The sequence below is a fragment of the Aeromonas sp. QDB03 genome, assembly GCF_027707985.1.
GTDB lineage: Bacteria > Pseudomonadota > Gammaproteobacteria > Enterobacterales > Aeromonadaceae > Aeromonas > Aeromonas hydrophila.
The window spans coordinates 173015-286978 of the sequence record NZ_JAPCJG010000005.1; the positions used below are offsets into that span (position 1 = coordinate 173015).

The following is a 113964-nucleotide window of genomic DNA, read 5'->3' on the forward strand; positions in this document are numbered from 1 at the left end:
GAAGAAGGGCATGGCCACCGGCCTCTACGCCATTCACCCGCTGGATGGCCGCAAGGTGCCGGTCTGGGTCGCCAACTTCGTGCTGATGAACTACGGCACCGGCGCCGTGATGGCGGTACCGGGCCACGACCTGCGTGACCATGAGTTCGCCACCAAGTACGGTCTCGAGATCAAGCCGGTCATCAAGCCGATCGATGGCGAGCTGCCGAACGTGATCGACGCCGCCTACACCGACAAGGGCGTGCTGTTCAACTCTGGCGAGTTCGACGGCCTCGAGTTCCAGCCGGCTTTCGATGCCATCGCCAGCAAGCTGGAGAGCCTTGGCTGCGGCAAGCGCACCGTCAACTTCCGTCTGCGCGACTGGGGTGTCTCCCGTCAGCGCTACTGGGGTGCTCCCATCCCCATGCTGACCCTGGCCGACGGCACCGTAGTGCCGACCCCGGAAGACCAACTGCCGGTGCTGCTGCCGGAAGACGTCGTGATGGACGGCATCCAGAGCCCGATCAAGGCCGACGCCGAGTGGGCCAAGACCACTTACAACGGTCAGGAAGCGTTCCGCGAGACCGATACCTTCGACACCTTCATGGAGTCCTCCTGGTACTACGCCCGCTACTGCTCCCCGGACTACGACAAGGGCATGCTGGATCCGGCGGCGGCCAACCACTGGCTGCCGGTGGATCAGTACATCGGCGGCATCGAGCACGCCTGTATGCACCTGCTCTACGCCCGCTTCTTCCACAAGCTGCTGCGTGACGCAGGCCTGGTGAACAGCGACGAGCCGTTCAAGCGCCTGCTCTGCCAGGGCATGGTGCTGGCCGACGCCTTCTACTACAAAGACGAGAAGGGCGGCAACGTCTGGGTCAGCCCGACCGACGTCAAGGTGGAGCGTGACGAGAAGGGTCGCATCACCAAGGCCGTCGACAACGAAGGCCGTGAAGTCATTCACTCCGGCATGACCAAGATGTCCAAGTCCAAGAACAACGGCATCGACCCGCAGCTGATGGTGGAGCGTTACGGCGCCGATACCGTGCGTCTGTTCATGATGTTCGCCTCGCCGGCCGAGATGACCCTGGAGTGGTCCGACTCCGGCGTCGAGGGTGCCCAGCGCTTCCTGCGCCGTCTGTGGCGCATCACCTTCGAGCACGTCAGTGCCGGCGTAGCTCCCGCACTGAATGTGGCGGCACTCAGCGGCGACCAGAAGGCCGTGCGCCGCGAGCTGCACAAGACCATCGCCAAGGTGAGCGACGACGTGGGTCGCCGTCAGACCTTCAACACCGCCATCGCAGCCATCATGGAGCTGATGAACAACCTGGCCAAGCTGGGCAGCGACGAGCAGGATCGCGCCCTGATGCAGGAAGCGCTGGAAGCGGTCGTGGTCATGCTCTACCCCATCACCCCGCACATCGGCTTCGAGCTGTGGAAGATGCTGGGCAAGGGCGACGACGTGGATCACGCCACCTGGCCGGTGGCCGACGAAGCGGCCATGGTCGAGACCGAGAAGCTGGTGGTAGTGCAGATCAACGGCAAGATGCGCGGCAAGCTGACCGTGCCGGCCGAGATCAGCCAGGCCGACGTCGAGAAGCTGGCCATGGCCGATACCTCGGTCCAGAAGTTCACCGACGGTCTGACCGTGCGCAAGGTGATCTACGTGCCGGGCAAACTGCTCAACATCGTGGCCAACTGATGCCATACCGCCTGGCCATGCAGACTGACCGTCTGGTTGCCAGGTGGTAACAGCAAACGGATGATAACGGCGGGCCCTGCGCCCGCCGCTCTTCACTTCATGCAAAGAGGATTTTCTATGGGCACCACCCTCACTCGCTGGCTGACCATACTGCTGACCGGCCTGCTACTGCAGGCCTGCGGTTTTCAGATGCGCGGCACCGCCATCCCGCCCGAGTTGATGACCATGAAGGTGGTCGGTGACAACAAGAGCGATTTCTATCGGCTGGTCACCACCCGCCTCAAGGCGGCCGGCGTGCAGCTCGCCGACAAGGAGGGCATCCCGGTGCTGACCCTGTCCGGCGTCGGCAGCACCAGTCAGGTCGCCTCCGTCGACTCCATCGGCCAGGCCCGTGAATACGTGTTGGGCTACAACACCCAGTTCACCGTCTCCATGCCGGGCAAACCGACCCAGGTCTTCCCCATCGCCTTCAACCGCAGTTTCCTGAACAAGCCGGACGCGGCGCTCGCCTCCTCCCGCGAGCAGGAGCAGCTTGGCAAGGAGATGCAGGAGCAGGCCGCCAACCTGGTGATCCGCCAGCTCAGCCAGGTCAAGTTCTGATGCGAGTATCTTGATGAGAGTACGTTGATGAGAGTCTATCCCGAGCAGTTTGCGGATCACCTCAAAGCAGGGCTCAAGCCCTGCTATCTCATTTTTGGGGACGATCCCCTGTTCAAGAATGAGCAAGCCATCGACCGTGCATCCTTCCCCCTCAACCAGGCCAGGTTCTGATGCGGATTTACCCTGAACAACTCGCGGACCATCTCAAAGCAGGGCTCAAGCCCTGCTATCTCATTTTTGGGGACGAGCCCCTGCTCAAGCTGGAAGCCATCGATGCCGTGCGCCAGGTGGCGCGCAAACAGGGCTTCGATGAGCGCCACAGCTTCGTGGTGGAACAGGGACTGGACTGGAATCAGGTCTACGATGCCTGCCAGGCCATGAGCCTGTTCTCGGCCCGCCAGATCATCGAGCTGGAGCTGCCGGCCAAGGTCGACAAGGAGTTGGCCGCCCGCATCAGCGAGATCGGCAAGCAGCTGCACCCAGACCTGCTGCTGGTCCTGAGCGGTAATCGCCTCAACCAGACCCAGATGAAGGCAGCCTGGTTCGACAAGCTGAGCCAGAGCGGCACCTATGTGCCGGTCAACCACCCCGAGCCCCGCTTCTTTCCGCGCTGGATGAGCGCCCGCTTCCAGCGCTTCGGGCTGAAGGCGCTGCCGGATGCGGTCAACTTCATGTGCCACTCCTACGAGGGCAATCTGCTGGCCGCCAGCCAGGAGATAGAGAAGCTGACCCTGCTCTCGCCACCCCAGCCCATCAGCGTCGCCTATCTGCAGGAGACCATCATCCGCCACGCCCACTTCACCCCGTTCCAGCTCATCGACACCCTGCTGGAAGGGAAGGTGAACCGGGCACAGCGCATCCTGCTGGCCCTGCGCGCCGAGGGCACCGAGCCCGGCATGCTGGCCTGGGCCCTGTGCCGCGAGCTGGAGCAGCTCACCGAGCTGGCGCTGGCGGCCAGGGCCGGTCAGCCGCTGGTGGAGCACTTCTCCCGCCTGCGCATCTGGCAGAGCCGCCAGCAGCTCATTCAACAGGCGCTGACCCGGCTGCCCTTCGCCAAGCTGCAGCAGTTGTGGCAACTGATGGCCCGGCTCGACGACGCCCAGCGTCGCTTCGATACCGAGCAGGCCTGGCTGATGCTGCAGACCCTCGCCCTCGGTTTTCGCGATGGCACCCCCTTGCCGCTGGCAGGATCTGACACATGATCCAGCCCGTCGACATCCCGGCCGTCACCGGAGGGAACCCCATGTTGCAGCCGCCTATCGGCATTCTGGGGGGGACGTTCGATCCCATCCACATCGGTCACCTGCGCCCGGCCATCGAGGCCCGCGACGCTCTGGGCCTGGCCGAAGTGCGTCTGCTGCCGAACCATATTCCGCCCCACCGGGCCAGCCCCTTCTGCTCCAGCGAGCAGCGTTTGGCCATGGTCGCCCTGGCAGCGGCGGAAAACCCGGGCTTCGTGGTGGATGAGCGGGAGCTCAAGCGGGACACCCCCTCCTGGACCATCGACACCCTTATCGAGCTGCGTCATGAACTGCCGGACACCCCGCTCTGCTTTTTGATGGGGATGGACTCCCTGCTCGGCCTGCCGAGCTGGCATCGCTGGCAGGAGCTGCTTGATTACGCCCATCTGGTGGTGAGTACCCGCCCCGGCTGGCAGCAGGATTACCCGGCCGAGGTGGCCGAGCTGCTGGCCCGCCACCAGAGCCGGCAGGTGGCAGATCTGCACCGACTGCGCCACGGCCGCATCTGGCTGGCGGACAATCTGCCGGTCGAGCTGTCGGCCACCCGCTTGCGGGCCCTGCTGGCAACGGGCGCGGATCCCCACTATCTGCTGCCGCCGTCGGTGGCACAATACATCCGCCAGCAGGGGCTGTACCGGCCGGCATGAACCCGATCGCGGCCGGCGGTTGTCCGACACGGATCGCGCACTATAGTGATCAACAGGGGGCGAGTTTGCCAAGCGGGCACGGCCCCTGTTCCACTCCCCTTCGCCGCACTGGGAAACGGGAGTGACCATGATATAATCCGCCGCCCTCACGCCGTGAAAGCGCGCCGGAATACAGGAGAGACTCATTGCAAGGTCAAGAATTGCATGCCTTTATCGTCGACAAGATCGATGACATGAAAGGCCGCGACATCATCACCCTCGATGTACGCGGCAAATCCAGCATCACCGACACCATGATCGTCTGTTCCGGCAACTCCAGCCGTCACGTCAGCGCCATCGCCCACCATCTGGCCAGCGAGGCCCGCCATGCCGGGCTCGATCTGCTGAGCGTGGAAGGCCAGCTCACCGGCGAATGGGTACTGGTGGATCTGGGGTCGGTGATCGTGCACGTGATGCAGGATGAGCATCGCGACTTCTACCAGCTGGAAAAACTCTGGAGCGGCACCGCTCAAGTGAACGCGCAATAACCGAGTACATGTGTAATAAGCGATGAAGATCCAGTTGATTGCGGTGGGCACCAAGATGCCCGCCTGGGTAGAGCATGGCTTCGAAGAGTATCGTCGTCGTTTCCCCAAAGACATGCCGTTCGAGCTGGTCGAGATCGGCGCCGGCAAACGTGGCAAAAATGCCGACATCCCCCGCATTCTGCAAAAAGAGGGGGAAGCCATGCTGGCGGCGGCCGGTCGTTCGCGTATCGTGACCCTGGATATTCCCGGCAAACCCTGGACCACCGAGCAGCTCGCCGTGCAGCTGGAAGCCTGGAAGCTGGATGGCCGCGATGTGGCCCTGCTGGTGGGCGGCCCTGAAGGGCTGTCGCCCGAGTGCAAGGCTGCCGCCGAGCAGAGCTGGTCGCTGTCGCCGCTGACCCTGCCCCACCCGCTGGTGCGGGTGCTGGTGGCCGAAAGCCTCTATCGCGCCTGGAGCATCACAACCAATCATCCGTATCACAGAGAGTGAACCATGCGTTATTCCAGCATCACCCTCGCATACCCGTATCACAGAGAGTGAGCCATGCACTATTCCAGCATCACCCTCACATACCCGTATCACAGAGAGTGGGACATGCACTATTCCAGCATCACCCTCACATACCCGTATCACAGAGAGTGGGACATGCACTATTCCAGCATCACCCTCGCATACCCGAATCACAGAGAGTGAGCCATGCACTATTCCAGCATCAGCATCCCCCTCTCAAACCAGAATCACAGAGCGTGAGCATGCACATCTGCACCCCGTTTCTCACCTGCTCGACAGTCATAAGGTAGCGGCATGCTGAAGAATCGCATCGAGATGCGCGACCACAGCGCCGAGGGTCGCCTCTTCTTCCGACGTACCCTGGTCGCCTACATCGGCATGATAGTGCTGATGCTGGTGTTGCTGGGCAACCTCTATTACCTGCAGGTCGAGTCTTACGACACCTACCAGACCCGCTCCAACGACAACCGCATCCGGGTGGTGCCGGTGGCACCGCCACGCGGCCTCATCTATGACGCCAACGGCGTGCTATTGGCGGAGAACCGCCCGGTCTACAGCCTGGAGATAGTGCCGGAAGAGACCAAGGATCTGGAGAAGACCGCCGACGAGCTGATCGCCCTGCTGAAGCTGCCGGAGGGAACCAAGGAGAAGTTCCTGGCCGAGGTCAAGCGCCAGCGCCGCTTCAAGCCGGTGGCCCTGTTCGAGAAGCTGACCGAGTATCAGGTCGCCCTCTTCTCGGTCAACCAGCACAACTACCCCGGGGTCAGCATCGAGGCCTACCTCAAGCGCTACTATCCGTTTGGCGACACCCTCACCCATGCGCTGGGCTATGTGGCCAAGATCAACACCCGCGACGTGGAGCGCCTCGACAAGGAGGACAAGCTCGCCAACTATGCCGCCACCAAGGACATCGGCAAGCAGGGGGTGGAGAAGTACTACGAGGATCAGCTGCACGGCGTGGCGGGCTACCAGGAGGTCGAGGTCAACAACCGCGGCCGGGTGGTGCGTACCCTCAAGTTCCAGCCGCCCGAGCCCGGCAAGGACATCTACCTCAACATCGACATCCGCCTGCAGCTCAAGGCGCAGGAGTTGCTGGCCGGCCGCCGGGGCGCCATCGTGATGATGGATCCCAATACCGGCGCCATTCTGGCCATGGAGTCGAGCCCGAGCTATGACCCCAACCTGTTCGTGACCGGCATCTCCAGCGCCAACTACTCGGCGCTGCTCAACGATCCGGCAAGGCCACTGGTGAACCGCACCACCCAGGGCATCTATGCCCCCGCCTCCACCGTCAAGCCCATGATGGCGGTGATGGGGCTCAACGAGGGGGCCATCACCCCCAACTACCGCTACTTCGGCGGCCCCAGCTTCTCCATCCCCGGCACCACCAAGAAGTTCCGAGACTGGCGCCGCTGGGGTCACGGCTGGCTCGACGTCTACCGCGCCATCGAAGTGTCGGCGGATACCTACTTCTACGATCTCGCCTACCGGGTCGGCATCGACAAGATCAACAGCTACATGACCAAGTTCGGCTTCGGTCAGTACAGCGGCGTCGATCTGTACGAGGAGACCAAGGGGGTGATGCCGTCACGCGACTGGAAGATGGCCCGCTGGCGCCAGCCCTGGTATCAGGGTGACACCATCTCCATCGGCATCGGCCAGGGCTACTGGAGCGCCACCCCGATCCAGCTGGCCAAGGCGATCAGCATCCTGACCCAGAACGGCCACGACGTGACGCCGCACCTGCTCAAGAGCACAGCCTCCATCGATGGCGTGGTCAATGCCCCCATCAACCCGAACATGGCCATCCAGACCAAGAGCGACAGCTACTGGCAAGTGGCCAAGGACGGCATGTGGCGGGTCATCAACGGTCACGAGGGGACGGGTCGGCGCGCCTTTGCCAACACCCCCTACAAGGCGGCAGGCAAGTCCGGTACCGCCCAGGTGGTGGGGCTGAAGGAGAACCAGGTCTACAACGCGGCCACCACCAAGGTGGAGCACCGCGACAACGCCCTGTTCGTCTCGTTCGCCCCGTTCGAAGCACCCAAGGCGGTCGTCGCCCTGGTACTGGAAAACGCCGGTGGCGGCAGCAGCATGGCCGCTCCGGTGGCCCGCCAGATGCTGGATGCCTACCTGCTGCCACCGGAGCCGCAACTGCCGCCGGCGCCGGCCAAGAAGCCCCAATCTGAAGAGGTCGCTCCTCATGAGTAATTCCGCTCGCCAGCAGAGCATCTGGTACAAGCTGCACATCGACTTGCCGCTGCTGCTCGGCCTGCTGACCCTGATGTCCCTCTCCATGGTGGTGCTCTACTCCGCCTCCGGCCAGGACGTCGACTCCATCGTGCGCCAGCTGGTGCGCGGCGGGCTGGCGTTCGCCCTGATGATCGGCATGGCCCAGCTGCCCCCCTCCCTCTATGCCCGCTGGTCGGTGCCGCTGTTCGTGGTGGTGGTGCTGCTGCTGGTCGCGGTGGACGTGTTCGGTCATATCGGCAAGGGGGCCCAGCGCTGGCTGGACCTCGGCTTCATGAAGTTTCAGCCCTCCGAGGTGATGAAGCTCTCCATGCCCATCATGGTGGCTGCCTGGCTCAGCCGCCACTCGCTGCCGCCCAAGTTCAGCCACCTGGTGCTGAGTCTCATCATGGTGCTGCTGCCAACCCTGCTGATCGCGGCCCAGCCTGACCTCGGCACCTCCATCCTGGTAGCCGCCTCCGGCTTCTTCGTCATCTTTCTGGCGGGGATCAGCTGGTGGCTGATCGGGCTGGCGGTGCTGCTCATCTGCGCCTTCATGCCGGTTCTCTGGTTCTTCCTGATGCACGACTACCAGCGCCAGCGGGTGCTGATGCTGCTGGACCCGGAGAAGGACCCGCTCGGTCGCGGCTATCACATCATCCAGTCCAAGATAGCCATCGGCTCCGGCGGCGTGTTCGGCAAGGGCTGGCTGCAGGGCACCCAGTCCCAGCTGGAGTTCCTGCCAGAGCGCCACACCGACTTCATCTTCGCGGTGTTCAGCGAGGAGTTCGGCCTGGTGGGCGTGGCCCTCCTGCTGGTGATCTATCTCTACATCATCAGTCGCTGCCTGTTTATCTCCATGCAGGCCCAGAACAGCTTCGAGCGCCTGCTGGGCGGTGCCCTGACCCTCACCTTCTTCGTCTACGTGTTCGTCAACATGGGCATGGTGAGCGGCATACTACCCGTGGTGGGGGTCCCCCTGCCGCTGGTGAGCTACGGCGGTACCTCCATGGTGACCCTGATGGCCGGCTTCGGCATCCTGATGTCCATCCAGACCCACAGAAGGCTGCTGGCCTGATGAGACTGGCCGGTGTGCTGCTCTCGCTCGTTGCCCTGACCGCAGTGGCGGCCGTCGAGCCCCCGGGGCTCGCCCGGCTCGCTGAGCAGCAACAGGTGCCGCTGGCCGAGCTGCAGGCCGCCGCGGCCCAGGCCAGCTTGCGCCAGGAGGTGCTCGACACCATCAGCCGCCCCTGGGAGGCTAAACCCTGGCACCGCTACCGGCCGCTGTTCATCACCCCGGAGCGGATCCGGGACGGCGTCGACTTCTGGCAACGCCACGCCGCTACCCTGGCGCGGGCCGAACACACCTACCAGGTGCCGGCGTCGCTCATCGTCGCCATCATCGGCATCGAGACCTTCTACGGCCGCCAGATGGGCCGCCATCCGGTGCTCGACAGCCTCTATACCCTGGGCTTCCACTACCCCGAACGGGCAGACTTCTTTGCCAAGGAGTTTGCCCAGCTGGTGCTGCTTGCCCGGGAAGAGAAGTGGCCACTCACCCGCCTGAAGGGTTCCTATGCCGGCGCCATGGGGATGGGTCAGTTCATGCCCTCCAGCTATCGCCACTACGCAGTCGACTTCGACGGCGACGGCAAGCGCGATCTGTTCGCCAATCCGGTGGATGCCATCGGCAGCGTTGCCCACTATTTTGCCGAGCACCAGTGGCGCTGGGGGGAGTCGCCGGTCGAACCCGCCTTGATCGGGCTGGCGCCAGTGGGTACCCTGCTGGGGCCTGCCCCCGAGCTGACCCAGACCTGGGCCGAGCTGGCCACCGCAGGCATTGAACTCGCCACCCCTCTGGCACCCGACACGCCGGTGAAACTGCTGGCATTGGAACAGGCCGATGGACCGGAATACTGGGTCGCGCGCCACAATTTTTACGTGATCACCCGCTATAACCGCAGCCCGCTCTATGCGATGGCGGTGCATCAACTCAGTCAAGCAATCCAGGACGCGTATGCATTACAGCCACAAACTTCTCCCGCTCAGCCTGACCTTGTTGCTGGCCGCCTGTAGCAGCCAGCCGGAACAGCTTCCCCCGCCTCCCGAACCGGTCCAGCCGGAAAAACCCCAGGTCATCGAGATCCCGCAGGCCACCGGCGCCATCCCGCGCCCCGAGCCCCTGAGCGCCAGCGGCAACCGTGACTACTGGATTGGCAAGCAGAAGAACGAGGTGTGGCGCGACATCAAGCACTACAGCGAAGAGGGGACCGCCAGCTGGCTGGCGCAGGATCTGGACGGCCAGAAGACCGCCAACGGCGATGTGCAGGACAGCAAGCTGTTCAGCGCCGCCCACCGCAACCTGCCGCTGCCAAGCTATGTGCGGGTCACCAACCTGGACAACGGGCTGGAGACCATAGTACGCGTCAACGATCGCGGCCCCTTCGGCAGCGACCGGCTGATCGATCTCTCCCATGCGGCCGCCAAGCAGCTGGAGATGGTGGAAGGGGGCGAGGCACGGGTGCGGGTCGAGCTCATCAACGACACCCCGGACCAGATGGTGATCATGGCCCCCATGAAGCCCATCGAGATGACGCCGACCACGCCAGCAGCTACTGCGGCCCCCGCCGCTCAGGACGGCTTCGTCGGCCAGCCCACCGAACTGGCCATGGCTACACCGGCCGCCGCCGAACCGGCCCCCGTCAAGGCTCCGGTCGCCAAACCCGCCAAACCGGCAGCGGCCAAAGCGGCCGCGCCCGCCAGCAGCGGCGAGGGCAAGATGATCCAGGTGCTGGCCAGCGGCTCGCAGGCGCGGGCCGAGGCGATGGGCAAGGTGATGACCCAGCGCCATGGGGTGCCCTACCAGGTGGCGGCCCACGGTGCCATCTTCCGGGTCCTGCTGGGACCGGTCCCCGCCGCTCAGCAGACCGCCCTGCTCGAACAGATCCGTCAGGGGGGGCTGGAGCAAGCCTTCATCGTCCCCTGATAGCGGGGTGGCTCAGCCAGCATGAACCACCGCCAACCGCCCGCCATCACGTCGTTTCCCGGCGTGATGGCGGCAACGGATGGATAAAAAACCAGGCCAGATGGCACGTCGGGCTTTGACCGACGGTCGCTTCTGGTATAGTGAAGCCCGCATTTTTAACTTGGGTTACCCCAACCAGGCTCCAGGAATTTCAAGATGTCCAAATTTGCCCGTTCAGTTATTCTGGCCTCCCTGATAAGCGCCACCGCTCAGGCCAACACGCCTGTACCGACCCCGAACGCCAACCCCGTGGTCGTTCCCGCCGCGCCGGAGATCTCCGCCAAGGCCCATATTCTGATCGACTACTACTCGGGTCAGGTGCTGGCCGAGCAGAACGCCGAAGAGCGTCTGCCGCCCGCCAGTCTGACCAAGATGATGACCTCCTACATCATCGGCCAGGAGCTGCTGAAGGGGAACATCAAGCGCACCGACATGGTGACCATCAGCCAGAACGCCTGGTCCAAGAACTACTCCGACTCCTCCAAGATGTTCATCGAGGTGGGCAAGCAGGTCTCGGTCGATGATCTCAACAAGGGTATCATCATCCAGTCCGGCAACGACGCCTGCGTCGCCATGGCCGAATTCCTGGCCGGCAGCACCGACTCCTTCGCCAGCCTGATGAACAGCTGGGCCGCCAAGCTCGGCATGAACGACAGCCACTTCATGAACCCGCACGGTCTGGATGCGGAAGGTCACTACAGTACCGCCCACGACATGGCCCGTCTGGGTCAGGCCCTGATCCGCGATCTGCCTGAGGAGTACAAGATCTACTCCCAGAAATCCTTCGTGTTCAACGGCATCACCCAGCACAACCGCAACCGTCTGCTGTGGGATCAATCCCTGCAAGTGGATGGCATCAAGACCGGCCACGTCAGCCAGGTCGGCTACAACCTGGTCTCCTCCGCCACCAACAACGAAGGCATGCGCCTGATCGCCGTGGTACTGGGCGCCAGCAGCGAGGGTTCCCGCGCCGCCGAGAGCAAGAAACTGCTCACCTATGGCTTCCGTTTCTTCCAGAGCCTGACCCCGTACAAGGCCGGCACCGAGCTGGTGACCCAGAAGATCTGGATGGGCGACAAGTCTGAAGTGAAACTGGGCGTCGACAAGGACGTCTCCGTGCTGGTCACCCGTGGCCAGGGCAACAACCTCAAGGCTGACTTCCAGCTCGAAAGCGAGCTGAAGGCACCGCTGGCCAAGGGCCAACGGGTCGGTACCGTGTTCCTCAAGCAAGGCGACAAGGAGATCAAGCAGGTTCCGCTGGTCGCCCTGGAAGAGGTGCAAGAGGGTGGCCTGATGAGCCGTCTGTGGGATTACCTGGTGATGCTGGTCTCCAGCTGGTTCAAGTAACCTGCGCACAAACCTGACCAAACAGCGGCGCCAACAGGCGCCGCTGCTGTCTTTTGCGGTCGGGCCAGTCAATAACCCTGCAATCTGCAGGTTCCGCCGACTGACGATTTGTGGTAAAAAGCAGCACCTCCATGCCTCGTCTGCCAGACCGGACCTTGATCCCGGCCTGGGCAATGCCCATATACACTTGAGCAGTGCCCGCCACAGACGGGTAGATGGCGGCCCTGATGGGCCATCGGCCACTAGCCACAAGCGATGAAGTCGTCCCGTGACGACACCAAAAGGTGAGTAAATGAATACCAAGTTTGATGAACTGCTGGAGTTCCCCTGCAAGTTCCCGTTCAAGGTGCTCGGCGTTGCCGACCCGGCGCTGCCGGACATGGTGGTGGAAGTGCTGCAGCAGCACGCCCCCGGTACCTACAGCCCGACCGTGCAGCCCAGCTCCAAGGGCAACTACCACTCGGTCCGGGTCACTGTGACCGCCCAGAGCAAGGAACATATCGAAGCCATGTATACCGCACTCGGTAACATAGAGCTGGTTCGCTACGTCCTGTAAGTCGCCTCTCTCGCCCCGCCACCGGGGCGACTGATTATTTGCCAGCCGGCTGTCGTGGCCGCGCTGGCCGACCCCAGCGCCTGTCAGTGAGGAAAGATGTCACTCCAAACCCCCGCCGAATCACCATCGTCAGCCCCCCGGCTGCTGGTCAGACAGCTGGGCCGCCGTCCCTACCAGCCGGTATGGGATGCCATGAAGGCCTTCACCGACAGCCGTACCCCCGACACCCCGGACGAGTTCTGGGTGGTGGAGCACGACCCCGTCTACACCCAGGGTCAGGCCGGCAAGGCCGAACATCTGCTCGCCCCCGGCGACATCCCGGTGGTGCAGAGCGATCGCGGTGGCCAGGTGACCTATCACGGCCCTGGCCAGCTGGTGCTCTACGTGCTGGTGGATGTGCGCCGCAGCAAGCTGACGGTGCGCGAGCTGGTGACCTGCCTCGAGACCGCCATCATCAACACCCTGGCCAAGAGCGGGATTGAGGCTTATGCCAAACCCGATGCCCCCGGCGTCTACGTGAAGAACCAGCTCGGCGCCTCGCTGCAGACAGAAGCCAAACTGGCCTCGCTCGGCCTGCGCATCCGCAAGGGCTGCTCGTTCCACGGCCTGGCCCTCAACGTCAACATGGACATGACCCCCTTCCTGCGCATCAATCCGTGCGGCTATGCGGGCATGGCCATGACCCAGACCAGCGCCCTGGGCGGCCCGCAGAGCGTGGCCGAGGCGCAAGCGATGCTGGTGGCCGAACTGGCCAGCCTGATCGGCTATGAGACAATCACGAATACCGAAGAGGCGGCATGAGCGAGCCCATGCTGCCTGGCCATGAGGGCACCGAGATGACCCTGGTGGCTATCAACCAGACAATAACAAACACCGAGAGTGAATCATGAGCAAACCCGTTCGTATGGAGCCGGGCGTCAAGCTGCGCGATGGCGACAAGATGGCCCTGATCCCGGTGAAATTCATGCCGGATCCCAACGAGGAAGTGCTGCGCAAGCCGGACTGGATGCGGATCAAGCTGCCGCCGTCGAGCCAGAAGATCGAGCACATCAAGAGCACCCTGCGCAAGAACAAGCTGCACTCAGTGTGTGAGGAGGCCTCCTGCCCCAACCTGGCGGAGTGCTTCAACCACGGCACCGCCACCTTCATGATCATGGGCGCCATCTGCACCCGTCGCTGCCCCTTCTGCGACGTGGCCCATGGCCGCCCGCTGGCGCTCGATCCAGACGAGCCGAAGAAGCTGGCACTGACCATCAAGGAGATGGGGCTGAAATACGTGGTGATCACCTCGGTGGACCGCGACGATCTGCGCGACGGCGGTGCCCAGCACTTCGCCGACTGCATCAAGCAGATCCGCGAGCACAGCCCGCAGACCCGCATCGAGATCCTGACCCCGGACTTCCGCGGCCGGATGGAGCAGGCGCTGGAAGTGTTCCGCGAGACCCCGCCTGACGTGTTCAACCACAACCTGGAAACCGCCCCGCGCATGTACCGGGTTGCCCGTCCGGGTGCCGACTACAAGTGGTCGCTGGAGCTGCTGCGCCGCATCAAGGAGATGCACCCCCATGTGCCGACCAAGTCCGGCGTCATGATGGGTCTGGGCGAAACCAACGAAGAGATCGTGCAGGTACTCAAGGACTTGCGCGAGCACGGCGTCAACATGCTGACCCTGGGCCAGTATCTGCAGCCGAGCCGCCACCACCTGCCGGTGAAGCGCTACGTGCCGCCCGCAGAGTTCGACGAGCTCAAAGACGTGGCCATGGGGCTGGGCTTCTCCCACGCCGCCTGCGGTCCCTTCGTCCGCTCCTCCTACCATGCGGACCTGCAAGCCAAGGGCGAAGAGGTGAAATAACCTCGCTCCCCCTGGTCAAAAAAGAGCGCCCCTGGGCGCTCTTTTTTATGGGCCGGCCACGAGCGGACACCGTTCCGGCTGCCGACCATGGCCAGCGCCGTTTGCACTCACTTCGCCGCCGGGTTAACGTGAGCCTCCCTTCTCCCCTTGAGTGATCTGCAGGATGCCGACACCGCTTATCCACTTGCTGCCCATGAGCGAGCAGCACTACCCCGCCTATTGCGCCTGCTTCATCGAGGAGTACGCGCAGGATCTCGCCAGCAACCAGGGCCACGACCTCGCCACCGCCCGCCACAAGGCGGAAGCCTCTCTGCAGCGCTATCTGCCGCAAGGGGTGGCCAGTGCCGGCCATCGCCTGCTCTGCATCCTGCCCGCAGAGGAAGCGGTTGCCCCCGCCGAGGAGGAGCTACTGGGTTATCTCTGGCACGCCATCGACAGCGACGGCGCCGCCACCTTTATCTATGACTTCTATGTCGCGCCGACCCACCGCAGCCGGGGGATAGGCAAGGCAGCCATGGCGCTGCTGGAAGCCGAGCTCAAACGCAGCGGTATCCACCAGATCACCCTGCGGGTCGCCCACGACAACCCGCGCGCCCTGGCGCTTTACCAGGAGGCAGGCTTCGCCATCACCGGCTACAACATGGCCAAACGGCTGGGTTGAACGCCTTATCCCGCCCTTGGACCACCCGGACAAGGGCGTGCCACCACCCGGCTGGCGCTGATATGATGAGGCCGCCCCGGCCTGCGTCGCTGCGCACGCCCTGTTTGTTCCCTGTCGCCCCGTTTCAGGATCCTGCTTATGTCACACACCCGCGTCTTCATCGTGCACGGCTATACCGCCTCCCCCCACTCCCACTGGTTCCCCTGGCTCAAGACGCAGCTCGAAGCCCGCGATATCCGGGTCGAGGTGCTGGCCATGCCTGATCCCCACCATCCGCAACCCGCCGCCTGGGACGCCGCCATGGACAGCCTGGTACGCGATCACGATGAGCGGACCTTTCTGCTGGGCCACAGCCTCGGCTGCATCACCATCTTGCGCCAGCTGAGCCGCCTGCCCGCCTCCTGCCGGGTGGGCGGGATCCTGCTGGTGTCCGGCTTCGATCAGCCGCTGCACACCCTGCCTGAGCTGGATCCCTTCATGACCCAGGGTTACGACCCGGCCCACATCATGGCGCTGGCGCCCCGGCGGGTCGTGGTCGCCTCCCGCGACGATGCCATCGTGCCCTATCGCTACTGCCAGCATCTGAGCGAACAGCTGGCCGCACCGCTCTACAGCCTGGAGCATGGCGGTCACTTCCTCGATCGGGACGGTTTTTTGGAGCTGCCGCTGGTACACGACCGCCTGCTGGGGATGATCGAAGACCAATAGATAACAAAACGGCCACTTGCGTGGCCGTTGCAACACTCAGCAGGCTAGAGCGAGATGCCGGAAAAAGACATGAAGCCGAGCGACATCAGCCCGGCCACGATGAAGGTGATGCCGATGCCGCGCAGCCCCTCCGGCACATCCGAATACTTCATCTTCTGGCGCAGACCGGCGATGGCGACGATAGCCAGCAGCCAGCCCAGCCCTGAGCCCGCTCCGTACACCACGGATTCGATGAAATCGTAATCCCGCTGGGCCATGAACATCACCCCGCCGAAGATGGCGCAATGCACCGTCAGCAGCGGCAGATAGATGCCGAGCGCGTGATAGAGCGCCGGGAAATGTTTGTCCAGCACCATCTCCATCACCTGCACCAGCGCCGCCAGCACCCCGATATAGACGATAAAATCGAGAAAGCTCAGATCAAACTCGCCGAGGAAGGTACTCTCGGGACGCAGGATATGGCGGTAGATCAGGTTGTTGAGGGGAATGGCGATCACCATGACCACCAGCACCGTCATGCCAAGGCCGAAGGCGGTGTTGATGTTCTTGGAAACGGCCAGAAAGGTGCACATGCCAAGGAAGAAGGCCAGCGCCAGGTTTTCGACAAAAATCGAGTGAATAAAGAGGTTTACATAATAATCCATCGGGTCGGCTCACAACGTGTACGGAGCGGGAGCCGCCTTCGCGCCCGCCGGCGGGCAGGCACGAAGACGGTGCAAGGAGGGCACCGGACCGCACGGGCATGCCTTCGCGGCTGACATCAATCAGCGAGGAGGGGAAGACTCGGGCGGACGGGCGCTCAGCAAGCAGCCGGACGCGAGTCGCTGTGGCAGAAACGAAATTGCAGGTGATGGCAGCTCAAGCGCCACCGGTGCAGATAACCGAAGTAGTCGCTCAGTTGCCTGAGGTAGATGAGGGGCAGGAAGAATAGCAGGCCGCAGAGCAGGCCGAGGATATCGTGCTGGAACCAGGCCAGCAGCACCTCATAGAGCTCGGCTTGAGCGGCCCCTTCCAGCCGTCGACCCTGCTCGAAGCTGAGTCGCCACTGGCCGCCCGGCGGCAGGCTGACGCTGTTGACAAGCCCGGGATCGGCCGGCTCATGCAACTGCATCGAGGCACCCTGGCCAACCGCGGCCTGACGTACGGCTGCACCGACCTCTGCCGCGGCGAAGGCGGCAAGCCACAGAAGGCAGGCGATGGCGAGGGCCATCGGCCAGGTAGAGCGTCGGCCAGAGGGTGACAAGCGGGGAGTCCCTTCTTTAAAAGAGAATTCAGCGAGGCCGAATATATCACAATTCATCTTTTTATTAAATTATAAACCCTGCAAACACCCACGAATTGATACTAAAAACCCTCTTTATAAATAAAGAGGGCAATTAAAAACCACTATGAGAGCAAGGAGCACCCTCTTTAGCCCTCACGGTGATCCTCACTCCTGCACAAAGGCCGGGTGGTAGCACACTTCGCCACTGGGCATGGCAGCGCCGAACGAGCGGGCCATGAAGTACTCGGCTGGCACGCCGGGCAGCGTCAACCCCGGCTCGGGCACGAAACCGAAACGGCCGTAGAAGCCGGGATCCCCCAGAACCACGCAGCCAGCAGCTCCCATCCCCTTGAGCTCGGCCAGACCAGCCTCCATCAGCCGTGACCCCAGCCCCCTGCCGTGCAGCTCAGGAGAGACCGAAATGGGGCCAAGGCCATACCAGTGCGGGCTGCCATCGCTGATGGTGACCGGCGAGAAGCAGAGGTGGCCGACCACCCGCCCCTCCAGCTCCGCCACCAGCGACAGGCTGAGTGCCCCGGCCTGGCGCAGGTCACGCACGATCAGCTGCTCGTTGTGATCGGTATGGGGGGCATTGAGGAACGCGGCCACGGTCAGCGCTTCAATGGCGTCGTGATCGGCGCCTGTTTCGGGCCGAATGATGATGTTCATAAGTTTTCTCCGTTTGTTATCTTGCAATGGATGGCCTGATCAGACTGCCTGCAAGCAGCAGATCACATAGCCATAGCTGCCCAGGTATTGGCGGTGGATGGCCACTTCCCGGCTCAGATCCTGCCAGGCTGGGCTATCCCCCAGCTCGGCACTGTGGCGCGCCAGATTGCGCTCGATGGGATCCAGATAGTTGTGCCAGGCCCTTTGCGGCAACGGGGTGTGCCACAGGCAGCGATAACCCGCCTCCTGCACCGCTTTGAGCAGGCCCGCCAGGGTCTGCATGGCGGGATAATCCCGCTGCCAGAACGCCAGCGCCTCCTCTGGCGGCGTGTCCGTCAGCCACACCAGGTCGCTCAGCACCAGGCAGGCAGCAGGGCCGGCAAGGTACGGCCGCCATGCTTGCAAGGCGTTGGCCACCCCTATGGTGTAGGCGCTCCCCTCGGCCCAGATGAGATCGGCGGGGGCTAGGTCCGCCGGCAGCGCGGCCATGTTGGCGCACAGGGTAGTGACATGACTCAGCCCCGCCGCACTGGCGCTGCGGGCCACGGCGGCCAGCGCCTCCTCGTCCAGATCGATGGCCACGATGGTGGCGTCCGTCACCTGTGCCAGCGCCAGGGTGGCGGCGCCGCGCCCGCAGCCCATGTCGAGGATCCGGCGAGGCTGGCTGGGCAGCGCGGCAAATTGCTGCTGGGTGAAGAGGCTATCGCCCGGCCCCCAATAGCTCATGCCATCCAGCAGCAGCTTGAAATCCCGGATGTAGCGCTCATGTTCATTCATGTCTTTGCTGAGCCACTGCAGGTGGTAACGCTCTTTTTCACTGAATCCCTGCTTCATCACCCAGGCAAAGTAAGCCTGCGGGGCTTGATGCTGCAGTTGCCGCTGCCAGGCCTTGAACTCGTCGCCGGAGTGCGCACGCAAACCGGCGAGATCCGCCAGCAGATCCCGGGCGCGTTGCATCCGCGCCAGCTCTTCATCCAGCTCCCTGACCCGGGCTTCCAGCGTTGCCTGCTCTAGCTCGCCCGCCAGGCAGGCGAGGCACTGCTTGAGGCTGAGCCCGCCGGCCTGCAGGGCCTGTACCATCCGCAGCCGCTGCAGATCTTCATCATCGTAGTGGCGATAGCCGTTGGCGCCCCTCGTTCCCGCAATCACCCCCAGCTTCTCGTAATAGAGCAGGGTGGAGCGGGCCAGGCCGCAGCGCCGGGCCAGTTCGGATATTTTCATGACAACGACTCGCTGAGGGGTCTGTGACCCGATGAAGGGAAGCTTAAACTGTGAAGCAATAGACGGGTCAACGACAACATCCGGGTTCACATCATTAAAAAAAACGGCCACCCTGAGGTGGCCTTCATCGGCAGCAAGAGAGACTCGCGGGAATCAGAGGCCGGCGGCTTCCAGATGCTCCACCAGCAGCTGCACGCTGCGATTGCCACGCCACTCGTTGACGTCGAGCCGGTAGACCAGCCGCACCCGCTTCACCGAGGCATCGGGCCAGCGCTGCAAGTCGACGCCAAAGGCGATGGCATCCACCGCGTGGCCGGAATCGGTTGTCAGCATCATCTTGAGGTGCTTCTCCCCCACCAGCCGCTGCTGCACCAGCACGAATTCCCCGTCAAACAGTGGCTCGGGAAAGGCCTGACCCCAGGGGCCGGAGGCGCGGATCAGCTCCGCCAGCTCCAGACTCAGCTCATCGGGCAGCAGCTCGCCATCGGTGAGCAGCACCCCGGTCAAGAGCTCAGGGGTCACCAGCTCGCCGATGACTGCCTCGAAGGCCCGGCCGAAGGCCTCGATATTGGCCTTGGGCAGGGTCAACCCGGCCGCCATGGCGTGGCCGCCAAACTTGCCCATCAAGCCGGGGTGGCGGGTATCGAGCAGTTCCAGCGCATCGCGCAGGTGCACCCCCGGGATGGAGCGCCCGGAGCCCTTGAGCTCGGTCTCGCTGCTCTCGGCAAAGGCGATGACCGGGCGGTAGTACTTTTCCTTCACCTTGGAGGCCACCAGCCCCACCACCCCCTGATGCCACTCGTCCCGGTGCAGCACGATGCCGGAGGGCACCTCGCCGTCGCGAAAACGGATCTGCTCCAGGGTGGCGAGCGCCTCCTGCTGCATCCCCTGCTCGATCTCCTTGCGCTCCTGGTTGAGGCTGTCCATCTCGGAGGCGAGCTGGCGCGCCAGGTTGATGTCCTCGCTCAGCAGGCAGGCGACCCCGAGCGACATATCGTCGAGCCGGCCCACCGCGTTGAGGCGCGGCCCCAGCGCAAAGCCGAGATCGGCGGCGCACAGGCGACGCCCGTCGCGGCCCGACACGTCCACCAGCGCTTGGATGCCGGGGCGGCAGCGGCCGGCCCGGATCCGCTGCAAACCCTGATGGACCAGAATACGGTTGTTGCCATCGAGCGCCACCACGTCGGCCACGGTGCCGAGGGCCACCAGATCGAGGTAATCAGCCACGTTGGGGGCGCGCAGCCCCTGACGCTCATACCAGCCGCTCTGGCGCAGATGGGTGTTGAGGGCCGCCATCAGATAGAAGGCGACCCCGACCCCGGCAAGCGACTTGGAGGGGAAGTCGCAGCCATGCTGGTTGGGGTTCACTATCGCGTCGGCGTCAGGCAGTTCCAGGCCCGGCAAATGGTGATCGGTAACCAGTACCTGCATGCCGGCCGCCTTGGCCGCCGCCACCCCGGCGATGCTGGAGATACCGTTGTCCACCGTGATCAGGAACTCGGCGCCACGGGCCACTGCCAGCTCGACGATCTCCGGGGTGAGGCCATAACCGAACTCGAAGCGGTTGGGCACCAGAAAATCGATGTGGCGACCGCCCATGGCGCGCAGGGCCAGCACGCACAGCGCCGAACTGGTGGCGCCGTCGCAGTCAAAGTCACCGACGATGAGAATGCGTTTTTGCGCCGTCAGTGCCTCGGCCAGCAGCGGCACCGCCTGCGCCATGCCGAACAGGCGCTGGGGCGGCAACAGCTGGTTGGCACTGCGCTCCAGCAGAGCGGGATCTTCAACCCCGCGGCTGGCGAAGATTTGACGAAGCAGCGGGTGCAGGGTGGCGGGCAGATGGGAATCATCAACTCGCGGACGACGACGGATTAGCAGGGGCATTGATGTGATCCAGTATCTTGAGCAGTTGTTCAGGGCTCTGATAACCGCGCACCAGGTCGCCATTTGGCAGGACCCAGCTCGGCAGCGCCTTGATCCCGAGCCACTGGCTCAGGCCGATATGATGGGCAAGGATCTCATTACAGCCGGTCTCAGGCAAACGATCACTGAGATCCAGTGCACCGAACTGCCGGGGATTGCACCAGCGCGCCTGCGCCTCGGCCAGATCGGCAAAGGTGCCGAGCACCGGCAGCAGTTGCACGCTGACCCCTCTCGCCTGCAGGACCGGCAGCTCTTCCAGGGTAGTGCGACAGCTGCTGCAGGCGAGATCGGTGAACAGGGTGACGCGATGGCGCTCCTGCTCGGCCCGCAGCTGTACCCGCCGCTCGCCGATCTGCGCCAGGGCCAGTTGCCGCTGCTGACGCAGCCCCAGCATGGTGAGGTTTTTCATGTCGTGGGCCAGATCCAGCATGGTGCCCTGCAGCACATAGTCGCCCCTGGCATCGGTATAGAGCAGCCCCTGGGCGGTGCCCAGCATGTAGAGACCGGGCATGGGGGTCTCGTCCACCAGATAGACCTGTACCCCGAGCCGTTGCTCTATGGTCTGCTTCAACAGTTGGGGATCCATCCCCGCGCTGGCGGCAAAAGAGCCCAGCAGCATCATTCCCAGCAGTAAATACTTCACTCTTTTACTCACTTGGCATGAACGAATGGACTCACAAGGTAACTCAGTGAATATTCTCTCCTCAACCGCTTAATTATCGATTGATTAATAAGCAGGGCCGCAAAAAATCCCGATCTGACAGGTTGCCAATCGGGCAAAGGCCCAGCAAGCTAACCGGGACGACAGGAAACACGACGGTCATCCTCTGTTTTCCTGAAGCTTTATTATTCAAATACCGGTGCGGCACTGGCCGTACCTTGCCCATTTTTGGAGGGGAAAATGAGTCTGATTCAAGAGTTCAAGGCCTTTGCGTCCAGAGGCAACGTGATCGACATGGCGGTCGGTATCATCATTGGTGCCGCCTTCGGCAAGATAGTCTCCTCCTTCGTTGGAGACGTGATCATGCCGCCCATCGGACTGATCCTGGGGGGCGTGGACTTCAGCGACCTCGCCGTGACCCTGAAGGCCGCCGAGGGAAGCACCCCGGCCGTGGTCATCGCCTACGGCAAGTTCATCCAGACCATCATCGACTTCCTGATCATCTCCTTCGCCATCTTCATGGGGCTGAAGGCCATCAACACCCTCAAGCGCAAGCAGGAAGAGGCCGCCGCCCCGGCCGGCCCGACCAAGGATCAGGAACTGCTGACCGAGATCCGCGATCTGCTCAAATCCCAGCAGGGAAAATAAGCGCCAGCTCCTGTCGTGTATTCGAAAAAAAACCGCCTTCTGGCGGTTTTTTGTTGCCGGTCAGGCGCGCGGATGGTGCTGGCCGTGCAGCGCCTTGAGCCGCTCGTTGGCCACGTGGGTATAGATCTGGGTGGTGGAGAGATCAGCGTGGCCCAGCAGCATCTGCACCACCCGCAGATCGGCGCCGTGGTTGAGCAGATGGGTGGCGAAGGCGTGGCGCAGGGTGTGGGGGGAGAGCTCGCCCTGGATGCCGGCGCGCTGGGCATAGAGCTTGATGCGGTGCCAGAAGGTCTGACGGGTCATCATGCGCGCCTGCTTGGAGGGGAACACCACATCCGAGCTGGTGCCGCCGAGCAGCAGGGTACGCGCCTCCCGGTAGTAGCGCTCCAGCCAGTGCACCGCCTCCTCCCCCATGGGCACCAGTCGCTCCTTGTTCCCCTTGCCGACCACCCGCACCAGCCCCTGGCGCAGGCTGACATGCTCGGCGGTCAGCCCCACCAATTCGGAGACCCGCAGCCCGGTGGCGTAGAGCAGCTCGAGCATCGCCTTGTCCCGCAGCTCTAGCGGCTCGTCCACCAGCGGCGCTTGCAGCAGCGCCTCCACCTCGGCTTCGCTGAGATCCGATGGCAACTTCTTGGGCAGCTTGGGCCCCTCCAGCAGCACGGTGGGATCGTCGCTGCGCAGCTTCTCCCGGTTGAGGTACTGATAGAAACGGCGCAGGGCCGACAGGAAGCGGGCCGTGCTGCTGGCCGCAAACTGCTGGTCCACCCGCCAGGCGAGATAGTGCTGGATGTCGTCCAGCCCAGCCAGCAGCAGGGAACCACCCTGCTCGTCGAGCCAGAGGGAGAATTTTTCCAGATCGGTGCGATAGGAGCTGACCGTGTTGTCGGAGAGACCCCGCTCCAGCCAGAGGGCATCCAGAAACGGCTCGATCAGGGGATGGGATTCAGACTTGCTCATGGTGCGCCGCGCTCAGGGAAAACATGGCCCATTGTAACGTGCCGACCCACCGCGGCCGCAAGTTGCCGTTGTCCATCGCCCGCCAGGCGATGAAGCGCGCCGGCCAATCTGCTAGACTGACGCCCTCCCCCGGGCGCCACCCTGCGGTTGCCCGCTCCCATTGCCGATTGCGATCAAGAGAAGAGCGATGAAGATAGGTTTGTTTTACGGCTCTACCACCTGCTACACCGAGATGGCCGCCGAGAAGATCCGCGCCCTCATTGGCCCCGAGCTGGTCGATCTCCACAACATCAAGGATGTGCCCCTCACCCTCATGCAGGAGTACGACATCCTGATCCTGGGCATCTCCACCTGGGACTTCGGCGAGCTGCAGGAAGACTGGGAATCCCGCTGGGAAGACATTCAGGATGTCGAGCTGGAAGGCCGCATCATCGCCCTGTTCGGCCTTGGCGATCAGCTGGGTTACGGCGAATGGTATCAGGATGCCCTCGGCCTGCTGCACGATCAGCTGGTCCCCAAGGGAGTCAAGCTGGTGGGCTACTGGCCCAACGAGGGGTACGAGTTCGATGCCTCCAAGGCGCTGATCGACGATGGTCGTCACTTCGTCGGCCTAGCGCTCGACGATGCCAATCAGTACGACCAGACCGAATCCCGCATCGAGCAGTGGGTCGACCAGATCCTGGGGGAAATTCACGAGCTGCTCTGAAGCAGGGTTGACTGACACCAGTGGCGATGGCCCCCAGCCATCGCCCTCTCCCCACACGGCATGACGACGAAGGCCTGGTCAAAGGCCCCTTGATTGAACAAACGTCAGCGGCGACGCTTCACTGACTGCCGGCGGCCGGGTTTCGGGCCGCCGGGCGCATAAATCGCACCGATTTTCTCAATCGGTATCATCGCATGACGCTATAGCGACTTTTTTGTGCTGGTCTGCAACAATGGAAACGCTACCCCATAACAATCAGAGCCGGGTATCGGAAGCAAACGGACAGACCAGAATAAGGAAATTCTATGACTCCATTCTCCCTGTTGGCCCCTGCCATCGCCCGCGACGTGCTCGATCACGCGCTGGCGCTGGGTGCCGACTTCGCCGAGCTGTTTGTGGAGCGCAAGCGCCGCAGCCAGCTCAGCCTGCTCTCCAGCCAGATAGAAAACATCAGCGGTGGCCTCGATTTCGGCATCGGTGTGCGCCTGTGCTACGGCCACAAGGTGCTCTACGGCTACACCAACCTGGCCAGCCGCGATGAGCTGTTGCGCATCGTCAGCCTGCTGGCGGCCAAGGACCGGCGTGACCCCGTAGTGACTGCCACCGCCTTCGATTTCAGTCGCCTGAGCGATCGCAACCCGGTGGCCTTGCCGCTCTCAGCCGACAAGTTGCTGGAACAGAAGATTGCCTACCTGCACGCCATGGATGTCGCAGCCCGCGCCGAGAGCACCAAGGTGAGCCAGTTTGCCGGCAACGTGCTGGGCTGGGAACAGGAGGTAGAGATCTTCAACAGCGAAGGGGTGCAGGTGAGCGATCGCCGCCACTACAACCGCATCATGGCCCAGACCATCGCCGCCCTTGGCAGCGAACAGAGCGTAGGTTACGAAGCCCCTGGCGCCATGATGGGCTGGGAACACGCCGCCGGCGTGGATCCCCGCGAGCTGGCCCTCACAGCTACCCGCCAGGCGCTGGTGAAACTGGGCGCAGCCCCCTGCCCGAGCGGCAAGCTGCCGGTCATCATGGAGAGCGGCTTTGGCGGCGTCATCTTCCACGAGGCGTGCGGCCACCTGCTGGAGACCACTTCGGTGGCCAAGAAGGCCTCGGTGTTCCACGACAAGATGGGCCAGCTCATCGCCAATCCGGCGGTCAGCGCGGTGGACGAGGGGCTGCAGGGCAACGCCTGGGGTTCCATCAACGTCGATGACGAGGGAATGGCGACTCAGCACACCCAGCTCATCAAAGATGGCGTGCTCACCGGCTTCCTGGTGGACCGGATGGGGGCCCTGCGCACCGGCTACGCCCGTACCGGTTCCGGGCGCCGCGAATCCTACAAGTTCGCGCCGGCCTCGCGCATGCGCAACACCTACATAGAGCCGGGCAATCACAGCCTGGACGAGATGCTGGCAACCGTGGAGCACGGCATCTATGCCAAGCGGATGGGAGGGGGCTCGGTGCAGCCCGGCACCGGCGAGTTCAACTTCAACGTGCAGGAGGCCTACCTCATCGAAGGGGGCAAGATCACCCGGCCGCTCAAGTCGGCCACCCTGATCGGTACCGGCCCGCAGGTGCTCAAGGAGATCTCCATGGTGGGGCGCGATCTGGCCCTCTCCGCCGGCATGTGCGGATCGGTCTCCGGCTCAATTCCGGCATCCGTCGGCCAGCCGCCGCTCAAGGTTGACAGCATTCTGGTAGGGGGGAACGCCTGATGAGCCAACTCGACATGAACCAACTACTGACCCGTTTGCTGGACCAGGTCGCCGATCTCGGTGCCGAGGCGGACATCATCGCCAACCAGGACAAGGCCTTCTCCCTCAAGGCCGACAAGGGCGAACTCAGCGAATACAAGGTCACCAGCAGCCAGCAGATCGGCATTCGGCTGATAAAAGAGGGCCGGGTCGGCATCGCCTATTCGGAATCCCTCGACGAGTCGGCGCTGGCCGCCATGCTGCAGGATGCGCTGGATGCCAGCCGCTTCGCCAAGGTAGACCCGGATCAGACCATCGCCGTGCAGCAGAGCCGGCTCGCCACCGACTGCGCCGAAATCAATCAGCCCGACACCACCCCCGTGGAGGAGAAGATTGCCTTGGCCCTGCGCCTCGAGTCGGACATGCTGGCGCTGCCGGACGTGACCGGCGCCCCCTACAACAGCTTCTTCGAGGGAGAGGGCCGGCTGTGGCTCGCCAACAGCCAGGGCAGCCTCTGCCAGCATCAGGCGTTCAGCGTCGGCTGCTACAGCTCCGCCCTCATCGAGCGCGACGGCCGTCAGTCCATGTTCTCCCAGGGGCAGTATGAACGCCGCTTCGATGCGCTGGACAGCCAGACCCTCATCCGCCAGATCCACGCCGTGGCCGACGGCCTGCTGGCGGGGGACGCGGTGCCGAGCGGCCACTACAGCGCCATCTTCGACACCAATGCCCTGGCCAGCCTGTTCGGCTGCTTCCAGGCAGCGCTGTCGGGCAAGTGGGCCCAGCAGGGGATCAACCCCTGGCGCGACAAGCTGGGCCAGTCGGTGGCCTCCCGCTGGCTCATCCTGGAGAGCCGGGCCTATATGCCGGGTGGCATGCACATCAAGGCTTTCGATGGCGAGGGTGCCCCCACCCGGGATCTGCTGTTGATCGGCGAAGGGGAGCTCAAAACCCTGCTGCACAACAGCGCCACCGCCCACCACTTTGGCCTGGCCAGCAACGGCTCGGCGGCGCGCAGCGCCCGCAGTGCGCTGGATGTCAGCCCGCGCCACCTGGTGTTCGGGCTCGGCCCCCACAGCGAGGCCGAGGCGCAAGGCGGCGAGTACCTGGAGCTGGTCAAGCTGGACGGCCTGCACTCCGGCGCCGATGCGGTGAGCGGCGACTTCTCGTTCGGTGCCTCCGGCTTCCTGTGTCGGGACGGCGTGCGGGTGGCGCCGGTGCGCGGCATCACGGTGGCGGGCAACTTCTATCGCCTGCTGGGTGAGCTGGAAGCGGTCGCCAACGTGCTGCACCACGACGACGGCAAGAGCTTCTACGCGCCTCTTATCCGCTTCGGCGGGCTGAGTATCGCCGGCAAGTAACCGCCGATGGATGACCAGGAGCATCATGCTCCTCCATTCATCCGCATCGGCGGGCTAAGCATCGCCGGCAAGTAACTGTATATCGAGGGAAAAACCTCCAGCTTCCCACCCGAAAGCGGCGCCATCAGGCGCCGCTTTTTTCGCTCTGGCGCCCCTCATGGGCCGCTCCTAACCTCTAGGAAGCTGCCTGCGAGCTGCCGCGAGAGGCCGTCAGCAAGGAACAGCGCCGCCGGTCGCATCGGCCGGAACATGCTGGAGATCACCAAGATGGACAATACCCTGGTCTGGGCCGACATTCCGACACGGGATCTGGATCGCGCCATGGCCTTCTACTCGGCCCTGCTCGACGTGCCGGTCACGCCGATACAGGAGGAGATCCGCTTCGCCATGTTGCGCCACGATGGTAACAACGCGGCGGCCTGTCTCGGCCCCATGGACAAGTACCACCAGCCAGGGCACACGGGCCCCCTCATCTACCTCGCCCTTGGCCAGCGCCTGCAGGAGGCTGAACAGCTGGTGCCCAAGATCGGCGGACGGGTGCTCGAGCCCCTGCACAGCATCGGCAGCGGCCATGGCTGCCGGGTCATCATCGAAGATAGCGAGGGCAACTGGCTGGCCCTCTATGCCCCTCCCGCCAGCTGACAACCGGTGACAGAGCCAGAAACAACAACGGCGACCTCATGGTCGCCGTTGTGCATTGGCCAGTCTTCCCGGTCATCAGACCTGCGGGTTGAGACGGGTCGGCATGCCGGTACGCTGTTCCAGCACCTGCTTGACCACATTGGAGTCGCTGTCCATGTGGGCGATGAAGCGGGTGGTGGCCGGGGTCATGGGCAGCGGCACGGAGGCGGTGGAGTTGAACTCCTCCTCGTTGCGTGACAGCGGCTCGTGCACTTCCATGTAGCGACCGCCATCCGGCTCGACCGTGGTCTTGACCGGCTGGTTGACGAACTGGACGCGAGTGCCGACCGGCACGTTGTCGAACAGGTACTTGATGTCGTCGGCGCGCAGACGCACGCAACCGCTGCTCACCCGCAGACCGATGCCGAAGGTGGCGTTGGTGCCGTGAATGGCATACAGGTTGCCGATGTAGAGGGCGTGCAGGCCCATGGGATTGTCCGGACCGGCCGGCCAAACCGCCGGCAGGGTCTTGCCCTGGGCGGCGTAGCGGCGACGGATGTTCTCGGTCGGGGTCCAGGTCGGGTTGGCGCGCTTGCGCTCCACCTTGGTGATCCAGTTCTCCGGGGTGTTGACCCCCAGCTGGCCGATGCCGATGGGCAGCACCTGCACCACGTTCTTGCCTTTCGGGTAGTAGTAGAGACGCATCTCCGCCACGTTGATGACGATCCCTTCGCGGGGAGCGTTGGGCAGGATCAGCTGATGGGGGATGACCAGTTTGCTGCCCGCCTTGGGCAGGTAGGGGTCGACACCCGGGTTGGCTTCCATGATGTTGGTCAGACCCAACTGGAAGTCGGAGGCGATCTGCTCCAGCGGACGGTTGTCCGCAGGTACCACGTACTCCTGGTTCTCACCGATCAGGCGGCTGTTGGCTGCAGGCAGCTGGTATTCAACGGCGGCGGCCTGCTGGCTGACCAGCGCCAGAGTACATAAAAGAGCCGAAGCGGCAGTGCGAAGGGGATTCATAAAATTCCTGTGTGGTTTCCTGTACCAAGTTGGCCGACGGCCATTTCATCCTCGGTCTGGCCCGTGACGAGTACCTTGCGTCCGAGGTCGATTACCGAGCGCGCATTCTTTCCTGAGTCGGCCAAAAATTCAACGTCGGGATCGCTCTTTTTGCAGGAAAAAGCGCATCCGGCGCCGCTGACGCCGCCTCTTGTCACCCTGGCCACCCTAGCAGCCACAAACTGAGCGCAAGCTGAACAACAGGGAGGCCATCGAGCCTCCCTGTTTCATCACGGGATCACCCTTGCCTGCCGAGCAGGGCCGTCACCGCCCCGGCGATGGCGGCGCGGGCATCGAGCGCAGCCATCTCGTCGGCCAGCAGCCGGGCCCTGGCCCGATAGCGCGGCTCGTGCACCAGCTTGCGCACCGCCACCGCCACCGCGTCCGCCGTCGGCTCGTTGCTGTGCAGATTGATGCCGGCGCCGCTCCACGCCACCCGGGTGGCCACCTCCGCCTTGTCCTCCCCGGTGCCCGCCACCACCAGCGGCACCCCGTGCGCCAGAGCGGCCTGCACCGAGCCATAACCGCCGTTGGTCACCAGCACAGCGGCGCGGGGCAGCGCCAGCTCGAACGGCACGTGTTCGGTAACGATGGCATTGGCCGGGACGGCGGCGCCGAGCAGCGCCGGATCCCGCCCGCCGGTAGTCAGCAGCAGTTGCAGCTCGTCGCCGGCCAGCCCCTGCATGGCCGGCAGCAGCAACTGCCCCAAATCCACGTTGGCCAGAGTGCCCTGGCTGACGATGACCAGCGGCCGCTCATCGAGCCGCTCCCACCAGGGCGGCGGCGTCAGCTCAATCCGGGGGGGCAGCAGCGGGCCGACATAGCGGATCACCCCCTCCAGCTCCGGCCGCTCGTATTCAAAGCCGGCGCAGGAGAGCTGCAAAAAGGCATCGGGGGCCATCACCATCACATCGGTGAAGGGGGCCGTCAGCGGCGGTGCCCCCGCCTCGGCCAGCGCGGCATCGAAGCTCTGCTGTACCTCCCTTTGCAGTTGCCGGGTCGGCTCGTCGAGCCAGGGCAGCTCACCAAGGGAGCGGCGCAGCTCGGGAGGAATGCGCGGGCCGTAGAAGATGGCATCCGGACTCGAGAAGGAGACCGGGTTCACCCCCAGCATCAGGATGGGAAGGCGCCGCCCGTCCCCCTGCTGCAACAGCGGCAGCACGCCGTAGAAGCCGTTCTCCACCAGCAGCAGATCCACCCCCTCCGCCGCAATCAGCGCCCGCAGATGGCGGTCGTGCTGCGCCATGGGGGCGGCGAAGAAGCGCTTAAGCGCCAGCGCCATCTGGGCGGTACCGCTCAGGCTGGCCCGCTCGGGAAAATGCCGCTCCAGCGCCCGGTAGTCAAAGTCCACCTCGGGGGCGAAGGGCACGAATTCGGCACCGGTTGCGCGGATGCGCTGCTCGAACAGGGCGCCGCACAGCATCAGCACTCTATGCCCCTGCGCCACCAGCAGACGGACCGCCGCCAGCATGGGATTGACGTGGCCCGGGGTGGCGGTGGCCGCCAACAAAATGGTCGCCATCACGCCGCCCCTTGCGGCGCCAGCGCCGGGTTGAGGCAGACCGGGCTGGCCTGGATGTGGACCCGCTGGATGTGGCGGGCCGAGCGGGCGGTGAACCCCTCGCGGCCGTGCAACAGGCCGAGGTTGTCGGCGATCACCACGTCCCCCCCTTGCCACTGGTGGGCATAGAAGTAGCGCGGGTCGTAGAGCCGCTGGTGCAGATCCTGCAGGAAGGCGGCCTGCTCGGCCGGTGCCACCCCCTCAATCTGGAGGGCATGCTGGTTGAGAAAACGTACCCCCTCGCGCGGCGGCTCGTTGTAGCGCAGCACCGTCTCACCGCTCACCGGGTGGGGCACCAGCAGCGGCGAGCGCACCTGGCCGCCGTAGTGCACCACCTGCTTGATGCGATAGGTAATGTGCACCCGCTCCCAGCGGGCCAGCCGCTCGCCGTCCAGCTCGGTGAGCAATTGGCGGGTATTGATGAAGGTGGTGCGCCCCCCTTCGTCCGCCGCCGGGGCGTGCACGCAGTGAAACAGCTGGAACTCGGGCAGGGTCAGCTTGTACATGCCGTCCCAGTGCAGCGGCACATAGCTGGAGTCGAAGATGTGGTCGGTGGCGTTCTCGTGCTCCTTTACGTCCAGCACGGCGCCGAAGGGCCACATCATGATCTCGCCCCACTCCTCGCCGTAGCGGGTCAACCGCTCGGGATCGGTGAAGCCGGACTCGAACCCGCGCAGGATCAGCACGCCGTGGCGGCGGGCCAGCTCGCGCAGCGTCTCGATAGCCAGGCTCTGCACCGGCTGGGCGTTGCGGGCCGGTTCAATCAGCAGTCCGAACGGGGCTTGTGGCAGGATACGGCAGCGCTCGCCGCCGAGGGTAACGATGGATGCAGTCATGGGAAACTCCTCAGGCGGCGGCCTGCTTGCCGTTGATCAGGTAGTGGCTCGGACGGCCGTGGATGTGGACCAGCTCATGCTCCATCGCCAGCACGTCGCGCCGCTTCATCAGCACGAACTGGCCATCCAGGTTGGCCGCCACTCCGTGCCAGGGGGTGAGCCAGTCATCCCGGGTCGGCAGCATGTGGATGCCCATCTTCAAGCTGTGGCTCGCCTGGGGGTGGATGGAGAGGCGGATCGCCTCGGGGAAGCGCTCCGCCAGCAGGTTGCCCCAGGCACGGCTGCGCTGGATCACCGCATGGGTGCGCGCCTTGGCATCCCGCTGCAGCGCCGTGTTGGAGAGCGGGGTATCCGGCAGCTGGCTGTCTTCATAGAGGAAGCGGGTCATGGCGCGATAGAGGCGAATGCCCTCCTCGGTGCTTCTCACCTCTTCCGTGATCTGTGCCAGCGGCTCGGCATAGCGCTCGACCAGCTGTTCGCGCAGGGTGTCGAAGTCGCGGCTGGCGCAAAACTCGGCCATGCCAGCCACCATCCCTAAGTGGAAGACCCCGAGGTGGGTCGCCCCCAGCTCCAGGATCAGCTGCTCGATGTGGGCCTGATAGGCGTCGATGGCCGGGTCCGCCACCCGGATGAGGTCACCGAACACATGGCCGTCCGAGCAGATGAGGATCCGCATGCCGGGCGCATAGTGCAGCTGGATGCGCTGGCAGAGGTGGTTGAGAAAGCTGAGGGAGAGCCGCTCCGCCATGTCCGGCAGGGTGCCCAGCACCTTGTTCGGATTGGGCGACTTGGTGGGGAAGGCGGGCAGCACGCAGGTGATGGTCTCGCCCCGCTCGATGAAGGCCTGCAGACGGGGGATCTGGATGGCGGCCACCTCTGCTTCCTCCTGCTGCCGATCCAGAATGGGATCGGGGAAGCGGCGGCGATAAGGCAACAGCTCGGCAAATATATTTTGGGCAATATGATGGGAAGATAAACCACTCATTATTCCGGCTCCTTTGGCAGGATTAAAATCAATAAAGATGACTCTTTATCAATGCGTCCAGTCTCTGTCGTTATTATTTTTGTATCCGTTTGCTACCCAAACGAATCGAGAGGGGACAGTAGCCGAGATGAAGTCAGGCTATCAATTCGCCATTGATGTAAACAGATTCAACCCGCAGCGAATAATCTATTTCGCATAAGTTATGTTGAACTATACATATGAATATAAACAAATTTTATTTAAATAAATGCGTATCAAATATAACCAGTCAGAAAAGTTCCCCGGTCGTTTTATTATTAAGTCACAAATTGACTCGTGGATTATTTAGCACAGCTTAATAGTCATATTTTTTCAGGGTGGCAATCCTGACCATTTCGCTGTAAATATCGCAAATAATTATCCAGCTACATATTAAGCAGACGAACAGAGTGCAGCCACCGCCGAGCAAGAGGGGGAATGACCGGGCGAAATGACGCGTCACAGACCTGCTGCGCCATCGCCATGCGCTTTCATGGTGGCGGCCCCGTTCGGGGCCGAAACTGTACACAGAGCACGCCTAAGCGCTCCCTAGATAGTCGAGGGCCGCCTGCCAGCCCATCTGGTAACCCTGCTCCAGCCGTCCCCGGTCGGTGGTCATGCGGCCGACCCGAAAACCCGCCGGCGGCACTATGACCCGGATGCGGCAATCGGCTGGCGGCTGGCGGATGAAGTCGATGGCATCGTTGTAGCTTTGATGACGCGAGAGGCTGGCGCGAGCCAGGGCCGGTGTCTCGCGCAGCAGGTAGCGATGCAGGGCGGGCAGGCGCGGCGCCCGCTTGCGATACCCCAGCGGGCGGGAGAGCACCACTGTGATGTCGCGCGCTCCCTGCTCATAGGCGTGGCGCACCGGAATGGAGTCGGCCACCCCGCCATCCGTCATTGCCTCCCCGTCGATGCGCACGAAGTCCCGGTAGACCAGCGGCACCGAGCAGGAGGCCTTGATCTGCTGCTCCAGCTCGGCGGCATTGGCCTTGAGGTAGGCGGCCTGGCCGTCCGCGACCCGGGTGGTCACCACGGTCAGCGGCACCGGGTTGGCGGCAAAGCGCGCCAGATCGAGCCGGCACTCGCGGATGGTGATCGCCCACAGCCAGTCGAGATCGAGCCAGTGGCCGCCGCGCAAGAACTTGGCCAGGTTGATGAACTCGGGACGGCAGGAGTAGTCGGTGATGACGTTGTGGTTGCGCCCCTGCTGACCGGCCAGAAAGGCCGCCAGATTGACCGCCCCGGCCGATACCCCGATGCAGTGATCAAACGCCGTGCGGCCCTTGGCCAGAAACACATCCAGCACCCCGGCGGCGAAAATGCCGCGCATGGCGCCCCCCTCGACCACCAGGGCCGTCTGTCGCCGACTCATCTCGCCTCCCCGTTTTGCTCTGTGAATGGTCTCACACTTTGGCCCATTCAGAGCCCGGCTGTCGGCCGGGATCCCTATAATGGGCACGCCTTCGCTCCCCATGAGCAAGGTATAACTTATTGATGCTACGGAATATTACAATGAAAAATATCAGCAAATCCCTACTGGCCGCTGCCATTTCCCTCGGATTGATGGCAGGCTGTAACAGCCAAAATGACTCCGAGACCCCGACCCCCATGGTTCGCTTCGCTACCTTCAACCTCTCCTTCGATCGCACCGCCGCCGGCATGCTCGCCGGTGAATTGGCCCTCAGTCGCACCGAACAGGATGCCCTGCTGGCCCGCCTCGCCGACGGCACCTTGAGCGGCGCCGAGAAGACCAAGGCCCTCGACGTGCAGCAGATCCGCAACATTGCCGAAATCATCCAGCGCACCCGGCCGGACGTGTTCCTGCTCAACGAATTCGACAATGACGGCAAGGGCAGCGACACCACGGACCTCAAAGCCTTCAACGACAACTACCTGGCCCATGCCCAGCACGACGAGGTGAAGGCCATCAGCTACCCGGTGCTGCAGAACTTCGCCACCAACACCGGCCTGATGAGCGGCCATGACCTCAACCTGGACGGCAAGATCAACAACGGGCCGGACGACGCCTGGGGCTTTGGCAACTACCACGGCCAGTACGCCTTCGCCGTGATGTCCCAGTACCCCATCGATACCAAGCAGATCCGCACCTTCCAGAAATTCAAGTGGAAGGACATGCCGGGCGAAGCGAACCCCGTCATCGACGACTGCAACAATGCCAAGGCACCGATCCCGGCCGGCCGCCAATGCGGCGATGCCTGGTATGACGACGCCGCCTGGCAGGCCTTCCCGCTCTCGTCCAAGAACCACGCCGACGTGCCGGTGCGCATCAAGCGTGGCAACAAGGAGGAGGTGATCCACTTCCTCATCTCCCACCCGACTCCGCCCATCTTCGGCAACGCGGCGCGCCACAACGTCAAGCACAACCGGGCCGAAGTCGCCTTCTGGCAGGACTATGTAGAGACCGCCAGCTACATGGTGGATGACGCCGGCAAGGCCGGTGGCCTGCCCGCGGGCGCCAAGTTCGTCATCGCCGGCGATCTCAACGCCGATCCCCAGATTGGCGATGGGGATCTCACCGCCATTCAGGATCTGCACAACCATGTGCTGGTCAATCAGACCGTCACCAACGGCGCCCTGATCCCGGTCAGCCAGGGCGGCCCCGAGTGCCTCGCCAGCCAGCCGGATCAGTGCAAGCGCAACAACAACCGCCCCACCCCGGAGCGCATTACCAGCAGCAGCGGCCTGCAGCTCGACCACGTGCTGCCCTCCGCCAACCTGAACGCGGTCGCCTCCGGCGTGTTCTGGCCGGCCAGCTTCGAACCTGGCTACCACCTGGTGTACGATGCCAAGCTGGGCATCGCCAAGGGCGTCAGCTCGGATCACCGCCTGGTGTGGGTCGACTTCAAACTGTGACAGTGACGCAGAGCAGACAAGCAACGGGGCCCGCAGGCCCCGTTTTCATTGGATCGTCATACCAGCTTCTCCACCCGGGCCGGCAGCCCCTGGCGGGCCGACGAGCCGATGGCCCAGTCCACCAGGGGGTAGCGGCCATGACGGCTGGGATCCAGCACCGCCAGATCGTTGAGGTTGACCCCGGCTCCGCGCAGCGGATTGGCGACCACTTTCTGGCCGTCTATCCAGTGTTCCCGCGCCCCCAGCTCCTTGTGGCCGAAACCGTGTTCGATGGCGATGGCATCGGCCTGCACCCCGGCCACGCACTCGGCCACCCCGATCACGCTGCCATCCGGGGTGCTGACCCGCACCCTGTCCCCGCTCTCGACGCCCAGCTGCGCCGCCGTCTGCACATTGAGCCGCACCCGGTTGCTGGGGTTCACCTGGCGCAGGCGATCCGAGCCGATGCTCATGGAGCTCATGGTGTGGGACTTGTAGCTGGTGAGCAGCAGCGGCCACTGGGCCGGCTTGAACGCCTCATTGAGCGGCGTGCCGTCCGCCAGCTGGGGGCGGAAAAAGCGCGGGGTACCGCTCAAGAACCGGCCGCTCTGGCTGTGGCGGCGGCTGCCCACCTCGGGGTTCCACACCATCAGCGGCTTGGGCCAGCGCTTGCTCGGCTGACCCGCTTCGTCGCGCCCCTTGGCCGCCGGCTCGAAGCGCCCGCCGCGAGCGAAGAGATAGGCGGCGCGGCCCGCCTCCTCCGGGCTCAAAGTGGCATTCAGCACCGGCAGGATCCGTTCCACCCCGGACCAGGCGAGATCCTCAGGATCTATGGCAGGCACCGGCTCGCCGAGATAGGCGACGTTGGCCGCCCCGTAGAGGGAGAAGTCCGCCGCCCGGTTCAAGCCATGCAAGCTGCCATCTGTCCCCTCGACCGCCCCCTCGCCAAAGCCCGGCAACCCCAGCCGTTTGGCCACCGCGATAAAGAAAGACTCCATGCAGACCGGATCTCCCTCGGCGGTCTTGGCGACGCGAGGCTCCACTATGGGCCAGCGGCCGGTGGAGACCTTGGTCATCACCCCGTGCCAGGCGGTGGCCCAGCCCCAGGACTCGTAGGTCAGGGTATCCGGCACTAGGTAGTCCGACAGCGCCGACGACTCGTTGATGAAGCTGTCGATGCTGATAAAGAGCGGCAGCACCTTGGGGTCTTTCAACTGCTCGCCTATGGCCTTGCTGAGCCCGGCCTGGCCGTAGAGGGGGTTGCCCATGTGGTTGATCCAGGCCTTGAGCCGGTAGGGGTAACCATTCACCGCCGCGGTCAGGTGTTCGCCGAGCAAGGGGCCGGAGATGGGGAACCAGGGCTCTTGCGCCGGATAGGGGTTCTGGCCCGCCTCACGCTTGCGCCGATATTCGGAAGTTTTCTCGTAGGGGAACTTGGATCGCGACAGGAAGACCCCGGCGGGCTTGACCATGCCGGGGAAGCTCGCCAGATCGTAGCGCGGCCCCGCCCCGAAGGGATCGAACTTGCCGCCGCTCGCCACGGCGCCGCCCCTTGCGTTCAAGTTCCCTACCATGACGTTGAGCATCATGATGGCCCAGGCCGAGTAGAAGCCATTGGCGCTCATGGTACCGCCATGGGAGACCACCGCCGCCCGGGTGCCGTGGCTGGTGAACTCCCGCGCCAGCGCCTCGATATCGCTCACCGGCACGGCGCACTCGGCGCTGTATTGCGCTAGGGAGTGCTCCCGGCACGCCTCGGCCAGCAGCTGGAAGCTGCTCTTGACCATGAACTCCCCCTTGGGGCCCTGAATGGGGCTATCCACCCAGAGGTTGGCCCGCTCGCACTGGTCGGCGGGTCTCGGCTCGCCGCTGTTCGCCTCCTCTACCAGCATGGCGTCCCCCTCTCCATAGGCTTCCCCCTCAAAGGGCAAGCCGAGATCGCTTGCCCGCAGCATCTGGCCGAAGCGCGGATGCCCCTCGTCGCAGACAACCAGATGGCTGGCGTTGCAAAAACCGCGATAGCCGGCCCGCTCGGCGGCAGCGGCATGGGGGGCCGTCAGGAAAGGCTCGGCGTAGCGTTGGTGGTCGATGATCCAGCGCAGCATGGCCATGGCCAGCGCCGAGTCGGTGGCAGGGCGGATGGGCAGCCAGCGATTAGCGGGGGCGGAGGGCATGTTCACCGTGCTGGGCAGGCTGGGGGCCACCACCACGTAGGAGAACGGCTTGCCCTGCCGCGCCCGGTTCGCAGCCAGCTGACGGGACTGGCGCTTGAAGGGGTTGCCCGATTGCTGGGGCGAAGTGCCCATGAACAGCAGGAAGTCGCTCTCGTCCCAGTCCGGCTTGAGGTGGGCGTTCTTCTCCAGATCGTCCAGCAGGGCGCCGGCCCCGACCCGGAACGACAGGCCGCAGTATGCGCCGTGGTTGGCGAAGTTGCGGGTGCCGAAGCTGTTGAAGGTGAAGCGCTTGATGAAGTGATCCCGCCCCTCGTCCGAGGCATTGCTCACCAGCAGCTGGTTGGCCCTGGGGCCGTACTCCGGGTTGGCCGGGTCGAGCGGCTCGGCGAGGTTGCGAATGGCCCGCAGCCCCTCTATCTGGCCCTCGCCAAACAGATTGCCCCCCTCCACCACCTCGGCCACCAGCTGCTCGAAGGGGATGCTCTGCCAGCGGCCGCTGCCACGGGGCCCCACCCGCTTGAGGCAGCGGGTGACTCGCTGCGGGCTGTCGAGCTGCTCCAGCATGGCGTTGCCCCGGGCGCAGGCGGTGGAGCGCCCGTCCAGACCCCCTTCCAGGTAGCCGCTGGTGGCGAGCAGCGCCTGCTTGACCGAGGTCTTGAAGTCGATGTGATGGCGGGCGGAGAGGGGGTGATAGGGGTTGCCCAGGATCCGCACTATCTGGTCGCGCTCATTGTCGATGCGGGCCCGCACTCCGCACAGGGTCCAGCAGCCGAGGCACATGGTGTTGGCAACCCGCTGGGCCGGATTGGGGTGCAACTCCCCCCGCTCGTCAACCCGGTACTCCACGGCCAGCGAGTTGCCATGGATGGGATCCCGGGTCGGTTTGCCCGAGCTGCCGGTGGCAAGGCCGCTCGCCACCTGCTTGAGGGTGTCGCTGTAACCGGCGACGAACAGCCCGGTGCCGCCAGCGATGGCAGCGCCCTTGAGAAACTTGCGTTTGCTGTGATCCATCAGAGTGCCTCGCGTGCAAAAGTTGTGGATGCCTTGATGGCGGGGGAAGCAGAGGGGCGCACCAGCTCCGAGAGGGCCACCAGCAGGGCCAGCAGCAGACCGAAGGTGCCGAGAATGCCGAGCACACCGGCCGGACCCCAGGCGATTTCATAGAGATAGACGCCGGCCCCGTACTTGGGCGCGAGCTGCCCCTGGATCAGCACCAGCCAGCGCAGGCCCCACACCAGGTGCAGCCCCAGCAGCGCCAGCCCCCAGAGTGACAGGCGGGCAGATATCCTTGGCCGCAGCAGCATCAGCAGGCCGGCCAGACCCAGGGTCAACAGCAGCCAGTGGGCCGCCAGCCGCCAGCTCGGGTCGAGCCGATAGAGGGCCGCGGCCTCTGCCGCCGAGGCGCCGCCAAACAGGGCCCAGCCCAGCAGGGAGAGCGCCAGCAGGCTCAAGGTCCAGCCACTTTGGCGCAGCAGAGTCGACTCGGTCTGGGCACCCCAGCCCGCCAGCAAGCGGTTGAGCAGCAGCAGGGCACTCTGGGCCCCCAGCACGGCACTCAGGGTCAGCAGCCAGGGCAACCAGGGGGTATGCCAGAGCGGGCGCGCCGCCACCGCCATGGTCTCAAGCCCGGTGTAGAGGGCGATGCTGAGCCCGCTCACGGCCGCCAGCAGGGAGAGGGGCCGCTGCCAGGATTTCCCCGACCAGCTTCCCAGGCAAAGCAGCCGGGCAAGGCGGGCTATCTTGTCCCCTTCTGCACCGCGCCGGGCCAGGGCAGGCCTTAGCAGCAGCCAGCCGAGCAGCATGGAGAGCAGGCTGAACAGCGGCAGCAGATAGGCGCCATACCACATGACGGAGCCAAAGCGCGTCTGGGCGTAGAAGTGCCAGGCCCGGGCCGGCTGGTGCAGATCCGCGGTCAGGGCGATGGGAGCCACCAGACCGGCCGCCACCATCAGCACCGCCGCCAGGGTCTGCAGCCGCGGATCCGGCGCCTTGCGCCACAGCTCAAACGCGCCGAGCCAGAGGGCCCCGTAGGCGAGGCCGATGAGAAAGAAATATTGCACCGCCCAGGGCAGCCAGGTGATGGGCTGAGCCGGGGCCAGCAGTTCGTTAATGACCATGGGCTATCTCCTTGCCATCGTCGGTGAGCAGGGTGCGCAGGGCCGGGTTGCCGTCGACCTTGCTGACGAAGGCCTCGTCCATACCGAGATAAAAGACCCGCGGCTGGGTATTGGCCTCGGGCTTGAGCACCTTGAGCGCCGGCTCGTGTTCGCGCAGCAAGCGGCTGATCCGGCTCTTGGGATCGTTCAAATCCCCTATGATGCGCGCCTCGCCGACACAACTCTCGACGCAGGCGGGCAAGAGCCCCGCCTCCAGCCGATGGGCGCAGAAGGTGCACTTGTCGGCGGTGTTGGTCTCGTGGTTGATGAAGCGGGCGTCATAGGGGCAGGCCTGCACGCAGTAGCCGCAGCCGACGCACCAGTCGTTGTTGACCACGACGATGCCGTCGTCGCGCTGGAAGGTGGCGCCGGTGGGGCAGACATCGAGGCAGGCGGGCTCGGCGCAGTGGTTGCACAGCCTCGGCAGCATCAGGAGGGAGGCGGGAGCCTCGAGGGCGGCCACGTCGCTCACCTCGTACTGGCTCACCGTGGTGCGAAACTGGCCGAGGGGGGGCTGGTTTTCGATGGTGCAGGCCACGGTGCAGGCCTGGCAGCCGACGCAGCGGCGCAGGTCGATCAGCATGCCGTAACGCTTGCGCCCGTCCCCCCGGCTGATGGCCGCCCGCCCGTTGCGGGGAGCGGGAACGGACTGCGCCTGAACCTGGGTGACGGGGATCAGGGCCGCCCCTGCGGTGAGGGCGGCGATCCCGGATAACAATCGGCGCTTGCTGGGCTCCATGGCGTCTTTCCTTCTGCTGAGCTGGCTTGAAAGGGGTTGGGCCGATTGTCCTCAACGCAGGAAGTCGCCTCTATTGTGGTTTTCCACATACCGGGAGCCGGGTTGATCCAGCGCAATAAAAAATATCCCAGCCCTGCTGAACTGTGACCGGGGCGGCGTTTGCCGCCCCTCCCGGCCCCGTTCGCGTGCAAGCGCGCGCCCCGGTGATAGACTGCCCCCTTTGCACCGAGAGGAGAGCCCCCTGCACGTCCCAGTTCCCTTGCCCCTGCTCAGCCTGCTGCTCTGGCTCGCGCTGTCAGCTCTGCCGCTGCGGGTGCAGGCCGCCCCGACCCCCTCTTCGCCAGCGCCGGCCCGGCAGCAACCCGCACCATCCCAGGTCACGCCAGTGCAGGCCTTGGCCGAGCCAATACGCATCGGCGTGCTGGCGACTCGCGGCCCGGCACTGGCCAGAGCCCAGTGGCAACCGCTGCTGCACTGGCTGGCACAGCGCGTGCCCGGCCATCGCTTCGTGCTGCATCCGCTGGGGCTCGATGAACTGGCCGAGGCCGTCGCCCGCGAGCACCTCGATTTCGTCATCACCAACCCGGGCCAGTCGGTGAGCCTGGCGCGCCAGTATCCGCTGGCTTGGCTCGCCACCCTCAAGAGCCCGGCCGGGGGGGACAACCTCGCCATCGGCGCCGCGCTGGTGGTGCCTGCCCAGGCCCCCTACCGACACTGGCGTGATCTCGAGGGGCAAGCGGTCGCCGCCGTTTCGGAGAACGCCTTCGGTGGCTACCTCGCCTATCGCTTCGAGGCGGGCGAACAGGGGGTCAGGCTGGAGCGTTTCTTCTCTACCGTGCAGTTCACCGGATTTCCGCTGGACCGGCTCATCGAGCGGCTGGCGGCAGGGGAGGTGGCCGCCGCCATCGTGCCGGTGTGCCAGCTCGAGCGCATGGAGCGGGAAGGCAAGGTCGCCAGGGGGGAGTTTCGGGTGCTGGACGATCAGGCGCCGGCCGGCTTTGGTTGCCAGAGCTCGACCCGGCTCTACCCCAACTGGTCCTTCGCCAAGACAGAGCGGGCCTCCCCCGCGCTGGCGCTGGCGGTGACCCGCGCGCTGTACGATCTGCCCGCTGATAGCGAGGCGGCCATCGCCGCCGATTCGGCGGGCTGGACCGTGCCCACCAGCGAGCTTGCCATCGACCGCCTGCTCAAGGCGCTGGATCGCCACCCGCTGCAGTGCCCCTGGTGGCAAGCGGCCTGGCACTGGCTGCGCCAGCATCAGCAGTGGGGCTGGGGTGCCCTGGTGCTGGTACTGCTGCTGGGGGGCCACCACCTGCTGCTGCAATACCTGTTCAACCGCAGCCAGCGCCGGCTGCTCAAAGCCCGCCACCAGCTCGAACAGAAGGGACGCCAGCTGGCACAGGCCAGACGGCTCGCCGAACTGGGCGAGCTGGGCGCCAACGTGGCCCACGAGATCAATCAGCCCCTCAGCGCCATCGCCAACTACAGCCAGGGAGCCTTGTTGCGACTGGACAGATTGGCACAGGATCCCACTCAGGCTGCCGCCCAGGCCTCCCTGCGTCAGGCCCTGGAGCAGATAGGGCTCCAGGTCCAGCGCATCACCCAGACCGTCAACCGGCTCAGAGCCAGGCTGCAGAAGCGCCCTCCCCGCGTCGCGCCTTGCGACCTGACCACCCTGGTGGAGGAGTTGCGCCCCCTGCTGGAGCAGATGCTGGCGCCGCTCGACGTCGCCTTCACCCTGCACTGGCGGGGCCAGCCACGCCCGTTACCTCTGGATGGCACCGGGATGGAGCAGTTGCTGGTCAACCTCATCAAGAATGGCGCCGAGAGTGCGGCGCAGAGGGCGCGCCTTCCTACGCCAGCAGCGGCACACGAGCCTGCCCGGGTCGAGCTGTTGATCGCCTTCGAGGTGCAGAGGCTGCTGCTGGAGATCCGCGACAACGGCGCCGGCCTGAGGGTCCCCGCGACCGAACTGCAGCAGGCGTTTTACAGCGACAAGCCCGATGGCATGGGGCTGGGGCTCGCCATCTGCCGGGAGGTGGTCGAAAGCCATCGCGGCCAGTTCAGCCTGGAAAACCTGAGCCCCCACGGCTGCCTGGCCCGGGTCATCCTGCCCGTGCCGCCACCCGAGGCTCCCTCCTCAGCCACCCCCACCCACCAGCCGACACAGAGGAACTGAGATGACGTCCCCCTCCCGCCCCCCGCTCTATCTGGTCGACGATGACGAGGCCGTGCTCGACTCCCTGCGCTTCATGCTGGAAAGTTGCGACGAGCGGCAGCTGCTCAGCTTTGCCGATGGCGAGCGCTTTCTGGCAGAGGTCGATCTGCACCAGCCCGCCTGCCTCATCCTCGACTGCCGCATGCCGGGGCTCTCTGGCCCCGAGGTGCAGCAGCGGCTGAAGGCGGCCCAGAGCCCCATCGCCATCCTCTTTCTCACCGGCCACGGCGAGGTGCCACTGGCGGTGGAGTCCCTCAAGCTGGGGGCGGTGGATTTCTTGCAAAAGCCGGTGCAGCTGGCCCCCCTGCTCACCGCCATCGAGCGGGCCGAGCAGGCGACGCTGAGCGCGGCCACCCGTTTCACCCAGCTGGCCGCCTATCAGCGGCTCACCCCGCGCGAGCACCAGCTGCTGCAGCTCATCGCCCGGGGACACAAGAATCAGCAGATAGCGCAGGATCTCTGCATCTCGGTGCGCACCGTCGAGGTGTGCCGCGCCAGCCTGATGAAACGCCTCGAGGTCGATTCCCTGGCCGAACTGATGCTGCTCTATGCAAACGTCCATTCAGCCCCCTGAGCCGGGCCACTAATCCAGGCCCCTGAACCAGGCCGGGAGAGTGACCCACTTGCCGGGCCTATGCCCAGTCCCATCTGCCGCACAGGGGATGCCTTTGGCTCAGGGTGCCGGCAAATCTGTGCGCAGGCGCGCTATTCCGGCGCCCGCGGCTTGCAGCGCAAATCGGGGTTTGCTAATACTCCGCGTCCATTGGATGAGCATCCCCTTTCGAGATAGTGTGCCGTGGCTTTCGAACAATTCGCGCTCGTGATATCTCTCTTCCAGCAGCTCTGTGTCTATCTGGTGATCGCCTGGCTGCTCTCCAAGACGCCGCTGTTCATGCCGCTCACCCAGGTGACCCTGAGCTGGCCCCACAAGATCCTCTGCTACCTCATCTTCTCCGGCTTCTGCGTGATGGGTACCTATTTTGGCCTCAGGGTCGAGGACTCCATCGCCAATACCCGCGCCATCGGCGCCGTGCTCGGCGGCATCGTCGGCGGCCCGGTGGTGGGGCTGCTGGTGGGGCTCACCGGCGGCATTCATCGCTATTCACTGGGGGGCTTTACCGCGCTCGCCTGCACCTTCTCCACCATCGCCGAGGGGCTGCTCGGCGGCCTGGTGCACCGCCACTTCGTCGCCCGCCATCGGCTCGACCTGCTGTTCAGCCCCTGGGTTGTCGGCTCGGTGGCCCTCGTCGCCGAGCTGATGCAGATGGGCATCATATTGCTGGTGGCCCGTCCCCTCGATGATGCCATCCACCTTATCGAGAACATCATCGCCCCCATGCTGGTGGCCAATACCCTGGGGGCCGCCATGTTCATGCGGATGATCCTCGATCACCGCGCCATGCTGGAGAAGTACTCGGTTGCCTTCTCCGCCCGCGCCCTCAAGATCGCCGAGCGGGCGATGCGGGTGCTGGACAAGGGCTTCACCCAGCAGGCATGTCAGCAGATGGCGCGCATCCTCTACGAGGAGACCGGGGTCGGTGCGGTGGCCATCACCGATCGGGAGAAGCTGCTCGCCTTTATCGGCATCGGCGAGGATCACCACCTGCCGGGCACCGCCATCAACTCGGCCCACACCTTCAAGGCGATCCAGCACAACGAGGTGGTCTATGCCGACGGCAACCTCATCCCCTACAGCTGCAACCTGCATCCCCAGTGCCGGCTCGGCTCCTCGCTGGTCATTCCGCTGCGGGGGGAAGAGGGCTCGGTGGTGGGCACCATCAAGCTCTACGAGCCCAAGCGCAAGTTCTTCTCCTCCATCAACCGCACCCTGGGAGAGGGGATTGCCAGGCTGCTCTCCGGCCAGATCTTGGCCAGCAAATACAACGAGCAGAAGCGGCTGCTGGCCCAGTCGGAGATCAAGCTGTTGCAGGCGCAGATCAACCCGCACTTCCTGTTCAACGCCCTCAACACCCTGGCGGCAGTGATCCGGCGCGACCCCGAGGATGCCCGCACCCTGGTGCACCACCTCTCCACCTTCTTTCGCAAGAACCTCAAGCGCCAAGGGGACGAGGTGACCCTGGCCGACGAGCTGGAGCACGTGAACGCCTACCTGCACATCGAGCAGGCCCGCTTCGCCGAGCACCTGAGCGTGCAGATCCATATTCCCGAGTCGCTGCTGGAGTACCGGCTGCCCACCTTCTCCCTGCAGCCCATCGTCGAGAACGCCATCAAGCACGGCATCTCCCAGATGTTCGAGCCGGGCAAACTGACCCTGACTGCGCGGCAGGAGGGCGAGCAGCTGGTGCTGGAGGTAGAGGACAACGCCGGCCTCTATCAGGCCAAACGGGAGGAGAGCGGCCTTGGCATGAACATAGTGGATCGGCGCATCAAGGCCCGTTACGGCGCCGAGTATGGGGTCACCATTCACTGCGAGCCCCATCAATCCACCCGGGTGAGGATCACCCTTCCCCTGCAGGAGAGCCCATGCTGACCGCCCTGATCGTCGACGATGAACCCCTCGCCCGCGAGGAGCTGCGGCTGCTGCTGGAGCAGGCGGGCAACATCCGCCTGCTGGGGGAGTGTGCCCACGCCATGGAGGCGCTTCCCGCCATCCATCGCCTCAAGCCCGACCTGCTGTTTCTCGACATCCAGATGCCGCGCATCAACGGGCTGGAGCTGGTGAGCATGCTGGACCCGGACTTGCGCCCCCACATCGTCTTCATCACCGCCTACGACGAGTTTGCCCTGCGCGCGTTCGAGGAGAACGCCCTCGACTACCTGCTCAAGCCGGTCACGGCAGAGCGGATGAACAAGGCCCTGGAGCGCATCCAGCGACTGCTTTCGCCAAAAGGTGAGCTGGCAGGCCAGCCGCTGCCGGACCCGACCCGCATCGCCCAGCCCCTGCGCAGCATCCCCTGCAGCGGCCACAACCGCATCCTGCTGCTGCCCCTTGGCGAGGTGGAGTTCGTCCACAGCGATCTGGCCGGCAACAAGGTGGTGAGCGCCCAGCAGCAGGGCACCACAGAGCTGACCCTGCGCACCCTGGAGGAGAAGACCGGCTTCGTGCGCTGTCACCGCCAATACCTGCTCAACCCCGGCCAGATCCGCGAGATCCTGCTGCTGGACGGCGGCCTGGCGGAGGTGGTAACCCAGGGCGGCCACAAGGTGCCGGTGAGCCGCCGCTACCTCAAGCCCCTCAAGGAGCTGCTGGAGATCCCCTGAGGGAGGGAGCGGGCCACTCACTCCGCTCCTGCTCTGCCCGTTACCACTCACCCGCCTCCCACGCCCGCCGGCTCATCCCTCAAACCGCTCGGGGCCGCTTTTCTGCCGCTCGCGGGCGGCCCTCTGCCACTGACCTTTTCTGCGCTCCCCTTTCCCTGCCGCATCAGTAGAGTGCAGCCTGAGCCCGGCCGGATTGGCCGCAGGAAAAGGAAACTCCGTCATGCAACACGCAATCACTTTCGTCATTGCGGCCCTCTGCATCCTCGCCATCGCCTATCGCCTCTACGGCGTGTTCTTTGTGCGCAAGGTGCTGATGGCCGACGACAAGCTGGTCACCCCCTCCCACCAGCTGGAGGATGGCAAGAACTATGTGCCGACCAACAAGTGGGTCAACTTCGGCCAGCACTTCGCGGCCATCGCCGCCGCCGGCCCGCTGGTGGGCCCGGTCCTGGCCGCCCAGTACGGCTACCTGCCGAGCTTTCTCTGGCTGCTGATCGGCTGCGTCATCGGTGGCGCGGTGCACGACACCGTGGTGCTGTTCGCCTCCATGAAGCATCAGGGCAAGTCCCTCTCCGAGGTGGCCAAGGCCGAGCTCGGCCCCATCGCCGGCTGGTGTACCGGCCTTGCGATGCTGTTCATCATCACCATCACCATGGCGGGTCTCTCCATGGTGGTGGTGCACGCGCTGGAGCGTAACGCCTGGGGCGTGTTCGCGGTGTTCATGACCATTCCCATCTCCATGGTGGTGGGGATCTGGCACAAGCTGACCGGCAACCTGCAAGCGGCCTCCTGGGTGGGCTTCATCGCCGTGTTGGCCTGCGTCTTCTTCGGCCCCTACGTGCAGGAGAGCGCCTTCGGTGCCTGGCTGACCCTGCGTGCCGAGACCATCAGTCTGGCGCTGCCGGTCTACGCCTTCTTCGCCACCGCGCTGCCGGTCTGGCTGCTGCTCACCCCGCGTGGCTACATCTCCAGCTTTATGAAGATCGGCGTATTCGGCGCCCTGGTCATCGGCGTTATCTGCATCAACCCGGAGATCCAGTTCCCCGCCATGACCCAGTTCGTCCACGGCGGCGGCCCGGTACTCGGCGGCCCGGTCTGGCCCTTTATCTCCATCACCATCGCCTGTGGTGCCATCTCCGGCTTCCACGCCTTTATCGGCTCAGGTACCACCCCGAAACTGGTGGACAAGTGGAGCGACATCCTGCCGGTCGCCTTTGGTGCCATGCTGGCCGAGTGCGTGGTGGGCGTGATGGCGCTGATCGCCGCCACTGCCCTGCACCCGGCGGATTACTTCGCCATCAACGCCACGCCGGAGGCTTTCGCCAAACTGGGGATGCAGGTGGTGGACTTGCCGTTCCTCTCCCAGGAGATCGGCATGGATCTGAACGGTCGCACCGGCGGCGCCGTCACCCTGGCGGTGGGCATGTCCTACATCTTCACCAAGGTGCCCTGGTTCAGTAACCTCGCCTCCTACTTCTTCCAGTTCGTGGTGATGTTCGAAGCGGTCTTTATCCTGACTGCCGTCGACTCCGGCACCCGGGTCTCCCGCTACCTCATTCAGGACTTCTTCGGCGAGTTCTACCCACCCCTCAAGCGCATCGACTGGATGCCGGGCGCCATCGGCGCCAGCGTGCTCGCCTGCGTGATGTGGGGCTACCTGCTGATGTCCGGCGACATCGGATCTGTGTGGGCGCTGTTCGGGGTATCCAACCAGCTGATGGCCTCGGTGGGCCTCATCATAGGTGCCACCATCATCTTGCGACTGGCCAGCAAGCGCCGCTACATGCTGACCTGCCTCATTCCGCTGGCCTACCTGTTCGTCACCGTCAACTACGCCGGTTACTGGATGGTCAGCCACGTCTACTTCAACCCGGAAGCCAAGGGCTACAACCTGCTCAACGGCGGCATCTCGCTGCTGATGCTGGGGCTGGGCGCCGTCATCCTGGTGTCGGCCATCCGCAAGTGGATTGAGCTGTGGAAGCTGCGCCAGCAGCCCGAGTTCCGGATTGCCCCGGCCAGCGCCAGCTGACCCATCCGCTGCAACAACAAACCCCGGCATGCCGGGGTTTGTTGCATCTGGCGCTCAAAAAACGGTCTCATCAGGGTACATGGCGCCATCGATCACAGAACCCGAGCAGCGATCGGGCTAGAATGGGGGCTTCCGTCACCCGGCCTGGGGCCGGTGACCTCTTCGCGCTTTCACTTATCGAGGACACGCTTCATGGAACTGCTTCTTCTCAGCAACGGCAAAGCCACCGAATGCCCGGGCCTGCTCGGCTGGGCCCGGGATCGGGTGCAGACCCTGCTCGCCCGCAAACAGGTCAAGCGCATCCTGCTGATCCCCTACGCGGTGATCCGCAGCGACTGGGATGCCCGCGCCCTGGAGCTCAGCGAGAGCCTGGGGGTGGAGGCCATCAGCATCCATCAGTTCGATGACCCGGTGGACGCGATCAACCATGCCGACGCCATCTTCATCAGCGGCGGCAACACCTGGCGCCTCAACCAGCTGCTGCACGAGAACGGCCTGGTGGTGCCCATCCAGCGCGCCGTGCGCGAGCGGGGCGTGCCCTATGTGGGCTGGAGCGCCGGTTGCAACGTGGCGACCCCCAGCATCCGCACCACCAACGACATGCCGGTCTGCAGCGCCGCCGTGCTGCCTGCGCTGGGGCTGTTCCCGCTGCAGATCAACCCCCACTATCTGGACGCCAGCATCAGCGGCCACATGGGGGAGACCCGCGACGAGCGCCTGGCCGAGTTCTGCGCCATCAACCCGAGCGAACACGTGGTGGCCCTGCGCGAGGCAAGCCTGCTCCAGGTCAGTGGCGAGCACATCGAATACTGGAGCGCCCGCGGCGAAGGCTTCAAAATCTTCAAGCACGCCGAGACCACCCAGGAGTTCAGCACGGCCGCACCGCTGGCCGAGCTGACGCCGTTTCGCCCGCGCGGCTGAATGGCGCTGACCGGCTGAAAACCCGCAGGGGCGCAGGATGTCGCCCCTTTTTTCGCAATGAAGGGAGGATGAGATGAAGATCAGGACTGAACACGACAGCTTCGGCGCGATCGCCGTGCCGGCCGATCGGCTGTGGGGAGCCCAGACCCAGCGCTCCCTGCAACACTTCGACATCTCCGGCGAACGCCAGCCGATGGCGCTGATCCACGCCCTGGCCCGCATCAAGTCGGCCTGTGCCCGGGTCAACCACGCCAACGGACTGCTGCCCGCCCGCACGGCGCAGGCCATCATGAGTGCCGCCGACGAGATCCTGTGCGGCCAGCATGATGAGGAGTTCCCGCTGCGGGTATGGCAGACCGGCTCCGGCACCCAGACCAACATGAACCTCAACGAGGTGCTGGCCAACCGGGCCAGCGAGCTGCTTGGCGGCACCCGTGGCGAGGGGCGGCTGGTGCACCCCAACGACGAGGTGAACAAGAGCCAGTCGAGCAATGACGTCTTCCCGAGCGCCATGAACCTGGCGGCCGTCACGGCCATCACCGGGCACCTGCTGCCCGCCCTGGCGACCCTGCGCACTACCCTGGCCGGCAAGGCGGCGGCCTTCGACGACATCGTCAAGATAGGCCGCACCCATCTGCAGGATGCCACCCCGCTCACCCTGGGGCAGGAGTTCTCCGGCTGGGTCGCCCAGCTCCAGCAGGGGGAGCGCCATATCCGGGCCGCCCTGCCCCATCTGTGCGAGCTGGCGCTGGGGGGCACCGCCGTCGGCACCGGCCTCAACACCCCGCCCGGCTTCGCCAAGGCGGTGGCCGCCACCCTGGCCGAGCAGACCGGCCTACCGCTGGTGAGCGCCCCCAACAAGTTCGAGGCGCTGGCGGCCAGCGATGCCCTGGTCCATGGCCACGGCGCCCTCAAGACGCTGGCCGCCTCCCTCATGAAGATCGCCAACGACGTGCGCTGGCTGGCGAGCGGCCCCCGCAGCGGGCTGGGAGAGCTGCTCATCCCGGAAAACGAGCCAGGCTCCTCCATCATGCCCGGCAAGGTCAATCCGACCCAGTGCGAGGCGCTCACCATGCTGTGCGCCCAGGTGATGGGCAACGATGTGGCCATCAACATCGGCGGCGCCAGCGGCAACTTCGAGCTCAACGTGTTCAGGCCGATGATCGCTCACAATTTTCTGCAGAGCGTGCGGCTGCTGGCGGACGGCATGCAGAGCTTCCACGACCACTGCGCCGTCGGCATCACCCCGAACCAGCCCCGCATCGACGAGCTGCTGGCCCGCTCCCTGATGCTGGTGACGGCGCTCAACCCCCATATCGGCTATGACAAGGCGGCAGAGATCGCCAAGCGGGCCCACCATGAGGGGCTCAGCCTGCGGGAGGCGGCCATTGCCTCCGGCCACCTGACGGCGCAGCAGTTCGATGCCTGGGTGGTGCCGGCCGACATGGTGGGTCGGCGCGGCGGCTGAGCCAGCACGGCGGGAAACACGAGATAAAAAAGAAGCCGGACTGCGCCGGCTTCTTTTTTCATCAATGAGTCAGGGTTTGAGCAGCTTGCTCAGGGCATCCAGCTCGCGCTGGGCGGCCAGCAGCTTGGTCTGGGCCTCTTCCAGCTTGGCCTGCTTCTTGGCGATCTTGTCGGGCTTGCCCGTCACCCTGGCGTTTTGCAGCTCGACCAACCGTTCGTTGACCTGCTCCTTGAGCTCGGCCACCCGCTGCTGCTGCTCCTTGAACAGGCCGGCGTCGGTGCAGTGAGTCTCGATATTGCGCAGGGCCCGCTCCAGCCCGGCGACCTGATCCGCATTGTCGTGCGCCTTGGCAAACACCAGCTGATCCTTGACGGCCTGCTGGCGCGCCTTGCAGCCAACGGCCTCACTGCCATAGGCCTGGCCGGCCAACAGCAGCATGCTCATTCCGATAACCTTCCACATAACGACCTCGTACCCCTGTCATGTTTGATGGCCGCCTATCAGACCGTACTCGGCCAGCAGGGTCAAGGCACGGGCAAATCGCTACGACAGAGTTTGTGCGACATCACGCCAACCGGGTGCCGATGGGCCTACAATGGCTACTTTCATCAAGGAGTCTGTTATGAATCAAGAGATTGTCATCATCGCCAACGGCGCCCCCTATGGCAGCGAATCCCTGTTCAATGCCTTGCGCCTGGCCATCGCCCTGCGCGAACAGGGCGGTGCCAACCTGAAACTGTTTCTGATGTCAGATGCCGTCAGCGCCGCACTGGCGGGCCAGGCACCGGCCGAGGGCTACAACCTGCGCCAGATGCTGGAGATCCTGCTGGCTCAGGGGATCAGCATTCGCCTTTGCAAGACCTGTACCGATGCCCGTGGCATCACGGCGCTGCCGCTCATCGAGGGGATCGAGATCGGCACCCTGCCGCTGCTGGCCCAGTGGACACTGGCGGCCGACAAGGTGTTGACCTTCTAGCAGTGCGAGAACCGGGCGCAGGCGTTGATCTGCAACAATCCTGCGCCATTTGAAAACCAGCCTTGGGCTGTTAATGTCTACACTGTCAGTTACATAACAATGCGTGCGCCTCTATTTTCGCTCGGGAAACTGTCATGAATCCAACTGAACAGACTCTGCTGGAGCAGATGCGGATCACAGAGTTCGAAATCGCCCATCGCAAGGAGCTGCTGCTGCTGGATGAGCAGGATTTCGCCCTGCTCGCCAGCTATCGCCCTAAAATCGAGCCCCACATCGATGCCCTGGTCGACAAGTTCTACACCCTTCAAACCGCGATCACCGAAATTGCCCTGCTGATCGGCGACGCCGATACCCTCACCCGGCTGCGGGCGGCACAGCGCCGCTATATTCTCGATCTGTTCAGCGGCCTGTATGACCTGGAATACGTCAACAACCGGCTGCGGATCGGACTGGTGCACAAGCGGATCGGGGTGGAGCCCAAGCTCTATCTGGCCGCCATCAACACCCTCAAGGGGCTGCTCATTGAGGATATCTTCGCCCAGATCCCCGATGAGCAGGAGCGGGTCACCATGCTGACCGCCCTCGACAAACTGTTCCTGTTCGACATCACCCTGGTGTTCGAGACCTATATCCGCAGCCTGGTATCGGAAATAGAGTCCTCCAAGGAGAAATCGGAGATCTACGCCAAGGCACTGGAGGAGAAGGTACGCGAGCGCACCCAGCAGCTGGAGGAGATGAGCCGGACCGATGCCCTCACCGGCCTGCTCAGCGTACGCCACCTGCAGGAGAACCTGACCCGCACCCTGCGTACCTGCCAGCGCCGCTCAGAGCCGGTGGTCATCGCCTATCTCGACATCGACGACTTCAAGCAGATCAACGACAGCCAGGGCCATCAGCGCGGGGACGAGATCCTGCGCATCGTCGGCGACTGCATTCGCAAGGTCTCACGGGCGGAGGATTGCTGTTTCCGTTACGGCGGGGACGAATTCTGCCTGATCCTGCCCAACTGCAACGAGGAGCAGGCCAGAGATGTCTTCCTGCCCCGCCTCAACAATGCGCTGAGCGAGCAGATCAGCGACGTCACCCTCAGCATCGGCCTGGTACAGACCGGGCCTGTCCAGTTCGATGAGGGCAACAGCCTGATCAGGCTGGCCGACGAGCGCATGTATGCCGCCAAAAAGGCGATGAAGCAGGTCAACCAGAAGGGGACACACTGAGGCTCAATCCTACTTGACCCGAATCCGTTCCGGACGCGCAATGCGGGCGCCCCACTCATAGAGCAGGAAAGTAAACAGGCAGAGCACCGCCATCAGCACGTAGAGTGCCTGGCCGCCCCACTCGGCAAGGATCCAGCCCCCCAGCAAAGCACCGATGGCCCCACCCAGCCCGGCCAGCGCACCGGCACCGAAGTAGCTCCCCTTCAGATGCGGAGGCGACATCTGATCGATCAGCACGTTGAGCAGCGGAAACAGTATGGTCTCCCCTACGCTCAACATCAGTACGGCCCCGACCCAGTGTGACCACTGCTGCGGATCCCCCAGCGCAAACAGCACCTGAGCCCCCAGAAACAGAGTGATACCGACCTGCAGGCGCACCTTGCCCGGCCAGCGGGCCAGAAGGTGCAGCAGGGGAAACTGCAGCAGCACCACGGTCAGGGCGTTGGTGGCCACCAGAAGGGCGATGAGGCTCGCCACCTCTGGCGTCCCGGCCCGGGTCAGGTACTGCACCAGCGGTGAGTGGAACTGGGAATAGACCAGGTTCATCAGCAGGTTGGCCAGTACCAGCAGCAAGAAGACCCGGTCCAGCCACAGTACCTTGATGGCCGCACGCAAGCCCAGCTCGCTGCCGTGGGTCGCCACTATCCTGCTTTGGGCAAATCCCCAGAGAAAGGCAGCCCCCAGCAGTAGATAGCTGCCACTGAGCAGCAGGAAGGTCTGCTGCTGGGCACTGATGCCAAGGGTCACCCCCAGCAGGGGGCCGAGAGCCGCACCCAGGTTGAGCAGGAAGTAGCGCAGGTGCAGCGCCAGCTCGCGGGCCTTGGCCGAAGCCAGGCTGTCAGCCATCAACGCCTTGCCGGGCGCATCGATGAGCCCGGAGGAGAGGCCGCTGCCGAGTACCCCGAGTCCGAGCCAGAGCACCGAATGGGAGAAGCCAAGCAGGCCGTAGCAGAGCACCGAGACCAGACAACCCGCCAGCAGGATGTTGCGCCGCCCCAGCTTGTCGGACAGCCAGCCACCATAGAAACTGACCAGGGTGGAGATAGCCGCAGTCGCCCCCAGCATGGCACCGATGGCGGTCGCCGAGAGGCCATACTCCCGATAGAGCAAGATGGAGAGAAACGGCCAGACCATGTAATAGCTGGTGCGCACCATGAAGGTGCCCAGGATTACGGTCCAGACCAGGGGAGGAAACTGCCTTAGGAGGGCCCACGACATCACACTGCTCCTTGTTGCCCGTCGCGCGGGAAGCCTTTCGTTATAACAACAGGTCTCAAAAGCAACAACGCCAAGTCGCAAATATAAAAAAAGCCGACCCTGAGGTCGGCTTTTTCACGGCTCGGCGGCTTATTCGGCAGCCGGCTCTTCGACGGCGGCAACAGCCGGCTCGGCTGCGGCTTCGGTCGGGGCGTTCGCTTCCTTGATTGAGAGACGCACGCGGCCCTGACGGTCCACTTCCAGTACCTTCACCTTGACCACGTCACCGATCTTCAGGTAGTCGGCCACGTTCTGCACGCGTGCATCGGTGATCTGGGAGATGTGCACCAGACCATCCTTGCCCGGCAGGATGTTGACGAAGGCACCGAAGTCAGCCAGACGCACAACCTTGCCTTCGTAGATGCGGTTCACTTCGATCTCGGCGGTGATGGCCTCGATACGGCGGATCGCTTCCTTGGCGGCATCACCGTCAACGGCGGCGATGCGGACGGTACCGTCATCATCCAGCTCGATGTTGGTGCCGGTCTCTTCGGTCAGGGCACGGATCACGGAACCACCTTTACCGATGACGTCCTTGATCTTCTCCGGGTTGATCTTGATGGTGTGGATGCGCGGGGCGAAATCGGAGATCTCGGCACGCGGTGCCTGGATGGCTTCGTCCATCACTTTCAGGATGTGCAGGCGAGCACCACGAGCTTGCTTCAGGGCAATCTCCATGATCTCTTTGGTGATGCCTTCGATCTTGATGTCCATCTGCAGCGCAGTCACACCTTCGGTGGTACCGGCAACCTTGAAGTCCATGTCGCCCAGGTGATCTTCGTCACCCAGGATGTCGGACAGCACGACGAAACCTTCTTCTTCCTTCACCAGACCCATGGCGATACCGGCAACGGAGGCCTTGATCGGCACACCGGCGTCCATCAGCGCCAGGGAGGAACCACAGACGGAGGCCATGGAGGAGGAGCCGTTGGATTCGGTGATTTCAGATACCACACGTACCACGTACGGGAACTCGTCGGCGCTCGGCATCACCGCAGCAACGCCGCGCTTGGCCAGACGACCGTGACCGATTTCACGACGTTTCGGGCTACCCATCATGCCGGTCTCACCGACGCAGTATGGCGGGAAGTTGTAGTGCAGCATGAAGCGATCGGCGCGGTTGCCGGTCAGCTCGTCGATGTTCTGGGCGTCACGCTCGGTGCCCAGGGTGGCAACGACCATGGCCTGAGTTTCACCACGGGTGAACAGGGCGGAGCCGTGGGCACGCGGCAGTACACCGGTGGCGACGGAGAGGGCGCGGATCATCTCCGGATCACGACCATCAATGCGCGGCTCGCCACGGACGACGCGACCACGGACGATGCGGCTTTCCAGGCTGTGGAACTCTTCGCCGATCTTCTTGGCATCTTCTTCCACGCCGGAAGCGATCACTTGCTCAACCACGCGAGCCTTGATGGCACCGATGGTTTCGTAACGCACGGCCTTCTCGGTGATGCGGTAGGCTTCACCCAGCTCAGCTGTCGCCAGCTCGGCAACCTTGGCTTTCAGCGCTTCGTTGACGGCTGGAGCAGTCCAGTTCCACGGCTTGGTGCCGACGTCGGCAGCGAATTCGTTGATGGCGTTGATAACGGCCTGCATCTGCTCATGACCGAATACTACCGCACCCAGCATCACCTCTTCGGAGAGGATGGCCGCTTCGGATTCAACCATCAGCACGGCGTTGGCGGTACCGGCAACTACCAGGTCCAGATCGCTCTGCGGCAGTTCGGTAGTGGTCGGGTTCAGCACATACTGACCGTTCATGTAACCCACGCGGGCTGCACCGATCGGGCCGCCGAACGGGATACCGGAGATGGCCAGCGCCGCGGAGGCACCGATCATGGCAACGATGTCGGGAGAAACGGCCGGGTTCACGGACATGACGGTGGCAACCACCTGAACCTCATTGAGGAAGCCTTCCGGGAACAGCGGACGAATAGGACGGTCGATCAGACGGGAGATCAGGGTCTCGCCTTCGCTCGGACGGCCTTCACGACGGAAGAAACCACCCGGGATACGACCAGCAGCATAGGTACGCTCCTGGTAGTTGACGGTCAGCGGGAAGAAATCACGGCCGTGATCGGCCTCTTTCTTGCCAACTACGGTCACAAATACGCAGGTATCGTCCATGCTGACCATGACGGCCGCAGTGGCTTGACGGGCCATCACTCCGGTTTCCAGAGTGACGGTGTGCTGACCGTACTGGAATGACTTTACAATAGGATTCACGTGAATTTCCTTTTTACAATTTGGCGCTTTAAATTCGCGTGCAAGTATACTTGATTCGATGCAAAAGGTAAGCAGCGACACAAATTCTGTGAGGACGGCAACAGCCTGACGCGCAATAAAAAAGGGGAACCCGGAGGTTCCCCTTTTTCGCAAAATCTGATGGTCGATTAACGACGCAGACCCAGCTTGGCGATCAGAGCAGCGTAACGCTGAACGTCTTTACGCTTCAGGTAGTCCAGCAGCTTACGACGCTGGGAAACCATGCGCAGCAGACCGCGACGACCGTGGTGATCCTTGGAGTGCTCCTTGAAGTGACCTTGCAGATGGTTGATCTGGGCAGTCAGCAGGGCAACTTGCACTTCGGGGGAGCCGGTGTCGTTGGCGCAACGAGCGTTGTCAGCAACGATTTGAGCTTTGATCTCAGCATTTAGAGACATGGTATTACTCCAGTAGAGTGTTTAAAGGTTCACAGCCAATCTCTAATTCAGCCGTGAAATGAGGGCGGTATCATAATCGTCCCCGTCACTTTACGCAACGGGAAAGAGCCACAACGGCCAACACGCGTCGATACCGCCTGAGGATCACTCCTCGTCGTGTTCGTCGTGATAACGCACCAGACGCTTGGGCGCCACGCGCCCTTCTTCGTCGATCTCGCCCACGCCGATGAACTCGCGCTCCGGACCGACCGTCATGCGCACCTGACCGCTCTGCGGCGCTCCGGCGACCTGCACGGCCTGGCCCTGGTTCACATAGGCGGCCACGGCGGCCAGCATGTTCACCTCGGGCAGGCTTGCCACGGCGGTATCCATCGGCAGCAGCAGCGGATCCAGCTGCTCGCGCGGCGGAATGCTTTCGGCCTTGGCCTGCTCGAAGATGCACTCGAGCTGTTCCAGGGTCAGCATCCGCTCATAGGGGTAGCTGGCCACCTGGGTACGACGCAACTGGGTGACGTGCGCGCCGCAGCCCAGCACCTCCCCCAGGTCATCCACCAGGGAGCGGATGTAGGTGCCCTTGCTGCAGTGCACCTCCAGCTTGACCTCATCCCCTTCAAAGCTGATGAGCTTGAGCTCGAACACCGTGATGGGGCGGGCTTCCCGCTCGATCTCGATGCCTTCACGGGCGTACTCGTAGAGCGGGCGACCGTTGTGCTTGAGGGCGGAGTACATGGACGGCACCTGCATGATGGGGCCGCGGAACTGGTCCAGCGACTCGATCAGGGTACCCACGGCCACGTTCACCGGCCGGGTGGAGACCACCTCGCCATCGGAGTCGCTGGTATTGGTGCGCTCGCCCAGCTTGGCGGTCACCTCGTAGCGCTTGTCCGCTTCCAGCAGATACTGGGAGAACTTGGTGGCTTCGCCGAGGCAGATCGGCAACATGCCGGTTGCCAGTGGGTCCAGGGCGCCGGTGTGGCCGGCCTTGGCGGCGTTGTAGATCCGCTTGACCTTCTGCAACACATCGTTGGAGGTCAGCCCGGTCGGCTTGTCCAGCAGCAGGATACCGTGCACGTCACGGCCCTTGAAACGACGTCTACGAGACATCTCAGGCGTTATCCTCAGTAGTTTCATCCGGCGCGGCATCGTCTTCTTCACGACCGGATTCGGCCATGCGACGCTTGTCTTCACGGATGGTGTTGGTCACCAGGTTGGAGAGACGCATCCCCTCGACCAGGGTCTGGTCGTAGAAGAAACGCAGCTCGGGCACCACGCGCAGACGCATGGCGCTGCCCAGCAGGCTGCGGATGTAGCCAGCGGCTTCCGTCAGCGCCTTGAGCCCTTCCTTGATGCGCTCGGCATCATTTTCCAGCTGCAAGAAGGTGACATACACCTTGGCGTAATTGAGGTCACGGGACACTTCCACATCGGAAACGGTCACCATGCCGATGCGCGGATCCTTGACCTCGCGCTGCAGAATGAGCGCGATTTCACGCTGGATCTGCTGTCCGACCCGACGGGTCCGGCTAAATTCTCTGGCCATATTCTATCCTGCGATAAAAGGGGGCCGCGGCCCCCTATTTAATCTGACTCCAGCCTTACAGAGTCCGTTGAATTTCAACGGTCTCGTAAACTTCGATCTGGTCGCCTTCGCGTACGTCGTTGTAGTTCTTGACCGCGATACCACACTCGTAGCCGTTCTTGACTTCGTTGACGTCATCTTTGAAGCGACGCAGGGATTCCAGCTCGCCTTCATAGATAACCACGTTGTCGCGCAGAACGCGAATGCGGTTGGAACGCTTGACCACACCTTCGGTGACCATACAGCCGGCCACGGCACCAAACTTCGGTGACTTGAACACGCTGCGCACTTCGGCCAGACCGATGATTTCCTGACGGTACTCGGGGGCCAGCATGCCGCTCATGGCCTGCTTCACTTCGTCGATCAGGTCATAGATGACGGAGTAGTAACGCAGATCCAGGCTCTCGGCCTCGATGACCTTGCGTGCAGAGGCATCGGCACGGACGTTGAAGCCCACCAGGATGGCGCTGGACGCGGCAGCCAGGGTAGCGTCGGTCTCGGTGATACCACCCACGCCGGAACCCACGATCTTCACCTTCACTTCGTCGGTGGAGAGCTTGACCAGGGCATCGCAGATCGCTTCCACGGAACCCTGTACGTCGGCCTTGATCACCACGTTCACTTCGGACACTTCGCCCTCGGTCATGTTGGCGAACATGTTTTCCAGCTTGGCCTTCTGCTGGCGAGCCAGCTTGACTTCGCGGAACTTGCCTTGACGGTAGAGCGCCACTTCACGGGCTTTCTTCTCGTCACGCACAACGGTGGCTTCGTCACCGGCAGAGGGAACACCGGACAGGCCGAGGATTTCCACCGGCAGGGACGGACCCGCTTCCTTGATCTCGCGACCCAGCTCGTCACGCATGGCACGGACACGACCATATTCCAGGCCGCACAGCACGATGTCGCCCTGACGCAGGGTACCTTCTTGTACCAGCACGGTAGCAACCGGACCACGACCCTTGTCGAGGAAGGACTCGATCACGACGCCGTTGGCCATGCCATCAACCACCGCTTTCAGCTCCAGTACTTCGGACTGGATCAGGATGGCTTCCAGCAGGTCATCGATGCCCTGGCCGGATTTGGCGGAGACATGGACGAACTGGCAATCGCCACCCCAGTCTTCGGACATGACGTTGTAACGGGCCAGCTCGGTCTTGACGCGATCCGGATCCGCTTCCGGCTTGTCGATCTTGTTGACCGCCACCACCAAGGGCACTTCAGCGGCCTTGGCGTGCTGGATGGCTTCGATGGTTTGCGGCATCACGCCATCATCGGCAGCAACGACCAGCACCACGATATCGGTGGCCTTGGCACCACGAGCACGCATGGAGGTAAACGCCGCGTGACCCGGGGTATCCAGGAAGGTGATCATGCCACTGTCGGTTTCGACGTGGTAAGCACCGATATGCTGGGTAATGCCACCGGCTTCGCCCGCGGCAACCTTGGCTTTACGGATGTAGTCCAGCAGCGAGGTCTTGCCGTGGTCAACGTGACCCATGATGGTCACGACCGGCGCGCGCGGCTTGGCTTCGGAGGTCTCGTCACGATCGGACAGTACCGCCTCTTCCAGCTCGTTCTCGCGACGCAGCACCACCTTGTGACCCATCTCCTCGGCGACCAGCTGAGCGGTCTCCTGGTCGATCACCTGGTTGATGGTGGCCATGGCACCCATCTTCATCATCACCTTGATGACTTCAACGCCCTTGACGGCCATCTTGTTGGCCAGGTCGGCCACAGTGATGGTCTCGCCGATCACCACGTCGCGGTTCACCGCGGCCGCCGGCTTGTTGAAGCCGTGCTTCATGGCGTTCGGAGTGGCAACCTTGCCACGCTTGCCCTTGCGAGCACGCGGATTGCGCGCATCGCGATCGTCTTCACGACGACCGGCCTTTTTCGGGCCCTTGGCAGCAGCGGCAGTGCGGCGGCTGGTCTCTTCCTTACGATCCAACTCATCTTCAGCCGCCTGAGCGTGCTTGTTGGTGGTCAGATGGTAATCGCTGCTCTCTTTGGCGCGAGCGGCTTCTTCTTCAGCCCAGCGGGCTGCGTTCTGTTCCGCCATGACACGAGCCTCTTCGGCTTTCTTCGCGGCGAGTTCCTCAGCCTTGGTCAAGGCTGCTTGTTCTTGTTGGCGCTTCAGTTCTTCTGCTTCGCGCTTGGCCATCTTTTCTGCCTCTTGCTGAGCTGTGCTACCGGCTGCTTTGGCGGGCTGTTGAGCCTGTCGAGCCTTTTGTTGTGCCTCGATCCGCGCCTTTTCCTCAGCTTCACGACGAGCCTGCTCAGCCTCACGGCGAGCCTTCTCTTCAGCGTCGAGACGGGCCTTCTCTTCGGCCTCGCGACGAGCTTTTTCTTCTGCTTCCAAACGCGCTGTTTCCTCGGCTTCCGCCTGGCGCTGTTCATCTTCCAGCGCCGAACGTCTTACATAGGTGCGAGACTTGCGCACTTCTACCTGCACTTCCTTGTTCTTGCCGCCAGTCCCCTGAACACTGATGGTGCTCTTGGTCTTGCGCTGCAAGGTCATGCGGGCAGGTGCGGCGACCTCGTCACCTCCATGCTGTTTCTTCAGATGGGCCAGCAGTGTCTGTTTCTCAGACTCGCTGACCATGTCGTCGGCCTTGCTCTTGCTGATACCGGCATCGACAAACTGCTGGAGAAGACGATCAACCGGTGTGTCGATGTCAGTGGCAAGTTGTTTGACTGATACTTCTGCCATTCATTTTCCTCCGTTTGATCTTACTCAGACTGCTCTTCTCCGAACCAACAGATATTACGAGCAGCCATAATCAGCTCACCGGCTTTCTCTGCCGTCAGCCCTTCAATATCAGCAAGGTCATCGATGCCTTGCTCTGCCAAATCTTCCAGGGTACCGATGCCGCGAGCGGCCAGTGCGTACGCCATTTCACGGCCAAGGCCGTTCAGATTGAGCAGTTCTTCGGAAGGCTCTACACCTTCAAAGGATTCTTCTTTGGCCAAAGCCTTGGTGGTCAGAGCATCCTTGGCGCGTTTGCGCAGCTCTTCCACCATGTCTTCGTCCAGGCCATCAATGGCCAGCAGCTCGTTGACCGGCACGAAGGCGATCTCTTCCAGAGTGGAGAAACCCTCTTCCATCAACAGGCTGGCGAAATCGTCATCGATGTCCAAAGTGCTGGTGAACAGCGTCAGGATGCGGTCGTTCTCGGCCTGGTGCTTGGCACGCATGTCCTCGACGGTCATCACGTTCAGCTCCCAACCGGTCAGCTGGGAAGCCAGACGCACGTTCTGACCGTTGCGGCCGATGGCCTGGGCCAGGTTGGCGGCTTCCACGGCGATGTCCATGGTGTGGTTGTCTTCATCAACAATGATGGAGGCCACATCGGCAGGCGCCATGGCATTGATCACGTACTGGGCCGGGTTGTCATCGTACAGCACGATGTCGGCGCGCTCGCCGCTCAGCTCGGCGGAGACCGCCTGAACGCGGGCACCGCGCATGCCGATACAGGCACCGATCGGGTCGATACGACGATCGTTGGTCTTCACCGCGATCTTGGCGCGGGAACCCGGGTCACGGGCTGCGCCCATGATTTCGATCATCTCTTCACCGATTTCCGGTACTTCGATGCGGAACAGCTCTTTCAGGAAGTCCGGGCTGGAACGGCTGACGAACAGCTGGGAACCACGGGCTTCCGGACGCACGGCGTAGAGCAGACCACGGATGCGGTCGCCCGGGCGGAAGGTCTCGCGCGGCAGCATGTCGTCGCGGAAGATAACGGCTTCGGCGTTGCTGCCCAGATCCAGGATCACGTTGTCGCGGTTGCTCTTCTTGACCACGCCGCTGATGATGGTGCCTTCCTTGTCCTTGAACTGGTCAACGACCTGGGAACGCTCGGCTTCGCGCACTTTCTGCACGATGACCTGCTTGGCAGTCTGGGTGGTGATGCGGTCGAAGGTGACAGAGTCGATCTGATCTTCAACGTATTCACCGATCTGGATTTCTGGCTGCTCGATCTGGGCAGCTTCCAGGGTAATCTCGGCGTAGGGGTTTTCCATCGCAGCTTGATCTGCAATGACCACCCAGCGGCGATAAGTGTCGTAGTCACCGGTCTTGCGATCGATCTCGACCCGAACTTCAATCTCGCCTTCGTATTTTTTCTTGGTCGCTGTCGCCAACGCGGTTTCCAGAGCCTGGAAAATCTTCTCGCGGGGTACCGCCTTCTCGTTGGAAACTGCGTCAACGACCAGCAAAATCTCTTTATTCATATCCGATAGCCTCGTTAACCAAAGTTCGGCACTATGTTCGCTTTTTGGATATTGGTGAAAGCCAACACTTCGTCCTTACCATCTACCGTCAGGGTGATCATGTCGCCCTGCACAGCTTTGATTACGCCTTTGAACTTGCGGCGGTTGTTTGTTGCCATCCGAAGCGTTACCGCCGCCTCTTGGCCAACGTATTTTTCGAACTGGGCAACCTTGAACAGGGGACGATCCAGACCCGGGGAAGACACCTCGAGGTAATACTCCTCGGTGATGGGATCTTCGACATCCATGATGGCGCCAACCTGATGGCTGACCTCAGCACAGTTCTCGACGCTCACGCCATGCTCGCCGTCGATATAGACGCGCAAGGTGGAGTGTTTACCCGCACGGATAAACTCAATACCCCACAGTTCAAAGCCCAAGGCAACGACAGGAGCCTCGAGCAGATCGGTCAAACGTTGTTCCAACGTAGCCAAAGTCACCCTCCGAAAAAACAAAAAAAGGGCATAAAGCCCAGATAGAAATTGGTTCAGAGTAAATTGCACATAACAAAAAGCCCCGATGTCAAATCGGGGCTTGGCGCTTTACCCTGATTGTCGCCTCGCAGCGACCGCCTTCCTGAGCGTAGGAAATGCGTGAAATTTGGTTGCGGGGGCCGGATTTGAACCGACGACCTTCGGGTTATGAGCCCGACGAGCTACCATGCTGCTCCACCCCGCGTCCGAAATCGTGCGAGATTATAGCCACTTCACCCTCGTCACACAAGACTGACTGGCTATAATACACCCGGTTACCCGGGCTCACTGCTTAATTGGTGCCGTGGGCGGGACTCGAACCCGCACACCCTAGAGCACTACCCCCTCAAGATAGCGTGTCTACCAATTCCACCACCACGGCAAAACTCTTACTCGGGAACGTCAGTGTCTTTCTTGACTGGCGCTTTGCTCTGCTCAACCTGTTGGGTTTGTTGCAGATTTTCCCATTCACTACCCTGTTTGACCTTGTTGCTGGACATAGATCCAAGCACCAAGCTAATCAAGAAAAACAGAGTAGCCAAAATCGCTGTTGTGCGGGTCAGGAAACTGCCTGAACCACCGGAGCCGAATACGGTATTCGATGCCCCTGCGCCGAAGGAGGCGCCCATGTCAGCCCCTTTACCTTGCTGAATCATCACCAGACCAATCAGAGCCAGTGACACCAGCAGATAAACGACCAAAAGAATCTCGTACATTTAACTTGCACCCTTTGCCGCTTCAACAATTCCTAAAAACGTCTGGTCATCGAGACTTGCTCCACCAATCAGGCCGCCGTCAACGTCGGGCTGGGCAAACAACTCTCTCGCATTGGCCGGCGTCACGCTCCCACCATAGATGATTCTGACTTTCTCACCTATGACCGGAGTATCCTCCGCCAAGCGACCACGTATAAAGGAATGAACCTCTTGTGCCTGCTCGGGTGTGGCGCATTTACCTGTACCTACAGCCCAAATCGGCTCGTAGGCGATGATAGCATTATCGAAAGCCATCGCGCCATTTTTCTCTATGACTATGTCCAGCTCTTCGGCGATCACCTCGAAGGTTCTTCTCGCCTGCCTCGCTGCCCCTGATTCACCCAAACAGAGGATGGGAATCAGACCTGCCGCTCTGGCTGCCGCAAACTTCTCTGCGACGATAAAACTGGTCTCACCAAAGAGACGCCTGCGCTCGGAGTGCCCTACCAGTACGTATCGACACCCTGCCTCGACCAGCATCTGACACGAGATTTCCCCCGTGTAAGCGCCCTGTCTGTGCTGACTCACATTCTGAGCCCCCAACTTCATTGTCCGTTGCTCACCGAGCAGTGCGGCCGTAAAGTCGAGATGCACATGGGATGGACACAAGACCACGTCTACTCGTTCATCAACGCCCTTCAGACATTGACCAGTAAACTGCTCTAACTGCGACCTACTACCGTGTAACTTCCAGTTGGCTGCTACAAACGGCTTGCGATGTCCCATCGGCAACTCCCTTGCGAAAGCGGGGCTGATAATATCCAGAGGATTGTCAGCTGACAAGCGCTATTTTCAAATTTTCGAATCGTTTGAACAAGATACAACCAGGGCGGCTTAAAAGCCGCCCTTTTTGTTCATTAAAACGCCGATTCGACCTGTTGTGCGATGCGTTGGGCCATATCACGCACCTGCTGTTCATGTTCCCCTTCCACCATCACGCGGATCAGGGGTTCGGTGCCAGATTTGCGCAGCAGCACACGACCACGACCGGCCAGCTCCTGTTCCACCTTGGCCACTTCCTGCTGCACGGCGTCGGCCGCCAGCGGATCCTTGCCTTCGGCAAAACGCACATTGACCAGCACCTGCGGGAACTTGTTCATGCCGGAGCGCAGCTTGGCCAGCGGCATCTCGGCAGTGCAGATGGCGGTCAGTACCTGCAGGGCGGCGACGATGCCATCCCCGGTAGTGGTCTGATCCAGGCAGATGATGTGACCGGAGTTCTCGCCGCCGATGCGCCAGCCCTTCTCGTTCATCATCTCCAACACGTAGCGGTCACCCACCTTGGCGCGGGCAAACGGGATGCCGAGAGTCTGCAGCGCCAGTTCCAGACCCATGTTGGCCATCAGGGTACCCACTACACCGCCCTTGAGGCGACCATTGCGCAATGCATCGCGGGCAATGATATAGAGGATTTCGTCGCCGTCGATGATATAGCCGGTGTTGTCCACCATCACCAGACGGTCGCCATCACCATCGAAGGCCACCCCCAGATCTGCCTTGCACTCCAGCACCTTGGCCGCCAGGGCTTCGGGGGCGGTCGAACCGACACCGTCGTTGATGTTGAGACCATCCGGGCTGCAACCGATAGCGATCACTTCAGCCCCCAACTCACGGAACACGGAAGGCGCAATGTGGTAGGTCGCACCATGACCGCAGTCCACCACCATCTTCAGCCCTTCCAGGCTCAGATTGGAGGGGAAAGTGCTCTTGCAGAATTCGATGTAACGACCGGCGGCATCGTCGATGCGCAGTGCCTTGCCCAACTCGGCGGACTCCACGCACTTCAGCTCGTGGTCCAGCTCGGCTTCGATGGCCATCTCGACTTCGTCAGGCAGCTTGGTACCGTCGGCGGAGAAGAACTTGATGCCGTTGTCGTAATAGGGGTTGTGGGACGCGCTGATGACGATGCCGGCTTCGGCCCGGAAGGTGCGGGTCAGGTAGGCGACGGCCGGGGTGGGCATGGGGCCCATCAGAATGGCCTTGAGACCCGCGGCGGACAGGCCCGCCTCCAGTGCGGACTCCAGCATGTAGCCGGAGATGCGGGTATCCTTGCCGATCAACACCTTGCGAGTACCCTTCTTGGAGAGCACCTTGCCCGCAGCCCAGCCCAGTTTCATCACGAAATCCGGGGTGATCGGGTATTCACCCACCTTGCCGCGTACACCGTCGGTGCCAAAATACTTTCTTGCCATTGTCTGTTCTCGTTTTATTTGGATATGAAATCTTGTCCCGTCATAACCATCCAACCGGTACGCAAGGCATCCATGGTCGCTCGCACATCGTGCACCCGAATGATCCGGGCACCACGCTGCATCCCGATGAGTGCACAGGCCATACTGCCAGCCAGCCGTTCATCAACCGGGCGACCAAGCAGGTTGCCTATCATAGACTTTCGCGACATACCGACCAAGAGCGGAAGCTGGTAATCGAGCAACTTCTCCTGCTGCGCAAGCAGCTGATAGTTGTGTGCGAGTGTCTTGCCAAAACCGTAACCAGGGTCCAGCAACAACTGCCCCCTCTCTATTCCCGCTGCCAGGCAGGCGGCGATCCGCTCGTCGAAGAAAGCCCTCACCTCCCCCAGCAGATCGTCATAATGCGGCTCTGCCTGCATGGTTCTCGGCTGCCCCTGCATGTGCATTAGGCACACAGGAACGTCGGCAACGGCGGCCGCGGCCAGAGCCCCCGGCTCGAGCAGGGCTCGTACGTCGTTGATAAGATGGGCACCTGCCGCGCAGCCTTCCCGCATCACCGCCGCCTTGGAGGTATCAAGGGAGATCATCACCTCCAGCTCGGCGACCATGCGCTCCACCACGGGAATCACTCTGTCCAGCTCCTCCTGCTCGCTCACATCGGGAGCTCCAGGACGGGTCGACTCGCCACCGATGTCGATGAGGGTCGCCCCCTCCGCCACCATCTGGCGCGCATGGGTCATCGCCCGCTCCAGCTGATTGAAATGACCGCCGTCGGAGAAGGAGTCCGGTGTCACATTGAGGATCCCCATCACGTGGGGACGTTCGAGGGAGAGGCTTAGCCCCTTGCTGGTTAGCTGCATCGTTACTTCCGTTGACATAAAGAAAAACCCCGGGGCCAGCCCGGGGTTTGTATCATCACGATTTATTTGGCCGGCACATCGTTGGCCTTGTCGATATCGACATCGGCCACCTGCTCGGTCTCGGCTACCGCCGGCTTGGCTTCTGCTGCAACCGTGGCACCGCCTTGCGGGGTATCACCGTGCTCATCATGCCAGTTGCTGGGGGCACGCACTTCGCGGCGAGCCATCAGATCGTCGATCTGCTTGGCATCGATGGTCTCGTACTTCATCAGCGCATCTTTCATGCTGTGCAGCACGTCCATGTTGTCCAGCAGGATCTGCTTGGAGCGGGCGTAGTTGCGATCGATGACCTGCTTGACCTCGGCATCGATGACGCGCGCAGTATCATCGGACATATGCTTGGCCTTGGCCATGCTGCGACCGAGGAACACCTCGCCATCTTCTTCCGCGTAGAGCATGGGGCCGAGACGCTCGGACATGCCCCACTGGGTCACCATCTTGCGGGCGATGTCGGTGGCACGCTCGATGTCGTTGGACGCACCGGTCGATACCTTCTCGGCACCGTAGATCAGCTCTTCCGCCAGACGGCCACCGTACAGGCTGGAGATCATGGACTCCAGATGCTGCTTGGAGTGGCTCCAGCGATCCTGCTCCGGCAGGTACATGGTCACACCCAGCGCACGACCGCGCGGAATGATGGAGACCTTGTAGACGGGGTCATGATCCGGCACCAGACGACCAATGATGGCGTGACCGGCTTCGTGATAGGCAGTCATCTCTTTCTCGGACTCTTTCATCACCATGGAGCGACGTTCCGCGCCCATCATGATCTTGTCCTTGGCCTTTTCAAACTCGGCCATGGAGACCACACGACGGCTCTCGCGGGCCGAGAACAGGGCGGCTTCGTTGACCAGGTTGGCCAGGTCAGCACCGGAGAAACCGGGCGTACCGCGCGCAATCAACGCCGGATTGACGTCATCCGCCAACGGCACCTTGCGCATGTGCACTTTCAGGATCTGTTCGCGACCACGCACATCCGGCAGACCGACCACGACCTGGCGGTCGAAACGACCCGGACGCAGCAAGGCCGGGTCCAGTACGTCAGGACGGTTGGTGGCGGCGATGACGATGATGCCTTCATTGCCTTCAAAGCCATCCATTTCGACCAGCATCTGGTTCAGGGTCTGCTCACGCTCGTCATGACCACCGCCCAGACCGGCGCCACGCTGGCGGCCGACCGCATCGATCTCGTCAATGAAGATGATGCAGGGAGAAGACTTCTTGGCCTGCTCGAACATGTCGCGAACCCGGGAGGCACCGACACCCACGAACATCTCGACGAAATCTGAACCCGAAATGGTAAAGAAGGGTACCTTGGCCTCGCCCGCAATGGCCTTGGCCAGCAGGGTCTTACCGGTACCGGGAGGACCTACCAGCAGCACGCCGGTCGGGATCTTGCCGCCCAGTTTCTGGAACTTGCTCGGGTCACGCAGATAGTCGACCAGCTCCTTCACCTCTTCCTTGGCTTCGTCACAGCCAGCCACGTCGGCAAAGGTAGTCTTGATCTGATCTTCACTCATCAGGCGAGCCTTGCTCTTGCCGAACGACATGGCACCCTTGCCACCACCGCCCTGCATTTGACGCATGAAGAAGACCCAGACACCGATCAGCAACAGCATCGGGAACCAGGAGATGAAGATGGACGTCAGCAGAGACGGCTCTTCCGGCTTCTCGCCCATCACTTTGACATTGTGATTGAGCATATCGTTGAGCAGCTGGGGATCCGGCGCCGGGATGATGGTGGTGAAGCGTTCACCGGTGCGCTTGACGCCATTAATGACCTTGCCATCCATCCGCACTTCACGGATCTGCTCTTGGGTCACTTCTTTAACGAAGCTGGAATAGTCCAGCTGGCGACTGGTGGTATCGCTGGGGCTGAAGCTATTGAACACCGACATCAACACGACGGCGATGACCAGCCACAGGATTAGGTTTTTCGCCATGTCACTCAAATCAGTAACCTCGCAGACTGACAGTTAACGATGAAGGTTAGGGTACTACAGTTTAAAACCGGTAGCCACAATGTAGACTTCTCGTGAACGGGCACGAGACGAGTCTGGTTTACGAATCTTGACGGCAGTGAAAAGTTTACGGATTTCATTGAGATAGATATCAAACCCCTCCCCCTGGAACACCTTGACCACGAAGCTACCGTTGGCCCGCAGGACCTGATTGCACATGTCCAGCGCCAGTTCGACCAGATACATGGAACGGGCCTGATCCACCTGCTGGGTACCGCTCATGTTGGGTGCCATGTCGGACATGACGACGTCAACCTTGTCCGGACCTACCCGTTCAAGCAGAGCGCCCAGTACAGTTTCCTCCCGAAAGTCGCCCTGAAGGAAATCGACACCGGCGATGGAATCCATCGGCAAAATATCGCAGGCGATCACTCGGCCCTTGTCACCGACCTGGTCGATGGCAAACTGGGACCAGCCACCGGGGGCCGCCCCCAGATCCACCACCGTCATGCCCGGCTTGAGCAGTTTGTCCTTGCCCTGGATCTCGTCGATCTTGAACACGGCACGGGATCTCAGTCCCAACTTCTGGGCTTTTTTGACGTATTGATCGTCAAAATGCTCTTTTAACCAGCGGGTTGAACTGGGGGAATGTTTTTTCTGGGTCATGATCGTCGACTTTAAAAAACCACAAGGGTTATTAGTATTAAGGGCTAAGTGGGGGTAGAATACGCCCCTTTCAACCCTGACTTATGAAGAAATTGCCATGATTCTCAACAATAAACAGAAACAGTACCTCAAGGGCCTTGCCCACAGTCTGAAGCCGGTCGTCCTGCTGGGACAACACGGTCTGACCGAAGGTGTGCTGGCCGAGATCGATCTGGCGCTCAACCACCACGAGCTGATCAAGGTTAAGGTTGCGTCTGAAGATCGTGAGATGAAACAGCTGGTTATGGATGCCATCGTCCGTGAAACCGGCGCGGTGAAAGTACAGAGCATCGGCCACGTGCTGACCATCTATCGTCAAGCCAACGAGCCGAAAATCCAACTGCCCCGCAAGTAACAGGAAAGAGCATCGCTCTTTCCTTCATTTCCCCTCTTCCCAAGTCGCTTGCCAAAGTAGTCGCCAGGCCCTTAACCTGCGATGAATACTCGTGGATACCCGCTATGGATCACCATCAGATTCTCACCGAAGATGAACTGGCCATGCTACGGGACTTGGGAAGCGATCAGGAGACGGCCGCCGGTCAATCCCTGAGCGGTTATCTCGCCACTCCCCTGCTAGGCCTGCTGCAACGCGCCGACCAGCTGGTGCTGGAAGCCCGTTTTGCCGGGCATCAGCTCCGTTTTCCGCTGCGCTTCACTCAAGGGGATGATGGCTTTGTCGAGCCACGCATCGCCGCCCCCGTCATCAAGGAGCTGGGTTATCCCCATCCGCGCACCTGGCGGTTGGACGAGCAGGCCAGCTTCAGGATGGGTGAGCACGAGTATCTGGTGCACAGCCTGTCGCTCGATGGTCTGGTCGTCGAGGGCCTGCCGCCCGGACTGACCGTCGGCGCCACCTTGACGGGCAGCCTGCTCATTGAGGATCTCGCTCCCCTGCCGCTCAGCGCAGAGCTGGTCAGACACATTCATCGTCGCAACGGCATCCAGGGCTGGGCACTGCATTTCCAGATGGCCAAAGCGGACCTTGAACTGCTGCGCAACTGGATGTTCCAGCGTCATCAGGACGCCTTCACCCAGGCTTACCAGCCCCGCTAAATACAAACAGGGGAGCCGGGGCTCCCCTGTTCTGGCATCCACCTACCTCAGAGGTAGGCAACTTCCAGGATCTCGTACTCCACATCGCCTGCCGGCGTCTTGACGATGGCCACATCGTCCACTTCCTTGCCGATCAGGGCACGGGCGATGGGGGAATTCACGGAGATCATGTTCTGTTTGATGTCCGCCTCGTCGTCACCCACGATACGGTAGACCACCTCTTCTTCCGTCTCGCTCTTGAGCAGAGTCACGGTTGCCCCGAAGATGACGCGACCATTGTTGGTCATCTTGGTGATGTCGATCACCTGGGCGTTGGAGAGCTTGCTCTCGATTTCCTGGATACGGCCTTCACAGAAGCCTTGCTGCTCGCGGGCAGCATGGTATTCGGCGTTTTCTTTCAGATCACCATGTTCACGGGCATCTGCAATCGCTTCGATAATCTGCGGACGCAGCTCGGTCTTGAGATATTCGAGCTCTTCACGCAGCTTTTCAGCGCCGCGAACAGTCATCGGAGTATGATTCATAGTCGAAACCTGGGTTGCTTGAAAAGAGAAGCTGCGGCTATCAGAGAGAGCCGCAGCTGTCGGTTCGGATGAGGCATCTTAATATGAAGCCGGCACAAAATCCATGTCAGTCCCTGCGAGCGGGATCGCGCTTTCTCATCAGAATTTGCCGGAACTATTTCTGTTCCTGCGCGCTGATCGGGGCTGACACCGTCGGTTTGCCCTGCATGATGGAGATCTCCACCCGCCGGTTCATGCGCCGGTTTTCCGGGCTGGTATTGGGCACCAGCGGCTGGGAATCGGCCATGCCCTGTACCACCAGCCGGCCGCCATCGAAGCCCGGCACCTTGATCATCTGGTGGGCTACCGCCACCGCCCGCTGAGAAGAGAGCTCCCAGTTGGACTGGAACAGCTCATCCTCGGTGGCAGCATCATCGGTATGGCCCGAGACGGTGATCTCGCCGGGCACATCCTTGAGCAGAGCCGCCACCTTGCGCACCACCGGCCAGAACTGGGGCTGCAGGAAGGCGGAACCCGCCGGGAAGGCCGCTTTTTCCCGGATCCGGATGATGATCTGCTGGCCCAGCGCTTCCACTTCGATGGCGCCATCCTGGATCTGCGCCTTCATCTGATCCGCCAGCGCCTTGGCCAGCGCGTTGGACTGCTCCTGCTGCTGTTGTTTCTGCGCCTCCTGCTGGGTGTCGCCCCCCACCAGCTTCTCTTCGCTCTTGTCATGACCGCCGGCCTGATCGGCATCGCCGGGCTGAAAATCCAGCTCGGTCTGGGTCATGTCCATGGTCTGCTGCATGATGGTATCGATGGGGGTCGGCTCTGGGCGACCCGGCCTGAACTCCTGGGCGATGACGGAGGTTCCCTTGGGGATGTCCTTCACCTCGAGAATATTCTGCACCCCGAACGCCTTCTCCATGGAGCCGGCAATCTGCTTGAACTTCTGCACGTCCATCTCGGCAAACGAGAGCAGCAGCACGAAGAAGCACATCAGCAGCGACATCAGGTCGGCGAAGGTTCCCATGTAGCCGGGCAGACCGGGAGGTGGGCATTTGCACTTTGCCATGCGCGCTCCTATTCGGTCCCGTTGTTGCGTTTGGACTGGTTCAGGTAGTTCTGCAGCATGGCCTGGATCACCCGCGGGTTCTGGCCATCCTGAATGCCCATGATGGCGTCGAGGATCAGGGTACGGCTCAGCTGCTCCTCACCACTGCGCAGCTCCAGCTTGTCGGCGATGGGGATGGCGATCATGTTGGCCTCGATCGCCCCGTACAGGGTGGTGAGCAAGGCCACCGCCATGGCCGGGCCGATGGACTTGGGATCGCTCATGTTGGCCAGCATGGCCACCAGCCCCACCAGGGTACCGATCATCCCCATGGCGGGGCCAAGATCCCCCAGGGAGCGGAACACCTTGACGGCGATGACGTGGCGCTCCGAGGTCAGCTCGATGTCCTTCTCCATCACGGCCCGTACCACGTCGGCGTCATGGCCATCCACCAGCATGTCGATGCCCTTCTTCATGAAGGTATTGGGGATCTCCGCCGCCTCCAGGGCCAGGAAGCCCCCCTTGCGGGCCGCGTCCGCCAGTTCCACCGCCTTGGCAATCAGGTCATCGAGCTTGTCCCCCTTGTACATGAATGCCTTGCCGGCCACCTTGAACGCCATCAAAAACTGGCCGAGGTTGAACTTCATCATGCAGATGAACAGAGAACCCAAAATGGTGATATAGACCGAGGGCATATCCACATACATGCTCATGGGGCCACCCAGCAGCATGCCGTACACCACCACCCCGAACCCCAGCACTATGCCTATCAGACTGCCTAAATCCACATCCTTACTCCTGTCAGCTGAAATTTGTTGTATCTGCAGTTTGTTGAATTTTCTGCTATTGGCTCATCAGCGGCAAGGGTTGCCACAATTTTCCCCGTTCGGAAGATGGCTTATTATCGGCCACTTTTCCGAGAGTTTAAGCCGAGGGCATTTTTCTGCCTCCCCCCTGCCCGTCGTCGATGTTAAGATAAGCCGTTTTTTTCAATCCCCGAGGATGGACATGGCCAGTAAAAAAATCGACCGCCTGAGTTTTGATGCCACTCTGGAAGAGCTGGAAACCATAGTTCATCAACTGGAACAGGGCTCTCTGCCGCTGGAAGAGGCTCTCAAGCAGTTTGAGCAGGGTATTCATCTGGTGCGGGCCGGCCAGCAGAAGCTGGAGCAGGCCGAGCAGAAGATCCAGATCCTGCTGACTCAGGCCGATGGCAGCGAGCAAGCCGTCCCCTTCCAGCCAGAGCAAGGAGAGGAGTGAGTGACGCTGGACGATTTTTCCCGCCTGCACCGGCAACGTATTGACGACTGTCTGTCTGCACAACTTGAATCCTTGCCCGCAATGGCCCCCCGCCTGCGCGATGCCATGCGTTACGGCCTGCTGCTGGGCGGCAAGCGGGTGCGCCCCTTCCTGGTCTACGCCGTCGGCGAGATGCTGGGCGTAAAGAACGAACTGCTGGATGGCCCGGCCGCCGCAGTAGAGTGCATTCACGCCTACTCCCTGCTGCACGACGACCTGCCCGCCATGGACAACGACGATCTGCGTCGCGGTCAGCCGACGGTGCACAAGGCCTTCGATGAAGGCACCGCCATTTTGGCCGGCGACGCCCTGCAGACCCTGGCCTTCACCATTCTGGCCGATCACCCGATGCCGGACGCGCTGCTGGCCAACCGGGTACGGATGCTGAGCCGGCTGGCCCGCGCCTCGGGTTATCTCGGCATGTGCGGTGGCCAGGCGCTGGATCTGCAGGCGGAAGGTCGCCAGATCTCCCTCGCCGAGCTGGAACAGGTACACCGTCACAAGACCGGGGCCCTCATCGAGTGCGCCGTGGCGCTTGGCGCCCTGTGCAAGGCCGACGTGGATGAAACCACCCTGAGCGCGCTGCAAACCTATGCCGCCGCCATCGGTCTCGCCTTCCAGGTGCAGGATGACATCCTCGACATCACGGGCGATACCGCCACCCTCGGCAAGCGACAAGGTTCCGATCTGGCGCTGGAAAAGAGTACCTATCCGGCGCTGCTGGGGCTCGACAATGCCCGTGAGCTGGCTCGCGAACTGCATGGTAAAGCCTTAACAGCCTTGCAATCTTTGCCCTACAATACCGACATTCTGGAAGCGTTTGCCGATTACATCATCGAGCGAACCCACTAAACGCTGGATAACAGTAACAATATGAGCGTTGATATAAGCAATTTCCCCAACCTGGCCCTCGCGGATACGCCGGTCGAGTTGCGATCCCTGCCCTTCGAGCGACTGCCCGTACTGTGCAACGAACTGCGTGAATATCTGCTGCGTTCGGTGAGTCGCTCCAGTGGCCATCTTGCCTCCGGGCTCGGCACCGTCGAACTGACGGTGGCGCTGCACTACGTCTACAACACCCCGTTCGATCGGCTGGTGTGGGACGTGGGCCACCAGGCTTATCCCCACAAGATCCTCACCGGTCGCCGCGATCGGATGCAGAGCATCCGCCAGAAAGACGGTCTGCACCCCTTCCCCTGGCGCGGCGAGAGCGAATATGACGTGCTCTCGGTCGGCCACTCCAGCACCTCCATCGGTGCGGCGCTCGGCATGGCAGTCGCGGCCGAGAGCGAAGGGCTGGGGCGCAAGGTGGTTGCGGTGATCGGCGACGGTGCCATTACCGCCGGCATGGCGTTCGAGGCACTCAATCACGCCGGCGATGTCCACAAGGACATGCTGGTGGTGCTCAACGACAACGAGATGTCCATCTCCGAAAATGTCGGGGCGCTCAACAACCACCTGGCCCGCATCATGTCTGGCAAGCTCTACACCACCATCCGCGAGGGTGGCAAGAAGGTGCTGGCCGGTCTGCCGCCGGTCAAGGAGCTGGCCAAGCGGGCCGAGGAACACCTCAAGGGAATGGTGGTGCCCGGCACCCTGTTCGAGGAGTTCGGCTTCAACTACATAGGCCCCATCGACGGCCACGACATCAACGCCCTGGTCGAGACCCTGCGCAACATGCGCAACCTCAAGGGGCCGCAGTTGCTGCACGTCAAGACCAAGAAGGGCAAGGGCTATGAGCCCGCCGAGAAGGACCCCATCGGTTATCACGGCGTGCCCAAGTTCAATCCGGACGAGTGCACCCTGCCCAAGGCGAGCGGTGGCAAGCCGAGCTTCTCCGCCATCTTCGGCCAGTGGCTGTGCGACATGGCGGCCAAGGATGAGCGGCTGGTCGGCATCACCCCGGCCATGCGCGAAGGCTCCGGCCTGGTGAAGTTCAGCCAGCAGTATCCGGATCGCTACTTCGACGTGGCCATCGCCGAGCAGCACGCGGTCACCTTCGCCGCCGGTCTCGCCATCGCCGACCAGAAGCCGGTGGTCGCCATCTACTCGAGCTTCCTGCAGCGTGCCTACGACCAGCTGATCCACGATGTGGCGCTGCAAGAGCTGCCGGTGCTGTTCGCCATCGACCGGGCCGGTCTGGTGGGAGCCGACGGCCCCACTCATCAGGGGGCGTTCGACATCAGCTTCCTGCGCACCGTGCCCAACATGGTGATCATGACCCCGTCCGACGAGAACGAATGCCGTCAGATGCTCTACACCGGCTACCAGTGCAACGGGCCGGCGGCGGTACGCTACCCCCGCGGCAGCGGCACCGGCATCCAGGTCGAGAGCGAGATGCAGGCGCTGGCGCTCGGCAAGGGCCGGATCGTGCGTCAGGGCAAGGGCACCGCCATCCTGGCGTTCGGCACATTGCTGCAACAGGCCAAAGCGGCTGCCGAGGCGCTCGATGCCACCCTGGTGGACATGCGCTTCGTCAAGCCGATGGACGAGGCCCTGGTGCTCTCCCTGGCCACGACCCACGATCAGTTCGTCACCCTCGAGGACAACGCCATCATGGGCGGTGCCGGCTCTGCGGTGAACGAGCTGTTGATGCGCAGCAAACAGTGCAAGCCGGTGCTCAATCTCGGCCTGCCGGATCGCTTCGTCGAACAGGGTACCCAGGAGGAGATCTACACACTGCTGGGGCTCGATGGCGCCGGCATCCAGCGCAGCATAGAGCAGTGGCTGCAGGCTTGACCCCCTCAGCACACACAGTAAAAGGGCGCCGTTATGGCGCCCTTTTTGTTTCTCTGTCTCGTTGGTTTATCCGCGACCATCAGCCCTTGTAGAGCTTGGGATTGAACACATCCCGCAGCCAGTCACCCAACAGGTTGATGACCAGCACCAGCACCACCAGGCAGATGCCCGGGAAGGCGGTGATCCACCAGGAACCGGAGAAGATGTAGTTGAAGCCCACGCTGATGAGCGAGCCCAGCGACGGCTGATCCACCGGCATTCCCAGACCGAGGAAGGAGAGGGCTGCCTCACTCATGATGGCGTTGGCCACCTGCACCGTGGAGATGACCAGGATCGGCGACAGGCAGTTGGGCAGAATGTGGCGGAACATGATGCGCGGGGCGCGAAAGCCCATCACCTTGGCCGCTTCCACATACTCCTTCTTCTTCTCCGCCAGCACCGAGGCGCGCACGGTTCGGGCGTACTGCGGCCACTCGGCGATACCGATGATCACCACCAGCATCAGGATGGCGAACTTCGAGTAGAACTCGGAACCAAACGTCGCCTGGAAGATGGCGGAGATGATGATCGCCACCATCATGGTGGAGAACGACAGCTGCACGTCGGCAAAGCGCATCAGCAGGCTGTCGATGCGGCCACCGAAGTAACCGGCGATGAGGCCGATGACGATGCCGAGCACCAGCTGCAGCGCCACCGCGAACAGACCTATGGTCAGCGAGATGCGGGCGCCATAGAGAATGGTGCTCCAGATGTCGCGGCCCTGGTTGTCGGTACCGAGCCAGAAGCGCTCTTCGCCTCCTTCCAGCCAGGAGGGCGGCAATTCGGCATCCATCAGATCGAAGCTGGTCTGGTCATAGACGTTGTACGGGGCCAGCCAGGGTGCCAGCAGGGCCGCCAGGACGAACACCACGAACACCGCAAAGCTGAACATGGCTACCTTGTCCCGCAGGAAGTAGTAGACGATGTCGGAATTTTTAAAACGAGCCCAACGGCTTGGGCTTGCAGTTACAGCATGAGTCATCTGTTACCCCTTGGCGGTCAGGTTGACGGTCGGGTTGATCAACCCGTAAAGCAGGTCGACCAGGGTATTGGTCACCACGAAAATGAGCCCGACGAAGATGACGTAGGCGGTGATGAGGGGCGTATCGACCCGGTGGATCGCCTCGAGGAACAGGAAGCCGGTCCCCGGCCACTGGAATACGCTCTCGGTCAGGATGGTGTAGGCCACCATGGTACCGATCTGCACACCACCGACGGTAATGACCGGCAGCATGGTGTTCTTCAGAGCGTGGCTGTAGTAGACCTTGTTGTTGTCCAGCCCCTTGGCACGGGCGAACTTGACGTACTCGGAGGAGAGCTGCTCCAGCATCTCGGAGCGCACCAGCCGGATGAACAGCGGCAACATGATGGAGGAGAGCGCCACGCAGGGCAGGATCAAATGCTTGATTCCGTCCCAGGTGAAGAAGCCCGACTCCCAGCCCAGCAGGTTGTAGGTCTCGCCACGGCCATAGGCCGGCAGCCAGCCCAGCTGGATGGAGAAGAGGTACATCAGCATGATGGCGGTCAGGAACACCGGGATCGAGATGCCGATGCTGCTCCCCGCCATGATGATCTTGGTCGGTATGCTGTGCGGGCGGATCGCCGAGTAGACCCCAAGCGGAATGGAGACCACCACGATGATCAGCGCAGCGCCAAACACCAGCTCAAGAGTAGCCACCAGCTTGTCGAGGATAACCTCGAGGGCTGGTCGCTTGAAGAAGTAGGAAGTACCCAGATCCCCGTGTACCGCGTTCTTCAAGAAGCGGCTGTATTTGACGAGGAAAGGATCGTTGAGGCCCATCTTCTCGCGCAATTCGTGGCGCTGGGCTTCGGAGACGGATTGTCCCACCAGCTCGCGCAACGGATCCCCCAGGTTGTCCTGGATGGAGAAGGCGACCAGGCTGATGACGAACATCACTATCACGGCCTGATAGAACCGTTTCAGCAGGAATGTAAACATGCTTGTCCTTCTACGTGGCCTGTGTCATGGCACAGGCTTCTGTTAGCAGGCGGGGTGGCCGGCTGACCACCCCGCCCCGTCCTTCCTTGCAACCTTCGCTTACTTGCCGACCACCAGGTCGCCGAAGTAAGGGAAGTTCATCACGTTGACCACCGGCTTGATGTCGGCGTTCTTCTTGGCGCCGTAGGCCAGATCTTCCCAGTGCAGCGGCACATAGGCAGCGTCGTCGATCAGCATGGCTTCGACCTTCTTCAACATCTCGGCACGCTTGGCCGGATCGGTCTCGGCGTTGGCCTGCTCGACCAGCTTGTCAGCCTCGGCGTTGGCATAACCGGCGCAGTTGTACTGGCCCATGCCGGTCTTGGCATCCTTGGTGAAGGTCAGGAACTCGAAGAAGTTCGCACTGTCTTCGGTGTCGGAGTGCCAGCCGATCAGCTGCATGTCCGCGGCGCACTTGTCAAACTCAGGCCAGTACTGGGCCACCGGCATGGTCTTCAGATCCACCTTGATGTTGATCTTGGCCAGCATGGCGGAGACGGCCTGGGCAATCTTGACGTCGTTGACGTAACGGGCAGCCGGGGAGATGAAGCTCATCTTGAAGCCCTGCTCATAGCCGGCTTCCTTCATCAGCTGCTTGGCCTTGGCCAGATCATACTGGGGCTTGAGCGCCTCGTTGTGACCGGCATAGCCTTTCGGACTCAGCTGGCCGGCAGGGGTACCGAAGCCTTTGTTGATCTTCTCGACGATGCCCACCTGGTTGATGGCGTAGTTGATCGCCTGACGCACGCGTTTGTCTTTCAGCGCCGGGTTGGTGTTCTGGTTCAGCTCGATGATGATGGCGCGGGTACCGGACAGGGTCACCAGCTGGGTGTCCTTGCCGTTCTTCACGCGCTCCAGATCGTTCGGCGCAACCGGGTAGATCACGTCCACGTCACCACCCAGCAGGGCCGCCACGCGGGTGGCGTCCTCCTTGATGGGCACCACGGTCAGGTTGTCGACGTTGCCCTTGGAGGCCTTGTCCCAGTAGTTGGCGTTGCGGGTGTACTCCAGCTTGACGCCCTGCTCGCGGAACTTGACGCTGAACGGGCCGGTACCGGAGACATGGGTGGAGGCGTAGGAGTCGCCGTTCTTGACGATCTCGGCCTTGTCTTTGCCCGCCTCGGTCTTGCCGGTATAGAACTTGGAGTCCATCGGGAAGATATAGGTGACGGTCTGCAGCACCAGCGGGAACGGCTTGGCGGTGACGAGATCGACGGTGTACTCATCGACCTTCTTCACTTCGGCGATGGGGTCGAAGATGGCCTTGAAGTCGACTGAGGACTTCAGACGGTTGACGGTCCACACCACGTCGTCGGCGGTGAAGTCGTTGCCGGAGTGGAACTTGACGCCCTTGCGCAGGAAGAAGCGCACGGTCTTGTCGTCGATGCGCTCATACTTCTCGGCCAGACGCGGCTCGAATTTCAGGTCCTGGGTGTAACGCATCAGCGGATCGAACACCAGGTGGGACATCTCCAGGGTCTGACCGGAGAGCTGCTCCTGCGGGTCCAGCGAGGTGGCGTCGGAGGCGACGGCGACCTTGATGTCGACGGCGGAAACGTTAAAAGCGAAACCGGCGGCAAACAGCGCCAGGGCAATCTTGGATAATCCTTTCTTCATGTCTTTCTCCATGCTTTTGGCTTTTTATTGACACTTTTTTTGACAAGCAGAGCGGCGGGCCGCCCCTTTCCTAGCTTGCGATTTCCAGCCCCTCGCGGGACATTCCCTTGAACTCCGGCATGAGGGAGATCAGCTTGCGGCTGTACTCATGCTCGGCATTGGTAAAGAGTTTCTCGGTCTCCGCCACTTCCACCAGATGACCGTGCTGCATCACCCCGATGCGATCGCACATCTGGCGGATCACCGGCAGATCGTGACTGATGAACAGCATGGTGAGGCCAAGCTCCTGCTGCAGATCCTTGAGCAGGTTGAGGATCTGGGCCTGCACCGACACATCCAGCGCCGAGGTGGGCTCGTCGCAGATGAGGAAGCGTGGCCGGGTCGCCAGAGCGCGGGCAATGGAGATGCGCTGACGCTGGCCGCCGGAGAATTCGTGGGGATACTTCACCCCGGCACCACGGCCAAGGCCGACGTGATCCAGCAGATCCCCCACGATCCCCTCGATCTGGCTCTCGCTGCCGGCCAGCTTATGAAAGCGGATCGGCTCTGCGATGATGTCGCGTACCTTCATGCGCGGGTTCATCGAGGAGTAGGGGTTCTGGAACACCATCTGCATCTGGCGACGCAGCGGGCGCCGCTCATGCTCACCCTTGAGCGCGGTCAGATCGATCCCCTCGAAGAAGATCTTGCCGGTATCGGGCGGATAGAGGCCGGTGATGGCACGGGCGATGGTCGACTTGCCGGAGCCAGACTCCCCCACCAGGCCGAAGGTTTCACCCTCGAAGATCTCGAAGCTGATGTTGTTGCAAGCCCGCACGTACTGGCGGCGGCTCGGGAACAGGGAATCCTTGGTGACGAACTTCAGATCCACGTTTTCCACCCGCAGCAGCGCCCCTTCATAGGCACGCTCGTCCTGACTCTGGCCAAGCCAATGGGTCTTGAGATCGATGCTGGTATCCGCCGCACCGGCGTCCTCGATATAGGAGACCAGCGGGAAGCGCACCAGCTTCACATCCGAGCGGGGCACCGCCGAGATGAGGCTGCGGGTATAGGGGTGGTTGGGGCGACCCAGCACCTGTTCGGTGGTACCGAACTCCACCAGATCGCCGCGATACATGACCGCCACCTTGTCGGTGACGTTGGACACCACGCCCATGTCGTGAGTCACCAGCATGCAGCCCACCTGCCGCTCTTTGCAGAGGTTGCGGATGAGCTGGAGGATCTGATCCTGAATGGAGACGTCCAGCGCCGTGGTCGGCTCGTCGGCGATGATGAGCTCGGGGTCGCCGGAGAGGGCGATGGCAATCACCACCCGCTGGCGCATGCCACCGGAGAACTGGTGAGGATACTGCTTGATACGCAGCTCAGGCTGCGGGATCCCCACCGCCGCCATCAGGGAAAGCGCCTTGGCAAAGGCCGCCTCACGGGTGAGGTCGGTATTGGCCAGAATGGTTTCAACCAGCTGCCGTTCGACGGTGAACAGCGGGTTGAGGGAGGTCATGGGGTCCTGGAAGATGAAGCCGATGCGCGACCCTCGAATGGCCCGCATCTCGTTCTGGCTCTTGCCGGAGATGAGTTCGCCATTGAGATAGATGTCGCCACGGGCGATACGGCCAGGGGGGCTCAGCAGGTCGATGACGGCGTTGCCTATGGTGGACTTGCCGGCACCGGACTCGCCTACCACACCGACTATCTCCCCCTTTTCCACGGAAAAAGAGAGATCCTTCACTGCGGCCAGCACCCCGTAGCGGGAGGGGTACTCGATCCGCAAGTTTTTCACTTCGAGCAAGGACATGTTTACCTCTGCGGGGGACATCCGTCCCAAATAATTCGTCCGTAAATCGGCCGCAGATGCCGGTCGTGCCTTGGGGTGATCTTGAGTGCTTGATATGACTGCAAAACGCTCAATCCATGAGACAACGAAACCAGCGATCCGGGCGGGTTTTTTGCATTTTTTTGGAATAACCCGCGAGTAACTTAGACGGTTTGGCGGCGAGTGTAAATGATCGGGTTATACAATTTCGCAATACTTTGCTCAGTTAGCAGCCAAGTCAGCAGTCATAAATCATGACTCCTATCACATATACAGACTATATGACCGATAAAATGCCTGACTAGTGCTTTTACTTTCAACAATGGCGTAACAGGCGGGAATATTCACTATTGACACAATAGTCTTAAGCTTCGAATGAGTAGTGAATATTTATGTGAAATGATTTTTTAACGGCAGCATATGCCGATGAATGAAAACTAAACAGAGATATATAGGGGGATGCCAGCATGGCACTCCCCCTTGCTGTCACCCTCAACCCAGCCAGTATGCCAGTGATTGCATACAAAACAGGGCGAACAGGCCGGCGATGAGATCGTCCAGCATGATGCCAAGGCCGCCATGAATGCGGCGGTCAAACCAGGAGATGGGCCAGGGCTTGAGTATGTCGAACAACCGGAACAGCACGAAGCCGGCCAGCACCCACTCCCAGCCGGCCGGGGCCGCTATCATGGTGACACCAAAACCGATCACCTCGTCCCAGACGATGGCGCCGTGATCCGGCATGCCGATGGCATCGGTGGCGCTCTGGCAGATGCGGATGCCCGCCACGAAGCCCACTATCAGCAGCGCGATGAACCAGGGCGTTGACAGACCGCTCACCAGCAGATAAAGGGGGATGGCGGCGAGCGTCCCCATGGTGCCCGGCGCCTTGGGCGAGAGGCCGGAGCCAAAGCCCACCGCCAGAAAGTGCAGCGGATGCTTCAGGTTCAGCCGCTTCAGCTCAGGCTTTATCATCAACAGGCTCATGCGAAGTGGTCCCACCCTTTCAGTTCCAGCGCCACCGTTTGTTCGCCCCGCAGATAGTCGATGCCCGGTTCGCCGGCAACGATGCGGCCGATGCGGGTAAACTTGACGCCGCAGTTGGCCAGCGCCGTGTCCAGCGCGCCGCGATGCTCCTCCGGCACGGTGAAACAGAGCTCGTAGTCATCGCCACCGGCCAGTGCCAGCTGCCAGGCATCCTGTTCGCTCACCGCATCCTGCAGCACCGGCGAGAGCGGCAGCAGATCGAGATCGATCTGGGCCCGCACGCCGGAGGCCTTGAGGATATGGCCGAGATCCGAGGCCAACCCGTCGGAGAGATCCAGCGCACTGCCGGCCAGCCCGCGCAGGGCCTGTCCGGCCAGAATGCGGGGATGAGGATGGTCGAGGCGCGGCAGCACGGCCGCCAGCTGGTTCTCGTTGAGGGTTCGCTTGGCCAGCAGATGGGAGAGCGCCAGGGCGGCATCGCCCAGGGTGCCGGTCACATAGACTCCGTCCCCGGCCTTGGCACCGCTGCGCAGCAGGGCACGGCCAGCCGGTACCGACCCCTTCACCGACACCGTGATGGAGAGCGGGCCGCGGGTCATGTCGCCGCCCACCAGCGCCACGTTGTAGTATTCGGCAAGCTCCAGGAACCCTTCCGCAAAGCCGGCCACCCAGGCCTCGTTGATGGTGGGCAGGGTCAGCGCCAGCGAGACCCAGCGCGGCTCGGCGCCCATGGCAGCCAGATCGGAGAGATTGACCGCCAGCGCCTTGTAGCCGAGATCCACCGGATCCATGTCGGGAAAGAAGTGGACGCCGCTCACCAGGGTATCCGTGCTCACCGCCAGCTGGGTGTCGGGGGGCAGGGTCAGCAGGGCACAATCATCTCCAGGGCCCATCACCACGTCCTTGCGGGCGTGGGGGACCTTGAAGTACTTATCAATCAGCTCGAATTCACCCATACAGTAAAAAGCCAGCAATAAGCTGGCTCCTCTCTTAGATGCTGTTGACGGACAGCAGGATCAACGCTTGTTCAGCGACTTGATCACCTTGTCCAGTACACCGTTGACAAACTTGTGGCTGTCATCGGCAGCAAAGGATTTGGCCAGCTCGATCGCTTCGTTGATGGCCACGCGCGGCGGCACATCATCACGACGGGTCAGCTCATAGGTCGCCAGACGCAGGATCGCCTTGTCCACCATGTCCACTTCTTCCAGCGGACGGGAGAGGAAAGGTGCGAAGACCTTGTCCAGCTCGTTGCAGTGGAGGGCTACTCCGAACAGCAGATCGCGGAAGTAGTTCAGGTCCACACCCTTGGTGTCCTGATCGATCTTGAACTGCTCTTCGATGTCGCCCACGTTGGCCTTGGTCATCTGCCACTGGTAGATGGCCTGGGTGGCACAATGGCGGGCCTTGCGGCGCTCGGACGGTTTCAATGCATTTCTCCTCGTTACACGTCCAGCTGTTTCAGGACGTTGATCATTTCGAGCGCGCTCAATGCTGCCTCTGCACCCTTGTTACCCGCCTTGGTACCGGCACGCTCGATGGCTTGTTCAATGTTTTCAGTGGTCAGTACGCCGAAGGCAACCGGAATTTCATATTCCATCATTACCTGGGCCATGCCCTTGCTGTTCTCGTTTGCCACCAGATCGAAGTGATAAGTGCCGCCACGAATGACGGTGCCCAGCGCCACGATAGCGTCATATTGACCACTCTTGGCCAGCTTCTTGATGGCCAGGGGGATTTCGACTGCGCCCGGCACTCGCACCAGGGTCAGGTTGCTGTCCTGGACTTGACCTTGACGCTTCAGTACGTCTACCGCACCGTCCACCAGGCTTTCGTTGATGAAGCTGTTGAAACGGGCAACGACAATAGCAACGCGCGCCTCAGGAGCGGCGATATTTCCTTCGATAACCTTCATGGGAAATCCTGTCTCTGTGCAATCAAAAGGGGCCGGAGTCAAAAGTGCGCACATTCTAGCACAAAGGGGAATCGGACAAAAACATGCATCACAATTCTGGCAACGAGAGCGCAATTGACTTTTTGCTTAACTGATCCGACCTGATAATAATACGTCACCCTACTACGGGTTAAAATAATAACACCAAGGAGTTCAGTATGTTGGATTTCAAACGCAGCGGCATCGCACTCGCCTGCCTGCTGCCGCTGGCTGCTCAGGCCGATGCTGGCAGCCCGCGCATCATCGGCGGCAGCGCCGTGACAGCCCCCAGCTGGATGGTGGCCGTCGGCGAAGTCGTCAACGGCAATTGGAGCAATTTCTGCGGCGGCACCCTCATCGACAAGCAGTGGGTACTCACCGCAGCGCACTGCGTCGCCGAGGCCCAGTCCGGCCCCATGGAAGTCGCCATCGGGGTGAGTGATCTCAGCCGTCCTCACCTTCGCAGCAAGGTAGACCAGGTGCTGATGCACCCGGAGTATTACGTCAACCTGCTGATCAATCTGGGTTATCGCGACACCCCGAACGCCTCGGATGTGGCCCTGCTGCACCTTGCCACGCCCGTTACCCAGGCACCGATCGCCATCGCCGACCCCATCATCAAGGATACCTGGCAGCAGAACACGACCATGCTGCATGCCCTGGGGTACGGTGGCATCGACCCCAGCGCGACCAAAGCCAGCCCGCAGTTGCTGGCGGTGGATCTCGCCTATCGGGGAGACCGGGACTTCTGGTACGGTGACCCGACCACGACCCATATCTTCGCCGGCAAGCTGGCCGGTCAGGACACCTGCAAAGGCGACAGCGGTGGTCCGCTCACTTATGGTGGACAACTGGTCGGCGTGACCAGCTACGGGGCCTTCCCCTGCGCCACCGGCAGCGCCGGTGGCTATGTCTACGCCCCCGCCTTCAGTGACTGGATCGCCGAGCAGCAGCAAGGCGTCACCCTGACCACGGTCCGCGGCCTGATCCTGCCTTCAGGCACCAGTGGCTGGGCCGACTACCTGCTGGCCAACCGCAGCAACCAGGCGGTCACCCTGAGCGGCATCTACAGCGATGCCCCCGCCATGAGCAACGGCTGCACCGCCCGTCTGGAAGCGGGTCAAACCTGCACCCTGCGGCTTCGCGCCGATGGCAACAATACAGTCGGTACCCTGCGCGTGCAGGGCGTTGAACTCACCGCCACCAATGAACAGGGGGCGAGCCAGCGTCTTGAAGGGGCCTTGATCAGTCTCACCAGCGAGCCCACCAAGACTCCGGATACCACCACGACGACCACTTCAAGCAGTGGCGGTGGTGGCGCCACCGGATTCGCAGCCCTGTTGCTGCTGCCGCTGGCCTGGTTGCGCCGGCGCCGCTGAGGCAAAACAACAAGGGATGACCGAGGTCATCCCTTGTTTCATCTCCGTTTCATCGCATCAGGCTTATTCGCCGACGTACTCCACCACTTCCAGACCAAAACCGCCGAGGGCATGGTACTTCTTCGGTGAGCTCAACAGGCGCATCTTGCCGACACCCAGCGCCTTGAGGATCTGGGAACCGACGCCGACCCGGCGCGAGGTACCCTGCCACTTGGCCCCTTCCGGTGCCAGCCCCTTGTCCGCCGCCTCGAACCCCTTGACCCGGGCCAGCAGCTCGGCGCCGTGGGCTTCCGCCCCCAGGATCACCAGCACCCCGCCTTCATCGGCGATGCGGGCCATGGATTTGGGCAGCGGCCAGCTGCGGGCGCTGTGGCGATCGGTCAACAGCAGATCGCTCAGCACGTCGTGCAGATGGACCCGCACCAGGGTTGGCTGCTCGGCCTGAACCTCACCCTTTTTCAGGGCGAAGTGCACCTGGTTGTCGATGGTGTCGCGGAAGGTGATGAGGTCGAACTCGCCAAACTCGGTGGGCAGCTTGCACTCGGCCACCTTCTCCACCGTGGTCTCGTGCTGGTTGCGGTATTCGATGAGGTCGGCGATGGTGCCGAGCTTGATGCCGTGCTGCTCCGCGAACAGCTCCAGATCAGGGCGGCGCGCCATGGTGCCATCTTCGTTGAGGATCTCGACGATGACGGACGCCGGCTCATAACCCGCCAGCCGGGCCAGATCGCAACCGGCCTCGGTGTGGCCGGCACGGGTCAGCACGCCACCGTCCTGCGCCATCAGCGGGAAGATATGGCCGGGCTGCACCAGATCGGCGGCCTTGGCATTGGGCGCCACCGCCGCCTGCACGGTGACGGCGCGGTCGGCGACGGAGATGCCGGTGGTTACCCCTTCGGCCGCTTCGATGGTCACGGTAAAGGCGGTGGAGAACTGGGCATTGTTGCGATCGACCATCAGCGGCAGCGCCAGCTGCTTGCAGCGATCCCGGGTCAGGGTCAGACAGATGAGCCCCCGGCCGTAGCGGGCCATGAAGTTGATATCTTCCGGGCGGACACAGGAGGCGGCCATGATGAGGTCCCCTTCGTTCTCCCTGTCTTCGTCATCCATCAGGATCACCATCTTGCCAGCCTTGATATCGGCAATGATTTCCTGGGTCGTGCTTAGCGCCATGGGCTACTCCATCAACATGCTGCGGGGATTGAGCCAGTCGGCTCGACTTGATACTGCCTATTGTGCTCTAGATGGGGCACAGGAGGCCCCATTTCAATCGGCGCGGGATCACAGAAAAGCGTTTTTCCCGCCGAGGGTCCATCACAGGAAGCCGGACTGGGCCAGCTTTTCCAGGGTCAGGGTGGAGGCGCTGCTCTCCTCGCGCTTGCCCGTCATCAAGCGCTCCAGATAGCGGGCAATCTGATCCGCCTCGAGATTGACCCTGTAGCCAGGTTTCCACTGGGCGATGGTGGTCTCCTGGGCGGTGTGGGGCACTATGGTCAGCCGGAACAGATCCCCCTGCACCGCGTTGACGGTGAGGCTGATGCCGTCCACCGCGATCGAGCCCTTCTCGGCGATGTAGCGGGAGAGCTCGCCCGGTGCCTTGATCCAGTACTCGATGGCGCGGCCGCTGGCGGACTTGCTCTTCACCTCGCCGATGCCGTCCACATGACCGGAGACCAGGTGGCCGCCGAGGCGGGAAGTGGGCATCAACGCCTTCTCGAGGTTGACCCGATCGCCCACCCTGGCGGTGGCGAAACCGGTGCGGGAGAGGGTTTCCAGCGACACGTCGGCGGTATAGCTCTTGTCGCCGAGCGCGATCACGGTGAGGCAGACGCCGTTGGTGGCGATGGAGTCGCCCAGCTTGACGTCGCCAAAGTCCAGGGTCGGTGCGTGCACGGTGAGGGCCATGTCCTCACCCTGGCGGCGCAGCTCGGCCAGGGTTCCCACTGCTTCGATAATTCCGGTAAACATGCAGATCACCTTGCTGATGACGGGGGCGGCACCGCCCCCTTTAACATTGATAAGTCAGGCCAGTCTGGCCGTAATGCGGATATCCGGCCCCACCATGCGCACATCCTTGATGTTGAGCTTGGGCGCCTGGAACAGCCGGGTCAGCCCCGGCAGGTGGAACAGGCCGCGCCCCTCATCCCCCATCAGTTTGGGCGCCTGATAGAGTACCAGCTCATCCACCAGCCCCTTGTCCAGCAGGGCGCCGCACAGCCGCGGTCCCGCCTCCACCAGCACCGAGTTGACGTTCTGCTTGGCCAGCAGCATGAACAGGCTGACCAGATCCAGCTTGCCGTCCAGCAGTGGCACTTCCAGCTGCTGCACCCAGGCGGGCCACTCACCGGATGCCTTGTGGCGAGCCAGCAGTACCGGGCCCTCGCTCTGGAACAGCGGCAGATCCGGGGTGAGCCGGTTTTGCGAATCGACGATGACCCGCAGCGGCTGGCGCAGGGTCTCTTTGGGATAGGCGGCTTTGACCGAGGCCGGCAGCTCGTCCCAGCGCACGGTGAGGGAGGCGTTATCCGCCAGCACGGTTTCGGCGCTGGAGAGCACCGCATCGTGGCGAGCCCGCAGCCGCTGCACGTCGCGACGCGCCTCCGGGGAGGTGATCCACTGGCTCTCGCCGCTCGCCATGGCGGTGCGGCCATCCAGGCTGGCGCCGAGCTTGACCGTCACCTGCGGAAACGCGGTACGCATCCGCTTGAAAAAGTCCGGGTTTAGCGCCTCGGCCTCGGCGGCCAGCAGGCCGAAATCGGTCTTGATGCCGGCCTCGGAGAGCATCCGCAGGCCGCGTCCACCCACCTGAGGGTTGGGATCCACCATGGCGGCGACCACACGGGTCACCCCGGCCTTGATCAGCGCCTCGGCGCAGGGCGGGGTGCGGCCGTGATGGGAGCAGGGTTCCAGGGTCACGTAGGCGGTGGCGCCACGGGCGTTGTCACCGGCGGCATGCAGGGCGTAGACCTCGGCATGGGGCTCGCCGGCCCGCTGGTGCCAGCCCTCTCCCACCACCACGCCGGCCTTCACCAGCACGGCGCCGACGCAAGGGTTGGGGGCCGTGGTATAACGGCCGCGGCGGGCCAGTTCGAGGGCCCGGCTCATCCATTGGTAATCGTCTTGACTAAACATCTGGGCTCCTCTGACAGCACATCCAGGCTGACGCAATATCGTAGGTTCGATTAGCGCAGCGTAATCGAACGCGGCAACCTAGTTTGGAAGAAAGACTTACTTCTCCAGCTTGGCGATCTCTTCGCCGAACTCGCGAATATCTTCAAAGCTGCGATAGACGGAGGCAAAGCGGATATAGGCCACCTTGTCCAGGCTCTTGAGCTCGTCCATCACCAGGTTGCCCACCAGCTGGGAGGCGACTTCGCGCTCGCCGGTGGCGCGCAGGCGGGACTTGATGTGGTTGACCGCCTTTTCGATGGCCTCCATGCTCACCGGCCGCTTCTCCAGCGCCCGCAAGATGCCGGCCCGCAGCTTGTCTTCGTTGAACGGCTCGCGTGAGCCGTTGGACTTGATGACGCGGGGCATCACCAGCTCGGCCATCTCGAAGGTAGTGAAGCGCTCGTGGCAGAGCAGACATTCGCGACGGCGGCGCACCTGATGGCCTTCGGCCACCAGACGGGAATCGATCACCTTGGTATCTACCGCACTACAGAAAGGGCAATGCATCGGACCTCCGGCGTTGACGGAAAAGGGCGCCGGCCCCGGGGGCTGGCTCTAGGCCGGCCAGTGTAGCACGGCCATCCGGAACCGGTAAAAGCCCGTGGAAACAAGGGATGTGACAGATGCCATCAGCAACCACGGAGTGCATCAATGGCGACATCAGACAACCAGAGCACAGTATTGGCGTCGCTCTCGATCAACTCGACAATGGCTTCTCTCGGACCTGTCCGCCATGCTTCCGTGGCATAGAATGCCGCCTGTGAACGGTTCAATTCCTCAAGGTCATCGTAAGCCCGCATCAAAAAATAAACGTCCGGATCATGTAGGGAGGGTCCGTGATTCACCACATCCATCCCCCACTCACGATGTAGAGGCAAACTCTGTTCTGCCACCAAGCTATGAAAAATCGCTCCACTCCCGGCTTTGAGCCGATAGTTCCGAATCTCTAGCACTCTCTTCACTGAGCTATCTCCTGCAATCCATCTCTTGAAAAATAGTGTTTCCGATGTTCACCCTGACTATCCAATCAACCGAGCTCAGTCGTCATAAGGCAGGGTATCGGGGTCGCAGCCCTGATAATCGGGTTCGGGATCCACAGCAAAGCGGCGGGCCTCGATATTGCTGTGGCCCAGCAGCAACGCCTTGCCTACCCGGTGCATGCCATCCATCACCCGGCCGGCGCTGTCCAGCAGGATGGGATAGGCGAGATCGGCCGCCATCATCAACTGGCAGTGCTCCACCACGCTGCGCACCGTGGGGCGGGCGGCGTCATGGCCGTACCAGTGCACCTGATCGAGCTCGGCAATCTCGCCGAGCGCCACCGCCTGCACCGGCAGATCACGGCTCAGTCGCACCAGCCGGCGCACGTCCCAGGGCCAGCAGCCCCTGTTCGCTGGCGCGAAAGTGGTACTGGGCGCGGATCGCCTGCCTGAGCGCAGCCTCCAGCGCCTCGTCTTGCTGTTCACTGGCCATGGTCAGATTGCCTTGCCCGCTATGCTCTTCGTCGTTCAGCGTCATCAGGCCCTCCTGTGTTGCCAAACGCCACAAAAAACAATGCCACCCGTGGGTGGCATTGGTCTCAAACCGGGTGAGGGCCGTTATCAGGCATACACCGGAAAACGACGGCAGATGTCCAGCACCTGTTCACGTACGGTGGCCAGCACGGCATCGTTGTCGTGGCTGTCCAGCACGTCGCAGATCCAGTTGGCCAACTGGATGGACTCGGCTTCCTTGAAGCCGCGGCGGGTGATGGCCGGGGTGCCGATCCGCACGCCGGAGGTCACGAACGGGGAACGCGGGTCGTTCGGTACGGAGTTCTTGTTGACGGTGATGTTGGCCTTGCCGAGGGCTGCGTCGGCATCTTTGCCGGTCAGCTCGCGACCGATCAGGTCAACCAGCATCAGATGGTTGTCGGTACCGCCGGAGACGATCTTGTAGCCGCGCTCGATAAAGGTCGCCGCCATGGCCTTGGCGTTCTTCACGACCTGGGCCTGGTAGGTCTTGAACTCGGGCTCCAGCGCTTCCTTGAAGGCCACAGCCTTGCCGGCGATGACGTGCATCAGCGGGCCGCCCTGACCACCCGGGAAGACGGCGGAGTTCAGCTTCTTGTACAGATCTTCGTCGTCGGCGGCGGAGAGGATCAGACCACCGCGCGGACCGGCCAGGGTCTTGTGAGTGGTGGAGGTGACCACGTGAGCATGGGGCACCGGGTTCGGGTAGACGCCGGCGGCAATCAGACCGGCCACGTGGGCCATGTCCACGAACAGGTAAGCACCGATCTTGTCGGCGATTTCGCGCATGCGGGCCCAGTCGACGATGCCGGAGTAGGCGGAGAAGCCACCGATCATCATCTTCGGCTTGTGCTCAACGGCCAGGCGCTCCATCTCGTCGTAGTCGATCTTGCCGGACTCGTCGATGCCGTAGGGGATGATGTTGTACAGCTTGCCGGAGAAGTTGACGGGGGAGCCGTGGGTCAGGTGACCGCCGTGGGCCAGGTTCATGCCCAGCACGGTGTCGCCCGGCTGCAGCAGGGCCATGTAGACGGCGCTGTTGGCCTGGGAGCCGGAGTGCGGCTGCACGTTGGCGTAGGTGGCACCGAACAGCTCTTTGGCGCGCTCGATAGCCAGGGTTTCAACCACATCCACATACTCGCAACCACCGTAGTAACGCTTGGAGGGGTAACCCTCGGCGTACTTGTTGGTCAGCTGGGAGCCCTGGGCTTCCATGACACGGGGGCTGGTGTAGTTCTCGGACGCAATCAGCTCGATATGCTCTTCCTGACGACGGGTCTCGTCTGTGATGGCCTGCCACAGCTCTGGATCATAGCCGGCAATGGTCATGTCACGTTTCAACATCCGTTTATCTCCTGAAAATCGTTTGCGCGATAGGTGAAGTGGGCAGGCGCATTGTAACGTGAGCTGGATCAAAGAGACAGTCCAACCACCCAAAAATTTGTTTAAAAAATGTAAAATGTGTCGCGAAATTCACAATGACCATGCTCCCCAATCGGCGTGAGAGTCATCACCCGACACCCACACCAGCCGTGCGATCCCCTGTTACCGCCCGGGCAACATGACCGGGCCCAGACTGGCCGAACAGCCAAAACCAGAGCCAGATCATGGATATAGCATTTACTAACAGATAACATCTTTAGCTGGCACAGCGGTTGCCCGGCATGCGCAGCAACGACGCGACCGGCAACAGAAGGGCCCTCTCATCGCATCCGGTCAACTGCTGCTCACGTCACCCCCTTGCCTCTTTGCACCGCAGACCTCACGGGAGTAAGCCATGCTGGATAACCTGATGCTGTTTCTGATTATTTCGGTATTCGCGCTGTTCTATTGGATCTACTATACCGGCACTCGCAAGAGTCCCTTTGTCACGCAGTGGGATCAACTGCCCACCCGCGAGCAGTATCTGGCAGCGCACCCGGAAGCCATCGATGGCGACATCATCTTCTGCATTCATTGCGGCCACCATCAGCAACTGGATGTGGGCCTGGTGCACCAGACCGATTTCCGGCGCCAGCATATCTGCACCCGCTGCAAGAAGACGCTCTATCGCGAGGAGCTCTGACCCATCAGCCAAGGATCCGCAAGATGACATCATTGACCGCCAGCTGCCTGTGCGGCGCCGTCGCCCTGAGCCTGCCCGACCGCTTCGACTATCTGGGCAACTGCCACTGTTCCGAGTGCCGCAAATTTTCCGGCGCCGATTACGCCCCGGTGGGCGGCCTGGATGGTGCGCTCGTCACCATCACTCGAGGAGAGGAGGCCATCAGCCGCTTCCAGAAATCCCCCGAGACCACCCTCGCCTTCTGCCGCCACTGTGGCTCCAGCCTGTTCAGCGAGAAGCGCAGCAGCGGCAAGTTGAACCTGCGCCTCGGCATTCTCGACACGGCGCCGAGCCAGCGACCCGGCTTTCACATTTTCGTCGGCTCCAAGGCCCCCTGGCACGAGATAACCGATGAGCTGCCGCAGTTCGAGACTCGCCCCACCGCCTGACACCGTCGCCGACATGCCCTGAAAATGCCGCCTCTGGCGGCGTTTTTCCCGACTTGTTCGGCGGATTGTCACCTATGGGTTAACTTTTCTGCCAAAGCCGTTAGAATCGGGCTCAGTCTGCTTCCCGCTTGCCATCCACGGAGGAAAAATGCAGGAATTTCTGGCCACTAGCGAACGTCGGGCCGAACTTTACTGGTGGTTTGCCACCCTGTTTACCGCCCAGCTCAGCGACGAACAGATCGCCGAATACGACAGCTATGATGTGCGAAGCTTCCTGAAGAGCCTCTCCACGCTCGATCCCATGCGCCCGGCCGTGGCCGAGCTCAATGACGCCATCGCCCGCCTGCTGGTGCGCCCCGAGCGGGCCAACGCGCTGGCCAGCGACTTCCATGAGCTGTTCCTGGCCAACGACGCCGTCTCTCCCCATGAATCCGCCCACCAGGACGCCGCTGCGCTCGAGCGCATGCAGGCGCGACTGAGCCGGCTCAATATCGATGTCAGCGCCAAATACCAACAACCGGTCGATCATCTGGGGGTCGAACTGGATCTGATGGGCAATCTCATCATCCGCGCCGCCGAAGCCGCCAGCGCCGATCTGCGCGAACAGTGGCTCGGCGAGCAGGAGGCCTTGCTGCACGGCCATCTGCTGGCCTGGTTCCCGCATTTCGAGCGCGCCTGCCGCGCCGCCGATCCGTTTGGCTTCTACGGCGCCAGCGCCCGCCTGCTGGGGGTCTTTCTCACCATGGATGCCAACTACCTCAGCCTGGTCAAACCGGCGCCAGCCGCCGACTGAGTTCGACATGAAGACGGCCCTGCTGCTGATCGCTTGCTGGCTGCTGGCCCTGATCCCGCTGGATCAGGGCCTTACCCCCCTCGTGACCCTGCTGTTCAACCCGGACCGCGTCCTCTATGGCACCGCCCAGCTCACCGGTTTCGCCGGCATCCTGCTGACTCTCTACCTCGCCAATCTCGGGGTGGAGGTGGTACTGCGCCGCCGCTTCCAGATAGCGGGCATGCTGGCCCTGCTGGCCGCCTGGGTCGACTTCATCAACAGCAGCGGCAGCGAGGCCCACTGGCTGCTGCTGCTCGCCCTGGCGCTGCCGTTTCACGGGCTCGGCCTGCTGGTGCTGGTGCGCGGCATCCAGGCCTTCGGCCGCCAGAAAGGCTGATAAACCGCCAAAACTATTACAAATCATGACAGCCCGATCCGCCCATCCGCCCTTGTCACAAGGGCAGACCCTCAATTGCTGGTAACATTCGCTTACATTCAGCTACCGTTCAGTTTCGCCGCAACCGTTATAGTGCCGCTCCTTTTCCAACCAATGCAGGAGCATCAGCATGCCTCCACAGGATGCACGCATCACGGGTCTCGACCTGTTGCGAGGGCTCGTCATCTTCATGGCCGTCTTCGAGCACTACACCGGCTACCTCAACTACTGGTACATCGACTTCTTCAATCGGGAACACGCCCTGTGGGACAGTTTCTATCTGTCGCACAAGGCGATGGCCGGCCAGCTGCTGCCCATGGATCACACCACGGCCCAGGTCTCGGCCTGGCTCATTCCCTGGGTCAGCCAGATCTACCTGGCGCTGGCCGCCTTCAACCTCAGTCGCCGCGATCAGGCCAGCTTCAGACCGCAACTGGGCGGCAAGCTGGTGCTGTTCGCCAGCATCATTCTGGTGCTCTATGTGGAAGGGCTGGTGATCGCCCCCAACTTCGGCGAGGCCATCTCGTTCTATCCGGTGATGCTGTGGATGTGCCTGCTGGCGCTCTTCTCGCTGGTCTACGCCTGGTTCGGCATTCGCGGCATGCTGCTGCTGACCCTGCTCAGCCTGCTGCTGGATCAGCTCGGCGTGCAGGATCTGCTCGGTCACATCGACGGCTGGATGAAGCTGCACGTGCACCCCGACTACGAGCTGGATGCCCGCCTCGACCTCTTCATGGCCAGCGGCTGCTTCGGCTTCCTCTACGGCTGGTGCTGGCATCAGCGATCCCAATGGCGGGACCGCCTCAACGCCCTGGTGCTGACGCTCTCGCTGCTGGCGCTGGCCGTCTATCTCATGTTCGGCGAGACCAGCACGGTCGAGCTCAGCGACATCTACGCCAACGAACACGAACTGGCGATGGACATGGTCGGCCGCGCCGGCATCTGGGGCATGGAGTTTCTGGTGATCGGGGCCGTGCTCTGGCTGCATCAGCGCAACATCCGGTTGTGCTGGCGCCCGCTCAACTGGATAGGCATGTACTCGCTGACCGTCTTCATCTTCCACAAGAGCATCTTCGTGCACCTGTGGGGCCCGCTCTTGCTGTGGTGGACCGCCCGTCAGGGCACCATACTGCCCAACAACTTCGGCCTCATCATGGCGCTCAGCGCCACCAGCGTGCTGCTCATCTACGCCTTCCAGCGCTCCGGCATCATCTGCCACCTGATGGGCATGCATCAGGACCGGGACTGGGCGCGGCTCTATGGCAAATAAGTGCTGGCTGCCGCTGCTGTTCCTGACCCTGCCCCTGTCGGCCAAAGAGCCGGACAACCAGTGGCAGCTGGGCGGTCAGTGGCAGCTCGGCAGCAATCAGGCGGGGGTCCGCGCCGATGCCAGCATGCAGTTCTGGCTCGCCTATGAGCGGGAAACCCAGGTCGGCCTGCTTTTCGCCGATGGCCAGAGCGCCGGGCTGGCCTTGCCGCTCTACAAAAAGAGCTTCTTCGCCGTCGGCGTCGCCCCCATGCAGGTGGTCGATCGCAACCGCTTCAGCGCCTTCTGGCGCCTCGGCTGGCAACTGGACGACGATCACCAGCTCACCTTGGGCCAGCTCTATGACGTCAGCGGCCGTTATGGCCAGCTCTGGTACATGGAGCACAGCCTGCCGCTGCCGGCCGAGATCTCCCTCAACCTCTGGCTGACCCGGGGCAGTCAGGCCCACATGGCCGCCTATGGGGCAGACGAGGGCCTGCGGGACTGGGGAGTCACGCTGGAACGCAGCTGGCGCTGGCAGCAGTGGCGCCTTGGCACCGAGTTCGGCGCCAAGCAGTGGCTCATCAAGGAGCACGACTGGCAACCGATGATCAACCTGACCCTGAGCTATCACTTCAGCTGGTAACACCGTAAAAAGGGGGCGAATGACGCCCCCTCTCTTCCCTCCAGAATGCTTCATGCCATACTGACAGCAGCTTAAATGACAAATAAGTCAATTCAGGAGCGCGCGATGGGCGAAGAAACTTTCAATGCCATGCCGGATCCACCGCTGGCGGGGCAATTGAACATGAACGAGCTGCAGCAGCTGTTCGAACTGGCCACGTTTGGCATAGGTGTGTTTGACCGCCACTTTCGCTGCCGCAGCGTCAATCAGACCCTGGCCGATCTCAACGGCCTCTCCCGAGAAGAGCACTACGGCAGATATCTGCGCGAAATCGTCCCCACGCTGGCTCCGGTGCTGGAGCCCCTGTTCCAACAGATCATCAGCAGCGGAGTCCCCCGGGTCGAGCTGAACCTGAGCGGCCATACCGCGGCCCACCAAGGTCGGCAGCGCCACTGGCAGGCGATTTACAGCCCCATGCTGGACGAACAGGGGGTGCCCGACCGCATCCTCACCATAGTGCGGGACGTCACCGAGCAGGTCGAAGCGCAGCAGCGGCTGCAACTGGCCATGAGTGCCGGCCAGATCGGGGTGTGGGAGTGGCATGTGACGGAGGACAGGCTGCAGTTTGACGGCCAGGTCGAACGCCTGCTCGGTACCACGGCCAGCCAGTTTCAGGGGGGGATGGAGCAGTTCATCAAGCGCTTCGATCCGCTCTCTGGCGAGCAGTTCAGGGCCGCGGTCAACGGCACGGCCCCCATTCACCTCACCCTCGGCTATCTCGGGCCGGATCAGTTGCGGGGCTGGGTCGACATTCACGCCGATCATGTGGCGGCCACCGACCATCAGGGGCGACGCATCACCGGGGTGATCCACGATGCCACCAGTCGCTGCAACCAGGAGGACAAGCTGCGCCAGGCCAACGTGGTGTTCGAGACCGCCGCCGAAGGCATCATCATCATGGATGGCCAGCGCCAGATCATCTCGGTCAACCCGGCCTTTTCCAGCATGACTCAATATGAAGAGGCGGAGATCGTGGGCAAGTCGCCGGAGGCCATCATGCATCCACGTCGCCACACCGACATCGATTATCCCTGGCATACCCTGCTGCCCGGCAGTCACGCCTGGCATGGCGAGATGATGTGTCTGCGCAAGGATGGCGGTTACTTCACCTCCTGGCAGCATGTCAGCGCCGTGCACGACAGTCGCCACAACACCACCAACTACGTCATCGCCTTCTCCGACATCAGTGCCATTCGCAAGGCCGAAGCACAGCTCAATCACCTCGCCTATCACGATCCGCTGACCGAGCTCGGCAACCGCAACCTGCTGCAGGAGCGGCTGGAGCTGGAACTCAAGACTGCCCAGCTCAACCACCAGCAACTGGCCCTGCTGTTCATCGATCTGGACGGCTTCAAGCTGATCAATGACACCCTGGGCCATCGCGCCGGTGATGAGCTGCTCAAGCTGCTGGCCGAGCGGATCCGCCGCGTCCTGCGCCACAACGACGTGGCCGCCCGACTCGGTGGCGATGAATTCCTGGTGCTGATCCCCTTCTTTGAACGGCCACAGGAGCTGGAGCGGCTCGCCGAGCAACTGCTGACCAGCCTGCGCGAGCCGGTCGAACTCGACCACGAGCGGGTGGCCGTCTCCGCCAGCATCGGCATCGCCCTCTATCCGGAACACGCCACCAGCCCGGATACCCTTGTCAGCGCCGCCGACAGCGCCATGTACGAGGCCAAGAACCGGGGCCGCAACGGCTATCTGTTCTATACCCCGGACATGACAGAGCAGACCCGGGAGCGAATGAGCATGGAGCAGGGACTGTTCAAGGCCATCGAGCAGCATCAGCTCTGCGTCCTCTATCAGCCCATGACGGAGCTCGCCAGCAATCGCATGAGCGGGCTGGAGGCCCTGCTGCGCTGGCAGCACCCCAGCGAGGGGATGATAGGGCCCACCCGCTTCATCCCGGTGGCCGAGGAGTGCGGGCTTATCGAGCAGATCGGCGAGTGGGTCATGCGCACCGCCTGCCAGCAGGGACAGGCGTGGCTGGCCGCCGGACTGGCGGTACCCAGGCTGTCGATCAATGTGTCGGTGCGGGAGATGCGCTCGGCAGGTTACGTGGAGCGGGTCGCCGCCATCCTGGCCGAGACCGGCTTCCCGCCAGAGAAGCTGGAGATAGAAGTCACCGAGAGCATCATCCAGCGGGTCGATCAGAGCCTGCAGCTGTTCAGACGCCTGAAGGCGCTGGGGGTACAGATCGCCATCGACGACTTCGGCACCGGCTTCTCCTCCCTGAGTCTGCTCAAGAGCCTGCCCATCGATCGCATCAAGATTGACCGCACCTTCGTGCAGGCACTGCCCGATGACAAGCACAGCCGGGAGCTGTGCCGCACCATCATCAACCTGGCCGACAGCCTGGGCATGGTGGTTACCGCCGAAGGGATCGAGACCCAGGCCCAACGTCAGTTTCTGCAATCACTGCACTGCCAGGAGGGGCAAGGCTATCTGTTCAGCCACCCGCTGGCCGAGCCCCATCTGGCCGAGCAGCTGGGCTCGCGCAAGGGCGCCTGGTGCTAGCGGAGTGCCTGGATCCGCGCCGCGCCAGCGGCGCAGGTGACGCTCATCAGTTGAAGGTCAGCCTGGCATCCCACCCTTCGTCCTGCTGCCGGCGTGACTCTTCCAGCAACGCGTCCTGCGGATAGGAGGATTTTTTCTCTTCGAGGGTGACGGACACCGACGGCTTGCGCGCCAGCCAGGCCTCGCTCAACTGACCGCTGATGTGGTCCCGCAGGGATGGCGAAACGGGCTGTGCCGGTGTCAACGCAAGGTCGTTGGCATGGGGGGCGGCCAATGCGGCCTCATCGGTGGCCTGCGGGGCCTCGAACTGCCAGAGGGAGGAGCACAATAGCAGGGTCAACATGGGACTATCTCCGTCGATAAAACGACGTTTTACCCAATCAGCGATGAATTGTCATCGACTCGACTGTAAGCGGATGTTGCCATCTATCCAAAAGTCTAATTGCCCTCCCTCGCCAAAGGTATAAGTTGTTACCTAATCATTACAAGAATGTATTCAAAGGAGTGACACATGAGCGAGAGCAAGGTCTACCCGGTCAAAGCCCACATCAGCAACGGCGCCCTGCTGGACAAGGCAGGCTATGAAGCCATGTACCGGGCCTCGGTGCAGGATCCGGATGCCTTCTGGGGCGAGCAGGGCAAGATCCTCGACTGGATGAAGCCCTACACCAGGGTCAAGAACACCTCCTATGATCCGGGCCACGTCTCCATCAAATGGTATGAAGACGGCCTGCTCAACGTCTCTGCCAACTGTCTGGACCGCCATCTGGCCCAGCGCGGCGACAAGGTCGCCATCATCTGGGAAGGGGACAACCCGGCCGAAGATCGCAAGCTCACCTACCGCGAGCTGCACACCGAGGTGTGCAAGTTTGCCAACGTCTTGAAGGCGCAGGGAGTGCATCGCGGCGACGTGGTCTGCCTCTACATGCCCATGGTGCCGGAAGCCGCCATCGCCATGCTGGCCTGTACCCGCATCGGCGCGGTGCACAGCATCGTCTTCGGCGGTTTCTCGCCGGAAGCCCTGGCCGGTCGCATCATCGACTCCGGCTCTTCCATCGTCATCACCGCCGATGAAGGGCTGCGCGGCGGCCGTCCGGTGCCGCTCAAGAAGAATGTGGATGAAGCGCTCACCAACCCGGAGACCAAGGTCAACAAGGTGATCGTGCTCAAACGCACCGGTGGCAACATCGCCTGGCACAACCACAGGGACATCTGGTGGCACGACGCCGTCGCCACCGTCAGCGCCGACTGCCCGCCCGAGGCAATGGGGGCCGAAGATCCGCTCTTCATCCTCTACACCTCCGGCTCCACCGGCAAACCCAAGGGGGTGCTGCACACCACCGGCGGCTATCTGGTCTATGCCACCCTCACCTTCAAGTACATCTTCGACTACCACGAAGAGGACATCTACTGGTGTACCGCCGACGTGGGTTGGGTCACCGGCCACTCCTATCTGGTCTACGGGCCGCTTGCCAACGGCGCCACCACCATCATGTTCGAAGGGGTGCCCAACTACCCGGCCACCAACCGCATGAGCCAGGTGGTGGACAAGCATCAGGTCAGCATTCTCTACACCGCCCCTACCGCCATCCGCGCGCTGATGGCCAAGGGCAACGAGGCGGTCGCCGGTACCTCCCGTTCGAGCCTGCGCATCATGGGTTCGGTGGGCGAGCCCATCAACCCGGAAGCCTGGGAGTGGTACTACCGCACCATCGGTGAGGAGCGCTGCCCCATCGTCGATACCTGGTGGCAGACCGAGACCGGCGGCATCCTCATCAGCCCGCTGCCCGGCGTCACCGATCTCAAGCCAGGCTCGGCTACCCGCCCCTTCTTCGGCGTGCAGCCGGCACTGGTGGACAACATGGGCGAGCCGCTGGAGGGGGCCACCGAGGGCAACCTGGTGATCACCGACTCCTGGCCGGGCCAGATGCGCACCGTGTTCGGCGATCACGAGCGCTTCGAGCAGACCTACTTCTCCACCTTCCCCGGTCGCTACTTCACCGGCGACGGTGCCCGTCGCGACGAGGATGGTTACTACTGGATCACCGGACGGGTGGATGATGTACTGAACGTCTCCGGTCACCGCATGGGCACCGCCGAGATCGAATCAGCACTGGTTTCCCATCCCAAGATCGCCGAAGCGGCGGTGGTGGGCGTGCCGCACGAGATCAAGGGTCAGGGCATCTACGCCTATGTCACCCTGATCGCCGGTGAGGAGCCGAGCCGGGAGCTGCACAAAGAGGTGAAGGAGTGGGTTCGCAAGGAGATCGGCGCCATCGCCACCCCGGACGTGATCCACTGGGCCGAGGGGCTGCCCAAGACCCGCTCCGGCAAGATCATGCGGCGAATTCTGCGCAAGATCGCCACCGGCGAGACCGACAGCCTGGGGGATATCTCCACCCTGGCGGATCCGGGCGTGGTGGACAAGCTGATCCGCGAGAAGTCGGAAGCAGCCTGATCCTGACTGCGTTCCTGCCTCCAAAGCCGGCCTCGAGCCGGCTTTGTCGTCTTTGCTACTGAGCGTTTCAACAACGCACCAATTAGCGCAAAAAATAGACAGATGTAGAGATTAGACCAGTAAAATGCTGCTAATTTTCACGAAATCAATATAATTGCGAAATCTGTGTGCCAGTGCACACCGATTTGCGCAGAAAATGACTAGATTTCTGATAGTCCACAAGATGACTGACAGATAGCAGCATTATCATCGAGGATGTACTCAATATGTCGCAAAAACACCGAATTCTCCTGCTCAACGGGCCGAACCTGAACCTGCTGGGCAAACGGGAACCGGGCATCTACGGCAGCAAGACGCTCGATGAGATCGTCGCCGATCTGACGCACAACGCCGGCGAACTCGGGGTCACACTGGAACACCTGCAATCCAATGCCGAACATGAGTTGGTCGGCCGCATCCACCAGGCCATGGGTCAGGTGGATTTCATCATCATCAACCCGGCCGCCTTCACCCACACCAGCGTCGCCATCCGCGATGCGCTGCTGGGTGTGGCCATCCCCTTTATCGAGGTTCACCTGTCCAACGTCCATGCCAGGGAACCCTTCCGCCATCACTCCTATCTGTCTGATGTCGCCAAGGGGGTCATTTGTGGGCTGGGGGCCGATGGCTACCAATTCGCTTTAACCGCGGCCGTGCACCAGTTGCGCGCGGCTTGATAATCACTGATCAGATAAAGAAGAAAGAGAATGCTAATGGATATCCGCAAAATCAAGAAGCTGATTGAACTGGTTGAAGAGTCCGGCATCGCCGAACTGGAGATCTCCGAAGGTGAAGAATCCGTTCGCATCAGCCGCAACTTCTCCGGTCAGGTGACCGCTGCTCCGCAGATGATCATGCAACAAGCTGCCGCCCCGGTTGCCGCCCCTGCCGCCGCACCGGCTGCTGCTGCCCCGGCTGCCGACGCCATCCCGAGCGGTCACCTGATGCGCTCCCCGATGGTTGGCTCCTTCTACCGCTCCTCCAGCCCGGAAGCCAAGCCGTTCGTGGAAGTCGGTCAGCACGTCAATGTCGGCGATACCCTGTGCATCGTCGAAGCCATGAAAATGATGAACCAAATCGAGTCTGACAAGGCCGGTGTGATCAAAGCGATCCTGGTTGAAAATGGTCAGGCCGTCGAATTCGACGAGCCGCTGTTCATCATCGAATAAGGGAAGTCGCCACCCATGTTGGACAAAGTAGTCATCGCCAACCGCGGTGAAATTGCCCTGCGGATCCTGCGCGCCTGTAAAGAGCTCGGGATCAAGACAGTGGCCGTTCACTCCACCGCCGACCGGGAGCTCAAGCATGTGCTGCTGGCCGACGAAACCATCTGTATCGGCAAGCCGGCCAGTACCGACTCCTACCTCAATGTGCCGGCCATCATCGCCGCCGCCGAGGTGACCGGTGCCGTCGCCATCCACCCGGGTTACGGTTTCCTCTCCGAGAACGCCGACTTCGCCGAAGTGGTCGAGAAATCCGGTTTCATCTTCATCGGCCCGCGCGCCGAGACCATTCGCCTGATGGGTGACAAGGTCTCCGCCATCGAGGCGATGAAGAAAGCGGGCGTACCCTGCGTACCGGGTTCCGACGGTCCGGTCGACAGCGACGCCAAGCACAACGCCGCCATCGCCAAGCGCATTGGCTATCCGGTGATCATCAAGGCCGCCGGCGGCGGTGGTGGTCGCGGCATGCGCGTGGTGCGCAGTGAAGCCGAGCTGTCTGCCGCCATCGCGCTGACCAAATCCGAAGCAGGCCAGTTCTTCAAGAACGACATGGTCTACATGGAGAAGTACCTGGAGAACCCGCGCCACATCGAGATTCAGGTGTTGGCAGACGGCCAGGGCAACGCTCTCTACCTGGGCGAGCGCGACTGCTCCATGCAGCGGCGTCACCAGAAGGTGGTCGAAGAGGCGCCGGCACCCGGCATCACCGAAGAGATGCGCAAGTTCATCGGTGAGCGCTGCGTACGCGCCTGTATCGAGATCGGCTACCGCGGTGCGGGCACCTTCGAGTTCCTGTACGAGAACGGCGAGTTCTATTTCATCGAGATGAACACCCGTATCCAGGTTGAACACCCGGTCACCGAGCTGGTCACCAGCGTGGATCTGATCAAGGAGCAGCTGCGCATCGCCGCCGGCCAGCCCCTGTCGATCACCCAGCAGGACATCCGCATCCGTGGCCATGCCATCGAATGCCGGATCAACGCCGAAGACCCAGCCACCTTCATGCCGTCTCCGGGCCTGATCCAGCGCTTCCACGCGCCGGGTGGTCTGGGCGTACGCTGGGATTCCCACATCTACGCCGGTTACAAGGTACCGCCCTACTACGACTCCATGATCGGCAAGCTGATCTGTTACGGTGAAAACCGCGACGTCGCCATCGCCCGCATGCGTCAGGCGCTGGACGAACTGGTGGTGGAAGGGATCAAGACCAACGTCTCCCTGCAAAAAGAGATCATGAAGGACGAAAACTTCCAGCACGGTGGGACCAACATCCACTATCTGCACAAGAAGCTGGGTCTGTAAGGATCCTTGACGAAGACCACCATGTCGGTGGACGTCGGCTCCGCAAGGAGCCTCTGTTGAAAAAGGGCCATGGCGACATGGCCCTTTTTTGTTATCCTTGCGCCCCTCAAAATTGTCGGAGGCCAAGGTGAATCGTTTCGCGCTCGCTCGCCGGGAAGCAGCCCTCTGCCTGCTGCTGACCCTGCTCTACTTCCTTGCCTGGTATGGCACGGCCTATTTCATCCCCGCAGAGATCGAATGCTGGGACATGCCACTCTGGTTCCTGCTCAGCTGCATCCTGATGCCGCTGCTGTTCATCGTGCTGTGCGGCCTGATGGTGGATCGCCTGTTCGTGGACATCCCCCTCGACTCCCCTCCCCTCGATGCCAAGGAGCCTTCCCATGAATCTTGAGCTGATGCTGCCGCTCATCATCTATCTGGTGCTGGTGCTGGGAGTCGGCTTCTGGGCCAGCCGCCATCGGGTGGGCGGCGACTTCGTGCAGGAGTACTTCATCGGCAACCGCAGCATGGGCGGGCTGGTGCTGGCCATGACCCTGGTGGCCACTTACACCTCTGCCTCGTCCTTCATCGGCGGGCCGGGAGCGGCCTACAAGATCGGGCTGGGCTGGGTGCTGCTGGCAATGATCCAGCTGCCCACCGTCTGGCTCACCCTGGGGGTGCTTGGCAAGAAGTTCGCCATCATCGCCCGCCGGGTCAATGCGGTGACCATCAACGACATGCTGTGGGCCCGCTACCAGAGCAAGGCGGTGGTGGTGCTGGGCTCGGTCACCATCATCCTCGCCTTCATCGCCACCATGGTGGTGCAGTTCATCGGCGGCGCCCGTCTGCTGGAGACCGCCACCGGCCTCAGCTATCAGCAGGGGCTCCTGCTGTTTGCCAGCTGCGTGCTGCTCTACACGGTGATCGGCGGCTTTCGCGCCGTGGTGATGACCGATGCGCTGCAGGGGATCATCATGCTGATCGGCACCGGCGCCCTGCTGGCGGGCATTCTGGTGGCCGGTGACGGCCTGCCCAACCTCATCCACCAGCTCAAGGTAATCGATCCCAAGCTGGTGAGCCCACAGGGGGCCGGCGACCTGCTGACCCAGCCCTTCATGCTGAGCTTCTGGGTGCTAGTCTGCATCGGGGTGGTGGGGCTGCCCCACTCGGCGCTGCGCTGTTTCGGCTATCGCGACAGCAAGGCGCTGCATCGCGGCATCCTCATCGGCACCATCGTCAGCGCCTTGCTGATGTTCGGCATGCACCTGGCCGGCGCCCTGGGCCGCGCCATCCTGCCCGGCATGGACAGCCCGGACAAGATCATGCCCTCCCTGATGATGGAGGTGCTGCCCCCCTGGCTGGCCGGGGTCTTCCTGGCGGCGCCCATGGCGGCCATCATGTCCACCATCGACTCCCAGCTGATCCAGGCCTCCGCCACCCTGGTGAAGGATCTCTACCTCAACTACCTGAGTCCGGAGAAGGCCGGCCAGGAGAAGCTGGAGGTGCGGGTGCCGCGCCTCTCCCTGCTCTGCACCCTGATCCTGGGCACGCTGGTGCTGCTGGCGGCGCTGCAGCCCCCCGAGATGATCATCTGGCTCAATCTGCTCGCCTTCGGCGGCCTGCAGGCGGTGTTCCTGTGGCCGCTGGTGCTCGGCCTCTACTGGTCGCGGGCCAACGGCCCGGGGGCCCTGGCTAGCATGGTGTGCGGCATCCTCTGCTACGCCATCCTGAGCCAGTGGGAGATCAAGCCGGCCGGCCTGCACGCCATCGTGCCGAGCCTGGGGCTGGGGCTGATTGCCTTTGTGCTGGTCAGCCTGTTGACCCCAGCCCCGAGCCAGCATGTGCGGCGCTTGTTTGAGCCGCAATCATCGATGGATTAATAAAGGGTTCCGAAACTATCCCAAAATGGGTGTTTTACGGGTAAACTGTGTGCCATGTCACAAAATGCCGCGCCCTTATGCCCGTACAGAACGCCAGACAGATCCTGACCCAAGCCCTGCAGCGACTCGGTTACGCCCTGTTGCTGCCGGTCTCCATCCTGCCGCTGGCCGCGCTGCTCTATCGGCTCGGCCAGCCGGACGTGCTGGATCTGGCGGTGCTCTCCCTCACCGGCCGCGCCCTGTTCAGCCAGATGCCGCTCATCTATGCGGTGGCCATCGCCTTCGGGCTGAGTCGCCAGGGTGAAGGCACCCAGGCGCTGGCCGGTGCGGTCAACTTTCTGCTGCTGAGCTCGGCGCTCGGCACCCTGGCTCCCGGCCTGCACAGCGACATGATCTGCGGCCTGCTGGCGGGATTGACCACCGCCATCGTCTACCCCTGGCTCAAGCGCCACCCCATGCCCCACTGGCTACGGCTGGTCAACGGCGACTTCACCAGCCTGCTCGCCTCGGCGCTCACCTGTCTGCTGCTGGCCTTCCCCCTCGCGCTGCTCTGGCCGCTGCTGGAACAGGGCATCACCCTGCTCGCCTCCGAACTGCTCACCACCCCGTTCGGCGCCTTCTGCTACGGCGTGCTGAACCGGCTGCTGATCCCGCTCGGCCTGCATCAGGTACTGGGCAGCCTCATCGGGCTGGGGGAGAGCAACCTGCAGGCACTGGCCAGCGCCCAGCCGCTGCACGAAGGCTATGTGGCCGGGCTCTACCCCATCATCATGTTCGGCCTGCCGGGCGCCTGCTTTGCCATCTGGCTGCACCGCCAGCGCATGCAGCGACTGCCGCAGGGGGGATTGCTGCTCACCCTGGCGCTCACCTCGGCGCTGGTGGGCATCACCGAACCCATCGAGTTCCTGTTCGCCTTCACCGCCCCCTGGCTGTTTCTGGCCCACGCCCTGCTGACCGGCCTGTCGCTCGCTACCTGCAGCGCGCTCGGCATCAAGGTGGGCAGCTACTTCTCCGCCGGCCTGCTGGATCTGGTGCTGAGCTACCACGCCGGCGAGCACAGCTTCTGGCTCATTCCGGTCGGCATCCTGTTCTTCGTCGCCTACACCTTGCTGTTCTATCAGCTGCTGGAGCGCACGCCCCTCAGCCTGCCGAGCAAGCCCATCGCGCCGGAGCACCCGCGCCTCGCCAGCGTCGCCCCCTCCGACCCCCAGATGCTGGCGATCCAGTACCTCAAGGTGCTGGGCGGCATGGACAACCTGCAGGCCATGAGCGTCTGTCTGACCCGCCTCAGCCTACGGGTGCGCGACATCTCGCTGGTGGATCAATCCCGCCTGCTGGGGCTGGGCTGCCTCTCCTGGATCCAGCTCAACGACCATCAGCTGGTGCTGGTGCTGGGCCCCAACGCCAGCCTGATCGAGGGGCAGATCCGCATGCTGGCGGAGCGCCAGTCGGTGCCACTCGGCCTCAAACCCAATCAGGAGTCCGCCGGCCAGAGCGGCTGGTAGCCTCAGGCAAACGGCAACCGCTCGGCGACAAAGTCCATCAGGCTGCGCAGGGCGGGCGCCAGGTGCTCCCGGCTCGGGTAGATGAGGTAGAAGGGGTTGGCCGGAATGGGGTGACTCGGCAGCACCTTCTGCAATCGGCCACTCGCCAGATCTCCTTCGCAGACGTGATGGGGCAGCAGAGCGATTCCCCCCTCATTGATGGCCAGCTCCCGCAGCGCCAGCAGGCTGTTGCTCAGACAAGCCCCCTGCGGCCGCCAACCTCCCTCCTGCAACGGCCACACCGGCAGCGACGTGTGCACCAGGCAGGCGTATCGCCCCAGCTCGCTCAGCTGTTGCGGCGTGCCATGGGCCGCCAGATAGGCGGGTGCCGCCACCAGATAGCGCGGCACCTGACCGATGCGCCGGCAGATCAGGCTGGAATCTTTCAGCGGTGCCGCCCGCAGCGCCAGATCATAACCCTCCCCCACCAGATCGAGCTGCTCATCGCAGAGGGTCAGCTCCAGCACCACCTCCGGATAGAGGGCCCGAAACTCGGCCAGGATCCGGCCGAGCAGCAGGGTGCCGGTGGCCTCCGGTGCGGTGATCCGCACCCGGCCGGCCGGGGCCGCGCGCAGCCGTGCCATCGCCAGATTGGCGCTGCGGGCCAGCGCCAGCAGCGCCCGGCACTGCTCCACATAGACCTCCCCCTGCGGGGTCAGGCTCAGCCGGCGGGTGGTGCGCTGCAACAGGCGCACCCCGAGCTGGGATTCGAGCCGCGAGATCTTCTGGCTGACCGAGGATTTGGGCATGCCAAGCAGCTCGGCCGCCCCGGTAAAACTGCCCTGCTCCACCACGGTGGCGAACAACCCCATCAGCTCCAGTTCGACATTGTTCATATATTCAAACAGTCTTTACCAATTACCCATCTTAATCTGAATAATCAACCAGACTAGAGTGGCTGGCAATCCCCATCCAACCGATTTGAAAGGAACTGCCATGAAAGCCATCGCCCTGACCCACTATCTGCCGAGCGACCACCCCGACTGCTTCATCGAGGTCAATCTGGCCGACCCGACGCCGGGCCCGCGCGACCTGCTGGTGCGGGTCAACGCCACCTCCATCAACCCGGTCGACACCAAGGTGCGCGCCCCCAAGGCCAAGGTCGAGAGCAGCCCGCGAGTGCTGGGCTGGGACGCCGTGGGCGAAGTGATCGCCGTCGGCCGCGAGGTGACCCTGTTCAAGGCGGGCGACCGGGTCTGGTATGCCGGCGACATCAGCCGCCCCGGCAGCAACAGCGCCCTGCAACTGGTGGATGAGCGCATCGCCGCCCTCGCCCCCGCCAGCCTGAGCGACGTGGAAGCGGCCGCCCTGCCGCTCACCGCCATCACCGCCTGGGAGACCCTGTTCGAGCGCATGCGCCTCACCCGCGAGAGCAGCGGCAAGCTGCTGATCATCGGCGGCGCCGGCGGGGTCGGCTCCATCGCCATCCAGCTGGCCCGCCAGCTCACCGGCATGGAGGTGATCGCCACCGCCTCGCGCCCCGAGACCCGGGCCTGGTGCCTGCAGATGGGGGCCCACCAGGTGGTGAGCCATCACCAGTTGCAGGAGGAGCTCACCGCCCTCGGCATCACTCAGGTGGACGCCATCTTCTGCACCAATGCCACCGAGCAGCACTGGGATGCCATGGCCAGCCTCATCAGCCCGTTCGGCCATATCTGCACCATCGCCGAATCGAGCGTGCCCTGGGACCTCTCCCTGCTCAAGAGCAAGAGCGTCACCTTCAGCCAGGAGTTCATGTTTACCCGCTCCCTGTTCCAGACCCCGGACATGATCGAGCAGCACAACCTGCTGGGGCTGGTCGCCGCCCTGGTGGACCAGGGCGTGGTCAAGACCACCCTCAGCAAGGTGGTGGCCGAGCTGACCCCGACTACCCTGGCTCAGGCCCATGCCGAGGTGGAAGCCGGCCGCATGGTGGGCAAGCTGGTGATCGACATGAGCCGGTTCGGCAACTAATCCCTTATGGGTAAAAACTGCACCATCATGGGGTGAACTCACCAGTGACAAGCCCCATCACAGCACAGCTCACATCAGGCAACAGACAGTCACCACGCAGCATCACCATAAAAAGAGCCAAAAAAAGGGGCCATCCCGCCGGGATGGCCCTAAATACCTGAACGTTGGGGTAACAATCACACACATATCCTTATGCAGGACCTCTGTATCTTTGCAGCTAGTGTGCCAATCCCGCCCCCTCCCCGCTTGCTTGCCACATTGCACCCTGCCACCGGGGTCTGCAGCCCCCGGCCAACCTGCAGGCAAAAAAAAAGCCACCCGAAAGTGGCTGAAAAAGATGACGGAACTTTCCTAGAGCAAAGCATTCAGCGGGAACAGGTTGCTTCCCGTCACCCAATGAGGAATACATTAACCGTGCCAACTCGGCAAAGTCCCCATCCTCCACCACACTGCATGGGCAAACCACGACAGCACACGCCCATGATGATAGAATCCCGCGGTTTCACATTTATGAAGAGTCGACGCCATGCCCTGGATACAAATTCGAATCAACGCCACTGCCAAGACCGCAGACAAGGTGAGCAACATGCTGCTGGGGCGTGGTGCCCAGGCGGTGACCTTTATGGATGCCAAGGATGTGCCCGTCTATGAACCCATGCCGGGCGAAACCCCGCTGTGGGGCGAGACCGAGGTAATGGGTCTGTTCGACGCCGAAACCGATCCGGCCCCCACCATCGCCTTCTTCCAGCAGATCTTCGGTGAAGACGTGGGCTACAAGGTGGAGCAGCTGGAAGACAAGGACTGGGTGCGCGAGTGGATGGATCACTTCCACCCCATGCAGTTCGGCGAGCGGCTCTGGATCTGCCCGAGCTGGCGCGACGTGCCGAACCCCGATGCGGTCAACGTCATGCTGGATCCGGGTCTGGCCTTCGGTACCGGTACCCACCCCACCACGGCGCTCTGCCTGCAGTGGCTAGACGGGCTGGATCTGGCCGGTAAAACCGTGGTCGACTTTGGTTGCGGCTCCGGCATCCTCGGCATCGCCGCCCTGAAACTGGGCGCCGCCCGAGTCATCGGCATCGACATCGATCCGCAGGCCATCCAGGCCAGCCGTGACAACGCCGAGCGCAATGGCGTCGCCGATCAGATCGAGCTCTACCTGCCGGCGGATCAGCCGCAAGATGTCGAAGCGGACGTGGTGGTCGCCAACATCCTGGCCGGCCCGCTGCGCGAACTGGCGCCGCTTATCGCCGGCCACGGCAAAGCGGGCAGCCTGATGGCCCTCTCCGGCGTGCTGGAAAGCCAGGCGCCGGAGCTGGAAACCATCTACGGCCAGTGGTTCGAGATGGACCCGACCGCCGTCAAGGAAGAGTGGTGCCGCCTCTCCGGCCGCAAACTCGGCTGATAAACAACAAGCCACGGCAGTTGCCAACCCATCGGCCGCAAACTGGGCTGATAAGCAACAAGCCACGGCGGCTACCAACCCATCGGCCGTAAACTCGGCTGATAAGCAACAAGCCACGGCAGTTGCCAACCCATCGGCCGCAAACTCGGCTGATAAACAACAAGCCACGGCAGTTGCCAACCCATCGGCCGCAAACTGGGCTGATAAGCAACAAGCCACGGCGGCTACCAACCCATCGGCCGTAAACTCGGCTGATAAGCAACAAGCCACGGCAGTTGCCAACCCATCGGCCGCAAACTCGGCTAAGCGGCACTTGCCAAACTATCAACGGGGCTCCCACACGGGAGCCCCGTCTGTTTTCAACCTGCCGGCCGCCACCTCTCTGGTGCTGTTGCCCAGCGCATCCATACCTGCACTGCAATCAGTGCTCATTTGACCACACAGCTCACCCCGTTTCCGGTAGGATAGGCCGCCAGTCCCCCTTGTGACACGGAGTGCTTATGCGGATTGCCATACTGGATGACTATCAGGATCAGGTGCGTTATCTGCCCTGCTTTACCCGCCTGGCGGGCCACGACGTCACCATCCTCACCCAGAGCGAACCTGACCCCGAGCGCCTTGCCGCCAAGCTGGCAGGGGTGGAGGCACTGGTGCTGATCCGCGAGCGCACCCGCATCGACGAGGCGTTGCTGCGCAGGCTCCCCTCCCTTCGACTCATCAGTCAGACCGGCAAGATCAGCCAGCATATCGATCCCCTCCTGTGTCAGCGCCACGGGGTGGCCGTCGCCGAAGGCATTGGCAGCCCGGTGGCACCCGCCGAGCTCTGCTGGGCGCTCATCATGGCCGCCTCCCGCCACCTCCCGGCCTATTGCCATGCCCTCGCCCAGGGGCAGTGGCAGCAATCAGGCACACTGGGGCTGGGCCGTACCTTGCAGGGGCTGACGCTCGGCATCTGGGGCTACGGCAAGATTGGCAGACTGGTGGCCGGTTACGGCCGGGCCTTTGGCATGTCGGTGCTGATCTGGGGCAGCGAGGGTTCCCGCCAGCAGGCCGAGCGGGATGGCCATGCCAGCGCCCCCGACAAGGAGGCCTTCTTTCGTGACGCCGACATCCTCTCTTTGCATCTGCGCCTGCACGAGGCAACCCGTGGCTGTGTGACCCGCACCGATCTCGCGCGGATGAAGGCCGACTCCCTGCTGGTCAACGTCAGTCGGGCGGAGCTTGTCGAGCCGGGCGCCCTTTATGCTGAACTCGCCGCCAACCCCACCCGGCGCGCAGCGCTCGACGTGTTCGATGCAGAGCCTGCCACGGCGCAAAGCGAACCTTTGCTGCGCCTGCCCAATGTGCTGGCCACCCCTCATCTCGGCTATGTGGAGCGCAACAGCTACCAGCTCTACTTTCAGGCCGCCTTTGACAACCTGATTGCCTTTGCCGAGGGCAGTCCGACCAATCTGGTGCTGCCCGTAGCGGGCCGCTGATCACGGTTATCCGGCGGCCGGACCGCTAACATGTAAACCCCATGCGCCACCAAGACAAGCCACAGGAGCCGCCATGACCGAGTACGACAAGATGATCGCCAGCCAGCCTTACAACTGCATGGCACCGGAACTGGATCGGTTGCGCCGGGAGACGGCCCGCCTGTACCGCCGCTTCAATCGCAGCGACGAAGAGGATGAACAGTTGGCGCTGCTGCAGCAGATCGTCGGCGAGCTGGCCCAGGGGGCCTTCATCTGCCCGCCCCTCTACTGCACCTATGGCCGCCACATCCACCTTGGCGAGCGCAGCTACATCAACATGGGGGCCACCCTGCTGGACAACGCCCCCATTCGCATCGGCGCCGAGGTGATGATTGGGCCGAACGTGCAGATCTACACCGCCGCCCACGCGCTGGACGCCGATGAACGGATCCAGGGGATCGAGACGGCGCTGCCGGTCACCATCGAGGACAGGGTCTGGATTGGCGGTGGCGCCATCCTGCTGCCCGGTGTCACCATAGGGCGGGAGGCCATCGTGGGTGCCGGAGCCGTGGTCACCAAAGACGTGCCGGCCGGCGCCAGGGTGGTGGGCAACCCGGCCCGCGTGCTGCCCGCCAAAGGCAAGACGCAGGTGAGCTAGCAACACGTACCGAGAGCTACCCGTAAGAGGTGGGTTTGCCGGTATCAGGGAGTTAAGGATACCGGCGCCTGAACATCACCCATGAAAATGAAATCCAATGCCATCAAGACCATGATGGCCTGTAAAAAGGCGGGTTTGCCGGTTAAGGGTATTGGCATCTGAAAAACGCCCATAAAAATGAAGCCCAATGTCATCAAGACGTTGGGCTGTAAAAAGGTGCTACGGAATTGCGACTCTCATCGCAGAAAATTAGAAGGGGTCACCTTCTAAACTGGCACAGGAATATTAACGAGGCGCAAACGTTTTACATAGCGTAATAAACCAGGATTGAGAACGGCATCTCACTATTTAAAAAATTCCCTGCCAGCCACGGCCTCCCTCTTGGCAATCTTCCAAATATCAGTACAGCCCGCCACCAGAAACAAAAAAGCCCTGACGAGTCAGGGCCTTGCCGGTAATGAAACAGACTAGAAGCGGCGCACGAACTCGCTCACCGGCAGCTCGCGCAGCTTGCGGGCCTCCAGCATGGGGGTGCCAAGGTAGAGGAAGCCCACCAGCTGATCCTCCGGTGTCAGTCCCAACCCTTCATTGATCTGCTCGTCGAAAATGAACCAGCCGGAGCGCCAGATGCCGTTGAAGCCCTGGGCCTGGGCCGCCATCTGCATCGCCATCAGGGCGCAGCCGGCGGAGAGCTCCTGCTCCAGCCGCGGCACCTTGGGGTGCTCCTGATAGCGGGTTGCCACCGCGATCAGCAGCGGCGCGCGCAGCGGGGCCTCCTGACACTTCTTGATGCTCTCCTCATCCTCGCCGCGGCTGCGAGCGGCCTGTGCCAGCAGGGTGCCGAGCCGCTCGCGCCCCTCCCCTTCGAACAGGATGAACTGCCAGGGGGTCAGGGTGCCGTGATCCGGCGCCCGCAGCCCGGCCTTGAGGATATTGTCGAGTACCTCGCCGCTCGGGGCGGGCTCGGCCAGACGACCACAGGAGTGACGATTCAGTAACAGGTGGAGGGCATCCATGGGCAGTTCCTTGTCAGGGGCTATGATGGCGCTACCTTAGCACAGCACCGGATGAAGAAAACCCCTGAGCATCAGGGGTTTGTCGCAATACGTGGCGGCCCGTCGACTAGATGACCGCCGCCAGTTCGGCCCCCTGGCGGATGGCGCGCTTGGCGTCCAGCTCGGCGGCCACGTCGGCACCGCCGATGATGTGGACCGGCTTGCCCGCCGCCTGCAGACCGGCCTGCAGCTCCTTGAGCGGCTCCTGGCCGGCGCAGATGATCACCTGATCCACCGGCAGACACTGCTGCTGTTCGCCCACCTGAATGTGAAGCCCCTCATCGTCGATGCGCAGATACTGTACGCCGGAGAGCATCTCCACCTTGCGGTTCTTGAGCACGGTGCGGTGGATCCAGCCGGTGGTCTTGCCAAGGCCGTCGCCCACCTTGCTCTCCTTGCGCTGCAGCAGCCAGACCTGGCGCTCGGGGGCGTCGATCACCGGGGCCATCAGGCCGCCACGCTCGCCGAGCTGCTTGTCGATGCCCCACTCCTTGAGCCAGTGATCGCGACTGCGATCCCCCTTGCCCTCTACCAGGTATTCGGCCACGTCAAAGCCGATGCCGCCGGCGCCGATCACCGCCACCTTCTCGCCCACCGGCTTGTGATCCCGCAAGACATCGAGGTAGCTCATCACCTTGGCATGCTCGATGCCCGGAATGTTGGGGGTGCGCGGGCGGATGCCGGTGGCGAGGATCACCTCGTCAAAGCCGCCGCCCAAGAGGCTCTCGGCACTCTGGCGCTGGCCCAGATAGAGTTCGACGCCGCACTTCTCCAGCCGCTTGGCAAAGTAGCGCAGGGTTTCGTGAAACTCCTCCTTGCCCGGGATCTGCTTGGCGAAGTTGAACTGGCCGCCGATCTCGCTGGCCTGATCGAACAGGCTCACCTGATGGCCGCGCTCGGCGGCGTAGCAGGCAAACGCCAGCCCGGCAGGGCCTGCGCCCACTACCGCCAGCTTCTTGGGCTGGGGCACCCGACCAAACGTCAACTCGGTCTCGAAGCAGGCGCGCGGGTTGACCAGGCAGGAGGCCCGCTTCTGCTTGAAGACATGGTCAAGGCAGGCCTGGTTGCAGGCGATGCAGGTGTTGATCTCGTCCGCCCGGTTCTCGGCGGCCTTGATGACAAATTCGGGATCCGCCAGGAAGGGACGTGCCATGGAGACCATATCCGCCTCGCCGCCCGCCAGAATGCGCTCGGCCACCTCGGGGGTGTTGATGCGGTTGGTGGTGATAAGCGGCACCTT

At 62.6% G+C, this 113964-nt stretch carries 107 protein-coding genes, 2 tRNA genes and 1 pseudogene (2 of these 110 only partly in view); 56 read left to right on the forward strand and 54 right to left on the reverse strand.

Going from position 1 to position 113964, the window contains the following annotated elements; genetic code table 11:
• The 17 genes from leuS to PG900_RS14340 all read left to right on the forward strand — a co-directional run.
• Positions 1-1684: the 3' portion of a leucine--tRNA ligase gene (gene leuS / locus PG900_RS14260; RefSeq protein WP_270797793.1), read on the forward strand. It extends 896 nt beyond the left edge of the window; the window shows 1684 of its 2580 coding nt (coding positions 897-2580); the start codon falls outside the window, past its left edge; the stop codon is at positions 1682-1684.
• 117 nt (positions 1685-1801) lie between these two features.
• Positions 1802-2284 (forward strand): LPS-assembly lipoprotein LptE, encoded by a 483-nt coding sequence (locus tag PG900_RS14265; RefSeq protein WP_016351676.1) that lies wholly within the window; start codon positions 1802-1804, stop codon positions 2282-2284.
• 27 nt (positions 2285-2311) lie between these two features.
• Positions 2312-2455, forward strand: coding sequence for a hypothetical protein (locus PG900_RS14270; protein ID WP_045789187.1), 144 nt, complete (start codon positions 2312-2314; stop codon positions 2453-2455).
• Complete coding sequence (holA, locus tag PG900_RS14275) at positions 2455-3486, forward strand: DNA polymerase III subunit delta (RefSeq protein ID WP_270797792.1); 1032 nt, start codon at positions 2455-2457, stop codon at positions 3484-3486. Before PG900_RS14270 ends, holA begins: the two co-directional genes overlap by 1 nt.
• 41 nt (positions 3487-3527) lie before the next feature.
• On the forward strand, positions 3528-4172 hold the full coding sequence (nadD, locus tag PG900_RS14280) for a nicotinate-nucleotide adenylyltransferase (protein WP_270797862.1): 645 nt from the start codon (positions 3528-3530) through the stop codon (positions 4170-4172).
• A gap of 185 nt (positions 4173-4357) precedes the next feature.
• Positions 4358-4699: a ribosome silencing factor gene (rsfS, locus tag PG900_RS14285; protein WP_011707026.1), complete on the forward strand. Its 342-nt coding sequence runs from the start codon at positions 4358-4360 to the stop codon at positions 4697-4699.
• A 22-nt stretch (positions 4700-4721) separates the two neighbouring features.
• Positions 4722-5189, forward strand: a complete 468-nt coding sequence (rlmH, locus tag PG900_RS14290) for a 23S rRNA (pseudouridine(1915)-N(3))-methyltransferase RlmH (protein WP_005298242.1) — start codon at positions 4722-4724, stop codon at positions 5187-5189.
• Positions 5190-5504: 315 nt separating this feature from the next.
• Positions 5505-7421, forward strand: a complete 1917-nt coding sequence (gene mrdA / locus PG900_RS14295; RefSeq protein WP_016351679.1) for a penicillin-binding protein 2 — start codon at positions 5505-5507, stop codon at positions 7419-7421.
• Entirely contained in the window at positions 7414-8517 is a 1104-nt protein-coding gene (gene rodA / locus PG900_RS14300; protein WP_016351680.1) for a rod shape-determining protein RodA, read from the forward strand. Before mrdA ends, rodA begins: the two co-directional genes overlap by 8 nt.
• Positions 8517-9515: a lytic murein transglycosylase B gene (mltB, locus tag PG900_RS14305; protein WP_270797791.1), complete on the forward strand. Its 999-nt coding sequence runs from the start codon at positions 8517-8519 to the stop codon at positions 9513-9515. The genes rodA and mltB overlap by 1 nt, the downstream gene beginning before the upstream one ends.
• Positions 9457-10425: a septal ring lytic transglycosylase RlpA family protein gene (locus PG900_RS14310; RefSeq protein WP_270831675.1), complete on the forward strand. Its 969-nt coding sequence runs from the start codon at positions 9457-9459 to the stop codon at positions 10423-10425. The genes mltB and PG900_RS14310 overlap by 59 nt, the downstream gene beginning before the upstream one ends.
• 195 nt (positions 10426-10620) lie before the next feature.
• Positions 10621-11811 (forward strand): D-alanyl-D-alanine carboxypeptidase family protein, encoded by a 1191-nt coding sequence (locus PG900_RS14315; RefSeq protein ID WP_257685589.1) that lies wholly within the window; start codon positions 10621-10623, stop codon positions 11809-11811.
• Positions 11812-12103: 292 nt separating this feature from the next.
• Positions 12104-12367 (forward strand): DUF493 family protein YbeD, encoded by a 264-nt coding sequence (ybeD, locus tag PG900_RS14320; protein WP_005298227.1) that lies wholly within the window; start codon positions 12104-12106, stop codon positions 12365-12367.
• 96 nt (positions 12368-12463) lie between these two features.
• Positions 12464-13168 carry a lipoyl(octanoyl) transferase LipB gene (gene lipB / locus PG900_RS14325; RefSeq protein ID WP_017409254.1) on the forward strand — a complete coding sequence of 235 codons (705 nt, stop codon included), beginning with the start codon at positions 12464-12466 and terminating at the stop codon, positions 13166-13168.
• A gap of 85 nt (positions 13169-13253) precedes the next feature.
• A complete protein-coding gene (gene lipA, locus PG900_RS14330; protein WP_011707035.1) occupies positions 13254-14219 on the forward strand; it encodes a lipoyl synthase in 966 nt (321 codons plus the stop codon).
• Between the two features lie 163 nt (positions 14220-14382).
• Positions 14383-14880 carry a GNAT family N-acetyltransferase gene (locus tag PG900_RS14335; protein WP_270831677.1) on the forward strand — a complete coding sequence of 166 codons (498 nt, stop codon included), beginning with the start codon at positions 14383-14385 and terminating at the stop codon, positions 14878-14880.
• A gap of 138 nt (positions 14881-15018) precedes the next feature.
• Entirely contained in the window at positions 15019-15588 is a 570-nt protein-coding gene (locus tag PG900_RS14340) for an RBBP9/YdeN family alpha/beta hydrolase (RefSeq protein ID WP_146062931.1), read from the forward strand.
• A gap of 44 nt (positions 15589-15632) precedes the next feature.
• Here PG900_RS14340 and nqrE read toward each other — a convergent pair whose 3' ends face one another.
• The 6 genes from nqrE to PG900_RS14370 form a co-directional block, all read right to left on the reverse strand.
• Positions 15633-16232 carry an NADH:ubiquinone reductase (Na(+)-transporting) subunit E gene (gene nqrE, locus PG900_RS14345; RefSeq protein WP_011707038.1) on the reverse strand — a complete coding sequence of 200 codons (600 nt, stop codon included), beginning with the start codon at positions 16230-16232 and terminating at the stop codon, positions 15633-15635.
• A gap of 155 nt (positions 16233-16387) precedes the next feature.
• The gene (locus PG900_RS14350) at positions 16388-16699 is read right to left on the reverse strand and encodes a hypothetical protein (RefSeq protein WP_029299317.1); all 312 of its coding nucleotides are present in this window, start codon (positions 16697-16699) and stop codon (positions 16388-16390) included.
• Positions 16700-17017: 318 nt separating this feature from the next.
• The gene (locus PG900_RS14355) at positions 17018-17521 is read right to left on the reverse strand and encodes a GNAT family N-acetyltransferase (protein WP_270831678.1); all 504 of its coding nucleotides are present in this window, start codon (positions 17519-17521) and stop codon (positions 17018-17020) included.
• A gap of 39 nt (positions 17522-17560) precedes the next feature.
• Entirely contained in the window at positions 17561-18742 is a 1182-nt protein-coding gene (locus PG900_RS14360) for a MerR family transcriptional regulator (protein ID WP_270831679.1), read from the reverse strand.
• 153 nt (positions 18743-18895) lie between these two features.
• Positions 18896-20626 carry a single-stranded-DNA-specific exonuclease RecJ gene (gene recJ, locus PG900_RS14365; RefSeq protein WP_263678148.1) on the reverse strand — a complete coding sequence of 577 codons (1731 nt, stop codon included), beginning with the start codon at positions 20624-20626 and terminating at the stop codon, positions 18896-18898.
• Positions 20592-21308, reverse strand: a complete 717-nt coding sequence (locus PG900_RS14370; protein WP_029299314.1) for a disulfide isomerase DsbC N-terminal domain-containing protein — start codon at positions 21306-21308, stop codon at positions 20592-20594. Before PG900_RS14370 ends, recJ begins: the two co-directional genes overlap by 35 nt.
• 258 nt (positions 21309-21566) lie before the next feature.
• On the opposite strand from PG900_RS14370, the gene mscL reads away from it, so the two are divergent.
• Positions 21567-21974, forward strand: a complete 408-nt coding sequence (gene mscL, locus PG900_RS14375; RefSeq protein WP_016351692.1) for a large-conductance mechanosensitive channel protein MscL — start codon at positions 21567-21569, stop codon at positions 21972-21974.
• A 60-nt stretch (positions 21975-22034) separates the two neighbouring features.
• Here the strand turns inward: mscL and xerD are convergent, their stop codons facing one another.
• Entirely contained in the window at positions 22035-22934 is a 900-nt protein-coding gene (gene xerD / locus PG900_RS14380; protein WP_039215876.1) for a site-specific tyrosine recombinase XerD, read from the reverse strand.
• A 187-nt stretch (positions 22935-23121) separates the two neighbouring features.
• Between xerD and fldB the strand changes: the two genes are divergently transcribed.
• The 4 genes from fldB (at position 23122) to PG900_RS14400 (ending at position 27328) form a co-directional block, all read left to right on the forward strand.
• Positions 23122-23640, forward strand: coding sequence for a flavodoxin FldB (fldB, locus tag PG900_RS14385; RefSeq protein WP_017409266.1), 519 nt, complete (start codon positions 23122-23124; stop codon positions 23638-23640).
• 305 nt (positions 23641-23945) lie between these two features.
• Positions 23946-25346, forward strand: a complete 1401-nt coding sequence (locus PG900_RS14390; RefSeq protein ID WP_270831681.1) for a TldD/PmbA family protein — start codon at positions 23946-23948, stop codon at positions 25344-25346.
• Positions 25346-26686, forward strand: a complete 1341-nt coding sequence (locus PG900_RS14395; protein ID WP_270831682.1) for a TldD/PmbA family protein — start codon at positions 25346-25348, stop codon at positions 26684-26686. Before PG900_RS14390 ends, PG900_RS14395 begins: the two co-directional genes overlap by 1 nt.
• Before the next feature lie 249 nt (positions 26687-26935).
• Positions 26936-27328 (forward strand): VOC family protein, encoded by a 393-nt coding sequence (locus PG900_RS14400; protein ID WP_270831683.1) that lies wholly within the window; start codon positions 26936-26938, stop codon positions 27326-27328.
• A 75-nt stretch (positions 27329-27403) separates the two neighbouring features.
• Here PG900_RS14400 and PG900_RS14405 read toward each other — a convergent pair whose 3' ends face one another.
• The 5 genes from PG900_RS14405 to PG900_RS14425 all read right to left on the reverse strand — a co-directional run bounded on the left by PG900_RS14405 (position 27404) and on the right by PG900_RS14425 (position 33144).
• Positions 27404-28330 (reverse strand): L,D-transpeptidase family protein, encoded by a 927-nt coding sequence (locus PG900_RS14405; RefSeq protein WP_016351698.1) that lies wholly within the window; start codon positions 28328-28330, stop codon positions 27404-27406.
• 277 nt (positions 28331-28607) lie between these two features.
• Positions 28608-29891 (reverse strand): glycosyltransferase, encoded by a 1284-nt coding sequence (locus tag PG900_RS14410; protein WP_270831685.1) that lies wholly within the window; start codon positions 29889-29891, stop codon positions 28608-28610.
• Positions 29891-30766, reverse strand: coding sequence for a TauD/TfdA dioxygenase family protein (locus tag PG900_RS14415; RefSeq protein WP_270831687.1), 876 nt, complete (start codon positions 30764-30766; stop codon positions 29891-29893). The genes PG900_RS14410 and PG900_RS14415 overlap by 1 nt, the downstream gene beginning before the upstream one ends.
• 10 nt (positions 30767-30776) lie before the next feature.
• Positions 30777-31751, reverse strand: coding sequence for an L-tyrosine/L-tryptophan isonitrile synthase family protein (locus tag PG900_RS14420; protein ID WP_011707054.1), 975 nt, complete (start codon positions 31749-31751; stop codon positions 30777-30779).
• 556 nt (positions 31752-32307) lie between these two features.
• Complete coding sequence (locus PG900_RS14425; RefSeq protein WP_268029461.1) at positions 32308-33144, reverse strand: patatin-like phospholipase family protein; 837 nt, start codon at positions 33142-33144, stop codon at positions 32308-32310.
• Between the two features lie 140 nt (positions 33145-33284).
• On the opposite strand from PG900_RS14425, the gene PG900_RS14430 reads away from it, so the two are divergent.
• Positions 33285-34646 carry an endonuclease/exonuclease/phosphatase family protein gene (locus PG900_RS14430; RefSeq protein ID WP_270831689.1) on the forward strand — a complete coding sequence of 454 codons (1362 nt, stop codon included), beginning with the start codon at positions 33285-33287 and terminating at the stop codon, positions 34644-34646.
• 56 nt (positions 34647-34702) lie between these two features.
• Here the strand turns inward: PG900_RS14430 and PG900_RS14435 are convergent, their stop codons facing one another.
• The 3 genes from PG900_RS14435 to dsrO are packed head-to-tail and all read right to left on the reverse strand — an operon-like array spanning position 34703 to position 39694.
• Positions 34703-37810, reverse strand: a complete 3108-nt coding sequence (locus PG900_RS14435; protein WP_270831691.1) for a tetrathionate reductase subunit A — start codon at positions 37808-37810, stop codon at positions 34703-34705.
• Complete coding sequence (gene nrfD, locus PG900_RS14440) at positions 37810-38916, reverse strand: NrfD/PsrC family molybdoenzyme membrane anchor subunit (RefSeq protein ID WP_270831693.1); 1107 nt, start codon at positions 38914-38916, stop codon at positions 37810-37812. Before nrfD ends, PG900_RS14435 begins: the two co-directional genes overlap by 1 nt.
• Complete coding sequence (dsrO, locus tag PG900_RS14445; protein WP_042649144.1) at positions 38906-39694, reverse strand: sulfate reduction electron transfer complex DsrMKJOP subunit DsrO; 789 nt, start codon at positions 39692-39694, stop codon at positions 38906-38908. The genes nrfD and dsrO overlap by 11 nt, the downstream gene beginning before the upstream one ends.
• A gap of 259 nt (positions 39695-39953) precedes the next feature.
• Here dsrO and PG900_RS14450 point away from each other — a divergent pair, with 259 nt between their 5' ends.
• The 7 genes from PG900_RS14450 to fumC all read left to right on the forward strand — a co-directional run bounded on the left by PG900_RS14450 (position 39954) and on the right by fumC (position 49552).
• The gene (locus tag PG900_RS14450; RefSeq protein WP_270831695.1) at positions 39954-41873 is read left to right on the forward strand and encodes a sensor histidine kinase; all 1920 of its coding nucleotides are present in this window, start codon (positions 39954-39956) and stop codon (positions 41871-41873) included.
• Position 41874: 1 nt separating this feature from the next.
• Complete coding sequence (locus PG900_RS14455; protein WP_270831696.1) at positions 41875-42486, forward strand: response regulator transcription factor; 612 nt, start codon at positions 41875-41877, stop codon at positions 42484-42486.
• Between the two features lie 222 nt (positions 42487-42708).
• Complete coding sequence (locus PG900_RS14460; RefSeq protein WP_202009181.1) at positions 42709-44403, forward strand: sensor histidine kinase; 1695 nt, start codon at positions 42709-42711, stop codon at positions 44401-44403.
• Entirely contained in the window at positions 44397-45134 is a 738-nt protein-coding gene (gene btsR, locus PG900_RS14465) for a two-component system response regulator BtsR (RefSeq protein ID WP_045528292.1), read from the forward strand. Before PG900_RS14460 ends, btsR begins: the two co-directional genes overlap by 7 nt.
• Before the next feature lie 220 nt (positions 45135-45354).
• On the forward strand, positions 45355-47163 hold the full coding sequence (locus PG900_RS14470) for a carbon starvation CstA family protein (protein WP_024944260.1): 1809 nt from the start codon (positions 45355-45357) through the stop codon (positions 47161-47163).
• A 192-nt stretch (positions 47164-47355) separates the two neighbouring features.
• Entirely contained in the window at positions 47356-48084 is a 729-nt protein-coding gene (gene pepE, locus PG900_RS14475; RefSeq protein WP_041216229.1) for a dipeptidase PepE, read from the forward strand.
• A gap of 73 nt (positions 48085-48157) precedes the next feature.
• Entirely contained in the window at positions 48158-49552 is a 1395-nt protein-coding gene (fumC, locus tag PG900_RS14480) for a class II fumarate hydratase (protein WP_270831698.1), read from the forward strand.
• Between the two features lie 69 nt (positions 49553-49621).
• On the opposite strand, the gene PG900_RS14485 is transcribed toward fumC, so the two are convergent.
• On the reverse strand, positions 49622-49996 hold the full coding sequence (locus PG900_RS14485; protein ID WP_270831699.1) for a DUF1090 domain-containing protein: 375 nt from the start codon (positions 49994-49996) through the stop codon (positions 49622-49624).
• A 178-nt stretch (positions 49997-50174) separates the two neighbouring features.
• Between PG900_RS14485 and PG900_RS14490 the strand changes: the two genes are divergently transcribed.
• Together PG900_RS14490 and PG900_RS14495 are read left to right on the forward strand one after the other, a co-directional pair.
• The gene (locus PG900_RS14490; protein ID WP_011707068.1) at positions 50175-50528 is read left to right on the forward strand and encodes a DsrE/DsrF/TusD sulfur relay family protein; all 354 of its coding nucleotides are present in this window, start codon (positions 50175-50177) and stop codon (positions 50526-50528) included.
• 134 nt (positions 50529-50662) lie between these two features.
• Positions 50663-51745, forward strand: a complete 1083-nt coding sequence (locus PG900_RS14495; RefSeq protein ID WP_168966652.1) for a protoglobin domain-containing protein — start codon at positions 50663-50665, stop codon at positions 51743-51745.
• Positions 51746-51754: 9 nt separating this feature from the next.
• Here the strand turns inward: PG900_RS14495 and PG900_RS14500 are convergent, their stop codons facing one another.
• The 16 genes from PG900_RS14500 to rlmE all read right to left on the reverse strand — a co-directional run bounded on the left by PG900_RS14500 (position 51755) and on the right by rlmE (position 68486).
• Positions 51755-52966 carry an MFS transporter gene (locus tag PG900_RS14500; RefSeq protein WP_333563444.1) on the reverse strand — a complete coding sequence of 404 codons (1212 nt, stop codon included), beginning with the start codon at positions 52964-52966 and terminating at the stop codon, positions 51755-51757.
• 126 nt (positions 52967-53092) lie between these two features.
• Positions 53093-55231 carry a polyribonucleotide nucleotidyltransferase gene (gene pnp / locus PG900_RS14505; RefSeq protein WP_011707071.1) on the reverse strand — a complete coding sequence of 713 codons (2139 nt, stop codon included), beginning with the start codon at positions 55229-55231 and terminating at the stop codon, positions 53093-53095.
• A 167-nt stretch (positions 55232-55398) separates the two neighbouring features.
• Positions 55399-55668: a 30S ribosomal protein S15 gene (gene rpsO, locus PG900_RS14510; RefSeq protein WP_005298162.1), complete on the reverse strand. Its 270-nt coding sequence runs from the start codon at positions 55666-55668 to the stop codon at positions 55399-55401.
• 144 nt (positions 55669-55812) lie between these two features.
• On the reverse strand, positions 55813-56772 hold the full coding sequence (gene truB / locus PG900_RS14515) for a tRNA pseudouridine(55) synthase TruB (protein ID WP_270831701.1): 960 nt from the start codon (positions 56770-56772) through the stop codon (positions 55813-55815).
• Between the two features lies 1 nt (position 56773).
• A complete protein-coding gene (rbfA, locus tag PG900_RS14520; protein WP_011707073.1) occupies positions 56774-57208 on the reverse strand; it encodes a 30S ribosome-binding factor RbfA in 435 nt (144 codons plus the stop codon).
• A gap of 55 nt (positions 57209-57263) precedes the next feature.
• Entirely contained in the window at positions 57264-59957 is a 2694-nt protein-coding gene (gene infB, locus PG900_RS14525; RefSeq protein WP_016351718.1) for a translation initiation factor IF-2, read from the reverse strand.
• Positions 59958-59977: 20 nt separating this feature from the next.
• On the reverse strand, positions 59978-61480 hold the full coding sequence (gene nusA / locus PG900_RS14530; RefSeq protein WP_011707075.1) for a transcription termination factor NusA: 1503 nt from the start codon (positions 61478-61480) through the stop codon (positions 59978-59980).
• 14 nt (positions 61481-61494) lie between these two features.
• Positions 61495-61953, reverse strand: coding sequence for a ribosome maturation factor RimP (gene rimP, locus PG900_RS14535; protein ID WP_016351719.1), 459 nt, complete (start codon positions 61951-61953; stop codon positions 61495-61497).
• Positions 61954-62120: 167 nt separating this feature from the next.
• A tRNA-Met gene (locus PG900_RS14540) sits at positions 62121-62197 on the reverse strand.
• Positions 62198-62289: 92 nt separating this feature from the next.
• Positions 62290-62374 (reverse strand) — tRNA-Leu (locus tag PG900_RS14545).
• A 7-nt stretch (positions 62375-62381) separates the two neighbouring features.
• Positions 62382-62708, reverse strand: coding sequence for a preprotein translocase subunit SecG (gene secG, locus PG900_RS14550; protein ID WP_010633113.1), 327 nt, complete (start codon positions 62706-62708; stop codon positions 62382-62384).
• On the reverse strand, positions 62709-63473 hold the full coding sequence (gene tpiA, locus PG900_RS14555) for a triose-phosphate isomerase (RefSeq protein ID WP_011707077.1): 765 nt from the start codon (positions 63471-63473) through the stop codon (positions 62709-62711).
• Positions 63474-63604: 131 nt separating this feature from the next.
• Positions 63605-64939 carry a phosphoglucosamine mutase gene (gene glmM, locus PG900_RS14560; protein ID WP_016351721.1) on the reverse strand — a complete coding sequence of 445 codons (1335 nt, stop codon included), beginning with the start codon at positions 64937-64939 and terminating at the stop codon, positions 63605-63607.
• A 14-nt stretch (positions 64940-64953) separates the two neighbouring features.
• Positions 64954-65799 (reverse strand): dihydropteroate synthase, encoded by an 846-nt coding sequence (gene folP / locus PG900_RS14565; protein ID WP_270831702.1) that lies wholly within the window; start codon positions 65797-65799, stop codon positions 64954-64956.
• 62 nt (positions 65800-65861) lie between these two features.
• Positions 65862-67811: an ATP-dependent zinc metalloprotease FtsH gene (gene ftsH, locus PG900_RS14570; protein WP_219312235.1), complete on the reverse strand. Its 1950-nt coding sequence runs from the start codon at positions 67809-67811 to the stop codon at positions 65862-65864.
• A gap of 45 nt (positions 67812-67856) precedes the next feature.
• Entirely contained in the window at positions 67857-68486 is a 630-nt protein-coding gene (rlmE, locus tag PG900_RS14575) for a 23S rRNA (uridine(2552)-2'-O)-methyltransferase RlmE (protein WP_011707081.1), read from the reverse strand.
• 97 nt (positions 68487-68583) lie between these two features.
• On the opposite strand from rlmE, the gene yhbY reads away from it, so the two are divergent.
• Together yhbY and PG900_RS14585 are read left to right on the forward strand one after the other, a co-directional pair.
• Entirely contained in the window at positions 68584-68880 is a 297-nt protein-coding gene (gene yhbY, locus PG900_RS14580; RefSeq protein WP_005298134.1) for a ribosome assembly RNA-binding protein YhbY, read from the forward strand.
• Between the two features lie 104 nt (positions 68881-68984).
• Entirely contained in the window at positions 68985-69578 is a 594-nt protein-coding gene (locus PG900_RS14585; protein WP_113994140.1) for a PilZ domain-containing protein, read from the forward strand.
• 47 nt (positions 69579-69625) lie between these two features.
• On the opposite strand, the gene greA is transcribed toward PG900_RS14585, so the two are convergent.
• The 3 genes from greA to pomA form a co-directional block, all read right to left on the reverse strand.
• Positions 69626-70102 (reverse strand): transcription elongation factor GreA, encoded by a 477-nt coding sequence (gene greA / locus PG900_RS14590; protein WP_011707083.1) that lies wholly within the window; start codon positions 70100-70102, stop codon positions 69626-69628.
• A gap of 154 nt (positions 70103-70256) precedes the next feature.
• Positions 70257-71156 (reverse strand): flagellar motor protein MotB, encoded by a 900-nt coding sequence (locus PG900_RS14595; protein WP_017409291.1) that lies wholly within the window; start codon positions 71154-71156, stop codon positions 70257-70259.
• A gap of 8 nt (positions 71157-71164) precedes the next feature.
• Entirely contained in the window at positions 71165-71923 is a 759-nt protein-coding gene (gene pomA, locus PG900_RS14600) for a flagellar motor protein PomA (RefSeq protein ID WP_011707085.1), read from the reverse strand.
• A 220-nt stretch (positions 71924-72143) separates the two neighbouring features.
• Between pomA and xseB the strand changes: the two genes are divergently transcribed.
• The 3 genes from xseB to dxs are packed head-to-tail and all read left to right on the forward strand — an operon-like array spanning position 72144 to position 75173.
• Complete coding sequence (gene xseB, locus PG900_RS14605; RefSeq protein WP_016351725.1) at positions 72144-72395, forward strand: exodeoxyribonuclease VII small subunit; 252 nt, start codon at positions 72144-72146, stop codon at positions 72393-72395.
• Complete coding sequence (ispA, locus tag PG900_RS14610) at positions 72396-73286, forward strand: (2E,6E)-farnesyl diphosphate synthase (protein ID WP_139704818.1); 891 nt, start codon at positions 72396-72398, stop codon at positions 73284-73286. It begins immediately after the preceding gene.
• A 21-nt stretch (positions 73287-73307) separates the two neighbouring features.
• A complete protein-coding gene (gene dxs / locus PG900_RS14615) occupies positions 73308-75173 on the forward strand; it encodes a 1-deoxy-D-xylulose-5-phosphate synthase (protein WP_270831705.1) in 1866 nt (621 codons plus the stop codon).
• A 79-nt stretch (positions 75174-75252) separates the two neighbouring features.
• On the opposite strand, the gene PG900_RS14620 is transcribed toward dxs, so the two are convergent.
• The 8 genes from PG900_RS14620 to ribH form a co-directional block, all read right to left on the reverse strand.
• Positions 75253-76194 carry an ABC transporter permease gene (locus tag PG900_RS14620; RefSeq protein WP_203133615.1) on the reverse strand — a complete coding sequence of 314 codons (942 nt, stop codon included), beginning with the start codon at positions 76192-76194 and terminating at the stop codon, positions 75253-75255.
• Between the two features lie 3 nt (positions 76195-76197).
• Positions 76198-77172: an ABC transporter permease gene (locus PG900_RS14625; RefSeq protein ID WP_011707090.1), complete on the reverse strand. Its 975-nt coding sequence runs from the start codon at positions 77170-77172 to the stop codon at positions 76198-76200.
• 99 nt (positions 77173-77271) lie between these two features.
• Positions 77272-78828, reverse strand: coding sequence for an ABC transporter substrate-binding protein (locus PG900_RS14630; protein WP_011707091.1), 1557 nt, complete (start codon positions 78826-78828; stop codon positions 77272-77274).
• Between the two features lie 70 nt (positions 78829-78898).
• Positions 78899-80623: a dipeptide ABC transporter ATP-binding protein gene (locus PG900_RS14635; RefSeq protein WP_011707092.1), complete on the reverse strand. Its 1725-nt coding sequence runs from the start codon at positions 80621-80623 to the stop codon at positions 78899-78901.
• Positions 80624-81133: 510 nt separating this feature from the next.
• Positions 81134-81628: a phosphatidylglycerophosphatase A family protein gene (locus tag PG900_RS14640; protein ID WP_045789154.1), complete on the reverse strand. Its 495-nt coding sequence runs from the start codon at positions 81626-81628 to the stop codon at positions 81134-81136.
• On the reverse strand, positions 81625-82584 hold the full coding sequence (gene thiL, locus PG900_RS14645; protein ID WP_029299287.1) for a thiamine-phosphate kinase: 960 nt from the start codon (positions 82582-82584) through the stop codon (positions 81625-81627). The genes PG900_RS14640 and thiL overlap by 4 nt, the downstream gene beginning before the upstream one ends.
• Positions 82585-82644: 60 nt before the next feature.
• Positions 82645-83058 (reverse strand): transcription antitermination factor NusB, encoded by a 414-nt coding sequence (nusB, locus tag PG900_RS14650; RefSeq protein ID WP_011707095.1) that lies wholly within the window; start codon positions 83056-83058, stop codon positions 82645-82647.
• Positions 83059-83072: 14 nt separating this feature from the next.
• Positions 83073-83543: a 6,7-dimethyl-8-ribityllumazine synthase gene (gene ribH, locus PG900_RS14655; RefSeq protein ID WP_016351731.1), complete on the reverse strand. Its 471-nt coding sequence runs from the start codon at positions 83541-83543 to the stop codon at positions 83073-83075.
• 197 nt (positions 83544-83740) lie between these two features.
• Here ribH and PG900_RS14660 point away from each other — a divergent pair, with 197 nt between their 5' ends.
• Positions 83741-84940 carry a S1 family peptidase gene (locus PG900_RS14660; protein WP_270831707.1) on the forward strand — a complete coding sequence of 400 codons (1200 nt, stop codon included), beginning with the start codon at positions 83741-83743 and terminating at the stop codon, positions 84938-84940.
• 63 nt (positions 84941-85003) lie between these two features.
• Here PG900_RS14660 and ribBA read toward each other — a convergent pair whose 3' ends face one another.
• The 7 genes and pseudogenes from ribBA to glyA form a co-directional block, all read right to left on the reverse strand.
• The gene (gene ribBA / locus PG900_RS14665; protein WP_226032227.1) at positions 85004-86113 is read right to left on the reverse strand and encodes a bifunctional 3,4-dihydroxy-2-butanone-4-phosphate synthase/GTP cyclohydrolase II; all 1110 of its coding nucleotides are present in this window, start codon (positions 86111-86113) and stop codon (positions 85004-85006) included.
• A 141-nt stretch (positions 86114-86254) separates the two neighbouring features.
• Positions 86255-86908 carry a riboflavin synthase gene (locus PG900_RS14670; protein ID WP_226032228.1) on the reverse strand — a complete coding sequence of 218 codons (654 nt, stop codon included), beginning with the start codon at positions 86906-86908 and terminating at the stop codon, positions 86255-86257.
• A 54-nt stretch (positions 86909-86962) separates the two neighbouring features.
• A complete protein-coding gene (gene ribD, locus PG900_RS14675) occupies positions 86963-88072 on the reverse strand; it encodes a bifunctional diaminohydroxyphosphoribosylaminopyrimidine deaminase/5-amino-6-(5-phosphoribosylamino)uracil reductase RibD (RefSeq protein ID WP_270831709.1) in 1110 nt (369 codons plus the stop codon).
• Between the two features lie 96 nt (positions 88073-88168).
• Complete coding sequence (gene nrdR, locus PG900_RS14680; RefSeq protein WP_010675395.1) at positions 88169-88618, reverse strand: transcriptional regulator NrdR; 450 nt, start codon at positions 88616-88618, stop codon at positions 88169-88171.
• A gap of 122 nt (positions 88619-88740) precedes the next feature.
• Complete coding sequence (locus tag PG900_RS14685) at positions 88741-89073, reverse strand: NIPSNAP family protein (RefSeq protein ID WP_029304291.1); 333 nt, start codon at positions 89071-89073, stop codon at positions 88741-88743.
• 75 nt (positions 89074-89148) lie between these two features.
• Positions 89149-89584, reverse strand: a pseudogene (locus PG900_RS14690) (hypothetical protein).
• Between the two features lie 128 nt (positions 89585-89712).
• Positions 89713-90966 (reverse strand): serine hydroxymethyltransferase, encoded by a 1254-nt coding sequence (gene glyA / locus PG900_RS14695; protein ID WP_270831711.1) that lies wholly within the window; start codon positions 90964-90966, stop codon positions 89713-89715.
• 433 nt (positions 90967-91399) lie between these two features.
• Here glyA and PG900_RS14700 point away from each other — a divergent pair, with 433 nt between their 5' ends.
• The 7 genes from PG900_RS14700 to PG900_RS14730 all read left to right on the forward strand — a co-directional run bounded on the left by PG900_RS14700 (position 91400) and on the right by PG900_RS14730 (position 97771).
• Positions 91400-91687 (forward strand): hypothetical protein, encoded by a 288-nt coding sequence (locus tag PG900_RS14700; RefSeq protein ID WP_017409302.1) that lies wholly within the window; start codon positions 91400-91402, stop codon positions 91685-91687.
• Between the two features lie 23 nt (positions 91688-91710).
• Complete coding sequence (locus PG900_RS14705) at positions 91711-92115, forward strand: GFA family protein (RefSeq protein ID WP_024944278.1); 405 nt, start codon at positions 91711-91713, stop codon at positions 92113-92115.
• Positions 92116-92263: 148 nt separating this feature from the next.
• Positions 92264-92908, forward strand: a complete 645-nt coding sequence (gene torD / locus PG900_RS14710) for a molecular chaperone TorD (RefSeq protein WP_016351741.1) — start codon at positions 92264-92266, stop codon at positions 92906-92908.
• A gap of 7 nt (positions 92909-92915) precedes the next feature.
• Entirely contained in the window at positions 92916-93284 is a 369-nt protein-coding gene (locus tag PG900_RS14715; RefSeq protein ID WP_016351742.1) for a hypothetical protein, read from the forward strand.
• 169 nt (positions 93285-93453) lie between these two features.
• Entirely contained in the window at positions 93454-94593 is a 1140-nt protein-coding gene (locus PG900_RS14720; RefSeq protein WP_270831712.1) for a hypothetical protein, read from the forward strand.
• Positions 94583-95215, forward strand: coding sequence for a hypothetical protein (locus tag PG900_RS14725; RefSeq protein ID WP_162516581.1), 633 nt, complete (start codon positions 94583-94585; stop codon positions 95213-95215). The genes PG900_RS14720 and PG900_RS14725 overlap by 11 nt, the downstream gene beginning before the upstream one ends.
• Before the next feature lie 105 nt (positions 95216-95320).
• A complete protein-coding gene (locus PG900_RS14730) occupies positions 95321-97771 on the forward strand; it encodes a sensor domain-containing protein (protein ID WP_270831714.1) in 2451 nt (816 codons plus the stop codon).
• A gap of 46 nt (positions 97772-97817) precedes the next feature.
• Here the strand turns inward: PG900_RS14730 and PG900_RS14735 are convergent, their stop codons facing one another.
• Positions 97818-98114, reverse strand: coding sequence for a hypothetical protein (locus PG900_RS14735; RefSeq protein ID WP_270831715.1), 297 nt, complete (start codon positions 98112-98114; stop codon positions 97818-97820).
• A gap of 168 nt (positions 98115-98282) precedes the next feature.
• Here PG900_RS14735 and acs point away from each other — a divergent pair, with 168 nt between their 5' ends.
• From acs to PG900_RS14770, 7 genes are all read left to right on the forward strand, one after another.
• A complete protein-coding gene (acs, locus tag PG900_RS14740) occupies positions 98283-100229 on the forward strand; it encodes an acetate--CoA ligase (RefSeq protein WP_041216250.1) in 1947 nt (648 codons plus the stop codon).
• Positions 100230-100495: 266 nt separating this feature from the next.
• Positions 100496-100945 (forward strand): type II 3-dehydroquinate dehydratase, encoded by a 450-nt coding sequence (gene aroQ, locus PG900_RS14745; RefSeq protein WP_016351748.1) that lies wholly within the window; start codon positions 100496-100498, stop codon positions 100943-100945.
• A gap of 36 nt (positions 100946-100981) precedes the next feature.
• Positions 100982-101437 (forward strand): acetyl-CoA carboxylase biotin carboxyl carrier protein, encoded by a 456-nt coding sequence (accB, locus tag PG900_RS14750; protein WP_011707112.1) that lies wholly within the window; start codon positions 100982-100984, stop codon positions 101435-101437.
• Between the two features lie 15 nt (positions 101438-101452).
• Positions 101453-102793, forward strand: coding sequence for an acetyl-CoA carboxylase biotin carboxylase subunit (gene accC / locus PG900_RS14755; RefSeq protein ID WP_011707113.1), 1341 nt, complete (start codon positions 101453-101455; stop codon positions 102791-102793).
• A 112-nt stretch (positions 102794-102905) separates the two neighbouring features.
• Positions 102906-103184, forward strand: coding sequence for a YhdT family protein (locus PG900_RS14760; RefSeq protein ID WP_016351749.1), 279 nt, complete (start codon positions 102906-102908; stop codon positions 103182-103184).
• Positions 103174-104652, forward strand: coding sequence for a sodium/pantothenate symporter (gene panF, locus PG900_RS14765; RefSeq protein ID WP_017409311.1), 1479 nt, complete (start codon positions 103174-103176; stop codon positions 104650-104652). Before PG900_RS14760 ends, panF begins: the two co-directional genes overlap by 11 nt.
• A gap of 77 nt (positions 104653-104729) precedes the next feature.
• Positions 104730-106157 (forward strand): PTS transporter subunit EIIC, encoded by a 1428-nt coding sequence (locus tag PG900_RS14770; RefSeq protein ID WP_024944285.1) that lies wholly within the window; start codon positions 104730-104732, stop codon positions 106155-106157.
• 2 nt (positions 106158-106159) lie between these two features.
• On the opposite strand, the gene PG900_RS14775 is transcribed toward PG900_RS14770, so the two are convergent.
• Positions 106160-107032: a LysR family transcriptional regulator gene (locus PG900_RS14775; protein WP_270831716.1), complete on the reverse strand. Its 873-nt coding sequence runs from the start codon at positions 107030-107032 to the stop codon at positions 106160-106162.
• Between the two features lie 100 nt (positions 107033-107132).
• On the opposite strand from PG900_RS14775, the gene PG900_RS14780 reads away from it, so the two are divergent.
• From PG900_RS14780 to PG900_RS14795, 4 genes are all read left to right on the forward strand, one after another.
• The gene (locus PG900_RS14780) at positions 107133-108149 is read left to right on the forward strand and encodes a zinc-binding alcohol dehydrogenase family protein (RefSeq protein ID WP_270831717.1); all 1017 of its coding nucleotides are present in this window, start codon (positions 107133-107135) and stop codon (positions 108147-108149) included.
• A 526-nt stretch (positions 108150-108675) separates the two neighbouring features.
• Positions 108676-109554: a 50S ribosomal protein L11 methyltransferase gene (gene prmA, locus PG900_RS14785; RefSeq protein ID WP_010675412.1), complete on the forward strand. Its 879-nt coding sequence runs from the start codon at positions 108676-108678 to the stop codon at positions 109552-109554.
• Between the two features lie 500 nt (positions 109555-110054).
• Positions 110055-111032: a D-2-hydroxyacid dehydrogenase family protein gene (locus PG900_RS14790; RefSeq protein ID WP_270831719.1), complete on the forward strand. Its 978-nt coding sequence runs from the start codon at positions 110055-110057 to the stop codon at positions 111030-111032.
• 73 nt (positions 111033-111105) lie between these two features.
• A complete protein-coding gene (locus PG900_RS14795) occupies positions 111106-111669 on the forward strand; it encodes a sugar O-acetyltransferase (RefSeq protein WP_270831720.1) in 564 nt (187 codons plus the stop codon).
• 467 nt (positions 111670-112136) lie between these two features.
• Here PG900_RS14795 and PG900_RS14800 read toward each other — a convergent pair whose 3' ends face one another.
• Positions 112137-112685, reverse strand: a complete 549-nt coding sequence (locus PG900_RS14800) for an NAD(P)H nitroreductase (protein ID WP_011707121.1) — start codon at positions 112683-112685, stop codon at positions 112137-112139.
• Positions 112686-112791: 106 nt separating this feature from the next.
• Positions 112792-113964, reverse strand: the 3' portion of a protein-coding gene (locus PG900_RS14805; protein WP_270831721.1) for an NADPH-dependent 2,4-dienoyl-CoA reductase. Its footprint extends 843 nt past the window's final position; the window shows 1173 of its 2016 coding nt (coding positions 844-2016); its start codon lies beyond the right edge, outside the window; its stop codon occupies positions 112792-112794.

Excerpts from the sequence above, each read along its gene's own strand:
- ybeD (WP_005298227.1), top strand. The coding sequence starts at position 12,104 with ATGAATACCAAGTTTGATGAACTGCTGGAGTTCCCCTGCAAGTTCCCG.
- nqrE (WP_011707038.1), bottom strand. The coding sequence starts at position 16,232 with ATGGATTATTATGTAAACCTCTTTATTCACTCGATTTTTGTCGAAAAC.
- PG900_RS14425 (WP_268029461.1), bottom strand. The coding sequence starts at position 33,144 with ATGAGTCGGCGACAGACGGCCCTGGTGGTCGAGGGGGGCGCCATGCGC.
- PG900_RS14415 (WP_270831687.1), bottom strand. The coding sequence starts at position 30,766 with ATGACTGCATCCATCGTTACCCTCGGCGGCGAGCGCTGCCGTATCCTG.
- PG900_RS14310 (WP_270831675.1), top strand. The coding sequence starts at position 9,457 with ATGCATTACAGCCACAAACTTCTCCCGCTCAGCCTGACCTTGTTGCTG.
- PG900_RS14670 (WP_226032228.1), bottom strand. The coding sequence starts at position 86,908 with ATGTTTACCGGAATTATCGAAGCAGTGGGAACCCTGGCCGAGCTGCGC.
- accB (WP_011707112.1), top strand. The coding sequence starts at position 100,982 with ATGGATATCCGCAAAATCAAGAAGCTGATTGAACTGGTTGAAGAGTCC.
- glyA (WP_270831711.1), bottom strand. The coding sequence starts at position 90,966 with ATGTTGAAACGTGACATGACCATTGCCGGCTATGATCCAGAGCTGTGG.
- PG900_RS14315 (WP_257685589.1), top strand. The coding sequence starts at position 10,621 with ATGTCCAAATTTGCCCGTTCAGTTATTCTGGCCTCCCTGATAAGCGCC.
- accC (WP_011707113.1), top strand. The coding sequence starts at position 101,453 with ATGTTGGACAAAGTAGTCATCGCCAACCGCGGTGAAATTGCCCTGCGG.
- PG900_RS14625 (WP_011707090.1), bottom strand. The coding sequence starts at position 77,172 with ATGTTTACATTCCTGCTGAAACGGTTCTATCAGGCCGTGATAGTGATG.
- nrfD (WP_270831693.1), bottom strand. The coding sequence starts at position 38,916 with ATGGTCATTAACGAACTGCTGGCCCCGGCTCAGCCCATCACCTGGCTG.
- PG900_RS14355 (WP_270831678.1), bottom strand. The coding sequence starts at position 17,521 with ATGAACATCATCATTCGGCCCGAAACAGGCGCCGATCACGACGCCATT.
- dsrO (WP_042649144.1), bottom strand. The coding sequence starts at position 39,694 with ATGGAGCCCAGCAAGCGCCGATTGTTATCCGGGATCGCCGCCCTCACC.
- PG900_RS14435 (WP_270831691.1), bottom strand. The coding sequence starts at position 37,810 with ATGGATCACAGCAAACGCAAGTTTCTCAAGGGCGCTGCCATCGCTGGC.
- tpiA (WP_011707077.1), bottom strand. The coding sequence starts at position 63,473 with ATGGGACATCGCAAGCCGTTTGTAGCAGCCAACTGGAAGTTACACGGT.
- PG900_RS14490 (WP_011707068.1), top strand. The coding sequence starts at position 50,175 with ATGAATCAAGAGATTGTCATCATCGCCAACGGCGCCCCCTATGGCAGC.
- mscL (WP_016351692.1), top strand. The coding sequence starts at position 21,567 with ATGAGTCTGATTCAAGAGTTCAAGGCCTTTGCGTCCAGAGGCAACGTG.
- PG900_RS14350 (WP_029299317.1), bottom strand. The coding sequence starts at position 16,699 with ATGCAGTTGCATGAGCCGGCCGATCCCGGGCTTGTCAACAGCGTCAGC.
- PG900_RS14795 (WP_270831720.1), top strand. The coding sequence starts at position 111,106 with ATGACCGAGTACGACAAGATGATCGCCAGCCAGCCTTACAACTGCATG.
- PG900_RS14660 (WP_270831707.1), top strand. The coding sequence starts at position 83,741 with ATGTTGGATTTCAAACGCAGCGGCATCGCACTCGCCTGCCTGCTGCCG.
- fldB (WP_017409266.1), top strand. The coding sequence starts at position 23,122 with ATGAAGATAGGTTTGTTTTACGGCTCTACCACCTGCTACACCGAGATG.
- PG900_RS14775 (WP_270831716.1), bottom strand. The coding sequence starts at position 107,032 with ATGAACAATGTCGAACTGGAGCTGATGGGGTTGTTCGCCACCGTGGTG.
- torD (WP_016351741.1), top strand. The coding sequence starts at position 92,264 with ATGCAGGAATTTCTGGCCACTAGCGAACGTCGGGCCGAACTTTACTGG.
- PG900_RS14790 (WP_270831719.1), top strand. The coding sequence starts at position 110,055 with ATGCGGATTGCCATACTGGATGACTATCAGGATCAGGTGCGTTATCTG.
- xerD (WP_039215876.1), bottom strand. The coding sequence starts at position 22,934 with ATGAGCAAGTCTGAATCCCATCCCCTGATCGAGCCGTTTCTGGATGCC.
- PG900_RS14770 (WP_024944285.1), top strand. The coding sequence starts at position 104,730 with ATGCCCGTACAGAACGCCAGACAGATCCTGACCCAAGCCCTGCAGCGA.
- greA (WP_011707083.1), bottom strand. The coding sequence starts at position 70,102 with ATGAATCATACTCCGATGACTGTTCGCGGCGCTGAAAAGCTGCGTGAA.
- yhbY (WP_005298134.1), top strand. The coding sequence starts at position 68,584 with ATGATTCTCAACAATAAACAGAAACAGTACCTCAAGGGCCTTGCCCAC.
- PG900_RS14430 (WP_270831689.1), top strand. The coding sequence starts at position 33,285 with ATGAAAAATATCAGCAAATCCCTACTGGCCGCTGCCATTTCCCTCGGA.
- PG900_RS14485 (WP_270831699.1), bottom strand. The coding sequence starts at position 49,996 with ATGAGCATGCTGCTGTTGGCCGGCCAGGCCTATGGCAGTGAGGCCGTT.
- PG900_RS14780 (WP_270831717.1), top strand. The coding sequence starts at position 107,133 with ATGAAAGCCATCGCCCTGACCCACTATCTGCCGAGCGACCACCCCGAC.
- fumC (WP_270831698.1), top strand. The coding sequence starts at position 48,158 with ATGAAGATCAGGACTGAACACGACAGCTTCGGCGCGATCGCCGTGCCG.
- dxs (WP_270831705.1), top strand. The coding sequence starts at position 73,308 with ATGAGCGTTGATATAAGCAATTTCCCCAACCTGGCCCTCGCGGATACG.
- PG900_RS14470 (WP_024944260.1), top strand. The coding sequence starts at position 45,355 with ATGCAACACGCAATCACTTTCGTCATTGCGGCCCTCTGCATCCTCGCC.
- lipA (WP_011707035.1), top strand. The coding sequence starts at position 13,254 with ATGAGCAAACCCGTTCGTATGGAGCCGGGCGTCAAGCTGCGCGATGGC.
- secG (WP_010633113.1), bottom strand. The coding sequence starts at position 62,708 with ATGTACGAGATTCTTTTGGTCGTTTATCTGCTGGTGTCACTGGCTCTG.
- PG900_RS14720 (WP_270831712.1), top strand. The coding sequence starts at position 93,454 with ATGCCTCCACAGGATGCACGCATCACGGGTCTCGACCTGTTGCGAGGG.
- PG900_RS14335 (WP_270831677.1), top strand. The coding sequence starts at position 14,383 with ATGCCGACACCGCTTATCCACTTGCTGCCCATGAGCGAGCAGCACTAC.
- ribH (WP_016351731.1), bottom strand. The coding sequence starts at position 83,543 with ATGAAGGTTATCGAAGGAAATATCGCCGCTCCTGAGGCGCGCGTTGCT.
- nadD (WP_270797862.1), top strand. The coding sequence starts at position 3,528 with ATGTTGCAGCCGCCTATCGGCATTCTGGGGGGGACGTTCGATCCCATC.
- btsR (WP_045528292.1), top strand. The coding sequence starts at position 44,397 with ATGCTGACCGCCCTGATCGTCGACGATGAACCCCTCGCCCGCGAGGAG.
- PG900_RS14640 (WP_045789154.1), bottom strand. The coding sequence starts at position 81,628 with ATGAGCCTGTTGATGATAAAGCCTGAGCTGAAGCGGCTGAACCTGAAG.
- rbfA (WP_011707073.1), bottom strand. The coding sequence starts at position 57,208 with ATGGCCAGAGAATTTAGCCGGACCCGTCGGGTCGGACAGCAGATCCAG.
- pepE (WP_041216229.1), top strand. The coding sequence starts at position 47,356 with ATGGAACTGCTTCTTCTCAGCAACGGCAAAGCCACCGAATGCCCGGGC.
- rodA (WP_016351680.1), top strand. The coding sequence starts at position 7,414 with ATGAGTAATTCCGCTCGCCAGCAGAGCATCTGGTACAAGCTGCACATC.
- PG900_RS14390 (WP_270831681.1), top strand. The coding sequence starts at position 23,946 with ATGACTCCATTCTCCCTGTTGGCCCCTGCCATCGCCCGCGACGTGCTC.
- rpsO (WP_005298162.1), bottom strand. The coding sequence starts at position 55,668 with ATGTCTCTAAATGCTGAGATCAAAGCTCAAATCGTTGCTGACAACGCT.
- rlmE (WP_011707081.1), bottom strand. The coding sequence starts at position 68,486 with ATGACCCAGAAAAAACATTCCCCCAGTTCAACCCGCTGGTTAAAAGAG.
- folP (WP_270831702.1), bottom strand. The coding sequence starts at position 65,799 with ATGCAGCTAACCAGCAAGGGGCTAAGCCTCTCCCTCGAACGTCCCCAC.
- PG900_RS14265 (WP_016351676.1), top strand. The coding sequence starts at position 1,802 with ATGGGCACCACCCTCACTCGCTGGCTGACCATACTGCTGACCGGCCTG.
- rlmH (WP_005298242.1), top strand. The coding sequence starts at position 4,722 with ATGAAGATCCAGTTGATTGCGGTGGGCACCAAGATGCCCGCCTGGGTA.
- PG900_RS14420 (WP_011707054.1), bottom strand. The coding sequence starts at position 31,751 with ATGAGTGGTTTATCTTCCCATCATATTGCCCAAAATATATTTGCCGAG.
- PG900_RS14340 (WP_146062931.1), top strand. The coding sequence starts at position 15,019 with ATGTCACACACCCGCGTCTTCATCGTGCACGGCTATACCGCCTCCCCC.
- PG900_RS14735 (WP_270831715.1), bottom strand. The coding sequence starts at position 98,114 with ATGTTGACCCTGCTATTGTGCTCCTCCCTCTGGCAGTTCGAGGCCCCG.
- PG900_RS14730 (WP_270831714.1), top strand. The coding sequence starts at position 95,321 with ATGGGCGAAGAAACTTTCAATGCCATGCCGGATCCACCGCTGGCGGGG.
- xseB (WP_016351725.1), top strand. The coding sequence starts at position 72,144 with ATGGCCAGTAAAAAAATCGACCGCCTGAGTTTTGATGCCACTCTGGAA.
- PG900_RS14360 (WP_270831679.1), bottom strand. The coding sequence starts at position 18,742 with ATGAAAATATCCGAACTGGCCCGGCGCTGCGGCCTGGCCCGCTCCACC.
- glmM (WP_016351721.1), bottom strand. The coding sequence starts at position 64,939 with ATGGCAAGAAAGTATTTTGGCACCGACGGTGTACGCGGCAAGGTGGGT.
- PG900_RS14410 (WP_270831685.1), bottom strand. The coding sequence starts at position 29,891 with ATGGCGACCATTTTGTTGGCGGCCACCGCCACCCCGGGCCACGTCAAT.
- PG900_RS14700 (WP_017409302.1), top strand. The coding sequence starts at position 91,400 with ATGCTGGATAACCTGATGCTGTTTCTGATTATTTCGGTATTCGCGCTG.
- holA (WP_270797792.1), top strand. The coding sequence starts at position 2,455 with ATGCGGATTTACCCTGAACAACTCGCGGACCATCTCAAAGCAGGGCTC.
- truB (WP_270831701.1), bottom strand. The coding sequence starts at position 56,772 with ATGTCTCGTAGACGTCGTTTCAAGGGCCGTGACGTGCACGGTATCCTG.
- PG900_RS14405 (WP_016351698.1), bottom strand. The coding sequence starts at position 28,330 with ATGAATCCCCTTCGCACTGCCGCTTCGGCTCTTTTATGTACTCTGGCG.
- PG900_RS14585 (WP_113994140.1), top strand. The coding sequence starts at position 68,985 with ATGGATCACCATCAGATTCTCACCGAAGATGAACTGGCCATGCTACGG.
- mrdA (WP_016351679.1), top strand. The coding sequence starts at position 5,505 with ATGCTGAAGAATCGCATCGAGATGCGCGACCACAGCGCCGAGGGTCGC.
- nusA (WP_011707075.1), bottom strand. The coding sequence starts at position 61,480 with ATGAATAAAGAGATTTTGCTGGTCGTTGACGCAGTTTCCAACGAGAAG.
- panF (WP_017409311.1), top strand. The coding sequence starts at position 103,174 with ATGAATCTTGAGCTGATGCTGCCGCTCATCATCTATCTGGTGCTGGTG.
- PG900_RS14705 (WP_024944278.1), top strand. The coding sequence starts at position 91,711 with ATGACATCATTGACCGCCAGCTGCCTGTGCGGCGCCGTCGCCCTGAGC.
- ribD (WP_270831709.1), bottom strand. The coding sequence starts at position 88,072 with ATGTTTAGTCAAGACGATTACCAATGGATGAGCCGGGCCCTCGAACTG.
- PG900_RS14725 (WP_162516581.1), top strand. The coding sequence starts at position 94,583 with ATGGCAAATAAGTGCTGGCTGCCGCTGCTGTTCCTGACCCTGCCCCTG.
- PG900_RS14800 (WP_011707121.1), bottom strand. The coding sequence starts at position 112,685 with ATGGATGCCCTCCACCTGTTACTGAATCGTCACTCCTGTGGTCGTCTG.
- PG900_RS14595 (WP_017409291.1), bottom strand. The coding sequence starts at position 71,156 with ATGGCAAAGTGCAAATGCCCACCTCCCGGTCTGCCCGGCTACATGGGA.
- thiL (WP_029299287.1), bottom strand. The coding sequence starts at position 82,584 with ATGGGTGAATTCGAGCTGATTGATAAGTACTTCAAGGTCCCCCACGCC.
- PG900_RS14455 (WP_270831696.1), top strand. The coding sequence starts at position 41,875 with ATGACGTCCCCCTCCCGCCCCCCGCTCTATCTGGTCGACGATGACGAG.
- prmA (WP_010675412.1), top strand. The coding sequence starts at position 108,676 with ATGCCCTGGATACAAATTCGAATCAACGCCACTGCCAAGACCGCAGAC.
- PG900_RS14270 (WP_045789187.1), top strand. The coding sequence starts at position 2,312 with ATGAGAGTCTATCCCGAGCAGTTTGCGGATCACCTCAAAGCAGGGCTC.
- recJ (WP_263678148.1), bottom strand. The coding sequence starts at position 20,626 with ATGCCCCTGCTAATCCGTCGTCGTCCGCGAGTTGATGATTCCCATCTG.
- nrdR (WP_010675395.1), bottom strand. The coding sequence starts at position 88,618 with ATGCATTGCCCTTTCTGTAGTGCGGTAGATACCAAGGTGATCGATTCC.
- aroQ (WP_016351748.1), top strand. The coding sequence starts at position 100,496 with ATGTCGCAAAAACACCGAATTCTCCTGCTCAACGGGCCGAACCTGAAC.
- infB (WP_016351718.1), bottom strand. The coding sequence starts at position 59,957 with ATGGCAGAAGTATCAGTCAAACAACTTGCCACTGACATCGACACACCG.
- PG900_RS14715 (WP_016351742.1), top strand. The coding sequence starts at position 92,916 with ATGAAGACGGCCCTGCTGCTGATCGCTTGCTGGCTGCTGGCCCTGATC.
- PG900_RS14400 (WP_270831683.1), top strand. The coding sequence starts at position 26,936 with ATGCTGGAGATCACCAAGATGGACAATACCCTGGTCTGGGCCGACATT.
- ribBA (WP_226032227.1), bottom strand. The coding sequence starts at position 86,113 with ATGGCGCTAAGCACGACCCAGGAAATCATTGCCGATATCAAGGCTGGC.
- PG900_RS14635 (WP_011707092.1), bottom strand. The coding sequence starts at position 80,623 with ATGTCCTTGCTCGAAGTGAAAAACTTGCGGATCGAGTACCCCTCCCGC.
- PG900_RS14395 (WP_270831682.1), top strand. The coding sequence starts at position 25,346 with ATGAGCCAACTCGACATGAACCAACTACTGACCCGTTTGCTGGACCAG.
- PG900_RS14620 (WP_203133615.1), bottom strand. The coding sequence starts at position 76,194 with ATGACTCATGCTGTAACTGCAAGCCCAAGCCGTTGGGCTCGTTTTAAA.
- mltB (WP_270797791.1), top strand. The coding sequence starts at position 8,517 with ATGAGACTGGCCGGTGTGCTGCTCTCGCTCGTTGCCCTGACCGCAGTG.
- lipB (WP_017409254.1), top strand. The coding sequence starts at position 12,464 with ATGTCACTCCAAACCCCCGCCGAATCACCATCGTCAGCCCCCCGGCTG.
- acs (WP_041216250.1), top strand. The coding sequence starts at position 98,283 with ATGAGCGAGAGCAAGGTCTACCCGGTCAAAGCCCACATCAGCAACGGC.
- PG900_RS14630 (WP_011707091.1), bottom strand. The coding sequence starts at position 78,828 with ATGAAGAAAGGATTATCCAAGATTGCCCTGGCGCTGTTTGCCGCCGGT.
- PG900_RS14495 (WP_168966652.1), top strand. The coding sequence starts at position 50,663 with ATGAATCCAACTGAACAGACTCTGCTGGAGCAGATGCGGATCACAGAG.